At 68.0% G+C, this 115,343-nt stretch carries 96 protein-coding genes and 1 pseudogene (2 of these 97 only partly in view); 53 read left to right on the top strand and 44 right to left on the bottom strand.

The genetic code is table 11. The annotated features are described in order from the left end of the window. Positions 1 to 542, top strand: partial view of a maleylacetoacetate isomerase gene (gene maiA / locus H0E82_RS05595; protein WP_180544464.1) — the 3' portion only. The gene continues 115 nt to the left of window position 1, outside the view; 542 of the gene's 657 nt are visible here — the last part of the coding sequence; its start codon lies beyond the left edge, outside the window; the stop codon is at positions 540 to 542. A 13-nt stretch (positions 543 to 555) separates the two neighbouring features. Here maiA and H0E82_RS05600 read toward each other — a convergent pair whose 3' ends face one another. Further along, a complete protein-coding gene (locus H0E82_RS05600) occupies positions 556 to 1,674 on the bottom strand; it encodes a PilT/PilU family type 4a pilus ATPase (RefSeq protein ID WP_180544465.1) in 1,119 nt (372 codons plus the stop codon). Positions 1,675 to 1,767: 93 nt separating this feature from the next. Between H0E82_RS05600 and H0E82_RS05605 the strand changes: the two genes are divergently transcribed. The 5 genes from H0E82_RS05605 to H0E82_RS05625 all read left to right on the top strand — a co-directional run bounded on the left by H0E82_RS05605 (position 1,768) and on the right by H0E82_RS05625 (position 6,102). Beyond that, entirely contained in the window at positions 1,768 to 2,148 is a 381-nt protein-coding gene (locus tag H0E82_RS05605) for a DUF4398 domain-containing protein (RefSeq protein WP_235974191.1), read from the top strand. Positions 2,149 to 2,151: 3 nt separating this feature from the next. Beyond that, positions 2,152 to 2,730 carry a hypothetical protein gene (locus H0E82_RS05610; RefSeq protein WP_180544466.1) on the top strand — a complete coding sequence of 193 codons (579 nt, stop codon included), beginning with the start codon at positions 2,152 to 2,154 and terminating at the stop codon, positions 2,728 to 2,730. A gap of 391 nt (positions 2,731 to 3,121) precedes the next feature. Further along, a complete protein-coding gene (locus H0E82_RS05615; protein WP_180544793.1) occupies positions 3,122 to 3,340 on the top strand; it encodes an HP1242/YdcH family protein in 219 nt (72 codons plus the stop codon). Between the two features lie 133 nt (positions 3,341 to 3,473). Continuing rightward, a complete protein-coding gene (locus tag H0E82_RS05620) occupies positions 3,474 to 4,850 on the top strand; it encodes a pyridoxal-phosphate dependent enzyme (RefSeq protein ID WP_180544467.1) in 1,377 nt (458 codons plus the stop codon). A gap of 79 nt (positions 4,851 to 4,929) precedes the next feature. After that, entirely contained in the window at positions 4,930 to 6,102 is a 1,173-nt protein-coding gene (locus tag H0E82_RS05625; RefSeq protein ID WP_180544468.1) for a cystathionine gamma-synthase, read from the top strand. A 363-nt stretch (positions 6,103 to 6,465) separates the two neighbouring features. On the opposite strand, the gene H0E82_RS05630 is transcribed toward H0E82_RS05625, so the two are convergent. The 10 genes from H0E82_RS05630 to gspG are packed head-to-tail and all read right to left on the bottom strand — an operon-like array spanning position 6,466 to position 14,274. After that, the gene (locus tag H0E82_RS05630; protein WP_180544469.1) at positions 6,466 to 7,014 is read right to left on the bottom strand and encodes a hypothetical protein; all 549 of its coding nucleotides are present in this window, start codon (positions 7,012 to 7,014) and stop codon (positions 6,466 to 6,468) included. Positions 7,015 to 7,016: 2 nt separating this feature from the next. Then, positions 7,017 to 9,227 (bottom strand): secretin N-terminal domain-containing protein, encoded by a 2,211-nt coding sequence (locus H0E82_RS05635; RefSeq protein WP_180544470.1) that lies wholly within the window; start codon positions 9,225 to 9,227, stop codon positions 7,017 to 7,019. Between the two features lie 3 nt (positions 9,228 to 9,230). Then, positions 9,231 to 9,704, bottom strand: coding sequence for a hypothetical protein (locus tag H0E82_RS05640; protein ID WP_180544471.1), 474 nt, complete (start codon positions 9,702 to 9,704; stop codon positions 9,231 to 9,233). After that, positions 9,701 to 10,303 carry a hypothetical protein gene (locus H0E82_RS05645; protein ID WP_180544472.1) on the bottom strand — a complete coding sequence of 201 codons (603 nt, stop codon included), beginning with the start codon at positions 10,301 to 10,303 and terminating at the stop codon, positions 9,701 to 9,703. The genes H0E82_RS05640 and H0E82_RS05645 overlap by 4 nt, the downstream gene beginning before the upstream one ends. After that, positions 10,304 to 11,269: a hypothetical protein gene (locus H0E82_RS05650; protein WP_180544473.1), complete on the bottom strand. Its 966-nt coding sequence runs from the start codon at positions 11,267 to 11,269 to the stop codon at positions 10,304 to 10,306. It lies immediately after the preceding gene. Positions 11,270 to 11,312: 43 nt separating this feature from the next. Next, positions 11,313 to 12,365 (bottom strand): type II secretion system protein GspK, encoded by a 1,053-nt coding sequence (locus tag H0E82_RS05655; RefSeq protein WP_180544474.1) that lies wholly within the window; start codon positions 12,363 to 12,365, stop codon positions 11,313 to 11,315. A 34-nt stretch (positions 12,366 to 12,399) separates the two neighbouring features. After that, positions 12,400 to 12,978: a type II secretion system protein gene (locus H0E82_RS05660; RefSeq protein WP_180544475.1), complete on the bottom strand. Its 579-nt coding sequence runs from the start codon at positions 12,976 to 12,978 to the stop codon at positions 12,400 to 12,402. Further along, complete coding sequence (locus H0E82_RS05665; RefSeq protein ID WP_180544476.1) at positions 12,975 to 13,415, bottom strand: PulJ/GspJ family protein; 441 nt, start codon at positions 13,413 to 13,415, stop codon at positions 12,975 to 12,977. Before H0E82_RS05665 ends, H0E82_RS05660 begins: the two co-directional genes overlap by 4 nt. A gap of 3 nt (positions 13,416 to 13,418) precedes the next feature. Next, complete coding sequence (locus tag H0E82_RS05670; protein WP_180544477.1) at positions 13,419 to 13,847, bottom strand: prepilin-type N-terminal cleavage/methylation domain-containing protein; 429 nt, start codon at positions 13,845 to 13,847, stop codon at positions 13,419 to 13,421. Further along, complete coding sequence (gspG, locus tag H0E82_RS05675) at positions 13,816 to 14,274, bottom strand: type II secretion system major pseudopilin GspG (protein WP_180544478.1); 459 nt, start codon at positions 14,272 to 14,274, stop codon at positions 13,816 to 13,818. Before gspG ends, H0E82_RS05670 begins: the two co-directional genes overlap by 32 nt. 141 nt (positions 14,275 to 14,415) lie before the next feature. On the opposite strand from gspG, the gene H0E82_RS05680 reads away from it, so the two are divergent. From H0E82_RS05680 to H0E82_RS05690, 3 genes are all read left to right on the top strand, one after another. Next, entirely contained in the window at positions 14,416 to 16,122 is a 1,707-nt protein-coding gene (locus H0E82_RS05680; RefSeq protein ID WP_180544479.1) for a GspE/PulE family protein, read from the top strand. Continuing rightward, the gene (locus H0E82_RS05685; RefSeq protein ID WP_180544480.1) at positions 16,122 to 17,333 is read left to right on the top strand and encodes a type II secretion system F family protein; all 1,212 of its coding nucleotides are present in this window, start codon (positions 16,122 to 16,124) and stop codon (positions 17,331 to 17,333) included. Before H0E82_RS05680 ends, H0E82_RS05685 begins: the two co-directional genes overlap by 1 nt. A gap of 404 nt (positions 17,334 to 17,737) precedes the next feature. Next, positions 17,738 to 19,327, top strand: a complete 1,590-nt coding sequence (locus tag H0E82_RS05690; RefSeq protein ID WP_180544481.1) for a hypothetical protein — start codon at positions 17,738 to 17,740, stop codon at positions 19,325 to 19,327. Positions 19,328 to 19,770: 443 nt separating this feature from the next. Here the strand turns inward: H0E82_RS05690 and H0E82_RS05695 are convergent, their stop codons facing one another. The 5 genes from H0E82_RS05695 to H0E82_RS05715 all read right to left on the bottom strand — a co-directional run bounded on the left by H0E82_RS05695 (position 19,771) and on the right by H0E82_RS05715 (position 24,035). Further along, positions 19,771 to 20,508: a hypothetical protein gene (locus tag H0E82_RS05695; RefSeq protein ID WP_180544482.1), complete on the bottom strand. Its 738-nt coding sequence runs from the start codon at positions 20,506 to 20,508 to the stop codon at positions 19,771 to 19,773. A gap of 142 nt (positions 20,509 to 20,650) precedes the next feature. After that, positions 20,651 to 21,400, bottom strand: coding sequence for a sulfotransferase family protein (locus H0E82_RS05700; RefSeq protein WP_180544483.1), 750 nt, complete (start codon positions 21,398 to 21,400; stop codon positions 20,651 to 20,653). Positions 21,401 to 21,429: 29 nt separating this feature from the next. Next, positions 21,430 to 22,290 (bottom strand): hypothetical protein, encoded by an 861-nt coding sequence (locus H0E82_RS05705; RefSeq protein WP_180544484.1) that lies wholly within the window; start codon positions 22,288 to 22,290, stop codon positions 21,430 to 21,432. Beyond that, positions 22,287 to 23,048: a glycosyltransferase gene (locus H0E82_RS05710; RefSeq protein ID WP_219338427.1), complete on the bottom strand. Its 762-nt coding sequence runs from the start codon at positions 23,046 to 23,048 to the stop codon at positions 22,287 to 22,289. The genes H0E82_RS05705 and H0E82_RS05710 overlap by 4 nt, the downstream gene beginning before the upstream one ends. Positions 23,049 to 23,240: 192 nt before the next feature. Further along, positions 23,241 to 24,035 (bottom strand): ABC transporter permease, encoded by a 795-nt coding sequence (locus H0E82_RS05715; RefSeq protein ID WP_180544486.1) that lies wholly within the window; start codon positions 24,033 to 24,035, stop codon positions 23,241 to 23,243. A 124-nt stretch (positions 24,036 to 24,159) separates the two neighbouring features. Between H0E82_RS05715 and H0E82_RS05720 the strand changes: the two genes are divergently transcribed. The 4 genes from H0E82_RS05720 to H0E82_RS05735 all read left to right on the top strand — a co-directional run bounded on the left by H0E82_RS05720 (position 24,160) and on the right by H0E82_RS05735 (position 30,400). Further along, entirely contained in the window at positions 24,160 to 25,512 is a 1,353-nt protein-coding gene (locus H0E82_RS05720; RefSeq protein ID WP_219338428.1) for an ABC transporter ATP-binding protein, read from the top strand. 13 nt (positions 25,513 to 25,525) lie between these two features. Then, positions 25,526 to 27,319 carry a hypothetical protein gene (locus H0E82_RS05725; RefSeq protein ID WP_180544487.1) on the top strand — a complete coding sequence of 598 codons (1,794 nt, stop codon included), beginning with the start codon at positions 25,526 to 25,528 and terminating at the stop codon, positions 27,317 to 27,319. A 111-nt stretch (positions 27,320 to 27,430) separates the two neighbouring features. Continuing rightward, the gene (locus tag H0E82_RS05730; protein WP_180544488.1) at positions 27,431 to 27,955 is read left to right on the top strand and encodes a hypothetical protein; all 525 of its coding nucleotides are present in this window, start codon (positions 27,431 to 27,433) and stop codon (positions 27,953 to 27,955) included. Positions 27,956 to 28,138: 183 nt separating this feature from the next. Then, the gene (locus H0E82_RS05735) at positions 28,139 to 30,400 is read left to right on the top strand and encodes a glycosyltransferase family 2 protein (RefSeq protein ID WP_180544489.1); all 2,262 of its coding nucleotides are present in this window, start codon (positions 28,139 to 28,141) and stop codon (positions 30,398 to 30,400) included. Positions 30,401 to 30,523: 123 nt separating this feature from the next. On the opposite strand, the gene H0E82_RS05740 is transcribed toward H0E82_RS05735, so the two are convergent. Further along, positions 30,524 to 31,543, bottom strand: coding sequence for a glycosyltransferase family 2 protein (locus H0E82_RS05740; RefSeq protein ID WP_180544490.1), 1,020 nt, complete (start codon positions 31,541 to 31,543; stop codon positions 30,524 to 30,526). A 1-nt stretch (position 31,544) separates the two neighbouring features. Beyond that, positions 31,545 to 33,782 (bottom strand): DUF7657 domain-containing protein, encoded by a 2,238-nt coding sequence (locus H0E82_RS05745; RefSeq protein ID WP_180544491.1) that lies wholly within the window; start codon positions 33,780 to 33,782, stop codon positions 31,545 to 31,547. A gap of 122 nt (positions 33,783 to 33,904) precedes the next feature. Between H0E82_RS05745 and H0E82_RS05750 the strand changes: the two genes are divergently transcribed. Continuing rightward, positions 33,905 to 34,249 (top strand): EamA family transporter, encoded by a 345-nt coding sequence (locus H0E82_RS05750; RefSeq protein ID WP_180544492.1) that lies wholly within the window; start codon positions 33,905 to 33,907, stop codon positions 34,247 to 34,249. Between the two features lie 97 nt (positions 34,250 to 34,346). Here H0E82_RS05750 and H0E82_RS05755 read toward each other — a convergent pair whose 3' ends face one another. Both H0E82_RS05755 and H0E82_RS05760 read right to left on the bottom strand, forming a co-directional pair. Beyond that, entirely contained in the window at positions 34,347 to 35,291 is a 945-nt protein-coding gene (locus H0E82_RS05755) for an electron transfer flavoprotein subunit alpha/FixB family protein (protein ID WP_180544493.1), read from the bottom strand. A gap of 100 nt (positions 35,292 to 35,391) precedes the next feature. Beyond that, the gene (locus tag H0E82_RS05760) at positions 35,392 to 36,138 is read right to left on the bottom strand and encodes an electron transfer flavoprotein subunit beta/FixA family protein (RefSeq protein WP_180544494.1); all 747 of its coding nucleotides are present in this window, start codon (positions 36,136 to 36,138) and stop codon (positions 35,392 to 35,394) included. A gap of 205 nt (positions 36,139 to 36,343) precedes the next feature. On the opposite strand from H0E82_RS05760, the gene H0E82_RS05765 reads away from it, so the two are divergent. The 6 genes from H0E82_RS05765 to galE all read left to right on the top strand — a co-directional run bounded on the left by H0E82_RS05765 (position 36,344) and on the right by galE (position 41,795). Further along, positions 36,344 to 37,216 carry a class I SAM-dependent methyltransferase gene (locus tag H0E82_RS05765; RefSeq protein WP_180544495.1) on the top strand — a complete coding sequence of 291 codons (873 nt, stop codon included), beginning with the start codon at positions 36,344 to 36,346 and terminating at the stop codon, positions 37,214 to 37,216. 137 nt (positions 37,217 to 37,353) lie between these two features. Beyond that, positions 37,354 to 38,409 carry a dTDP-glucose 4,6-dehydratase gene (gene rfbB, locus H0E82_RS05770; RefSeq protein ID WP_180544496.1) on the top strand — a complete coding sequence of 352 codons (1,056 nt, stop codon included), beginning with the start codon at positions 37,354 to 37,356 and terminating at the stop codon, positions 38,407 to 38,409. Between the two features lie 54 nt (positions 38,410 to 38,463). Further along, on the top strand, positions 38,464 to 39,351 hold the full coding sequence (gene rfbA, locus H0E82_RS05775; protein WP_180544497.1) for a glucose-1-phosphate thymidylyltransferase RfbA: 888 nt from the start codon (positions 38,464 to 38,466) through the stop codon (positions 39,349 to 39,351). Beyond that, positions 39,348 to 39,905, top strand: a complete 558-nt coding sequence (rfbC, locus tag H0E82_RS05780) for a dTDP-4-dehydrorhamnose 3,5-epimerase (RefSeq protein ID WP_180544498.1) — start codon at positions 39,348 to 39,350, stop codon at positions 39,903 to 39,905. The genes rfbA and rfbC overlap by 4 nt, the downstream gene beginning before the upstream one ends. Next, positions 39,902 to 40,807, top strand: a complete 906-nt coding sequence (gene rfbD, locus H0E82_RS05785) for a dTDP-4-dehydrorhamnose reductase (protein ID WP_180544499.1) — start codon at positions 39,902 to 39,904, stop codon at positions 40,805 to 40,807. The genes rfbC and rfbD overlap by 4 nt, the downstream gene beginning before the upstream one ends. A 13-nt stretch (positions 40,808 to 40,820) precedes the next feature. Beyond that, a complete protein-coding gene (galE, locus tag H0E82_RS05790; RefSeq protein WP_180544500.1) occupies positions 40,821 to 41,795 on the top strand; it encodes a UDP-glucose 4-epimerase GalE in 975 nt (324 codons plus the stop codon). Positions 41,796 to 41,868: 73 nt separating this feature from the next. On the opposite strand, the gene H0E82_RS05795 is transcribed toward galE, so the two are convergent. Both H0E82_RS05795 and H0E82_RS05800 read right to left on the bottom strand, forming a co-directional pair. Next, a complete protein-coding gene (locus H0E82_RS05795) occupies positions 41,869 to 43,281 on the bottom strand; it encodes a mannose-1-phosphate guanylyltransferase/mannose-6-phosphate isomerase (protein ID WP_180544501.1) in 1,413 nt (470 codons plus the stop codon). A 7-nt stretch (positions 43,282 to 43,288) separates the two neighbouring features. Next, entirely contained in the window at positions 43,289 to 44,644 is a 1,356-nt protein-coding gene (locus tag H0E82_RS05800) for a phosphohexomutase domain-containing protein (protein WP_180544502.1), read from the bottom strand. Between the two features lie 140 nt (positions 44,645 to 44,784). On the opposite strand from H0E82_RS05800, the gene H0E82_RS05805 reads away from it, so the two are divergent. Both H0E82_RS05805 and H0E82_RS05810 read left to right on the top strand, forming a co-directional pair. Then, a complete protein-coding gene (locus tag H0E82_RS05805; RefSeq protein ID WP_180544503.1) occupies positions 44,785 to 45,522 on the top strand; it encodes a CoA transferase subunit A in 738 nt (245 codons plus the stop codon). Continuing rightward, a complete protein-coding gene (locus tag H0E82_RS05810) occupies positions 45,522 to 46,157 on the top strand; it encodes a CoA transferase subunit B (protein ID WP_180544504.1) in 636 nt (211 codons plus the stop codon). Before H0E82_RS05805 ends, H0E82_RS05810 begins: the two co-directional genes overlap by 1 nt. A gap of 5 nt (positions 46,158 to 46,162) precedes the next feature. Here the strand turns inward: H0E82_RS05810 and H0E82_RS05815 are convergent, their stop codons facing one another. Next, entirely contained in the window at positions 46,163 to 49,234 is a 3,072-nt protein-coding gene (locus H0E82_RS05815; protein WP_328796976.1) for a rhamnan synthesis F family protein, read from the bottom strand. Between H0E82_RS05815 and H0E82_RS05820 the strand changes: the two genes are divergently transcribed. Beyond that, on the top strand, positions 49,186 to 49,761 hold the full coding sequence (locus H0E82_RS05820; protein WP_235974215.1) for an alpha-ketoglutarate-dependent dioxygenase AlkB family protein: 576 nt from the start codon (positions 49,186 to 49,188) through the stop codon (positions 49,759 to 49,761). The two genes, H0E82_RS05815 and H0E82_RS05820, sit on opposite strands and share 49 nt — an antisense overlap. A 68-nt stretch (positions 49,762 to 49,829) precedes the next feature. Here H0E82_RS05820 and H0E82_RS05825 read toward each other — a convergent pair whose 3' ends face one another. From H0E82_RS05825 to H0E82_RS05840, 4 genes are read right to left on the bottom strand one after another with little or no spacing between them, the layout of a single operon-like run. Next, on the bottom strand, positions 49,830 to 50,489 hold the full coding sequence (locus H0E82_RS05825; RefSeq protein WP_425600324.1) for an ABC-type transport auxiliary lipoprotein family protein: 660 nt from the start codon (positions 50,487 to 50,489) through the stop codon (positions 49,830 to 49,832). Between the two features lie 14 nt (positions 50,490 to 50,503). Then, positions 50,504 to 51,430: an MlaD family protein gene (locus H0E82_RS05830; protein WP_180544508.1), complete on the bottom strand. Its 927-nt coding sequence runs from the start codon at positions 51,428 to 51,430 to the stop codon at positions 50,504 to 50,506. 3 nt (positions 51,431 to 51,433) lie between these two features. After that, positions 51,434 to 52,294: an ABC transporter ATP-binding protein gene (locus H0E82_RS05835; protein WP_425600320.1), complete on the bottom strand. Its 861-nt coding sequence runs from the start codon at positions 52,292 to 52,294 to the stop codon at positions 51,434 to 51,436. A 2-nt stretch (positions 52,295 to 52,296) separates the two neighbouring features. Next, entirely contained in the window at positions 52,297 to 53,406 is a 1,110-nt protein-coding gene (locus tag H0E82_RS05840; protein WP_235974192.1) for an ABC transporter permease, read from the bottom strand. Between the two features lie 119 nt (positions 53,407 to 53,525). On the opposite strand from H0E82_RS05840, the gene H0E82_RS05845 reads away from it, so the two are divergent. Further along, the gene (locus H0E82_RS05845; protein ID WP_180544511.1) at positions 53,526 to 54,779 is read left to right on the top strand and encodes a threonine/serine exporter family protein; all 1,254 of its coding nucleotides are present in this window, start codon (positions 53,526 to 53,528) and stop codon (positions 54,777 to 54,779) included. Positions 54,780 to 54,862: 83 nt separating this feature from the next. Here the strand turns inward: H0E82_RS05845 and H0E82_RS05850 are convergent, their stop codons facing one another. The 3 genes from H0E82_RS05850 to H0E82_RS05860 form a co-directional block, all read right to left on the bottom strand. Continuing rightward, the gene (locus tag H0E82_RS05850) at positions 54,863 to 55,237 is read right to left on the bottom strand and encodes an H-NS histone family protein (RefSeq protein WP_180544512.1); all 375 of its coding nucleotides are present in this window, start codon (positions 55,235 to 55,237) and stop codon (positions 54,863 to 54,865) included. 170 nt (positions 55,238 to 55,407) lie between these two features. Then, positions 55,408 to 57,102: a proline--tRNA ligase gene (locus tag H0E82_RS05855; RefSeq protein WP_180544513.1), complete on the bottom strand. Its 1,695-nt coding sequence runs from the start codon at positions 57,100 to 57,102 to the stop codon at positions 55,408 to 55,410. A gap of 470 nt (positions 57,103 to 57,572) precedes the next feature. After that, a complete protein-coding gene (locus H0E82_RS05860; protein ID WP_180544514.1) occupies positions 57,573 to 57,977 on the bottom strand; it encodes a DUF4124 domain-containing protein in 405 nt (134 codons plus the stop codon). A gap of 103 nt (positions 57,978 to 58,080) precedes the next feature. Here H0E82_RS05860 and pssA point away from each other — a divergent pair, with 103 nt between their 5' ends. The 4 genes from pssA to H0E82_RS05880 all read left to right on the top strand — a co-directional run bounded on the left by pssA (position 58,081) and on the right by H0E82_RS05880 (position 60,429). Further along, positions 58,081 to 58,854: a CDP-diacylglycerol--serine O-phosphatidyltransferase gene (gene pssA / locus H0E82_RS05865; protein WP_180544515.1), complete on the top strand. Its 774-nt coding sequence runs from the start codon at positions 58,081 to 58,083 to the stop codon at positions 58,852 to 58,854. Continuing rightward, positions 58,851 to 59,099: a hypothetical protein gene (locus tag H0E82_RS05870; RefSeq protein WP_180544516.1), complete on the top strand. Its 249-nt coding sequence runs from the start codon at positions 58,851 to 58,853 to the stop codon at positions 59,097 to 59,099. The genes pssA and H0E82_RS05870 overlap by 4 nt, the downstream gene beginning before the upstream one ends. 2 nt (positions 59,100 to 59,101) lie before the next feature. Continuing rightward, positions 59,102 to 59,590 carry a ribosomal protein S18-alanine N-acetyltransferase gene (rimI, locus tag H0E82_RS05875; RefSeq protein ID WP_180544517.1) on the top strand — a complete coding sequence of 163 codons (489 nt, stop codon included), beginning with the start codon at positions 59,102 to 59,104 and terminating at the stop codon, positions 59,588 to 59,590. Between the two features lie 62 nt (positions 59,591 to 59,652). After that, a complete protein-coding gene (locus H0E82_RS05880; protein WP_180544518.1) occupies positions 59,653 to 60,429 on the top strand; it encodes an NYN domain-containing protein in 777 nt (258 codons plus the stop codon). Between the two features lie 133 nt (positions 60,430 to 60,562). Here H0E82_RS05880 and H0E82_RS05885 read toward each other — a convergent pair whose 3' ends face one another. After that, complete coding sequence (locus tag H0E82_RS05885; protein ID WP_180544795.1) at positions 60,563 to 62,788, bottom strand: primosomal protein N'; 2,226 nt, start codon at positions 62,786 to 62,788, stop codon at positions 60,563 to 60,565. A 447-nt stretch (positions 62,789 to 63,235) separates the two neighbouring features. Between H0E82_RS05885 and H0E82_RS05890 the strand changes: the two genes are divergently transcribed. After that, positions 63,236 to 64,228 carry a hypothetical protein gene (locus tag H0E82_RS05890; protein ID WP_180544519.1) on the top strand — a complete coding sequence of 331 codons (993 nt, stop codon included), beginning with the start codon at positions 63,236 to 63,238 and terminating at the stop codon, positions 64,226 to 64,228. Further along, positions 64,215 to 64,844: a DUF3106 domain-containing protein gene (locus tag H0E82_RS05895; protein WP_180544520.1), complete on the top strand. Its 630-nt coding sequence runs from the start codon at positions 64,215 to 64,217 to the stop codon at positions 64,842 to 64,844. The genes H0E82_RS05890 and H0E82_RS05895 overlap by 14 nt, the downstream gene beginning before the upstream one ends. 39 nt (positions 64,845 to 64,883) lie before the next feature. Here H0E82_RS05895 and H0E82_RS05900 read toward each other — a convergent pair whose 3' ends face one another. After that, entirely contained in the window at positions 64,884 to 66,041 is a 1,158-nt protein-coding gene (locus H0E82_RS05900; RefSeq protein ID WP_180544521.1) for a DUF3667 domain-containing protein, read from the bottom strand. Between the two features lie 141 nt (positions 66,042 to 66,182). On the opposite strand from H0E82_RS05900, the gene H0E82_RS05905 reads away from it, so the two are divergent. Together H0E82_RS05905 and sppA are read left to right on the top strand one after the other, a co-directional pair. Next, the gene (locus tag H0E82_RS05905) at positions 66,183 to 67,583 is read left to right on the top strand and encodes an MATE family efflux transporter (protein ID WP_180544522.1); all 1,401 of its coding nucleotides are present in this window, start codon (positions 66,183 to 66,185) and stop codon (positions 67,581 to 67,583) included. Positions 67,584 to 67,726: 143 nt separating this feature from the next. Continuing rightward, positions 67,727 to 69,622 (top strand): signal peptide peptidase SppA, encoded by a 1,896-nt coding sequence (sppA, locus tag H0E82_RS05910; RefSeq protein ID WP_180544523.1) that lies wholly within the window; start codon positions 67,727 to 67,729, stop codon positions 69,620 to 69,622. A 95-nt stretch (positions 69,623 to 69,717) separates the two neighbouring features. On the opposite strand, the gene H0E82_RS05915 is transcribed toward sppA, so the two are convergent. Further along, the gene (locus tag H0E82_RS05915) at positions 69,718 to 70,749 is read right to left on the bottom strand and encodes a sugar kinase (RefSeq protein WP_180544524.1); all 1,032 of its coding nucleotides are present in this window, start codon (positions 70,747 to 70,749) and stop codon (positions 69,718 to 69,720) included. A 197-nt stretch (positions 70,750 to 70,946) separates the two neighbouring features. Here H0E82_RS05915 and H0E82_RS05920 point away from each other — a divergent pair, with 197 nt between their 5' ends. From H0E82_RS05920 to H0E82_RS05940, 5 genes are all read left to right on the top strand, one after another. Next, positions 70,947 to 73,739: a TonB-dependent receptor gene (locus H0E82_RS05920; RefSeq protein WP_180544525.1), complete on the top strand. Its 2,793-nt coding sequence runs from the start codon at positions 70,947 to 70,949 to the stop codon at positions 73,737 to 73,739. A 251-nt stretch (positions 73,740 to 73,990) separates the two neighbouring features. After that, complete coding sequence (locus tag H0E82_RS05925; RefSeq protein ID WP_180544526.1) at positions 73,991 to 77,149, top strand: TonB-dependent receptor; 3,159 nt, start codon at positions 73,991 to 73,993, stop codon at positions 77,147 to 77,149. Between the two features lie 106 nt (positions 77,150 to 77,255). Continuing rightward, the gene (locus H0E82_RS05930) at positions 77,256 to 78,125 is read left to right on the top strand and encodes a pectinesterase family protein (protein WP_180544527.1); all 870 of its coding nucleotides are present in this window, start codon (positions 77,256 to 77,258) and stop codon (positions 78,123 to 78,125) included. Then, on the top strand, positions 78,122 to 79,219 hold the full coding sequence (pelA, locus tag H0E82_RS05935) for a pectate lyase (RefSeq protein ID WP_235974194.1): 1,098 nt from the start codon (positions 78,122 to 78,124) through the stop codon (positions 79,217 to 79,219). The genes H0E82_RS05930 and pelA overlap by 4 nt, the downstream gene beginning before the upstream one ends. Positions 79,220 to 79,272: 53 nt before the next feature. After that, positions 79,273 to 83,091: a LamG-like jellyroll fold domain-containing protein gene (locus tag H0E82_RS05940; protein WP_180544797.1), complete on the top strand. Its 3,819-nt coding sequence runs from the start codon at positions 79,273 to 79,275 to the stop codon at positions 83,089 to 83,091. Between the two features lie 716 nt (positions 83,092 to 83,807). Here H0E82_RS05940 and H0E82_RS05945 read toward each other — a convergent pair. From H0E82_RS05945 to H0E82_RS05960, 4 genes are read right to left on the bottom strand one after another with little or no spacing between them, the layout of a single operon-like run. Continuing rightward, the gene (locus H0E82_RS05945) at positions 83,808 to 84,689 is read right to left on the bottom strand and encodes a rhamnogalacturonan acetylesterase (protein WP_180544528.1); all 882 of its coding nucleotides are present in this window, start codon (positions 84,687 to 84,689) and stop codon (positions 83,808 to 83,810) included. 40 nt (positions 84,690 to 84,729) lie between these two features. Beyond that, positions 84,730 to 85,803: a glycoside hydrolase family 43 protein gene (locus H0E82_RS05950; protein WP_180544529.1), complete on the bottom strand. Its 1,074-nt coding sequence runs from the start codon at positions 85,801 to 85,803 to the stop codon at positions 84,730 to 84,732. Beyond that, positions 85,800 to 87,404, bottom strand: a complete 1,605-nt coding sequence (locus tag H0E82_RS05955; protein WP_180544530.1) for a carboxylesterase/lipase family protein — start codon at positions 87,402 to 87,404, stop codon at positions 85,800 to 85,802. Before H0E82_RS05955 ends, H0E82_RS05950 begins: the two co-directional genes overlap by 4 nt. Then, the gene (locus H0E82_RS05960; RefSeq protein ID WP_180544531.1) at positions 87,401 to 88,351 is read right to left on the bottom strand and encodes an alpha/beta hydrolase; all 951 of its coding nucleotides are present in this window, start codon (positions 88,349 to 88,351) and stop codon (positions 87,401 to 87,403) included. The genes H0E82_RS05955 and H0E82_RS05960 overlap by 4 nt, the downstream gene beginning before the upstream one ends. 139 nt (positions 88,352 to 88,490) lie before the next feature. Here H0E82_RS05960 and H0E82_RS05965 point away from each other — a divergent pair, with 139 nt between their 5' ends. The 5 genes from H0E82_RS05965 (at position 88,491) to H0E82_RS05985 (ending at position 93,098) form a co-directional block, all read left to right on the top strand. Then, a complete protein-coding gene (locus tag H0E82_RS05965) occupies positions 88,491 to 89,342 on the top strand; it encodes a 2-keto-4-pentenoate hydratase (RefSeq protein ID WP_235974196.1) in 852 nt (283 codons plus the stop codon). Further along, on the top strand, positions 89,339 to 90,331 hold the full coding sequence (locus H0E82_RS05970) for a TRAP transporter substrate-binding protein (protein ID WP_180544532.1): 993 nt from the start codon (positions 89,339 to 89,341) through the stop codon (positions 90,329 to 90,331). Before H0E82_RS05965 ends, H0E82_RS05970 begins: the two co-directional genes overlap by 4 nt. Positions 90,332 to 90,360: 29 nt before the next feature. Then, complete coding sequence (locus tag H0E82_RS05975) at positions 90,361 to 90,879, top strand: TRAP transporter small permease (protein ID WP_180544533.1); 519 nt, start codon at positions 90,361 to 90,363, stop codon at positions 90,877 to 90,879. 1 nt (position 90,880) lies between these two features. Next, complete coding sequence (locus H0E82_RS05980; RefSeq protein ID WP_180544534.1) at positions 90,881 to 92,164, top strand: TRAP transporter large permease; 1,284 nt, start codon at positions 90,881 to 90,883, stop codon at positions 92,162 to 92,164. A gap of 751 nt (positions 92,165 to 92,915) precedes the next feature. Then, positions 92,916 to 93,098: a hypothetical protein gene (locus H0E82_RS05985; RefSeq protein ID WP_180544535.1), complete on the top strand. Its 183-nt coding sequence runs from the start codon at positions 92,916 to 92,918 to the stop codon at positions 93,096 to 93,098. A 413-nt stretch (positions 93,099 to 93,511) separates the two neighbouring features. Here the strand turns inward: H0E82_RS05985 and H0E82_RS05990 are convergent, their stop codons facing one another. Together H0E82_RS05990 and H0E82_RS05995 are read right to left on the bottom strand one after the other, a co-directional pair. Further along, positions 93,512 to 94,384: a methylglyoxal synthase gene (locus tag H0E82_RS05990; RefSeq protein ID WP_180544536.1), complete on the bottom strand. Its 873-nt coding sequence runs from the start codon at positions 94,382 to 94,384 to the stop codon at positions 93,512 to 93,514. After that, positions 94,384 to 95,817, bottom strand: coding sequence for a sugar porter family MFS transporter (locus H0E82_RS05995; protein ID WP_180544537.1), 1,434 nt, complete (start codon positions 95,815 to 95,817; stop codon positions 94,384 to 94,386). The genes H0E82_RS05990 and H0E82_RS05995 overlap by 1 nt, the downstream gene beginning before the upstream one ends. Positions 95,818 to 96,188: 371 nt before the next feature. Here H0E82_RS05995 and H0E82_RS06000 point away from each other — a divergent pair, with 371 nt between their 5' ends. From H0E82_RS06000 to H0E82_RS06030, 7 genes are all read left to right on the top strand, one after another. Next, positions 96,189 to 97,796 carry a family 43 glycosylhydrolase gene (locus H0E82_RS06000; protein WP_180544538.1) on the top strand — a complete coding sequence of 536 codons (1,608 nt, stop codon included), beginning with the start codon at positions 96,189 to 96,191 and terminating at the stop codon, positions 97,794 to 97,796. A gap of 80 nt (positions 97,797 to 97,876) precedes the next feature. After that, positions 97,877 to 98,920 (top strand): LacI family DNA-binding transcriptional regulator, encoded by a 1,044-nt coding sequence (locus tag H0E82_RS06005; RefSeq protein WP_180544539.1) that lies wholly within the window; start codon positions 97,877 to 97,879, stop codon positions 98,918 to 98,920. Between the two features lie 424 nt (positions 98,921 to 99,344). Next, a complete protein-coding gene (gene kduI, locus H0E82_RS06010) occupies positions 99,345 to 100,193 on the top strand; it encodes a 5-dehydro-4-deoxy-D-glucuronate isomerase (protein WP_180544540.1) in 849 nt (282 codons plus the stop codon). Between the two features lie 48 nt (positions 100,194 to 100,241). Further along, on the top strand, positions 100,242 to 100,997 hold the full coding sequence (kduD, locus tag H0E82_RS06015; protein ID WP_180544541.1) for a 2-dehydro-3-deoxy-D-gluconate 5-dehydrogenase KduD: 756 nt from the start codon (positions 100,242 to 100,244) through the stop codon (positions 100,995 to 100,997). An 82-nt stretch (positions 100,998 to 101,079) separates the two neighbouring features. After that, positions 101,080 to 101,718, top strand: coding sequence for an RpiB/LacA/LacB family sugar-phosphate isomerase (locus H0E82_RS06020; protein WP_180544542.1), 639 nt, complete (start codon positions 101,080 to 101,082; stop codon positions 101,716 to 101,718). 120 nt (positions 101,719 to 101,838) lie between these two features. Then, a complete protein-coding gene (locus tag H0E82_RS06025) occupies positions 101,839 to 102,963 on the top strand; it encodes a GDSL-type esterase/lipase family protein (RefSeq protein ID WP_425600325.1) in 1,125 nt (374 codons plus the stop codon). Between the two features lie 765 nt (positions 102,964 to 103,728). Further along, complete coding sequence (locus tag H0E82_RS06030; RefSeq protein ID WP_180544544.1) at positions 103,729 to 105,300, top strand: SDR family NAD(P)-dependent oxidoreductase; 1,572 nt, start codon at positions 103,729 to 103,731, stop codon at positions 105,298 to 105,300. A gap of 22 nt (positions 105,301 to 105,322) precedes the next feature. Here H0E82_RS06030 and H0E82_RS06035 read toward each other — a convergent pair whose 3' ends face one another. Beyond that, complete coding sequence (locus H0E82_RS06035; RefSeq protein ID WP_180544545.1) at positions 105,323 to 105,565, bottom strand: hypothetical protein; 243 nt, start codon at positions 105,563 to 105,565, stop codon at positions 105,323 to 105,325. A gap of 61 nt (positions 105,566 to 105,626) precedes the next feature. Between H0E82_RS06035 and H0E82_RS06040 the strand changes: the two genes are divergently transcribed. Both H0E82_RS06040 and H0E82_RS06045 read left to right on the top strand, forming a co-directional pair. Further along, entirely contained in the window at positions 105,627 to 106,403 is a 777-nt protein-coding gene (locus tag H0E82_RS06040; RefSeq protein ID WP_180544546.1) for an SDR family oxidoreductase, read from the top strand. Continuing rightward, positions 106,393 to 106,887, top strand: coding sequence for a methyltransferase family protein (locus tag H0E82_RS06045; RefSeq protein ID WP_180544547.1), 495 nt, complete (start codon positions 106,393 to 106,395; stop codon positions 106,885 to 106,887). Before H0E82_RS06040 ends, H0E82_RS06045 begins: the two co-directional genes overlap by 11 nt. 9 nt (positions 106,888 to 106,896) lie before the next feature. Here H0E82_RS06045 and H0E82_RS06050 read toward each other — a convergent pair whose 3' ends face one another. The 4 genes from H0E82_RS06050 to gltB form a co-directional block, all read right to left on the bottom strand. Continuing rightward, complete coding sequence (locus tag H0E82_RS06050) at positions 106,897 to 107,544, bottom strand: hypothetical protein (protein WP_180544548.1); 648 nt, start codon at positions 107,542 to 107,544, stop codon at positions 106,897 to 106,899. Continuing rightward, positions 107,541 to 108,212: a hypothetical protein gene (locus H0E82_RS06055; protein WP_180544549.1), complete on the bottom strand. Its 672-nt coding sequence runs from the start codon at positions 108,210 to 108,212 to the stop codon at positions 107,541 to 107,543. Before H0E82_RS06055 ends, H0E82_RS06050 begins: the two co-directional genes overlap by 4 nt. Before the next feature lie 76 nt (positions 108,213 to 108,288). Beyond that, the gene (locus tag H0E82_RS06060) at positions 108,289 to 109,773 is read right to left on the bottom strand and encodes an FAD-dependent oxidoreductase (protein ID WP_180544550.1); all 1,485 of its coding nucleotides are present in this window, start codon (positions 109,771 to 109,773) and stop codon (positions 108,289 to 108,291) included. A 183-nt stretch (positions 109,774 to 109,956) separates the two neighbouring features. Continuing rightward, positions 109,957 to 114,414 carry a glutamate synthase large subunit gene (gene gltB / locus H0E82_RS06065; RefSeq protein WP_180544799.1) on the bottom strand — a complete coding sequence of 1,486 codons (4,458 nt, stop codon included), beginning with the start codon at positions 114,412 to 114,414 and terminating at the stop codon, positions 109,957 to 109,959. A 329-nt stretch (positions 114,415 to 114,743) separates the two neighbouring features. On the opposite strand from gltB, the pseudogene H0E82_RS17050 reads away from it, so the two are divergent. Next, positions 114,744 to 114,923: pseudogene (locus H0E82_RS17050) on the top strand (NAD(P)-binding protein); the annotation flags it as partial. Continuing rightward, positions 114,913 to 115,343, top strand: the 5' portion of a protein-coding gene (locus H0E82_RS06070; protein WP_268889906.1) for an NAD(P)/FAD-dependent oxidoreductase. 358 nt of this gene lie beyond the right edge of the window; the window shows 431 of its 789 coding nt (coding positions 1–431); it begins with the start codon at positions 114,913 to 114,915; its stop codon lies off the right edge, out of view. The pseudogene H0E82_RS17050 and the gene H0E82_RS06070, both read left to right, overlap by 11 nt.

A 115,343-nucleotide genomic window follows, 5' to 3' on the forward strand; every position in this document is an offset into this window, starting at 1 on the left:
AGGACGGGGGCCAGCAACGGAGCCCGACGTTCGCCGCACGCAACCCGCAACGGCTCGTGCCCACCCTGCAGCACGGCGACGTGGTCCTCTCGCAGTCACTGTCGATCATCGAGTACCTCGACGAGACCTGGCCCGCGCACCCATTGCTGCCGCGCGACCCGCTCGGCCGGCAGCGGGTCCGGGCGCTCGCCCAGCTGATCGCCTGCGACGTCCATCCGCTGGGGAACCTGCGCGTGCTGCAGTTCCTCGAGCGCGACTGGACGATCGCGCAGCCGGAACGCGAACGCTGGGTCGCACATTGGATCGACGAGGGACTCGCCGCATTCGAGGCGCTGCTCGGCGGTCACGCGCATGTCGGACCGTACTGCATCGGCGATGCGCCCACGCTGGCCGACTGCGCACTGGTACCGCAGCTCTACAACGCCCGTCGCTTCGGTGTGGACCTGACACCGTATCCGGCGCTGCGGGCCGTCGAGGCGGCCTGCCTGGCGTTGCCGGCGTTCGAAGCGGCGCGGCCCGAGACCCAGCCGGACGCGCCCTGAGCGCACGGGGCGCTCAGCTGTGCTGGGCGCCCGCTGCGAATACGTCCGCGTACGGGTCGTGCGCACCCATGCCGCCTTCGGACAGGCGGAACTTGAGATCCAGGCCGTCGCGGGAATCGGCCGCGCGCAGCGCGGTCTCGCGCTCGATGCGGCCTTCCTTGTACAGCCGGAACAGGCACTGGTCGAAGCTCTCCATGCCTTCTTCCAGCGATTCCTCCATCGCCTGCTTGATCTCGTGCACCTGGCCGCGCCGCAGCAGGTCACGGATCATCGGCGTATTGAGCAGAACCTCGGTCGCCGGCAGACGGCGGCCGTCGATTCCCTGGACCAGGCGCTGCGACACCACCGCGCGCAGATTGAGCGCCAGGTTCATCAGCACGTTCTTGTGCGCGGCCTCGGGGAAGAAGTTGAGGATGCGCTCGATCGTCTGGTCGGCGTTATTGGAATGCAGGGTGGCCAGGCAGATGTGGCCGGTCTCGGCGAAGGAGATGGCCGCCTCCATCGTCGTGGCGTCAAGGATTTCGCCGATCAGGATCACGTCCGGCGCCTCGCGCATCGCGTTCTTCAGCGCGTTGTGGAAGGTCTGGGTGTCCAGGCCGACCTCGCGCTGGTTGACCAGCGAACGCTTGTGCCGGTGCAGGTACTCGATCGGGTCCTCGATCGTGAGGATGTGCCCGGACGTGCTGGAGTTGCGGTGATCGATCATCGAGGCCAGCGTGGTCGACTTGCCCGAGCCGGTCGAGCCGACGATCAGCACCAGGCCACGCGGCGCCATGATGATGTCCTTGAGCACGTCGGGGAGCTGCAGCTCCGCGATGCTCGGGATGTTGCTGCGGATCGCGCGCACCACCATGCCGACCTCGCCGCGCTGCTTGAAGACGTTGACGCGGAAGCGTCCGGCGTCCTGCAGCGAGTAGGCCATGTTCATTTCCATGTCGCGCTCGAACTGCTGGATCTGGCTTTCGTCCATCAGCGAGTAGGCGATCTTCTTGACCATCCCCGTCGGAAGACCGGTGCTGCCCAGTGGATACAGGCGCCCCTCGACCTTGATGTAGACCGGCGCGCCCGTGCTCAGGAACATGTCCGACGCGTTCTTTTCCGTCATCAGCTTCAGGAAATAGCCGATATCCATGTACGAATCCCCAATATCGCCCGGGCCACATTGCGTATCCCGGTGCTGCTGACGACAATGCCTCCGGTTGACACACCCCGTCCCGGTGGCTCGATGAACACAAGCTTCGCATACATCCGGCTGCTGCTGCAGGCCGCTTCGTTGGCACTCGTGATGGCCCTCACAGGCTGCGCGAGCACGCCGCCACCGACCGAGGAACTCGCCGCGGCGCGGCTGTCGGTCGCGCGTGCCGGCGACGCCGATGCGGACCAGTACGCCCCCGCCGACATCGGGCAGGCACGCCGGGCGCTCGAGCAGGCGCAGGCCGCGATGGGCAGCCAGCGCGAAAGCGAGGCACGCACGCTCGCGCTGTCGGCGAGCGCCCTGGCCGATCTCGCCCATGCACGCTCCTTGCAGGCCGCGACGGATGCCGAGCTCGCGTCACGCCGGGCCGAAATCACCACCCTGCGTCAGCGTCTGCAGACCGAGGATTGACCGATGCGCCTGTCGACGAGCCTGTTGCTCCTGATGTTCCTCGCTACGCCTGCGGTCCATGCGCAGGCCGATCCCGCCGGCGAGGTCGCGCTTCTCCAGCAGCGGCTGCAGGCCATCGACGCCGATCCGGAAACGGCCGGTGCCGCCGCCTACGAGCGTCTGCAGGCCCGGCAGGCCCTCACGGCTCTGGCCGGTGCCCGCAGCAGCCAGCGCGCGTCGGCGCTGCAGATCGCCCAGTGGCGCGTGGAGACGGCCGAACTCGCGGCGCGCACCGAGCGCGGCCGGCGGGAGCTGGTCGAACTCGAGCGCCAGCGCAGCCAGCTGCTGGTGGAAGCCAGCCGCCAGGACGCGGTGCGCGCACGCCGGGAGGCCGAGCGCCTGCGCATCCAGGCCCAGATCCAGGCCGAAGAGGCTGCGCGTCTGCGTCTCGCGGCGGAAGAGGCGGGCGCTGCCCGCGAGCAGGCCGAGACGGTGCTGCAGGGGGTGGCGAGTGGGGAAGCGGCCAAGCTCCGGGCTGCCCGGCAGCGTGAGGCCGAACTCAAGCGTCGTGAAGCGGAACTGCTGCGCAGCCTTGAACCCTGATCGACCGGCGCATCGGCCTCACCTGCCTGAATCCATTTGCAATCAGGCACTTGTGCGCGCGCGGTCATCGGTTCCGCGTCGCGATGGGCTTGCATGCTGTCCGGATCGGCGCCTTGGAGGGCCAGACGGCCTGACCCGGAGCCTTACATTCCTGAAGAGGCTTGCCGGTCCCGGGGCCTGGGAGTAGGGTCGGGTCTCCGGGTGGCGACTCCCTCTGCCCCCGGCCAAGGAGCCAGGCCCGATGCCCGAAACGTTTCGCCGCCAGTGTGCCGATGTCCGCGTCTCGCGCGGCAGTGGCGGGTGCGGAATGTTCGTGCTGCCCTGGAGGCGTGACCCCATGCGCCCCTGCCGTCGCCGGCTGGGGCGTTCGCATTCCTGTCAGGAGGATTTCATGTTCGAAGCGCAGTCGCAGACAGAACTCGAAGAGCTCATGAAGGACAACGTCGAGTTCCGGCAGCTGTACTACCGGCACAAGGAGCTTGATCGCAAAGTGCTGAACGCCGAACTCGGCGTCCTGCCGGTCGACGAGACCACGCTGTCGCAGATGAAGCGCGAAAAGCTCCACGCGAAGGACCGCCTGACCTCGATGTACGACGCTTTGCAGCACTAGTTCCCACAGTCGCGGGCGGTGGCGGTCATCCTCGTCGACCGCCATCGCCCGCGGGTGTTCTGGCTCCGCCTGCTGGCCGAGCTGCGTCGGTGCGATAATCCCGCCCTGTTTTTGTCGCAGGACCCGGACCGCCATGCCGATCGCCTCTTCCGTACTCGACCTGATCGCCGACACCCCGATCGTGAAGGCGCGCAGCCTCGACGCGGGTGTGTGCGAGCTGTACTTCAAGCTCGAGAGCCAGAACCCCGGCGGTTCGATCAAGGACCGGATCGGTCTGAGCATGATCGAGGCCGCGGAAGCGCGTGGCGACCTCGCGCCGGGTGCGACCCTGGTCGAAGGCACTGCCGGCAACACCGGCATCGGCCTGGCCCTGGTCGCCCAGCAGAAGGGCTACAAGCTGATCCTCGTGGTGCCCGACAAGATGAGCCGCGAGAAGATCTTCAATCTCAAGGCGATGGGGGCCGAGGTGGTGCTGACCCGCTCGGACGTCGCCAAGGGCCATCCGGAGTATTACCAGGATCTCGCCGAGCGCATCGCCCGTGAGACCCCCGGCGCCTACTTCATCAACCAGTTCGGCAATCCCGACAACCCGGCCGCGCACGAGCATGGCACCGGTCCCGAGATCCTGCGCCAGATGAGCGAGGTGGGCGGACTGGACGCGATCGTGTTCGGCTGCGGCAGTTCCGGCACCATGACCGGCCTGTCGCGCTGCTTCGCCGCGCACGCGCCGGATGTCGAGATGGTGCTGGCCGACCCGGTGGGCTCGATCCTCGCCGAGTACATCAACGACGGTGTGCTCAACGACAAGTCGGGCAGCTGGATGGTCGAGGGCATCGGCGAGGATTTCCTGCCGGGCATCTCCGACTTCTCGCGGGTGAAAAAGGCCTACGCGATCACCGACAAGGAGAGCTTTCTCGCCGCGCGCCAGCTGCTGCAGACCGAGGGCATTCTCGGCGGCTCGTCGAGCGGCACGTTGCTGGCCGCCGCGCTCAAGTATTGCCGCGAACAGACCACGCCGAAGAAGGTGCTGGTGTTCGTCTGCGACACCGGCAACAAGTACCTCAGCAAGCTCTACAACGACTACTGGATGCTCGACAACGGCTTCCTGGAGCGCGAACAGTACGGCGATCTGCGCGACCTGATCCTGCGCCCGTACTCGCGTCGCGACACCGTGGTGCTGCAGCCGACCGATCTGCTGGTCACGGCCTACCAGCGGATGAAGCTCTACGAGATCTCGCAGTTGCCGGTGATGGACGGCGACCGCATCGTCGGCATCCTCGACGAGAGCGACGTGCTGCTGCACGTCTACGGCGACGAGGCCCGGTTCCGCGAGCCGGTGTCGTCGGCCATGGTGAGCAAGCTCGATTTCCTCGACGTCAAATCGCCGGTCGAGGCTCTGCTGCCGGTGTTCGACCGTGGCCAGGTCGCGATCGTCACCGAGGGCGAGACGTTCCTCGGCCTGATCACCCGGATCGATCTGCTGAACTACCTGCGCCGGCGCGTGCAGTGAGTCTCCGGGCCATTTTTCAGGCCTGAACCTGGCGTTCAGTCCAGGCGACTAGAATCCCCCGTCTTTCCAGGAAGCGTCCATGTCCGAGTCCAATTCCGAGTGCCGCGACTACGCGCTCGCCACGCTGGCGATCCACGCCGGGCAATCGCCCGATCCGTCGACCGGCGCGGTGATGCCGCCGATCTATGCGACGTCCACGTATGCGCAGTCCAGCCCGGGCGAGCACCAGGGCTTCGAGTACTCGCGCACCCACAACCCGACGCGCTTCGCCTACGAGCGTTGCGTCGCGGGCCTGGAAGGTGGCACCCGCGGCTTCGCGTTCGCATCCGGCATGGCGGCCACGGCGACCCTGCTCGAGCTGCTCGGCAGCGGCGACCACGTCATCGCAATGGACGATCTCTACGGCGGCAGCTACCGCCTGTTCGAGCGCGTGCGCACGCGCAGCGCCGGTCTGTCCTTCAGCTACGTCGACATGACCGATCCGGCCGCCTTCGAGGCCGCGATCACCGAGAAGACGAAGCTGGTCTGGATCGAGACCCCGACCAATCCGATGCTGAAGATCGTCGACATCCGCGCGATTGCCGACATCGCCCACAAGCGCGGCCTGATCGTCGTCGTCGACAACACCTTCGCCTCGCCGATCCTGCAGCGTCCGATCGAACACGGCGCCGACATCGTCATGCACTCCGCCACCAAATATCTCAACGGCCACTCCGACATGGTCGGCGGCATGCTGGTGGTCGGCGACAATGCCGAACTCGCCGAGCAGCTCGCGTTCCTGCAGAACTCCGCCGGCGCAGTGCAGGGGCCGTTCGACAGTTTCCTCGCGCTGCGCGGCCTCAAGACGCTTCACCTGCGCATGAAGGCCCACTGCGAGAACGCGCAGGCGCTGGCCGAGTTCCTGCAGGGACATGCCGCGGTCGAGCAGGTCATCTATCCAGGCCTACCTTCGCATCCCCAGCACGCGCTGGCCAAGCGCCAGATGGACGGCTTCGGCGGCATCATCTCGGTCCGCATCAAGGGCGGTTTCGAGGCCGCGAAGCGCTTCTGCGAGCGCACCGAACTGTTCACACTCGCCGAGTCGCTCGGCGGCGTGGAAAGCCTGGTCAACCATCCTGCAGTCATGACGCACGCGTCGGTGCCGGTAGAAAACCGTACGAAGCTCGGGATCGGGGACGACCTGGTGCGGTTGAGCGTAGGGGTGGAAGGCACGCAAGACCTGATGCGAGACCTCTCCAAGGCCCTGCGCTAAGGCGCCCGACCGGTCTCGTCGTACGGACCAGGGGCGACAGAACGCGTTGCGTGGGGGCGGATTCAGAAGGGCCTCCGCGCGTAGATGCGACGCCAGCCTCAGTCGGCAGTGGCTTGATCCTGCTCGGGACGCCGCACTTTCGTGATGCGGGGCCCTCGGCTGACAAGCCGGATTCGTCAAGCGTCGCGTCGCGCGCTCCGAGCTTCCCTGTCTCTGCCGTTCTCATGCTGCCCGGGAATCCCGTCGAAACTGAAGTTCGTCACCCGCGTCCGGGACCAGCGCATCGGTATCCTGCGGTCACGCCGTGCTCAAGCTCCGCTGGGCACGGCGTGATGTGCGTAGGCATGCAGTCGCTTCGCAGGCTCAGGATTCTTCGCTGAGAGTGCAGGGAATCTGCACACCACTCTTGCCCGCGGCGCTCAGAGTGTCCCAATAGAACGCGCAGGCCAGCAGGTTCTGCGGCGTCGTCTTCTTCCCCGAGATGACGTTGATCATGAGCTGCGGCTGCCCGACGATCTGATCGAGCCTGCTCGTATCGATGTCGTCCTCGGAAAACTGCAGCGTGCCGGATCCGTCGAGTTCGTGGACGGTCCTGCTCAGTTCGACGAGCCCCATCTCATTGGGTTCGATCGTCGCGTCCGGAGCAGCGTCTCCGCCATAGATCACTTCGACCCGGACATTCTCGCCAAGCGATCGCAGCTTCGCTTCGGCCTGTGGCGACAACTGGACGTCGACCTTGACTGCGGCGAGCTCCGGCGGCGGGGGTGCCGCCTGCGGTGCGGACGTCGGTTCCGCAGCAGACGTTGCGGCGCTGCCGGCATCGGTCTCGGCGTCGGCCTCTCGCCGCGCGCAGCTGCCAAGAGCAAGCGCGATCAGCAGGGCGGTCGGTGCAAGCGGGAGTTTGCGTTTCATTCTCAGTTTCCTGCAGGAAGTGGGGTGCGAATGGCAGGCGGTGCTTCCGGAACCCGGAGGGGAGACGGCGACGGGTAGGAGGGCTGCAAGGGCACGCGCGCCTCCGGTTCCAGCGGTCCGAGTGCCTGGTCGAGATCCAGCAGGTCGAACCGCTGGAGTACGGCCTGACTCAGCTCGGTTGCCTGCTCCTGGGATTCAACGATATAGGGGACGATCAGGAGAACGAGTTCCGTACGGTTCTTAAGAACGTTTCGACTCTTGAAAAGATTTCCGAGCAGAGGAACATCCTTGATGAATGGAATTCCCGAATCGACATCGCTCGCATTCGACCGGATCAGGCCCGCCATGACGACCGAGCCTCCATCGCGCAGGCTCAGCGATGTGTTGAGACTGCGATTGAAGATGGTAGGGGAGTTCGCAGTGGCATTGGCTTCCAATGGCCGCGCCTCACTCACCTCCTGACTGATGTCGAGGTCGATGCGATCTTCGGAGTAGATTGTCGGCTTGATGCTGAGGATGACGCCGGTCTTGCGGTACTGGATCGACTGCAGCAGATTGGTGTTGCCGTCGGTCTGCTGGTTGGAGGTGGTGGTCATCGTGACAATCGGCACTTCTTCGCCCACGTCGATGTTCGCTTCGCTTCCGCTTTTGACCAGCAGTCTCGGCGTGGACAGAATGCTTACGCGCCTGTCCTGGGCAAATGCATTCAACGCCAGCCGGTTCTGGCCCGCCACGTCGACGAGATAGGATAGTCCGCTTCCAGACGGGCCTCGCGTACCGCCTGAACCGGCGCCGCCGTAGATTCGGCCATCGAAACGCCCCCAACCGTTCTTGGCGAACCAGCTGAGTCCGTAGTTCAGATCGTCGTCAAGGAGCACTTCCGCAAGGGTCACCTCGATCATGACCTGTCGGGGCGCGCGATCCATCTGCTGGATCAGCTTCAGCATCCGCTCCCACTGGGCAGGGTCGCCCTGATAGATCAGGGCGTTGCGCGGCTCGTCCACCATGATGGATGCGCCGGCAGCGCCCCGCACGGAAACGGGTGCGGGTGATGGCGCACCGCCAGCGCCCGGAGCCGGCGAGGGCGTGCTCGCCGCCGCTGCGTTCTGCGTCTGTTGCATGCTCGAAGTCAGCACCGTGGCAAGGTCGGTGGCCTTCGTATTCTTCACCTGGTAATAGAACATCGACTCGGAGCCGGCGTGCTGGGCAGGCCGGTCCAGCTCACGTGCCCACGAGACCGCATATTCCAGCGTTTCCCGTCCGGTGGCGAAGATAATCACCGAGTTGGCCGCGGCGATCGGCAGTACGATGATGCTTGCCGGCGAGCCCGCGCTGCGATTGGCGCTGTAGCCCTGGAGGTTCAAGACCTCGGTCAGGCGATTCGACAGTTCGTCCGCACTTAGAAACGCGGGTTCAAGCCGGGTGCTGACCCGTCCGCGCATCAGCGGGCGATCGAACACCCGGAGGGCCTCCATTGCCTGGCGCACCTGGCTCGGCCGCCCGTTGATCAGGATGGCGTTGCGGGCCGTTTCCTCGGTCACCTTCAATTCCGTTCCGAACAAGGTGGTCAGCCAACGTACCGCATCGCCGCTCCGCACCACTTCCAGCTCGACGAGCTGGAAGATCGGGCGATGACTCACCGGCACGTTCGGAAGCGCCCGCCCGCTCACGATCAGGGGCGGAATAGCCGAACTGCCCTGCGGCGCGAGGCGCAGCTGGACCAGTCCGCCTTCGAATTCCACGGCTACGCCGTACTCCGCAAGTACCTGCCGCGTGAGACGAAACAGCTCGATCGGCCGCAGGTTCTCCTGGGTGTTGAGCGTGACCAGGTCCTCGAGCGCGGCAACCTGCGGATCGATATTGAGGTTCAGGCCCAGAATGCTGTTGAACACCTCGTTCGCAAGGACGGTGAGGGGCAGGTCCTGCACATTGATGCGGACCGGCATCTCGGGAAGCGACGGGAGCTGCTCGCCCGCGCCCAGATTCACGCTGGCCGAGCCCGGCATGTCGAGCCGCGGGGTCGGCATCTGCCGAAGTGATGTGGGCTGGGGTTCGCTCCCGACGATCGGCGCGGAGGACACGATGTTGTCTTTCGGCGGAATTCCGAGCGGTGCCGGAATCTCGGTCTGCCTGAAGGGGGTAGTGCAGCCGGCAAGACACGTCAGGGCGGCGACGAGATAGAACGTGGGGCGGGGCAACATGGCGAATTTCATCCTCTACTCCGAGTCCGGAGCGCCGGTATTGCAGGCGCCACTGGTTCGGATGGGTTGGTCACGGTGAACTTGGTAGACGGTCTGGCAGCCATTGCGCTCGATGGTCACCATGTCGCGTTCGATGGCCACCACACGGCCGCCGTCAGGAAGCGTTGCGCCAGGTGCAAGACGCTGCGCAAGTCGCGGGCTCGCGGGTGTGATGACGAGCGCATGGAGATCTGGCGTTCGCACAACGCCCGCCAGGCGCCATTTCGCGTCCGTCTGGACGTCCGAAGCGGCACTCCCGTCACCCAGCCAGGCAAGTCGCCCTGCCTGCTCGAACGCATCGGGATTGGACCGGGCAATCTGGGTCGCGGACGGCAGGCGCCAGGCATTGTCGGCGATGCGGGCCGGCGGAATCGGAGGCGGGGGCCACGCTGCGCCGACCAGAAGTCCGCCCAGGCAGCTCGCCGCGAGCACAAGAAGCCTGCGCTTCATGGCAGTGGCTCCGTCCGCGGGCCTTCCGGGGTGCGGTAATAGGCATTGAGTCCGATCGCGACCACCCGATTGGCGTCACTGCGCAGATCGAGACTGTCGATGACGACCAGGCTGGGCGCACTTTCAATCTGACGGATGATGTTGATCGCCTCGCGGGCGCTCATGCCAGCGCGCAACGTCGCGCGAACCCGCAAGACTCCGGGAATCTCCTCGAGCGCCGCGGCATTGTCCACGGAAATCCGGACGCTTTCGCTGTCAGCGATCGCGTTGCCGAGACCGCCCAGCCAGCTCTGGAGTGCGGCCTGGGCGGCGCCCGGCGTAGCGGCGACCGGAATCTGCGCCTGCATGGCATCGAGCAGCTCCTGCGATTCCTGGGCTCGCGCGAGCCACACGTCCTGTCCCTGGAGCGCCCTGACCTGCCGCAGTTTCGCCTCCTGTTCGATCGATTCGTGCTGGGCTTTCGTTCTGGCTTCTTCGAGCGCCTGCAGAAGAAAGAACGACGCAAGGGCGGCAATGACCAGCAGAGCCCAACGCAGCCAGGGAGCCGAATCAAGCTGTGCGCGCAAGGTGGCGAGTGCGGATGTCAAGCTGGACTGCATCTACTCACCCGACTCTACATCTGCGGCAATCCGGGCGCGCACGATGATCTCGCCGCTCCGTCCCACGACATCCGTCGTGACATTGTCGAACACCGTCGAGGCTTCCCAGGTCTCGACAATCTGTTGCGGATCCGCGTCGGCCGCGGACAACGTGAGTTCGAGCTGGTCGGGTGTCGGCTGGTTCCAGTGACGCAGCTGGATGTCGCGTCTAGGGAGAAGCCGTCCGACCTCCGCCATGACCGTGAGAACCGAGGGGCCCTGGCGCAGATCGAGCAGACGTTCCAGCTCAGCGACGTTCCGGTCCGCGGTTTCGCGCGCATTGAGAATGCGCTTCAAGGGTTCGTCGAGGTCCTCTGCGGCTCTGGCCGATTGCCAGGCTTCGACGTGGCTGCGGACGATGCTCCCGGTCTGGAACGATGCGACGAGGAGAATCACAGCTGCCAGTCCCAGCGCCGCCGCCGGCCGATAGGCGTCGACCGTCGACAGGCGGACACCGCGTTCCATACGGCCTGGCCGTCCGCCCCAGGGACGGCGCGGGAGAATGTCCACGGTAGGCGTGGCAGCCGGCGGATCGTTCGCAGACAGCCCGTGGCTGCGGAGGAAGGTATGCCAGTCCTTCGGGGCGGGCTCGGCCGGCCACCATCGGCTGCCGACCACCGCGCCATTGCGCCAGACGCGCCCCTCCACGCCTTCATGCATCGTCAGCAGTTCGGTGCCGTCGCTGCGCGGTTCGCCTGCATAGAGGGCCTCGGGCGCAAACTGGATGCGCGGCGCCGAGATCCTGCGCTCCGCCAACAGGTCCGCGATCCGGCTTCGCGACCAGTACCAAGCGCTCGCACGGCCGTCGGCCTGCCATGCGACTCCAAAATCGGCATCGGAAAAGGGCGCTGCACGTCGTACCGCGAGTGAGACCAAGGCATCCCTGTGCTTCTCGGGGGCGTTGCTGCCGTCTACCGTGATGAACAAGCACAGGGGACGCCCCACTAGGCAGATCAGTGTGGCGCTGCCTTCACTCTCGAGAACCTGGTTCGAGTCCTTCCCCAGGAGCATCCGTCTCGGCGAAAAGCGGCGTCGCAATCGCTTTAGCCACGGGTTCATCCATTGAGTTGTCACGGGGCAAGATGACCTCGTAGTCGATTTGCCAGGGTGGACCCCCGACAGCGTACGGCGTCTGGCTCCAGTGGATCAGCGTTTTCACGCCAGAATGACGATCCCACAGAATAAGGTTTCCGGTTCTGCTTGGGAAGAGCGTCAGATTCTCTTCCATGAAGGGCGCGATCGGAAACGACTCGCGTACCTGCCATACACTCACGATCGGCGTGTGGGTCCGGTACGCGGCGAGTCGCCGCCCCTGTTCGAGGTCCATGCCCGGAATCAGGGCAAGGACTTCCGCAGGCGCCGTGTTGAGATTGAGCGTGCCACCGCGATGTGCGGACAGCATGTTCAACAGTTGCGAGTCGTCCAGCGACGCGAGCATATCGTCCCATTGCAGAATCCGCCTGAACTCCAGCGGCGTGGTGATGGCGCGATTGGGCGGAGGCGGTCTGCCGGCTGCGGCGTAGTGCTCGGCTTCCGCTCCGCCCAAGCGATGCAGAGAGTCCGCATCCTGGTAGTCGAGTCGCTTGGCGTCCAATGCCGCGCGGTCCTGTGCAGGAACGTCCAGCGCGGCGTAAAACGCGTCCAGAAGCGTGGGCGACACCCAGTTCGGGCTCAGTAGCCCACCGTCGTCCTGCAGGGCGAAGCGCGTCCGGCCAACCCCGCGGTACGCCGTGCCGTCAAGGCGGATGTCATTTCCGGACGGCAGTGCGCTGACACCGTCGGTATCGTCCTCGAGCATCGCGAACGTCGCAGGGGGCGCAGGGACGACGGCGAGGCCGGCGATGTTCCGGTGCTGGGTGGCGAGCATGAAAAGGACGGTCTCGCGGGTCGACGCCATATCGAGTTCGCTTTCGAACTGGTCGATATCGGCCTGGGCTTCGGCGACGGCGCGGCTTCCCGATGCCGCAGCGGTCGCGGCGAGCAAGGTCAGCACGACCAGCAGGGCGAGGACGATGACGAGCACGAACCCCGGCGCGCCTTTCCGGCCGGGGGCGCGCCTAGTCCGTTTCAGATTCATAGAGCACCGGAACCGGATCGCGGATGCCGGCCACGCCTTCGCTCCAGATGCGGAGCCCGCCCGGTGTCTCGAGGCGAAGCAGGACGGCGGATGGCAGATGTGAGTGTTGCCCAAGCGCGGGGGGCCAGCGCGGATGCGCGCGGCCGGTGGCGTCGAGGTACTCGAACGATCCGGACGTGCCGGGAAGCACGAAGACATGGTCGGTCCCCGCTTCCAGGGTGGCCAGCTGCAGGCGTCCGTTCTGCATGCGGACCTCCCAACGGGTCTCGGTCGCGCCGCCCTGGGAAAGAAATACCGGTTGCAGGGTTACTCCCTCCCATCCGTCGCTGTCGCCTTCGAAGGGGTGCTCCGCCACCGGGTGCAGCGCGCGGATCGCGCTCTGCAGCCAGCTGCGGACGAGCATGGTCTGTCGGTTCTCAGCCGTCAGATTCGAGATCGCCGCGTCAGCGCGCCGCCACTGGCCCAGCGACTGGAAGCCCAGTGCAAGCGCCATTGCGGCGATGATTAGGACAACGAGCATCTCGATCAGCGTGAGGCCCGTAGACGAGCGGCGTCTCATTCCTCGTCCATATTGATCGGTCGGGCGATTTCCCACCCCGCTTTTCGAAATGAGAATTCCCGCACGGTCCTGTCGTCGCGGCGAACCTCGACCTGCATCTCGTAGAGCACGAAGTCAAACTGGGTGGGAAAGCCGACAGAACTCAGGCCCGGTCGGCGTTCGGTGAGCGCCTCGGCCTGCCAGCGAACCGACAGGGGCGCGGCATCGCGAGTCCCGCGCGGGGTGGCCATGGGGTTCACATCCTCCAGCAGCGCGCGTGCGCTGCGCGCATCCTCGAGCGAGCGGCTTTGTGCCTGGGCACGATTCAATGCCAGTGTCGATGTCGACAGCCAGCTGTACAGCGCGAGGAGCGATGTGGCCATGACCACCATCGCCACGATCGCTTCCAGCAAGGTGAAGCCCCGCTCGCGCCTGACCCGGCCCAGTACCCGGTGCATCGGTCAGGACTCGTCCGCGGCAAGACGTCGCACGCGGCAGAAGGGCGCTTCCACCCGGAATCCGAGCATCTGGTGTTCGGTGAACAAGGTGCCCGCAGCCTCCGAGCAGGCCCCGTTCGCACGGACCAGAAGCGGCGTCGACATCTCGATGCGCCATCCCTCGGGCAGTTCGAACGGAGGCCGCTGCACGGGGTCGCGGGGATCGGGGATCTGAAGGTCCCGACCGAGGTCGCGCGCACGCAGGGGAAGTGCGGACATCGCCTGCATCACCTGGTCGACGCGAGTGGATTCCCGCCAGCTCTGCGTCATCCGGTAACCCGCTGGCGCCACTAGCGAGGTGGCCAGTGCGAGCACCGCGACTACGACGAGCATCTCGAGCAGCGTGTAGCCGCGCACCGGCTTACGAGTCCGGAAGCTGGCCGATGTCGGCATCGTTGCCTTCGCCGCCGGCGCGCCCGTCCGCGCCAAACGAGTACAGAGTGAAGCTGTGATGGCCCGACGGGCGCGGCGAATACTGGTACGGATTCCCCCACGGGTCCTGGGGAACACCGTCTTCGAGGTAGGGTCCCTGCCAGCGCTTGCCCAGCGCGGGGTCCGCGGGCGGATCAACGAGCAATTGGAGTCCCTCGGCCTGGGTGGGAACGCGGCCGATATCAAGGCGCATCGTCTCGAGCGCTCCGCGCAACATCCGCACCTGGGTCTCGGCCGTCTGGGTTTTGGCCCGGTCCGCTTGGCTGAAGAGGCGAGGTCCCACCAGGCCCATGATCAGGCCGATGATGACGAGAACCACGATCATCTCGAGCAGCGTGAAGCCCGCGGAGGCGCGCCGGCGTGGCAGGGTGGGGAGGCGCTTGCGCATGGAAGGTCTCGGTGCGGATGGCGCCGCGATTCTATCGCCAACCCCGGGGCTCGCGTCCGCCTCCGGGCCGATGGGTCAGGGACCATTGTCCATGGTGCCCCGAAGTAGGGACAATGCGGGGCTCCCGCCTGCGAGTCGCCCATGAGCGCCGAACCTGCTTCCTTTCCGGTGCCCGAGTTGCTGGGGGAGCTTCTGATCGCCCGCGGCGCCATCCGGCCGTCGGATCTCGAGCGTGCGCTCGACCTGCAGTCGACCGTCGACGCGCGGCTTGGAAGCCTGCTCGTGCGTATCGGCGCGCTGTCGGAAGACCAGCTGGTCGATGCGCTGTCCGTCCAGCTCGACCTGCCCGTAGCGGGTCGTGAGCTGGCGTTGCCGACCGGTCCGGGAGAATGGGTCCTGCCTGCAGGTACCGACCTCACGGTGGACTGGATGCAGGACCGGGATGTTCTGATCTGGGAAGACCCGGATGGCCAGGCCTGGTGCGCGAGCCGGGATCCCCTGGACGCGTCGTTGCAGGAGGCCCTCGCCTACCTCTATCCGCAGCGCAGTGTGCGCCCGGCCCTGGCGCTGGGGCAGGTGGTGGAGCGGACACTCGATACGCTCGCCCAGGCCAGCGCCGGGCAGCAGGCCGATGGCGACGACGTCCGGCACCTGCGGGAACTGGCGGAGGAAGCTCCGGTCGTGGAACTCGTCAACAGCCTCATGGCCCAGGCGGTGGAGCAGCGGGCCTCGGACATCCACCTTGAGCCGGAGGAGAGCCAGTTTGCGGTCCGCTTCCGGATCGACGGCGTGCTGTATGCGCGCCTGCGTCTTCCCCGCGAGCGCTTCAATGCCGTGGCCTCACGGCTCAAACTGATTTCCGGTATGGACATCGCCGAGCGCCGCCTGCCCCAGGACGGGCGGCTCAGCGTCCGTGCAAGCGGCCAGTTGATGGATATCCGCGCGTCCGCGCTGCCCGGCGTGCATGGCGAATCGATCGTCCTGCGCCTGCTGCCCAAGGAACGCAAGGACCTGCGGCTGGAGCGGCTGGGGATGGAACCCGACCACCTCGAGATGCTCCAGGGGTGGAGCCGGGAGGCGCACGGCATTGTCCTGGTGACCGGCCCGACCGGTTCCGGCAAATCCACCACGCTCTACGCCACGCTGGCAGCCAGCAACGACGGCCTGAAAAAGATCATCACGGTCGAGGACCCGGTGGAGTTCCAGCTGCCCGGCATCACCCAGATCCAGACCCATGCGGACATCGGACTGACGTTCGCCGGCGTCCTGCGCTCGATTCTGCGCCAGGATCCGGACGTGATCATGGTGGGCGAAATCCGCGACCGTGAGACGGCGGAGATCGCCATCCAGTCGGCATTGACCGGACATCTCGTCCTTTCGACAGTTCACACCAACGATGCGCTCGGTGCCTTCACCCGGTTGATCGACATGGGCGTCGAACCCTTCCTGGTCGCCACGCCCCTCAAGGGCGTGCAGGCGCAGCGGCTCGTGCGCCGGCTGTGCGCGCATTGCGCCAGGCCGGGGGCGCATGTGTTGCCTGCGATCGAGGCGGAAGCCGCGCACTGGGCGGCGCGCGTGTTCGGAGACGGTCATTCGCCAGCGGCGTGGATGGAGGCGGTGGGCTGCCCGCAGTGCCAGGGCACCGGCTACCGCGGGCGCGTCGGCATCTATGAACTCGTGCCGGTCGACGAGACCATGCAACAGGCCGTGGTCGCGGGGGCCACGCATCAGCAGCTGCGTGCGATGGCACGCGAGCGAGGCCATCGCTTCCTGCGCGAGGACGGACTCCTTAAAGCCTGGCAGGGTCTGACGACGGTCGACGAGGTGCTCCGGGTGACGGCGGTCTGATGGCGCGCTTCCGGTTCAAGGCCGTCAGCGGCGATGGAAACGTGCTCGACGGCGACATCGTGGCGGCGGGCGAGCGCGAAGCGGCCCGCCTGCTGGAGCGCCGCGGACTCTCGGTTCTGTCCCTGCAGACGGCGGTCGCTGGTGGCCCCGTGCGACTGTCGGGGCGCCTTCGCGAACGCCGGCTGCGCGAACGCGACGTCATCCTCGCGCTGCATGAGCTGTCGACGCTGCTCGGCTCGGGTGTGGCGCTTGCGGAGGCGGTATCGGCCCAGGCAAAGTCCGCGCATCATCCCCGCCTGCTCACCGCCTTCGAGTCGATCGCCGGTGCGCTGCGGCGTGGGCAGGCGTTCTCGCAAGCGCTGGCGGATGCCGACCTGCGCCTGCCGCCGTACGTGGACACTCTGGTGCGCAGTGGCGAAAAGTCGGGCCAGATGGGCCGGGCGCTGCAGGACGCGGTCGCACAGATGGAATACGACCAGCAGGTTCGCGCCGAGATCCGCCAGGCGCTGACCTATCCAGCCGTCCTGGTGTCGGCGGGATTTGCGGCGGTGGTCCTGATGTTCACCTTCGTGGTGCCCAAGTTCGCAGCCTTACTGAACCGGGCCGAGGAACTGCCGTGGCTGGGCTGGGCGGTCCTGAGCACCGGCATGTTCGCCCGCGAGTACTGGTGGCTGGTGCTCCTGGCAGTGGCCGTGGCCGGCGGCCTGCTGTGGCGGCTGCTGCGGGATCCCGCAGCGCGCGCACGCGGCTACGAGCGCCTCGAGCGGCTCCCTGTCATCGGCCCCTGGCGAGTGGAATCCGAGACGGCCGCCTGGGCCCGGATTCTGTCCACGCTGCTCGGCAACCGCGTGCCCCTGCTGGAGGCCCTGGGCCTCGCCCAGGCCGGCGTGCGCGCGCCTGGGCGGCGCGCGCGGCTGGAGGACGTCGCGCGCAACGTGCGTGCCGGCGCCACATTGGCCGACTCGCTGGAGGAGCAGGACACGCTGACCGCCACCGGCTACAACCTGATCCGCGTGGGCGAGCGCTCGGGCGAGCTCCCGGCCATGCTGCGCTCGCTTGCCAAGCTCTGTGAAGACACCGGCCGGGCGCGGATGAAGCAGTTCCTCGCCCTGCTCGAACCGGTCGCCATCCTGCTCATCGGGTCGGTGATCGGCGTGATCATGATCGGCATCATCCTCGCCATCACCAGTGCCAATGACATCGCCATTTGAGACAGAGGGTTCCCCTTGATGCAAATTGGGCGATGGAGATTTCCTGCCCGACTATGCACCAGAAACCGCTTGACAATTTTCGTCCAAGCTTGTCCTCGGGTGACGTGAATGTGACGGAATTCTGGCAGGCCACCGAATTTGTGACACTGGTAGTATTCATCCAACTGTGCTATCTGCTGAACGCTGTCGCGCGCTTGACGCTTCGCTAATGCTTGGTTAACGTGCCCGCCGTAGCTTGCGGTCGCGGGATCTGGGGAGATGGGGAACATCGTCGAGACAGTTCACGGATGCAGCGCCGGATTTGCCAGAGGGCTCGCCCGACGGTACCGGGGAGAGCGGGTAACCGGCGAAAGCTACAGTTGTAACTAAATTTAGTTGCTCAAACCTCAATGGAGTTGATTCAGATGACGAAGTTCAACAAGACCCTGCTTGCAGCCGCTGTTGCTGCTGCGGTCGCACTGCCGGGCATCGCCTCGGCCGCCTCGCTTGGTTACGAGTCGGGCAAGCAGATCACGTTCGCCAAGGACCTGATCGTTAATGACGGCACCACCATCAATACCCCGAGCGAGCTGACGCTGCGCGCTACCAGCGACGACGCGACCCGTATCGCGACCGTTGCTGGCGACGCTGTCACCGTCAAGGTCACGCTGACCAATGGTGCGCGCTTCGATTCGACCGCTGACGCCAGCAGCTTCGTGTCGAACTTCGCTGTCGGCGCCCAGCTGGGCGGTGCTCCGGGCGCCACGCTCGCCGGCCGCCTGGTTGGTACGCCGTACTACTCCGCGAATGGTCAGGAATTGAACTTCACGTTCACCGCGCCGGGCAATGGCACCGTGGGTACGGCTCCCGATTTCGCGCTGCGTCTGAACAGCATGCAGGTGACCAGCCTGGTCCAGGGTCTGTTCACCGGCAACTTCATCGGCGCTGAAATCACCGCCCAGAACGCTGCGGGCCAGCAGATCCTGGCGGCCGGCACGACCATCGCGCGTTCGGTGTGGGGTCTGAACATCACCTCCGAGGAAAGCACCAACCTGGCCTCGCGCATCGACGTCGCGGGCGGCAGCAATTACGGCCGCAAGACCCGTTTCTCGCCGACCGGTACGGTGGGCGGCGCTGAAGGCGTGGCGAACACCCTGTGGTCGCCGGGTTCGATCATCATCGACGTCACCGAGACGCAGACGACCGGCAACGCTGGTCTTGCGTATGTCAACAACTTCAGCGCCGTTGCCGCCCAGCCGGAATACAACGTCGTCGCGACGGCGGTGATGTCGATCACCGTCAACGGCTCGAATCTGAACGCGTTCCGCAACAACAACGCGTTCCTCAATTCGGCTTCGACGTGTGATGCGGCGGGCAGCCTGAATGGCACCGTCAATGCTGCAGGTGACACCATCGCGTTTACGGCTCCGGCCAGCAACGCGCTGTTCTCCAGCGTCACCAACGCACCTCCGGGCCCGAGCACCGTGTATGTGTGTCTGCGTGCCAACGGTGCCAACGAGATGATGGCGCAGGCGCTGACCGCCACCGTGAACGTGGACTACCAGCTGTCGACCCAGCGTCGCAACCCGCCGGCCACCACGGTCAACCTGTCGCCGCTGGAGATCAACGGCAACACGCTGGTGTTCCAGAACGTCAACCCGGGCGCCAACAGCCGCGCGCAGTCGTTCCTCCGCATCACCAACAACACCGCGGACGTCTGCCCGATCACCATCGATGCCAAGGACGACGCTGGCCGCCTGAGCGGCGAGGTCACCTTCAACCTGCCGGCGCATGCCTCGCAGCACTTCAACTCGGACGAGCTGGAGAATGGTTCGCCGAAGGGCACCGGTTCCTTCGGTGACGGCACCGGCCGCTGGTATGTCCGCGTGACCGCCGAGTGCAACGCCATCAAGGCGTCGGCACTGAACCGCAACACCGACACCGGTGTGGTCACCAACCTGACCCCGGAAAAGGGTCTGGGCACCGAGTGGCTGACCCCGAGCACCCGTCTGTAATAGCGGGCGTTTACCGGTCGTCTTCTGACAACCGGCGCAACAAATGAAAGCGGGGGGCGCAAGCCCCCCGCTTTTTTTGTGCGTGTGCGGATGCGATCCGCGCGCCGTATCGACAGGCTGGCGCCATCGTCGATCTGCCGGCATCAGGCGCATGCTGTCGCAGCCGGGTCACTGCCAGAATGGAATCCCGCCAATGCCGCGCAAGTCTTGTCACGCGTCGACCGCTGGACGATGTCCCTACGCAGCGCGCAACGCGATCGCTCGACGGGGCAAGCCGGGGTATCGCGCGGGTATCCCGACCCGAGGGTGTCGGGCCGCGCGACAATCCGGTCACAACGCCATCGGACAGCAGGTTGCGATGCTCTGAAATGCATCGGGCGCCCGAGGGCGCCCGATGCATACTCCGCGCGGCCCGTGCCGCGTGGTGTGGGCGACTGGAGCCGTCAGTCGTCCGCCGGTGGCATGCCGACCTTGTCGTCCACCGTGCCCAGGACGGCGGCGTAGGCTTCGGCCTGCTCCAGCCAGCGGTCCGCGTAGGTCGAGAACGCCTGGTCGTTCGGCAGGGCCGGACAGGCATCCGCCTGCGCCCGAAGCTTGCAGCGCGCGGCCAACATCCGCTGGGCCTCCTGCTCGATGCCAGGGCGGGCCTGCTGGATCGACGCCCCATAGCGCGCGTCCAGGCCATCGGACGCCTCCTGCAGCGCATCGCGCTGGGTGCCCACCGTGCTCAGTCCGCTCAACCAGGCAGGCCGGTCAGTGCCGTCCAGCATCGCATGCGCACGCAGGGTCCAGGTCACACGCATCTGCCATGCGCCGTACTGCAGACCGGTCCGCAACTGCGCGTTGTCACACGCCGGTTCGCCTGCCTGCACCGCAGCCGGCTCGCCACCCTGCCATACGAGCCAGGCGCGTCGCTCGGCGGCCGTCGCCGTCAGCGCGGCGCGGGCGGCGGGATCGAGCCAGCCGCAGCGGGTGTCCAGGGCGAGCATGCGATCCAGCTCCTCGACCTGGCGTCCGCCGAGCATGCGCTGTTCCTCGGTCGCGGGTGCAGGAAGATCGAATGCCGGCAACGTCTGGACAGGTGGAGCGGGGCCATCGGCAGGGGGCGCAGCGGGTGCGCAGGCCGTCACGCCGAGCGTGAGTGCGATGGCGGAAGCGAGATGATTGACGTGTCGAAACATGGGGTCGGCATCCGGAAAATAGACGTCCAGCCGGGCGCGCCAACTGAAGCGGCCACACGGCTGACAGGATCTCAAGCCGGAAGTATCGCAGCCTGCACCCGCCCCGCAAAGGCCGCGGCAGGGCGCCCACCGGCGACAGGACTCACACGTCCGAGAAAGAAATTCCGTAGCGCGTGCGCAGCGCGACCCTCTCACCGCGATACAGGCGGACGATCCAGGGGCGCAGGAGGCGCGGGAGCCACCGGCCGTGCCAGTCACCCGCGAATACGGGCGCGAACGCCCGGCCATGATCGAAGGGGGGCAGTCCCAGAAAGCACAGGACCCGGTCGAGCGTGCGCCCGGGCTCCGCACGCAGGTCTTCGCTGCGCAGCACGAGCACCTGCTCGCGGGGGAACGCGGCGACCAGCGTGTCGAGCTGGCGCACGTATCGCCCTCTGGCCAGGTAGCTGTGATGACGCAACGGAGACCCGGCGGAAAAGTCGTTCTCGTGTCCGCGCAGCCGCCGGCCTTCGGTCAGCAACGCCAAGGGCAGGCACCGATGCTCGTCGCCACGACCGCGCTCCATGTAGTACTGCGAGATCGCCCGATCGGCAGGCTCGCGCAGCAGCACGATCCAGCGCATCGCCGGGTTGTAGCGCGCAATGCGCTCAATGAACCGGTTGTGGAAGATCGAGATGGGGGTGGCATCGCCATACAGGACATCGCCGTCGGCGAAACCGCCAGGGAACATCGGCGCGAAGCGGGCGTCCACTTCCCCCGCGGTCGCGGCCTCGTCGAAATCGGCCGCGTCGAACACATGCGCTTCCTTGCGCGCCGGCAGGCGCACGCCGGGATGTGCGGACAGGTAGTGCGCCAGCGCGGTGGTGCCGCCCTTCTGGACGCCACCGATCATGAAACGGATCCGGGGAGCGGAGTGCGAGCTCATCGGAGGCGCGCGGTTGCGAGATCGCGTGCCGAGCGAGCGATCTCCTCCGCGCCGTACCAGTGGCTCCAGGCGGCCCGGCCGATGTCTGCAGCGCCGTGGAGGGCATGTTCCAGTGCCGCGATATCGACGCCGGCATACAGGGGGCTGGCATTGCGGGCCTGGAGGTCCATCCGATCGTCCCCCTCGCAGCCTGCGGCAAGACGCAGAACGCGCCCACGGCTGGCGACGATGTCTTCGTAGCGCATGACGGCGCCGGCGGGGAGGTGCTGCACGAAGCGGTCGAAGAACCAGTGCAGCACCCTGCACTGCCGGGTCAGCCGGTCCGGGGTGGCGGCGAGAGATCCGGCCAGCGCAGGGTCGAGGCGCTCACCCGCGGGCAGGCGGCCGTCGGCTACCGGAAGGTCCACGGTGTTCCAGGACGCGAGTACTGCGAGCGGATTGCGCACGACCGCCAGCGTCATGAAACGGGTGGCGAGCTCCGGCAGCAGGGCGGCGAAGGCCGCGTTGTGCTTGATCACCAGGGTGAAGTGCTCGGCCGGGCGGCCCAGCGCGACCTCGCCATGCTCCACCTGGAGACTGCGTCGACCGTCAGCTCCTCGCGTCGCATCGAACGGGTTGTCGGTCATGGCGCCGCCTCTGTGCTTGCTGAGCGCAGTGCCTCGGGTCATCAACTGCTCACGGCTCGTCTGGAAGAACGCTTCGATCTGATCGAGCGCGGCCTTGCGTGCGACCGGCAGGGTCGAGACATTCATCGGCTCGAACAGTGCCACGGTGTCGCGGCATTCGCCAAGGAGCCGGCACGCGAGCGTCGTGCCCCCGCGCGGCACGCCGGTCAGGGCAATGGCCCGCCCGGTCATGCATGTCCCCAGATGGTGTCGAGCGAATCGAGCAACGCATGAAACGCAGTCCGTTCTGCGGCCAGCCCGAAGCCGCTCGCGGTGCACCCGCCGGCATCTGCGATCCGTGCACGGAGCCCGGGCTCTTCGACAAGGCGACGCACCGCGGCAACAATGGCATCCGGCGCAAGCGCCGGAGCGAGCGCGTTGAGCCCGGGAACCAGATACGCCCGGTTTCCGATGCAGTCCGGTACAACCACCGCGCAGCCTGACGCCATCGCCTCGAGTGCAGGCAGATAGAAGCCTTCGGTGGCATGCGGAAGAAGAATCGCGATCTCGGCCCGCGCCAATGCACGCGCGTAATCGATACGGGGCAGGCGCGTGTCCGAAAGCGTGACGTCGCCAAGCCCGGCCAATCCCAGTGCAATGTGCCGGCCGAGCTCGGGCTGCTTGATCGCGTCGATGAAAATCCCGCAGCGGGTCACGCTCTCCGGAATCGAAGGCAGGTTCAGTGCAGCGTTGATCACCCGGACTGGTCCGTTCACCCGGCCGGTGGCCAGGATTGCGTCCGCCACGGGCTGGCTGACGCAGATGCGGATCGCGCGCCGCTGGAGAAAATCCGAGAGGGGATGCGCCGGATCGCCGTGTCGCACGTGCTGGACGAGGTTGATAACGGGACGCCCCGCATCCTGCGGATAAGCGAGCCAGTCCATGCCGCCGAGAAAAAGCGCGTCCGCGTGCTGCGGCGCGAACGCGGCGCTGAAGGCCTGCGGGCCCACGTCATGCCAGGGGTTGTCGCCCCAGGTGCTGGACGGGTCCATGTAGACCGTCGGATGCCAGGCGGGGTGGGCCGCCGCGTGCCGGAAATAGTCATACACCTTCCCATGCCCCCCGGTGTAGCCCCCGAAGTCACGACGGAAGAGCAGGCGCCGGAGCGTATGCGGGATGGCGTCATTCATCGGTTGGCGGCGTCACAGGACGTCCGCAAACCCCCGGCGCAGGCGACTGAAGCACGACCAGCCCAATGCGAGGACGCCTAGCGAGACGAGCCAGTACGCCGCGAAGCCACGTGTCAACGCAGGCCATTCGCCCAGCAGCAATGCATCGCGCAGCGTCTGCACGGGCCAGCTGATGGGGTTGAAATCGACGATTCCGACCAGAGCCGGCGGCACCATGTCACGGGGGAAAAAGACCGTCGAAGTGAACAATGCAACAGTCACGAGTGCGCCCGTGATCTGCACGAGGTCCCGGATGTAGACGCCCAGCGAGGCGAACAGCAGGCACAGTCCATAGAGCATGACCAGATAGGGAACCAGTACAAGCGGGATAGCGACCACGCTCGCATGCAGACCACTTCCCCAGATCGCATTGACGCCAACGAGGATGCCAAGACCGATCGCGCCGTGAAAAGCGGCGCTTCCAAGCGGCACGGCGACCAGTACCGGGAGAGGAAACACGACCTTGCGCACGAAATTGCTCTGCCTGACCAGCAGCCCTGGCGCCTGGCCGACGGACTCCGCGAGCATCGCGTGCACCAGGAGCCCGGCAAACAGATTCAGTGTGAAGCCAAGATGGTCGCCTTCAGCCAATCCCGGCCAGCGGGCACGAAAGACGATCCCGAATACGAATGCGTAGATCGACAGCATCAGCAGTGGCAACAGGACTGGCCAGCCGCGCCCCAGCAGCGATCCTCGATACCGTGTTGCCAGATCCTGACGCACGAGCGTGCGCCACAGGTGGAAAGAAGATCTGAAGGAAGCGCCCATGCTGCTCGCTGCGGATGAGACGGGCGCGCGCGACCCGGCGGTAGAGGGAGGGTCTGCGGCACGCGTGCTATGCAATCGCGTAGGATAAGCGCCTTTCGTCAGTGCAGCAAACGGAAGGATGGGCATGGGCAGCCCCGCGCGATCCCCGCGAGACCACACCGATTCGGAGAGCGCGGAAGCCGCGCTGGCAGTACGCGGGGTCAGCAAGACCTATCATCTGTGGAGCACGCCGGGCAGCAGATTGTGGGTGCCGATGCTCGTTCGCGCAGCCAATCTCGCGCCGGGGCGCCGGCTCTCGGGCTGGTTGCGTCGGCAGGCGGATGTCCGGCTGCACCGGCACGAAGCACTTCATTCGGTCACGTTCACGCTGCGCCGGGGTGAAGCGCTGGGCATCATCGGCCACAACGGAAGTGGCAAGAGCACCTTGTTGCAGATCGTCGCTGGCGTTCTCCAGCCCACGGCTGGGACCGTCCGCGCCGGAGGGCGGATCGCTGCATTGCTCGAGCTGGGCTCCGGCTTCAACCCCGAGCTCACCGGACGCGAGAACGTACGGGTCAACGCTGCCATTCTGGGTCTGGACCCGGCCCAGATCCGCGATCGCATGGAGGCCATCTTGGCGTTTGCCGACATTGGCGATTTCGTCGATGAGCCGGTCAAGACATACAGCTCCGGTATGGCGCTGCGGCTGGCCTTCGCGGTCCAGGTGCATACCGATCCCGACATCCTGATCGTGGACGAAGCGCTCGCGGTCGGGGATGCCGCATTCCAGGCCAAGGCGATGGCGCGCATCGACGAGATTCTCGCGCGGGGAACGACGCTTCTCTTCGTCGGCCACGACCTGAGCGCGGTGAAGGCCTTCTGCCACCGTGCGATGTTGCTGGAGCGCGGCCGCATCGTGATGGAGGGGCTGCCGGAAGAGGTGGTGACCGAGTACCTGCACCGGACGCATGTCCAGGTGCTCGCAAAGCAGCAGGACGACCGTGCGGGTAAGGTGCGTCTCGTGGAAGGCGGCTATGGACTGGAAACCGCCTGTGTGGTCGAAGCGTCGCTCAACGAGGGCGTGCAACACGTTGCAATGCAGTACGGCGGTGTCCTGACGGTCAGGCTGAAGCTCCGACTGGGAGCGGAGGTGGGCCACCCTGGCGTCATCCTGGATGTGATGGACAATCGGGGGCTCCAACTCACCGGCAAACGCATCCGGCTTGCACCCGCGGATGGATTCGTCCAGGTCGATGTCCAGTTCAAGGCGATTTTCCAGTACGGGGTCTACCGCATCCGCACTCGAGTGATCGATGCGCCGAGCATCGAACGCACCACGGTACTCTCGAGGCAGGAGGGGCGGCTGTCTTTCGAGATCGTCGACGACAGTCGCGAGCGCTTCACCGGCGTATTTCCTGTCGAGATGGAGGTCGCCGTGACCCCGCTTCCCCGGGAGGGAGCCGAGGGCGGGGCTATACTGTCGTCCCCGCAGGTCTGATCATATTTTCAACTTGAGCGAGCCATCTCCCCTTGCCGCCGGCGGCCGCTCAGGCCTGCCGACATCTGCAGCCGATCGCAAGCTCCTGCTGGTACTCGGTATGCATCGCAGCGGCACGTCCGCGCTGACCGGCCTGCTGCAGAAGCTGGGTGCCGAGCTGGGGGAAGAACTCCTTCCGGCGACCCGCGACAATCCCAAGGGTTACTTCGAGAATGCCGAGGTTGTCCTCGCGCACGAGGCGGTGCTGACTGCACTCGGGCGCAGTTGGCAGGACCCGCGGGCGCTGCCCGAAGCCTGGCGGGACACCGCTGCAGCCGATGACGCACATGCAGCGCTAACGCGGCTTCTGGACACCATGGTGGTGTCCGCGGGCCTGGTCGCAGTGAAGGACCCGCGCGCAAGCCGCCTGGTGCTGCTGTGGAGTGACGTCAGCCGGGCTGCGCGCGTCGACCTCGGAGCCGCGCTGATGGTGCGGCATCCCGATGAGGTGGCCGGTTCCCTGCGTACACGAGATGGCCTTTCGCGCGCGCGGGCGCATCTTCTGTGGATGGTTTACCTCCTCGAAGCAGAACGGGGGACACGGGAAGTAGCGCGCGCGTTCGTGTCTTACGAATCGCTGCTGGCTGACTGGCGCGGCACGCTGGATCGGATGCGAGACGCGGGGCTGGCGGACATCGTGCCGGAGCCGACGCCCGAGGCGGCCAGCGAGATCGACGTGTTCCTCGACGCATCTCTGCGCCGTCACAAGGCGTCCGAGGAGCCGTGCGGATCATCCCCTTTCGAATCACTGGCTCTGGAGCTCTACGGAGTCGCGCTGCGTGCATCGGCAGACGCGAGTGGCGTCGAGCAGCAGTTCGACGACGTGGCGCGTCGTCTTTTACCGCTGGCCGCGCGTTACCTAGAAGCGCCTTTACAGCTGGAGCAGGAGCTCGATCGGCAACGGCTCGAGCAGGCCCAGGCTAGCGCCACCTTGAAGCTCGCCGCCCTGCGCGAGCTATGGCGCCCGCCGTTTCTCGGCCCGTCCCCGGGCCCGGCGCGGCTCTACTATCGTGGCGAGAACGTCGGTTTCACCGAGATGCACGCAGTTTCGGGGCAGCCTCAGGTCTCGGGGCTGCGAAGTGCCGTAACGTTCGAGATCCCGGCAGACGAGAGGATTGACGCATTCCGATTCGATCCAGACAGCGCCCCAGGCGTGTATGCGATCGAATCCGTCGCCATCAGTGGGGAGCGGGTGCAGTCGCTGGTCGACCGTATCCAAGGGGTCAATGAGCACCGGGTGCCCAATACCCGTGAGAGCGACGTCGTGCGGTTTGCGGCGCTTGGTGAAGACCCGCATTTCGTATTCGACGCCCGCGGCCTGGCAGCTGTCGAAGCTGGTGGAGTACTGCGCGTCGAGGTGCTCTTCCGCTGTGAGACCGTGATGTCCGAGGTGGGTGGCTACCTCGAGGAGTACCGGACGTCGCTGACGGCACATGGTCGGGATCTCGAAACTTGGCAGGCCGAGATCGGTGATGGTGTCCGCGCATTGCGTGAGCAGCGGATGCGGATCGACAGTGTGGCCGATGCCGTGCCAGGGCTGGCTGATCGGCAACTGCAGCTCGGCGCGACCCTGGAGGCCCTTGCAGGAACTGTAGCGAGCGTGGGCACGTCGCACGGGGGCGAGCTGGAGGCCGCACGCGCGCAATTGAGCGGCATTGCCTCTGAACTGGTCGAGATTCGCGGGCAGCAGGCATTGATAATGGAGTGGATGCGGCGTCGTTCGCCGCGCTATTGGTGGACCCGGCTGAAAGCGGCTCTGCTGCGATAGGCGGCGAGATGTCGACCGCCTTTTTTGGTTCGCGCCCGTCTTGCTGAGAGTTTGATCAGCGGAGCCCCGTGTGCATTGTTGGGTCCCAGTTCGGGGCCGAAGGAGCAGAGAATGGCTGCATTGTTGAAGACACGTACTGCAACGGTCGCGACACTCGTCGTGTTGGTCATCGGTTGTGGGCAGAAGGACGTTGACGGGCAGCACGCAGCGGAGTCCCCGGAGTCCCTGCCCAGAGTGACGCTCGAGCGGGTGGGGGAAGCGTCGGCTCCGGTGGCCGAGGGTGGCGACTGCAGTCTGGATACGATCAATGGCCAGCCTGTAGCGGCGGTCACGTTGGGCGCTGGCGACGAAGCGCTGTTCGTCGGCTGGGTCGGTGACCCGCAGGGGCAGGTGCCCTCGGACGCCCGGTTGATTCTGACCGGAGACGGTGGAATGTATGCAGCGCCGGTCCGGACCGGGCGGGATCGACCCGACGTGGTCGATGCGTTGAACAAGCCGGGACTCGCGCAATCCGGTTTCGGTGTAGCCACGACGCTGGCTGTCGAGCCCGGTACCTACCGTGTCGCGATCGCGATGGACAGCTCCGATGCAGTGCAGTGTCAGTTCGACGTGAGTCTGACGCTGGCGGCGCAATGAGGCTCGGGCTAAGGGGTCCGCAGCCCGCTGCCAAGACCCTTCCTCACGGCTTGATCTCTGACCAGGTGTGACCGCGACAACCGTCCACCGTTCCACCGTGTGCCCACCCGCAACACCTGGGGCCGAGTTGATCCAGATGCACTACACCGCCGCTTTGCACGCCCGAACAGGCCTCGATTTCCGATGAACAACCGACTGATTCCCCTTCACCAGCTTGCGAAACTCGACCTTGAGGACGGGACGTCGTGCTGGCGCGCGATCGGCAGCGATCCCTACTTCGAAGTGGAGCTTCCCACGGGGGTGCTGCAAGGGGGCTGGTACGTTGTCGACGTCGAGTTCGAGGTGCTCCGCGGGCGCATACACGCGCCTGTGCTGTATCCGGACTACGGCAGAGGGACCGTCGTCGAAAGCGACAGCGTGGCGATCCCGCTTCACAATGCGAGAGGCGGACGCCACCGCATACAGCGGCTGGTTCGATTCATTGCCGATGTCACCGCCCTGCGATTCGACCCCACACTCCTTCCTGCAGAGTTCCGGGTGCTCAGCTTCTCCCTCGTTCGCGCTGGGAAAGCCCAGGCGGCGTGGTTGATGCTCGATACGCTGTGGCAGACCGGCACGCCCGCCGAGCGCTTTCGCCTTCTCGGAACCACAGCTCGGGATCTGCTCGGCGGTCCTAGGCAGATGGCCGAGCGTCTGTACACCGCTTACGCGGCAGATGCCACGACGCATGACCTGTCCGATTACGACGTCTGGCTGGATTTCTACGACGACTGTTCGTCCGAAGGCATCGCGCTCGCGCTCGCGTCTATGCCGCCGCTTTCGAGTTCACCCCGGTTCTCGATTCTGCTTCCGGCCTACAACACCGACCCGCGCTGGCTGCAAGCCTGTGTAGAGAGCGTGCTAGCGCAGACCTATCAGAACTGGGAGCTGTGCATCGCCGATGATGCTTCCCCTTCGCCGGCCGTCTGGGAGCTCATCCAATCGCTCGTCGCACGGGATTCCCGCATCAAGGCGATCCGGCGTGATCAGAACGGTCACATTGCGGCAGCATCGAACAGCGCGCTTGGCCTCGCGACCGGCGACTATGTCGCCTTGCTCGACCATGATGATGCGCTGCATCCGCTGGCTCTCCAATGGTGCGCGGTGGAGCTGGAGCGTCACCCTCGCTGGCGCATGCTGTTCACCGATGAGGACAAGATCGACGAGAGCGGACGGCGAAGCGACCCGTATTTCAAGTCGGACTGGAATCCGGATCTGTTCCTTTCACAGAACTGCGTCTGTCATCTCGGCGTGTACGAGCATGCGTTGATCAGGGAGATCGGCGGTTTCCGCACTGGATTCGATGGCGCCCAGGACTGGGATCTCGCTCTGCGCGCAACGGAGCTGCTCGAGGCCGATCAGGTCGGACACATTCCCAAAGTCCTGTATCACTGGCGGATGATCCAGGGATCGACTGCGCTCGCGCCGGGTGAGAAGAGCTACGCGCACCTTGCTGCCATGCGGGCGATCCAGGACCACTTCGATCGCACCGCAACACCCGCACGTGTAGTCGAGATGTCAGGCTACAGCGGTTACTACCGCATCGCCCACGCCATCCCGGTCCCCGAACCGCACGTGAGCCTGCTCATTCCAACCCGCGATCGTGTCGACCTTCTGAGCCAGTGTGTCGACTCGATTCTTGAGCGCACGTCGTACGGCAATTACGAGGTTGTCATTCTGGACAACGGCTCGGTCGAAGAGGCTACCCTGCGTTACTTCGAATCTGTCAGCAGGCTGCCCAATGTGCGCGTGCTCGCGTTCGATGCGCCCTTCAATTATTCGAAGATCAATAACTTCGGGGCAGCCAACACCCGAGGTGAGATCATCGGGCTCCTGAACAATGACATCGAAGTGATCAGCAGCGACTGGCTCACGGAGATGGTCGGACATGCGGGCCGACCCGAGATCGGTGTGGTCGGTGCGATGCTTTATTACCCCCACGACACGATCCAGCACGCTGGGGTCATTCTCGGGATCGGCGGGGTGGCCGGACACTGCTATGTCGGGATGCCGCGTGGATATCCGGGCGACAAGCATCGGGCGGGGCTTGCCCAGAACCTGAGTGCGGTCACCGCGGCATGCGCCCTGGTGCGGCGCGACGTGTTCGAGCAGGTCGGCGGACTGGACGAGTCGCTTGTGGTCGCCTTCAACGATGTGGATTTCTGCATCCGTGTTCGGGAAGCCGGCTATCGCAACCTGTGGACGCCGTTTGCCGAGATGTATCACCACGAGTCGGCGTCCCGCGGTTACGAGAATACTCCCGAGAAAATCGCGCGCTTCAAACGCGAAGAAAGCTTCATGAAAAACCGCTGGGGAGCACTCCTGGAACAGGATCCCTACTACAACATCAATTTCAGCCTGGTAGACGCCCCGTTCACTCTGGCCTATCCGCCGCGCTCGCTGTGATGATCACAGGTGGCGAGCCGGCAGTGGCTCGCTGCGATCCCGCCTGAGTAGTGCCTCGTCGCGCGTAGGCAGGCCGGGGTGAGTGCACCCCCTCGGGAGCCTCCCCCGCTGGGTGTTCCGATGTCAGCGGCGCAGTGGGCTCGGCGCGGTCACCGCGCGTCTCCTCACGACCCGGTTCAGCGTTGCCCGGGGCGTATTGGCGATGTCGTAGCTGACGAATGCCAGCAGGAACTGGATCCCGGTGATCAGTGCGACGATCGAGAGCATGATTGTGCCGACCGGTGTGGCGCTCCCGGCCAGACTCGATTGGTACCAGTGGTAGCCCCCGAACAGCGCGCCGAATGTCAGCAGCCCGAGGCCTCCGACAAGTTCGATCGATGCGATCGACATGTCGCGCAAAAAATAGCTGTACACGATGCGCTTCGTGCCGTTCCGGAAATGCTTGAGCGCGAACTCGCCAATGACCTTGGAGACTTTGAGGTGGCTCGTTTCATCCCCGTAGTGGGCGTTCATCGGGATGTCTTTGACAGTCGCCCGCAGGGTGTTGAGACGGAACAGCACATCCGTTTCGAAGAAGTAGCGTTTGCTGATCGAATCGAACGGCAAGTAGCTGGCAATACTGGCATGGATCGCCGTGTATCCGTTGGTCGGGTCGAAAACGTCCCAATAGCCCGAGGATGCTTTCGCCATGAACGAAAGTCCGAGATTCCCGATCCTCCGGATCAGCGGCATCTGCCGGATCTGGCCAAGCTCCCAGAACCGGTTGCCTTTCGTGTAGTCGGCCTGGCCGCTCAGGATCGGGGCGACGAAGTGTGGCAGCAGCTCCGGGTCCATCTGGCCGTCGCCATCGATCTTCACCAGGATGTCGTAACCCGCAGCGATCGCGGCTGCATAGCCGGTCATCACGGCCCCGCCAACACCCTGGTTCTGCGCATGACGCAGAATCGTCACCCTCGGATCGCGGCATTGAGCGGCAATGAAATCGCCGCTGTTGTCAGGACAGGCATCATCCACGCAGAAGACGGCCGACACCTCGACGCCCACCCGGGCGATCACGTGCAGGATGTGTTGCGTGACCCGGTAACAGGGTATGACCACTGCAATCCGCTGGCCTACCGCGTCGTCTTGGGATGAAGGGTTCATGTCAGTTGGCCAGGGCAAAAAGGGAGACGCAGTCGCGTCGGCCGTCGGGAAACACCAGCGCGGTATCGACCGTCTGGCCCTGGAGCACGACGAGGCACAGCATGGGGTTCTCGTCGGGGCCGATGGTCACTTCGGCTTCGATCACGAAGCCGGATTGCGCGAGATCCTGGGAGACGCTGGCGGCCACGTCGGCCCGAGGCTGTCCTCGGATCACGAGATTCTCGATGCGGGCATTCGACCAGAGTCCAACGGCGGTACCTGACTCGAGCGGAGTGCGCGACCAGCCGACGATCTCGAGGTGGGTGCCGTCGGAGATGGTGGCCGAGTCGATATGTCCGAACGCGGCGTCTGCGGCGGCTTCCGGACGTTCCGCAAGCTGTTCGATCCGCACCGCGTTCGGCCGGACCGATGCCTCACCGTCAACCATCACATGCCAGGGAACGCTCAGCGAATCGGGCGACAACAGGGAGGGCTCAGGCGCCTCATTGACGATGACGTGCGCGTAGCGGTTGAAGACCTCGTTGAAGCGCGCCTCCTCCATACCGGGGAAGTGCCGGCGAAAGAACTCGAGCTGAGGGGTATACAACACATGGTTGATGCTGGGCACGCCGGCGCCCGGGATCAGGGCGCCGTAATGCCCCAGCGCCACGATTGCCCCGTTTCTGTCGGTGCGCGCCCCTTCCGTTTCGAGTGTGGCGCGTACGGCGTCACGATCGACCTCGAAAATCGCATGCGCACGCTGCACTGGGTTGAACGCGCCAAACATCGCGACGTTCGCCGCGGCCGCAACCCAGATCGTGAGTACCGTTCGCGCAGGAGCGGTTCGGAGCAGCGCCAGGCCCACGAGCAGGGCTATGGTCGCGAGAGGAAATACCGCGTCGAGATAGCTGAAGGTGCCCGCGAAGTCCGTCCCGCTCCAGGACGTCTTGACCCAGAGCGCGGTCCCGACCAGCGCCATGGTGGCGAACGCGCGAGAAACTGATACACGGATGCCCGCGATCGCGATGTAGGCGGCCGCAAGGATATTGAGCACGAGCCCGAACCCCACCAAGGCACGCGCAGGCGGCACCAGATAAAGACCGGAGATGCGAGCCAGGATCGGATGCACCGAAAGGAACATCCACGCCATGAACAGCGCAAGGATGGCGCAGAGAAAGATCAGCGTAGGCCGGTTGCGCGCGAGCCACGCGGTGAACGTCCGGTGATCGGCGAGTGCGGCGGCATAGACGGGCAGCAAAGTCGAAAGGACGGCGATCTCGCACGCATTTGTTCCCTTGATGCGCGCAAGCGGCTCGAAACCATGGATCAGTGCAGTGGGGCTGAGCTGCGCAAGCAGGCGCTCCAGACCGACACTGCCGCTGACCGCGACCCGGCGTCCGGGATAGACGGTCTGCTGCAAGATGTCGATGAGTTCATGGAAATAGCCGATGAACAATGCAATCGCGATACTGCCGGCAATGGTGGCGTCGTAGAGGCTCCGCAGGCTGATGACCTCGCGTCGGAACGCGATGATCAACGCGCCGATTGCAAGAGCGATGGAGTAGAGAAACGGTGGGTACGCACAGGCGAGCATCCATGCCGTGATCGCATAGGCGGTGAGTGCGATACGGAGCAGGCGGTGCCCTGTATACATCCATGCAAGCGCCACCCATGGCGCCAGCGAGAACGCCCCGGCGTTGGTCGTCCACCAGACCTGGACATATTGGGAGAAGTAGAGCGATACGGCCACCGGCACCGCGATCCAGACCGACAGGCCGAGCTTGCGTACGAACAGCGCCCAACCTGCCAGGAACGCAGTGGACATGAAGAAAAAATAGAAGGAATACCCGTAGGCGGGAGGAGCGACAAAGAAACCCCAGTGGTACGGCTTGAACAGCAAGGCCCAATCCAGCAACGGTAGCGCCTGGAAGGTCCGGAGATCTTCCTGGTAGGGCGACAGGGCGTTGATGCGTTGGAAGCCGTTCTCCACAGCAATCTGCATATACGGTGTGTAGACCATCCATTCGTCGGACCGGATGCCGCGGGGCGACCCCAGCCAGGTTCCCGTTACAGGCTGGCCCAACCTTTCCAGGCCCAACGCATACGACGACGGCGACAGTGCGAGTCCGACATAGACAGCGCAGGCCAGCAACAGCAGGACGATCCAGCTCCAATCCCATTGCAGCCCGGGCCTGAGCCCGTACATGGGATCCGAGGGAGAGCGGAGCCATGAGGGCGTGCGCTGGATTTCGGTCTTCACGAATGAACCTTTAGGAGCTTTGCTCGGAACGTGTTGGCGGGGGACAATCGACACCCCGCCAAGCGCCCCGCTGGCGCAGACTTGACGGCATGCGGAGCGCCATGTCACGAACTGGAACGGTAATGACCCCTGCGACGATCGCAATGATTCTGGTGACCCTCACCATGCTCGCGTGTGGGCAGGTGCTCTTCAAACTCGCGTCGGCGACGATCGCATTCTCGCGTCCCGAAACCTTCCTGTCATGGACCTTGTTCTTGGCACTGGCCATTTACGGGCTCGCCACTGTGCTCTGGCTCGCGGTGCTTGCGAGGGTGCCGCTGTCGCAGGCGTTTCCCTTCTACGGCCTGTCGTTTCTTCTGGTGCCGATTTTCGCGTGGATCTTTCTCGGCGAATCGATTCCACTCCGGGTGTGGGTGGGGGGGGGCGTCATCGCGGTCGGCATCGTGATCGCCTCCTGGGAGCGCTAAACCGCGTCGTTCAGCCGCACAGGCCGAAGAAGCGGTGCTCGCGGGGTCCTCTGCTCCGCCGCACGCCGCACCTGTCGGCTCATTGGTGGACGCCAGGTCATCCGAGGCTGGCCTCCAACTCTGGCAGGATCTTGAACAGGTCACCGACCAGGCCGATGTCCGCAATCTCGAAAATCGCCGAGTCGGGATCCTTGTTGATCGCGACGATCGTGCCAGCATCCTTGATGCCGGTCAGGTGCTGGATCGCGCCCGAGATGCCGATGGCGATGTAAAGCTCGGGCGCGATGATCTTGCCGGTCTGGCCAACCTGCATTTCGTTCGGCACGTAACCTGCGTCGACGGCGGCGCGGGAGGCACCGACTGCTGCACCAAGCTTGTCGGCGAAGTCGAAGATGATCTTGAAGTTCTCTTCCGAGCCGACGCCACGGCCGCCGGACACCACGCGCCTCGCGCTCTGCAGGTCGGGTCGGTCCGTGCTGCCGGCGGCCAGACCGATGAAGCGGGTATGGGTCGGCAGGTCCGCATCGATGCTGGTCGCTTCGACGGCAGCGTCGCCACCGCGCGGGGCTTCCTGCCATGAGGCCGTGCGTATCGTCGCAACGACCGGCTGATCGGCCGGCGCCTCGACGGTCACGATCGCGTTGCCGGCATAGATCGGCCGCTTGAACACGTGCGCGCTCTCGACCGTCATCAGGTCGGAGATCTGGTTCACGCCCAGCAGCGCGGCGACCACCGGCATGAGGTCCTTGCCGAAGGTCGTCGATGGCGCGAACACATGGGTATAACCGGCTGCGAGCTTCGCAACCTGCGGGCCCAGCACCTGGGCGAGCGCCTGCGCATTGACGGAGTTGGCAACGGCCAGCACTTTCGCCACACCGGCGATGCTGGCGGCCTCGGCAGCTGCGGCGGCCGGATCGGCCGCAAACACCGCGACATCGATCGTCTCCGGCGACAGCGCCTGCGCCGCGGCTACCGTCTTCGCGGTCGCGCTGGCATTCAGGCTGCCGTCACGGTGTTCGGCAATGACGAGGACGTTGGACATGAAGGGTTTCCTTGTATGGTCGTTCCCGCAACAAGCGGGCGACCGGGTGTCTTGAGTGACGCAGCGAGCGTGCTCGTTCTCTGTTGCCAAGGGCACAGCGTCAGAGCAAGCCCTTCGCCTTCAGTGCGGCGACGAGTTCGGCGGCATCCTTCACCATGACGCCCTTGGTACGCCCGGCGGGCGCTTCGAAGTGCGCGGTCCTGAGCGTATCCGCCGATTCGACGCCGAGATCCGCGAACGGGATCGACTCCATGGGCTTGGATTTCGCCTTCATGATGTCCGGCAGTTTGATAAAACGTGGCTCGTTGAGGCGCAAGTCGGTCGTGATCACCGCTGGCAGATCGACCTCGAGAGTCTCCAGGCCGGCGTCCACCTCTCGCGTCACCGTCGCCTTTCCGTCTGCGACCTCGACCTTCGAGGCGAACGTGGCTTGCGGGCGGGCCCACAGGGTGGCCAGCATCTGACCGGTCTGATTGGCATCATCGTCGATCGCTTGTTTTCCGAGGATCACGATGTCCGGCTGCTCCTTCTCGACGAGCTTGAGCAAAGTACGCGCCGCCGTCAGCGGCTGGATTGCCTGGTCGCAAACCACGTGGATCGCCCGGTTGGCGCCCATTGCGAGGCCGTTGCGCAGGTGGGCCTGGGCATCGGCGGGCGCGATCGTAGCCACGACAACTTCGGTGACGACACCCTTGTCGCGCAGGCGCAGCGCTTCCTCCAGGGCGATCTCATCAAACGGGTTTGCGGACAGCTTGACGCCATCTGTGACCACGCCGGAGCCGTCGGGTTTGACCTGGATGCGGACGTTGTAGTCCACCACGCGCTTGTAGGCGACGAGTACTTTCATTCGCTATCGGTTCCCTTGGCGAACTCGGCGTGGACTGCAAGCCGGTTCTTCTGTTGGAGCCTCGATTCTAGCGGCAGCCGGCCGTCCGCGCGACTTCGCGAGGACGGGCGACCGGTAATCGAGCGGGCCGGCCGCCTGCGAGCCGGTACACTCAGCTTCTGTTCATGACTCAATCACATGCGGACCCGAATTCCGGAGCAGCTTTATGAACGATCATGACGTGTGCCCCGCCTGTCTCAATCCGCTCGTCGCCGGATTGCGCGATTGGCATCTCCAGTGCACGAATTGCACCTACGAAGGGAGCTCGCTTCGGGTGGAGATCGATGTGGCCGGTAGCGTGGAGATTCTGGATGAGCAGCTCCGTGAAGAAGGATTGAGCCATCTGAGACGGAGCAATTTCCAGATGTTGATCGCACGTCTTCCAATCGATGATCGTGCGGGTCGGTCCCGGCCGAGGAAACTGCTGGACGTCGGATGTGCACATGGCTGGTTCCTGCAGCTGGCGGGATCGGAGTACGAGGTGCTCGGAATAGAGCCGGACAGTCGAAGCGCGGCTTTGGCCGCGTCTCACGGTCTTCCCGTACGCCAGGGTTTCTTTCCGCACGCGCTGGAATCCGCGGAAAGTTTCGATGTGATCGTGTTCAACGATGTGATCGAGCACATACCTGACATAGGCTCAGCATTGACTGCCTGCATCCGCCACCTTGCGCCAGGCGGGAGGGTTATCCTCAATGCGCCGGCCCGGACCGGGATCCTCTACCGAGTATCACGATTCCTGGCTCGCAGCGGATTTCCTGCCAGCTTCGAACGGATGTGGCAGAAAGGATTTCCGTCCCCGCATGTCCATTATCTCGACGAGGCCAGTGTCCGGACAATCGCCGCTCGCTCCGGTCTTCGCCTAGTGGATAGCTATACGCTTCCAACATTGAGCACTCATGGGCTCTACGCGCGGATTCGCTACGACCGGAGTGTGTCCAGGCTGAAGGCTGCAACGATCACGGGCGCGATGGTGATACTGGCCCCCTTCTTGAGGTTCCTGCCGGCCGACATAAAAGTATGGACCTTGAAAGCGTCGTGATTCGGCGGACTGGTTTCGCGGCCCGAGTCTGACCACGTTCATCTGGATGCAGCGAAGTACGCGCCGACATTGTAATCTTCCCGGCCTTGCGCCGAGCCGATCTCCGTGGATCTGCGGCGCTCCTGAGGAGAGAAGCTGTGCCCACATGGCTCGTGACCGGCGGTGCCGGTTTCATCGGCGGTAATTTCGTGCTCGAGGCCGTGCGCCAGGGCGTGCGCATCGTCAATCTCGACGCGCTGACCTATGCGGGCAATCTGCAGACGCTGGCATCGGTCGAAGATTCGCCGAATCACACCTTCGTGCACGGCGACATCGGCGACCGTGCGCTCGTGACTCGGCTGCTGGCCGAGCACCAGCCCGACGCGGTGCTGAACTTCGCCGCGGAGAGCCACGTGGATCGCTCGATCGACGGCCCGGGGGCTTTCATCCAGACCAATGTCGTCGGCACCCTGGCCCTGCTCGAGGCGGTGCGGGACTTCTGGAAGGCGCTGCCTGACGATCGTCGCGAGGCCTTCCGCTTCCTGCACGTGTCGACCGATGAGGTCTACGGAACACTTGGCGAAACCGGCAAGTTCTCGGAAACGACGCCTTATGCGCCGAACTCCCCGTACTCGGCGTCGAAGGCCGCATCCGACCATCTGGTACGCGCGTTCCATCACACCTACGGGCTCCCGGTGCTGACCACCAACTGCTCGAACAACTACGGTCCTTATCACTTCCCCGAGAAGCTCATTCCGCTGGTGATCGCCAAGGCGCTGGCGGGCGAGCCGCTGCCGGTGTACGGCGACGGCAAGCAGGTCCGGGACTGGCTGTTCGTCACCGACCACTGCGCCGCGATCCGCACGGTGCTCGAAAAGGGCCGTGTCGGGGAGACGTACAACGTGGGTGGCGACTCCGAACGCCAGAACATCGAGGTGGTGGAGACGATCTGTCGTCTTCTCGACGCGCGTCGTCCGCGCGAGGACGGCCAGCCGCGTGCCAGCCAGATCACGTACGTCACCGATCGTCCCGGTCACGACCGCCGTTACGCGATCGACGCCTCCAAGCTGCAGAATGAACTCGGCTGGAGGCCGGAGCACACGTTCGAGACCGGTATGGAAGTGACCGTGGACTGGTATCTCGATAACCAGGACTGGGTCCACCGCATCCTCGACGGCAGCTACCGGCTCGAACGTATCGGCACCGTCGCCTGACTCCCACCCAGCGGGCCGCGCGACGAGTCGCAGGCCGGCACAGGACACCAGCTCATGACCCAACGCAAGGGCATCATTCTCGCCGGCGGTTCCGGCACGCGGTTGTATCCGATCACCAAAGGCGTCAGCAAACAGCTGTTGCCGGTGTACGACAAGCCGATGATCTACTACCCGCTCAGCGTGCTGATGCTGGCCGGGATCCGCGAGGTGCTGATCATCAACACCCCGCACGAACAGGTGCTGTTCCAGACCCTGCTCGGCGACGGCTCGCAGTGGGGCATGGACATCCAGTACGCCGTGCAGCCGAGTCCGGATGGCCTGGCCCAGGCCTATCTGATCGGTCGTGACTTCGTTGGCGGCAAGCCGAGCTGCCTGGTGCTGGGCGACAACATCTTCCACGGGCACGGATTGACGGACACGCTGCAGCGCGCTGATGCCCGCAGCGACGGCGCCACCGTCTTCGGCTACTGGGTCCACGATCCGGAGCGCTATGGCGTGGCCGAGTTCGATGCGGCCGGCCGGGTGGTGGACATCGCCGAGAAGCCCGAACAGCCGCGTTCGCACTATGCGGTCACCGGTCTGTATTTCTACGATGGCCGCGCCAGCGATTACGCCGCCGAGCTCGCGCCCTCGCCGCGGGGGGAGCTCGAGATCACCGATCTCAACCGCCGCTATCTCGATGAGGGCGCGCTGTACCTCGAGCAGCTCGGCCGCGGCTATGCGTGGCTTGACACCGGGACGCACCAGTCCTTGCACGAGGCGTCGAATTTCATCCAGACCATCCAGGACCGGCAGGGCCTTCAGGTCTGCTGCCCGGAGGAGATTGCATTCGGCAACGGCTGGGTCGATGCCGAGCAGCTGTCTGCGCTCGCCCGGCCGCTGTCCAAGAACGGATACGGGAAGTACCTGATGTCGCTCGTCGAGCGGGGGGTCGTTCGTTGAAGGTCATCGAAACCGGGTTGCCAGGCTGCGTCATCATTGATCCCGCCGTCTTCGGCGATGCGCGCGGGTTCTTCTTCGAAACCTGGAATGCCGAACGCTTCGGCCAGCACGGCCTGCCGACGAATTTCGTGCAGAGCAACGTGTCGTCGTCATCCAGGGGCGTCCTGCGCGGCCTGCATTACCAGTGGCCGCGGCCGCAGGGCAAGCTGGTCAGCGTGCTGCGCGGCGAGGTCTTCGATGTCGCGGTCGACATCCGCCGGGGCTCGCCGACGTTCGGCCAATGGGAAGGCGTGGTGTTGAGCGGGGAGAACAAGCGTCAGTTCTGGATTCCGGAGGGCTTCGCACACGGATTCGCAGTGCTGTCCGACAACGCGGTCTTCAGTTATCTCTGTACGGATGTGTACGTGAAGGAGCACGACGCCGGCGTGCGGTGGAACGATCCCGCCATCGGTGTCGACTGGCAGGTCGACGCGCCGCTGCTCTCCGACAAGGACGCTCACGCCCCGCTGTTGGCCGACATTGCCGAGGATCGGCTGCCGGTATTCGCCGCATGACCTCGCTGGTCTTCGGCGCGAACGGGCAGGTGGGGCAGGAGCTGCTTCGCGCACTTGCGCCTCTGGGTGGTGTGGTCGGTACGACGCGGAGCGGCCTGTTGGCTGACGGCCGTGCGTGCCTGGCCGCCGACTTCTCGGACCCGGACTCGGTCGTCGCGCTGCTCGATGCGACACGACCGAAACGTGTGATCAACGCCGCCGCGTACACCGCGGTCGACAAGGCCGAGCGCGATTCCGTAGCCGCGCAAGCCGCGAACGCCGCGGCCCCCGGCGCGATCGCGCGCTGGTGCGCCGCGCACGACGTGCCGCTGGTGCACTACTCCACCGATTACGTGTTCGACGGCAGCGGCACGCGTCCCTATCGACCCGACGACGCCACGGCGCCACTCGGTATCTACGGCGCCACCAAGCGCGCGGGCGAGGCGTCGATCCGCGCCGCAGGCGGGCGCCATCTGGTGTTCCGCACGGCCTGGGTATACGCCGCCCACGGCCAGAATTTTCTGCGCACGATGCTGCGCGTCGGCGCCGAGCGCGACGTCCTGCGCGTGGTCGCCGACCAGGTCGGAACGCCGACGCCGGCGGCTCTGATCGCCGACGTGACCGCGCAGATCCTGCAGCAGGGCGCAGATCGGTCCGGCATCTGGCATCTCACGCCTGCCGGTCAGACCAGCTGGCACGGGTTCGCTGAAGCGATCTTCGCAGGCGCAGTCGAGCGGGGGCTGCTTGCCCGCGCACCGGCCGTCGAGGCGATCACGACGGCCGACTATCCGACACCTGCGCAGCGTCCTGCCTACTCGGTGCTCGACACCTTGACGCTGCAGCGCGACTTCGGCGTGCATCTTCCTTCGTGGACGGACGCGTTGTCCGGGGTCCTGGATCAGATGGCGGCCGACTCCGCCTGAGCGCGGAGATGGTATGAAGATTCTCGTCTGCGGCGGCGCCGGCTACATCGGCAGCCACATGGTGAAGTGGTTGAATGCGCGCGGCGTCGATGTCTGCGTGCTCGACAACCTGTCGACCGGGCATGCGGCCGCAGTGGGCGCCCGGCAGCTGGTCGTGGCGGATCTGCTCGATCCCGGCTCGCTCGAGGCGGCGTTCGCCCGCGGCCCCTTCGACGCCGTGATGCATTTCTGCGCGCGGTCGCTGGTCGGTGAATCGATCCGCGAGCCGCTGGGCTATTACGAAAACAATGTCGTCGGCACGCTCAACCTGCTGCAGGCGATGCAGCGCCACGGTGTGGGGCGGATCGTGTTCTCGTCCACGGCGGCGATCTTCGGCGAGCCGATCGCCGCGCGGATCGACGAATCACACCCCAAAGCCCCGATCAATCCCTACGGAGCCTCGAAGCTGATGGTCGAGCGCATGCTGGCCGATGCCGCCGGCGCGTATGGACTGCGCTCGGTGTCCCTGCGTTACTTCAACGCCGCCGGGGCCAGTCCGGAGGGTGACATCGGGGAAGCGCATGCCTGCGAGACCCACCTGATCCCAAACGTGCTGCGCGCGGCACTCGGGGTCGGCGATGCGTTGTCGGTCTTCGGTGACGACTGGGACACCGAGGACGGCACCTGCGTGCGCGACTACATCCATGTCGACGATCTGGCCCAGGCCCATTGGCGGGCCCTGGCCCATATGGATGCCCAGCCGGGTGCCCATGTCTTCAACCTCGGCAACGGGCAGGGGTTCTCGGTCAGGCAGGTAATCGAAGCGGCGGAACGGATCGCCGGGCGCACGGTCCCGCATTCGATCGCGCCGCGTCGCGCGGGCGACCCGGCGACGCTGGTGGCGTCGAGCGCACGGGCGCGCGACGTCCTCGGGTGGTCACCGGTCTACACCTCGCTCGAGTCGATCATCGAAACCGCCTGGCGCTGGCACCGCGCCCCGAGGTTCTGAGGCGCGGTCCACCAACGGACCAGGCCATCCGATCCAATCCTGGATCCTGTTGCGCCATGGGGCGGGCCCGGGATCACACGCGGCCGTAGGTGTCCTCGAAGCGCACGATGTCGTCCTCGCCGAGATAGCTCCCCGACTGCACCTCGATCAGTTCCAGCGGCACCTTGCCGGGGTTGCGCAGCCGGTGGGTCACGCCGAGCGGAATGTAGGTGCTCTGGTTCTCGGCGAGCAGGAGCACGTCCTCGCCGCGTGTGACCTCGGCCGTGCCACTGACGACGATCCAGTGCTCGGCCCGGTGGTGGTGCATCTGCAGGCTCAGCGTCGCGCCCGGCTTGACGGTGATCCGTTTGACCTGGAACCGCGGGCCCTGGTCGATGGAATCGTAGGCGCCCCAGGGCCGATACACCTTGCGATGCCAGGCAGCCTGCGGCAGATCCCGTGCCTTGAGTGCAGCCACGACGTCCTTGACCTGCTGGATACGGTCGCTGCGGCCAACGAGAATCGCATCGGGCGTTTCCACGACGATCGTGTCTTCCATGCCGATCATCGCGATCAGGCGCTCGCCGTAGGCGTAGGTGGCGCGGCAGTCGATCGCTACGACCTCGCCATGGTGCGCATTGCCGGCAGCATCCTGCGGCGAGACTTCGCGCAAGCTGGCCCACGAACCGACATCGCTCCAGCCCGCGTCGAGCGGCATCACCACTGCGGCGTCGGTTTTCTCCATCACCGCATAGTCGATCGAATCCGACGGACTCGCAGCGAAGGCATCGGCGTCGAGACGGGTGAAGTCCACGTCCTTGCGCGCGGTCGACCAGGATGCGCGGACCGCCGCCAGGATGGCCGGTGCGTGACGCTCGAGTTCGGCGAGATAGACATCGGCCCGGAACAGGAACATGCCGCTGTTCCAGAAATGATCGCCGGATGCGACGTACGCCTGGGCGCGTAGAAGATCCGGCTTCTCGACGAAGGCGTCGACCGGCGCTGGACCCTCGTCATCGCCCATCGTCGCCTTGATGTAGCCGTAGCCGGTTTCCGGCCCTCGCGGCACCACACCGAAGGTCACCAGCTTTCCGGCCTCGGCCGCAGGCAGTGCGGCCCGCACCGCGGCGTGGAACGCCTCGGGCGTCTGCACCACGTGGTCGGACGGCAGCACCAGCAGCACCGCGTGGGGCGTGTCGCGCAGCGCTTCGAGCGCGGCGGCGGCGATCGCCGGCGCGGTGTTGCGGCCGACTGGTTCGAGCACGATCGCCGCCGGCGTCGCACCGACCTGCTGCAGCTGCTCGGCAACGACGAAGCGGTGGGCCTCGTTGGCGACCACGATCGGCCCGGCATGTCCGGCCAGCGGCGCTGCACGCAACCAGGTCGCCTGCAGCATGGTGTCCGTACCGACCAGCGGCAGGAACTGCTTGGGATGCATCTCGCGTGAGAGTGGCCACAAGCGCGTACCGGAACCCCCCGACAGCAGAACGGGAACGATGGTGGACATGGCGGCCTCAGGCCCCGCCGGACAACAGGTCGGACAGTTCACGGGTCCGCCTTTCGAGCAGCGCCAGGTCCGCGCGGGTTTCGATGTTCAGCCGAAGCAGGGGTTCGGTGTTGGAGCTGCGCAGATTGAAGCGCCAGTCGCCAAAGTCGGCGCTGATTCCGTCGGTTCGATCGATGGCCGGCGAATGCGACGCGTAGTGCGCCATGACGCGATCGACCGCGGCTGCCGCATCGGCCACCCGGAAATTGATCTCGCCGCTGCAGGGAAATTTCGCGACCCGTTCGGCCACCAGATCGCCGAGCGAACGGCCGCTGGTCGAAACGAGTTCGGCGATCAGCAGCCACGGGATCATGCCCGAGTCGGCGTAGGCGAACTCGCGGAAATAATGATGCGCACTCATTTCGCCGCCGTAGACCGCATCCTCTGCGCGCATCTTTTCCTTGATGAACGCGTGGCCGCTCTTGCACAGCACCGGCACGCCACCGGCGGCCTCGACCTGCTCCACCGTGTTCCAGACGAGGCGGGGGTCGTGCACGACCTTGCCCCCCGGCTGCTTGGCGAGAATTGCCTCGGCCAGCAGGCCGACGAGGTAATAGCCTTCGATGAAGGCCCCCGTTTCGTCGAAGAAAAAGCAGCGGTCGAAGTCCCCGTCCCAGGCGATGCCGAAATCCGCCCCGTGCGCGCGAACCGCATCGGCGGTGGCCTGCCGGTTCTCGGGCAGCAGCGGATTGGGAATGCCGTTCGGAAAGCTGCCGTCGGCTTCATGGAACACGCGGACGAACTCGAACGGCAGGTGGGCGGCCAGCAGATCGACGATCGTGCCGGCGCCGCCGTTCCCGGCATTCACCACGAGTTTGAGCGGACGCAGCGCGCTGCGGTCGATGTAGCCGAGCAGGTGCTCGATGTACGCGCTCTTGTCCGTGGCCGGAGTCTCGCGCCCGGGCCGGGCGGCAGGTGCCGGCAGATCGCCGGCCTCCACCGCGTCGGAGATCGCGAACAGGCCGGTGTCGGAACTGATCGGCCGGGCCTGCTCGCGCACCAGCTTCATCCCGTTGTAGTCCATCGGGTTGTGGCTCGCGGTCACCATGACGCCGCCCGCCGCGCCGAGATGGTCCACCTGGAAATAGACTTCCTCGGTACCGCCGACGCCGATGTCGATGACGTCGCGTCCTTGGCTGCGCAGGCCGTCGGCCAATGCGGCCTGCAGCTCCGGGCTGCTCAGGCGTACGTCACGGCCCAGGACGATCGCGCCCTCGGGCAGCTGCGCCGACAGCGCGATCCCGATGTCGCGGGCGAGCGCGGGATTGAGTTCGTCGGGCACGCGGCCGCGCAGGTCGTAGGCCTTGAAGGCAGGCAGGGGCATCGGAGCGTCCATGGCGGGGGGAATGGGCCGATTCTAGCGTCTCGCGTGTGCGGCCCCGTCGTTACCCACTGCACCAAGGTCCAAGGCCGGAACCTCCGGCAGCAGATAGAATGGACGCCCGTTGCGCCATGAGGATCGAGATGAGCGAGCAGAGTTCCGCCGCGGGTCGACGCGGCAAGCACTATCCCGACGCGGCGTCCGCGCTCGCCGACATCGTGGCCGACGGCCAGACGCTGGCGGTCGGTGGCTTCGGCCTGTGCGGCATTCCCGAGGCCCTGATCGCCGCCCTGCGCGATTCCGGCGTCAAGGGGCTGACCGCGATTTCCAATAATGCGGGTGTCGACGGCTTCGGGCTCGGGCAGCTGCTGGAAACCCGGCAGATCCGCAGGATGATTTCCTCCTACGTGGGCGAGAACAAGGAATTCGAACGCCAGTATCTCGGCGGCGAACTGGAGCTCGAATTCAATCCGCAAGGTACGCTGGCCGAGCGCCTGCGCGCCGGTGGCGCGGGAATTCCGGCGTTTTTTACCGCGACCGGCTACGGCACGGTGGTCGCCGAGGGCAAGGAGACACGCGAGTTCGACGGCAAGCATTACGTGCTCGAGACCGCGCTCACTGCCGACGTCGCACTGGTCAAGGCGTGGAAGGCCGACACGGCTGGCAACCTCGTGTTCCGGAAGACCGCGCGCAACTTCAACCCTGCCTGCGCGATGGCCGGCAAGGTCTGCGTGGCCGAGGTCGAGGAGCTGGTGGCCGTCGGCGAAATCGACCCCGACCAGGTGCATCTGCCCGGGATCTACGTCGACCGCATCGTCGTCAACGCGACACCCGAGAAGCGCATCGAGCAGCGCACCGTGAGCACCGGAGGAGCGAACTGATGGCCTGGACCCGCGATGACATGGCCGCGCGCGCGGCGCGCGAGCTGACTGACGGCGCCTACGTGAACCTCGGCATCGGCCTGCCGACGCTCGTGGCCAATCACATTCCCGACGGCATGGACGTCTGGCTGCAGAGCGAGAACGGCCTGCTCGGGATCGGCCCGTTTCCGGTGGATGCCGAGGTCGACGCCGACCTGATCAATGCCGGCAAGCAGACCGTCACCGCGCGCAAGGGCGCGAGCTACTTCGGCAGCCACGATTCGTTCGCGATGATCCGCGGCGGGCACATCGACCTGGCGATCCTGGGCGCGATGCAGGTGACCGGCCGCGGCGACCTCGCCAACTGGATGGTGCCCGGCAAGATGGTCAAGGGCATGGGCGGCGCGATGGACCTGGTGGCCGGCGTCAAGCGCGTGGTCGTGCTGATGGAGCATGTGGCGAAGGACGGCAGCCACAAGATCCTGCCTGAATGCACGCTGCCGCTGACCGGCGTGGGCGTGGTCGACCGGATCATCACAGACCTCGCAGTGTTCGATGTCACGGCCGAGGGGCTGGTCCTGGTGGAGACCGCGGACGGGGTGGACCCCGAAGACCTCAGGAGCAAGACCGGCGTGGACTTCGCACCCGCGCGCTGAAGGCGTCAGACCGGGCGGGCCGGTCCGGCGGCTGCGGGGACCCGGCCGCGGCCACTGAAGGCGTCGTCCACGCCGATGCCGGCCAGCCACGGTGCGCTCCAGCGTCCCCGGCCCACGCATTCCAGCGGGATCTGCGCGGCCCGCGCATCGAAGGCCAGTTCGGCGGCCAGCGGGCCGGCCGCGCTCAGCGCGTCATCGATGAACGCCAGCGCCGCGGTGTGCACCGTCTCGATGACGCTCCACTGCGCCGCATCGGGACCCTGGGCGGCGTAGACCGGACGGTGCATGCCGCCCTGTGTATCGAAACCGGCGAACTGTGCATGCGGCGCGGTCAGGACCGATTCGAGCAGAAGATCGTGCGCAAGGATGGCGGATGGCCCGGTATCGGTCCGCGCGTCGTGATAACGCGCCTGGGCCCGGCCTGTGCCCGACAGCCGCTCCTGCGCGCGGTGATCCAGGGCGAAATAGGCGCCGTCCACCGAGCGGTCCAGGAGCCGCGACAGGTTCCGCTGGATCGTGCCGGCGTAACCTAGGTCCACCACCAGAGCGCGGTGCTCGCCCACCGTGTCGTTCCAGTATGCCTGGTAGGCATCGCGTGCAGACCGCGCCAGCGCGAGCAGGGCGTCGGTGGCAGGTGCCAGGCGTGCAGCCACCGTGTCCCGCATTTCGGGCAGGAAGATCGCCTGATCCATGCCCTCGGATCCGATGATCGCCGCGACTGCCGATGCAGCGGCAGCGCCCAGCCTCGCTGAGACCAGCTCGGCCAGCGAGCCGTTGAAGCTGCCATCCAGCGCGGTCCGCATGTCCTCGGCATTCCGCAGCGCGGCGAGACCGGTCGCCTGTCGTGAGGCCAGCAGGTAGTGCCCGAGCACGTCGGACCAAGCAGGGTGGGCTGCGCGCAGGCGCTCGAACGCCTGCGCCAGCAGATAGCCTTCCCGGCTCAGGAAGAGCAGCCGGTCGACCCCCTGCTCCCGCGCCTCGCGCGCGAGCCAGGTCAGAAAATCCAGAACAAGCGGGCCGAGAACCACATAGCCAAAGGTCTTGGGCGTGATCTGCAGTGGTCCGAGGAATACGTCGGGAGTGGCGTCCGCGAGCGCACTGAAATGGTTGGCGACCAGGCCCAGCGCCAGTTGATCGGGCCATGCCGCACCGATTCCGGCGCGCAACGGCCGCAAGGCCGGCACGACATCGAGCAATGCAGCGGCGCGCAGGACGTGCACAGGGGTGATCATCCCCTGCCAGTGCGGTTGCTGCACATCCGCATGCTCGTTGTCGCCAATGTGCAGGCACGCTGACAATGGAACGTGCTCATTTTCTGCGAGCACGGGCCACGCATCGCCTGCATCCTTGCGCGCGCCGGTCTCGCAGGACACGTACCAGTCCGACATGTGTTCGACAACGAGCCCCGGGAGCACGTTGCGCAAGGTATCTGCGGGCAGATACATGTCTGAGAGTGCCACCATGCGCCTGCCCCGCCGCGGGATGGCTGCGAGTGCCTCCAGCAGGCCATGCCTCGGCCGGAGGAGCCGACGTTCCGTCTCGATTTCGATTTCACGCAGTCTGTCAGGCTGGATGTCAGGAACCAGCTGCGCCATCTCGGCGTATATCTCATCGAGCTTCGGATCGCGTTGCAGATGCACGCGTGCTCGCGACTCGGCTCTGGCACGCAGGTCGACAAAGTCCGCGAGTCCCAGCGACAGCTCGACAACACGCGCCAGATAGCGGCGCGCGCCTTCGGGTGTGAGAAACGGCCGCTGGACCAGGGTGTCGAACACATCGACCGAGATCAGTCGCGCGTCGACGGCCGTCGCGGCGATGCGCTCGATCAGCGGTTCGAGAAAATACGTCTGCCAGTTGCGCTCGCCCTCGAGCGACAGTGCCGGCGTGTGGTCCCGAGGCAGAACCGCCGACAGGTAGCCTGCGGCGCGGACAACCCCGACGAACAGGCGTTCGATCGCGTGCTGCAACGTACCGTCGAGCTGCCCCGACTCCTCGGGAAATGCCTCGAGCGGAAGGCGCAATGCGAACAACGGCTGGAGTGCGGCGCTGCGTGCCCAGAACATCGACCCTGCCGGCATGTCGATGTAACCATGCGGGTCGATCGCGACACCAAGCTGCTGCGAGATCGTCGCTGCCGCAGTGACATTGCTCAACCAGGTATGTCCCCAGAGCGGGATGCTTTCGTGGCTCTCGGGATAGACAAGACCAAGCTTGGGTTCCGCCGCGAACATACCGAGATGCCAGGCGATGCGCTCGCGGCTTCCGAGTAGCGCATCGAGCAGGTAGGTCCTCCACTGATCCTGTGTCCGCCCGGTATACAGCGACTTCTTGCTGTGCAGATGGCCGATGATATCCAGCCCCAGAATCTGCTCGCGGAAGGTCACGAGCAGCGGCGCGATGTCGCGTCCGCGATTGGGCACCTGCACGATTTCGAGCCGGGTGACGCCGTCGATCTGCGCGAATGCCGCATGCACTGCCTGTTCGGCATCGGCGTCCGTCACGGACACCAGCAAAACGAACGGCACAGGCATGCGCGACAGAGCCGCCGCGAACTCGTCGGCCAGGTCGGGGTAGAACATATGCACCATGATCCCGACGCGGAAGGTGTCCGCAGCGACAGGCAACGGAGCCGGAAACACGTGATCCGTTTCAGGCCGCACGGGCGGGGGAGGCACCCGTCCTGCGGCGTGGATGCGGGCGATCACCCCGCGCGGGCCGAGTGCCCTCAACATCCGCCATGCCCGTGTGGCGACAGCCGCAAAGCCGCGCACACCTCCGCCCCGCACCTCGATGCTGCGGCGTACCGCACGCAGCAGGCCATGGACGCGGGTGCTCATGGCGACGATGTCAGGGTGGTGCGTTGCGCACGGGCAGCAGAAAGGCGATCGATCATCCCGGCGATTGTCGCGGGTCGGGCCCGGACGTCGCAAACACCCGGTCGCTGCGACACTCTTGGGCGATGCGAACCCGTCATGCCCGCGACGACGAGCCACCGGACAGTGTGGAACATCACCGCGGCTGGTTGCCCATGGATGAGGCGAACCGGCTGTACGCGGTGCTGGAGCAGACCCTGCCATGGACCCGCCACCGCCTGCGCATCTTCGGGCGTGAGATCGAAGCGCCGCGTCTGAGCTGCTGGATCGGTGATCCGGGCGCGAGTTACGGGTATTCGGGCGCACGGTTCGAGCCGGTGCCATGGCCGGCGATCCTGGGACCGGTGCGGGATGCGGTCGTTGCGAGCACGGGCGCGCATTTCAACAGCGTGCTCGCGAATCTCTACCGCGACGGGGACGACGCGATGGGCTGGCACAGCGACGACGAGCCCGAGCTGGGGCCGCGCCCGGTCATCGCATCGCTCAGCCTGGGGGCCACGCGGCGCTTCGTGATGAAGACGCGCCAGCCCGGGCCGGATGCGCGATGCCACGCGTTCACGCTCGACCATGGGAGCCTGCTGGTGATGCGCGGCGACACCCAGGCCCGCTACCGGCACGCGCTGCCGCGCACCGCCCGCGCAGTGGGACCGCGGATCAATCTGACGTTCCGTCTGGTGGGTGTTTCCGCATGCGTCGAACCGGCGGAGCGAAGGCGCGGACCGCGCGCCTGAGGCCTCGCGCGACGCCCGGGTCGGACCCCGTATCGGCCGAGCCGGACGATACCCGGCAGCAGCCGGGTTCAGCGCGTCGCGGCGGGGCGGCGCTGGTGCGTCGCCTCGTGCCGGTTGCCGACCTCGAGAATCCAGCCGGTCATCTCGCCGCCCACGGACTGCAACGCCGCGCCGAACGCCTCGACGACCTGTGCGACCTCGGTGCTGGACGCGGGCTGCGCGACGAGGAAGGTCCGCGACTCCACGACCGTCTGGTCGATGTTGTGGATCAGCTTGGCGTTGACCTCGATCGTCGCTGCCGGCAGGGCATTGCCCGCGTAGTCGGCCTCGAACCGGCGCAGGTCCAGCACGAGCTTGTAATCGGCGGTGATCCCGGCGCCCTGGCGTGCGACGGCGTTCATCCTTCCGGAATCCTCGAGCGTGCGCAGCACGGCGTCCTGCAGCATGTCGGTGGGGGTCTTGGCCCAGCTGGCGCCGCGGTAGACCTGGAGCTCGCTGGGCGTCGGGCGGACCGCGATGCGGAAGCTGTCGATCATGCGCGCGGCGGTCGGTGGACTCAGCGAGAGCTGCCACTCCGCGCGCGGCCAGGCCGGATCGGGCTGCACGCGCGGGTCGGGCGCATAGATGGTGGCGCGCTCGCGGTCGCCGCCGCCGCCGAGCAGCGACGAACAGCCACCGGCGATCACGATCAGCAGCGCGGCGCCGGCCAGGGACAGCGTGCGCAGCATCGCGGGAGAGGTGCTCATTCGGGTTCGAATTCCTTCGGCGCATCGCGACCGAGCAGATAGCGGGCGGGGTTGGCATCGAGACGGTCGCTGATGCGGCGCAGATCGCGGACCAGCGAACGCAGCTCACCGAGAGTCGGACCCAGTTGCGACAGGCCATCGTTGGCGAAGCTGCTGATCGCCGCACGGTTCTCGTTGAGGATGGTGTCGGCCCCGCCGGCGGCCGAGTCCATCCGGGCGAGCGTGCTTTCCAGCTGCGCCACCAGGCCCGGGAGCTTCTGCACCAGCTCGCGATCGAAGCTGGTCATCGCCCGGTTGGTCGTGGTCAGGGTCTGCTCGAGCTGTTCGCTGGAACGGCGGACATTGACGATGATCGCTGCGAGATCCTCGCGCTGGCCGGCGACCGAACCGGTCATGCCCTCGATGTTCTCGAGCGTATTGGCGATGCGTGCCACGTTCTCCTCGCTGAGCACCTTGTCCAGGCGTTCGACGAGGCGGTTCGCGGTGTCGGAGATGTTCTGCAGCGCCGAGGCCTCGGTCTGGATGACCGGCACCTCGTCGCGTTCGCCGGGCAGCAGCGGCTGCGCCTCGGGCGACCCACCGGTGAGCTGGATGATCGGCGAACCGGTCAGGCTGGTCATCGACATGCGCGCACGGGTGTCGGTCTTGACCGGGGCGTTGGCCTGCAGGCGCAGACGGGCGATCACCTGGCGCGGGTCCTCGGGCGCGAGCTGCAGGCTGTCGACCGTGCCCACGGCGATGCCGTTGTACTGGACGCTGCTGCCCTCGCTGAGCCCGGTCACCGGCTCGCGGAAGATCACGTCGTACTCGTTCCAGCTGCGGTCGGAGGAATACTTCGCCGCCCACAGTGCGAAACCCAGCAATGCGAGCGAGGCGACCAGCGTGAACGCGCCAATCAGGATGTAGTTGGCTTTGGTTTCCATGACTCAGTCGGCTCCGGGGGCGTCGGCCTTGGCATCGCGCGCGGCACGACCCCGCGGGCCGTGGAAATAGTCCTGGATCCAGGGATGGTCGATCCGTTCGATCTCGGCCACCGGCGCCACCGCGACCAGCTTCTTGTCGGCGAGCACCGCGATGCGGTCACAGATAGCGTACAGGGTGTCGAGATCGTGTGTGATCAGGAACACGGTCAGGCCGAGCGCTTCCTGCAGCGTGCGGATGAGCCGGTCGAACGCCGCCGCGCCGATCGGATCCAGGCCGGCGGTGGGTTCGTCCAGGAACAGCAGCGGCGGATCCAGCGCGAGCGCGCGCGCGAGTCCCGCGCGCTTGCGCATGCCGCCGGACAGCTGCGACGGCAACTTGTCGAGTGCGTCGGCCGGCAGGCCCGCCAGTTTCACCTTGAGCAGCGCGAGTTCGTAGCGCAACGAATCGCGCAGCCCGGGATGATGCTCCTTGAGCGGCACCTCGACGTTCTCGCCCACGGTCAGCGACGAGAACAGGGCGCCGTCCTGGAACAGGACACCGGTGTTGCGCTCGATGTGCCGGCGGTCCTCGGGGTCGCCGGACAGCGCGTCCACGCCGAGCACGTCGATGCTGCCGCCCTGCGGCGCGCGCAGGCCGAGGATGGCCCGCATCAGCACCGACTTGCCGGAACCCGAGCCGCCGACGACGCCGATGATCTCGCCGCGCCGCACGTCGAGGTCCACCCCGTCGTGGACGGTCTGCTCGCCGAAGCGCGTGACCAGGCCGCGCACGCGGATCGCGACGTCGTCATGCGTCGCGTCGGGGCCGGGCGCCGTCGGGTCGACGGCCCGGTCTTCGGGATGCGGTGTCGCGTCTCGGGCCACCGTCACCATCCCATGTGCATGAACCAGATCGCGGCGAACGCGTCCACCACGATCACCAGCGAGATCGACTGCACTACGCTCGAGGTGGTGCGCTCGCCCAGCGACTGGGCGGTGCCCTTGACCTGAAGTCCTTCGAGACAGCCGATCAGCGCGATGATCATCGCGAACAACGGCGCCTTCGACATGCCCACCAGAAAGTGGCGCAGTTCCATCTGCTCGTGCATGCGCGACATGTAGGCCTGCGGCGGGATGTCGAGACTGAAGGCGCCGACCGTCAGTCCGCCGACCAGGCCCGACACCATCGCGATGAAGGTGAGCAAGGGCAGCATCACCATGAGCGCGAGCACCCGCGGGATCACCAGCAGATCCACCGGGTCGAGGCCGAGCGTGCGGATGGCGTCCACCTCCTCGCGGCCCACCATCGCGCCGATCTGCGCGGTGAACGCGCTCGCCGTGCGTCCGGCGAGCAGGATCGCGGTGAGCAGCACGCCGAACTCGCGCAGGAACGCGATCGACACCAGTTCGACGACGAAGATCGTCGCTCCGAAATCGGCGAGCACGCTGGCGCCGAGAAACGCGATCACCGCGCCCACCATGAACGACAGCAGGGCCACGAGAGGTACGGCGTCCAGGCCGACCTGCTCCATGTGGTGCACGGTCGAGACCACACGCAGCCGTCGCGGTGCCAGCGCCAGGCGCGCCAGCTTGGTCAGCGTCTCGCCCATGAAGCTCACCAGCGCGACGATTTCGCGACCGTTGTCGTGCATCGTGTAGCCGAGCCGGGCGAGCGCGGCGGCCACGCCGAAATCACGCTTGGGCCTGGGCCGGTCGTCGTTGACGTCGTCGATCGCCTCGACCAGCGCATGGTGGTCGCGCCGGAACTCGAAGCCGCCGAAATCCAGACCCTGCTTGTCGGCATACCGCACGAGCTGCAGCACGCCCAGCGAATCCAGCCGGTCCACGCCGCTGGCATCGACCTCGCGCACGGCCCCGTCGATGCCGCGCAGCACGGCGTCGATGTCGCTCGCGTGTTCCAGCGTCCAGTGACCGTGCAGCCGCAGCACGCCGTCTTCGGCGTCGGCGCTGGGCTGTGCATGGGCAGGGACGGTCATGCGGTGACGGGTCCGGTGAGTGCGGTGAACCGGGCGAGGATACCGAAATCCCGCGTGAGTCCATGCATCACGCCGGTCGCGGCTACCGGGCGGACCGGGTGGCATGCGATCCTGTCGCGATGACGCGTCCCACGTCCTTCTCGTCCACCAATTACGCCGTGCGCATCGCCTTCGTGGTCGAGCTGGCCGAGCATCTGCACGCCTACGGCACCACCGCGCAGCGTCTCGAGGGCGCCGTGGTCGCGGTGACCCAGCGCCTCGGACTGGATTGCGAACCCTGGGTCAACCCCACCGGCATGATCCTCGCCTTCAGCGACCCGCTGCGGCCGCCGGGCGACAGCGACACGACACGCGTGATCCGGATGCCGCCCGGCGATGTCGACCTCTACAAACTCTGCGAGACCGACCGCATCGCCGAGCAGGTGATGTCCGGCGACATGGACATCGCCGAGGGCCACGCGGCACTGCGCGCGCTCGACGCTCGCCAGCCGGGCGCGGTGGGCAAGGTGCTGCAGGTCCTCGGCTTCGCACTCGTGGCCGTGGCGGTCGCGGGCCTGTGGCGGCTGCCCTGGGCGGATATCGCGACGGCGGGCACCATCGGCCTTCTGATCGGCCTGCTCGACCTGGTCACCCGGGACGGAAGCCGTCTCAAGGAGGCCGGCGAAGCCGTGGCCGGCATGCTGGCGGGCTCCGTGGCGATTCTGGTCTCGGCCTTCGTCGTGCCCCTGAACCTCAATACGGTGATCATCGCCTCGCTGATCGTGATGCTGCCGGGTATGGCGCTGACGAATGCGATGAACGAGCTGACCAGCCAGCACCTGATGTCGGGTACCGCACGTTTCGCCGGTGCGGTCACCACCGTGCTGAAACTCACGATCGGCACGATCATCGCGCTCGCGCTGGCGAACATCTTCGGCATCTCGCCCAACGTGCGCGCACTGCGGCCGCAGCCCGAATGGGTGGAGTGGGGCGCACTCGTGGTGGGCTCGGCGGCGTTCGCGATCCTGTTCCGGGCCGCGCGGCGCGACGTGGTGCTGGTGATGGCGGCCGCCGCCTCGGGCTATCTGATTTCGCGCTGGGTGGGCGCGGCACTCGGCGCGAACGTCGGCCTGTTCGCGGCCGCCCTGATCGTCACCGCGGCCGGCAACGGCTACGCGCGCTGGGCCAATCGTCCCGGTGCCCTGGTGCGCGTGCCGGGCATCATCATGCTGGTCCCGGGCAGCAACAGCCTGCGCGGGCTGATGACCCTGGTCCAGCAGCAGAACGTGGCCGCCGGACAGGAGGCCGCCCTGCTGGTGATGAACATCGTGCTGGCGCTCATCGCGGGCTTGCTGTTCGGCAACCTGTTGTTGCCCACACGCAAGAATCTCTGACGGCACGGGCGCCGTCGCGCGCTCGGAGGACAAACGAAAAAGGCGCCGCTCGGGCGCCTTTTTCAGCAAGCGGGGGCGCCCGATCACTTGATCAGGAATTCCTCGATCTTCTTGCCCTTCTTGATCTGCGCGGCCAGCCACAGCGGCTGCTTGCCGCGGCCGGTCCAGGTTTCGGCCTTGTTGGCCGGGTTGCGGTACTTGGGCGGCACCTTGCCCAGCTTGCGCCCCTTGGTCGAGCTCGTCCGCCCCGCGCTCTTGGCGGCACGCGGCGCGGCGTTCGCGCCTGCGGCGCCGAACAGTTCGGCAACGCTGTAGCCCTCGGCAGCGGCCAGCTCGGTGAGCTTCTTGCGCACCGATGTGATCGGCTTGCGCTTCTTGAGCGTGGTCTTGCGCTCCTTGGCCTGGGCAATCAGCGCATCGAGCTGTTGCGGGGAAAACGCATTGAGATCAAACGCCATTCTGTCGACTCCGGAAGGTTAATCGGGGAAATACCGGTCCATGGCATTGCCGGCATCATAATCGCGAAAATCCCGTTCCACAAATCGGCAGTATTTCTCGCCGCCGGCGATCCGGCGGCGAGGCGAGAGTTTTCATGCCGGGCCCCGCCGCGCGCGTCGCGCGCGGCGGGTCAGGGTGCGAGACGCTGGAACAGCGTTTCCCGGTCGAGATTTTCCGACTCTCCCGCACGCCGCGCACGGTATTCGTAGGTGCCGGCGGCCAGGCCGCGGGCCGAAACCACCACGCGATGGGGAATCCCGATCAGTTCGATGTCCGCGAACATCGACCCGGGGCGCAGGCCGCGATCGTCGAGCACGCTCTCGATGCCGGCGCTCTGCAGTGCGCGATAGAGCGTTTCGGCCGCCTCGACGACATGGGTCTCGTTCTTCGGATTGATCACGCAGACCGCGACCTGCCAGGGGGCCATCGCCGCAGGCCAGACGATGCCGGCCTCGTCGTGGTTCTGCTCGATGGCCGCCGCCACGATGCGCGACACGCCCACGCCGTAACAGCCCATGAAGGGCACCGTGGCGGTGCCGCTGGCGTCGAGCACGCGAAACCCCATCGCTTCGGCGTATTTGCGGCCGAGCTGGAAAATGTGTCCGACCTCGATTCCGCGCACGAGCTTCAGTTCGCCCCCGTCTTCGGCGCGGTCCCCCGCCACCACGTCGCGGATGTCGGCCACCACGTCCGGTTCCGGCAGGTCGCGGCCCCAGTTGACTCCGGCCAGATGCGCGCCCACGGCGTTGGCACCGAAGACGATGTCGGCCATCGCGGCGACCTCGCGATCGGCGACCACGCGGAGCGCACGTCGTGGCGCCACCGGGCCGAGAAACCCGGGCTCGCTGCCCAGATAATCGGCGATCTCGGCTTCGGTCGCGAGACGGTAGTCCGCAAGCCCGTCGACCTTGGCGAGCTTGATCGGGTTGATCGCGTGGTCGCCGCGCACCAGCGCGAGGACGAAGACGTCGCCCGCCATCAGCGCGACCGACTTCGCCGTGCGTGCGAGCGGAATGTCGAGCAATGCCGCGACCGCCTCGCAGGTTTTCTGCGTCGGCGTGTCCACGCGGCGCATCGGCTCGCTGGCCGCCGGGCGCGGGGCGGGCGCGGCCGCGCGCGCGGTTTCCACGTTCGCCGCATAGTCCGATGCGGTGGAGAACGCGATCGCGTCTTCGCCCGACTCGGCCAATACGTGGAACTCCTGCGACGCGTCGCCGCCGATCGCGCCCGAATCCGCCTGCACCGCGCGGAAATCCAGGCCGAGGCGGCTGAAGATGCGCGTGTACGCCGCATGCATCGCCTGGTACGAGGCCGCCATTCCCGCTTCGTCGATGTCGAAGGAGTACGCATCCTTCATCAGAAACTCGCGCGAGCGCATCACGCCGAAGCGTGGGCGGATCTCGTCGCGGAACTTGGTCTGGATCTGGTAGAAATTCACCGGCAGCTGCTTGTAGCTCGCGAGTTCGGCGCGCGCGAAGTCGGTGATCACCTCCTCGTGCGTCGGGCCGTAGCAATACCAGGCGTCCTTGCGGTCCTTGATCTTCAAGAGCTGGCCGCCGAACTTTTCCCAGCGCCCGGTTTCCTCCCACAACTCGCGCGGCTGCACCGAGGGCATCGACAGTTCACAGGCGCCGGCGGCGTCCATCTCCTCGCGGACCACGTGCTCGACCTTGCGCAGCACCCGCAGGCCCAGGGGCGACCACGTGTAGATGCCGGCGGCGAGCTTGCGCAGCATGCCGGCCTTGAGCATCAGCTTGTGGCTGACGACTTCGGCATCGGCGGGCGTTTCCTTTTCGGTGCGGAGATGAAACTGCGACAGGCGCATCGGCGGAGTCTGGCTCGGAGTGGGCCGGGCATTGTGCCACGCGGTCCGCCGGGCCCTGGCGGTCGATCCGGGCGCTCGCGTCGGTCGCGGTGCGCACGCCGAGACCTGCAATGGCCGGACGCGATACGAGGCGAACGCGGGACAGGACACACACGCATGCGCGGCGCGCGGACACTCCGCCCGGGAACGGGCCACGCTATCCGGGGCGGACCGATCGTGTTGCGTCACGACGCGATCCGCGGACGGCGTCGGCACCCTTTCAGCGTCGGCGAGTCGCGGCGGTCTCCCATCGGCCCGGCCCGGGCACCACGACGTCGACGGCCTCCCGTCCGCATCGACCGGATCGCCATCGCGCGTCGCTGACAGGCGCGCCCTGACCGGTCGATCGAATCGGGAGCCGGTCGCATGCCGCAGCGAGCCGCATGGCGGCATGGCGGACAGGGGCGGCAGCGCGCCCCCCCCCCTTGGATTCAGCGGCAGTAGGCGCGGGCGGCTGCGCGGGCGAGTTCGAGCTGGGACGTCCGCGCTGCCGCGTCGAGCTCACGCGCCGTGCCGTCCGCGCCCACCTGCTGCACGGGTCCCTGGCCTTCCAGCGCGGCGATGTTCGCGCGCGCCAGTTCGCAGTGGTTCGGCTCCTGGGCACCCGTCGCCGGCGCCGCGGTCGTCGCGGCGGGCGTGGCCGCGGCGGCGGTGGGGGTCGGCACCGCGGTGCGCCCCGTCAGGTCGCGGACCTCGAAACGCGTCCCGCTCGGAGGTGGGGTCTGCGAATAGTGGGTCACGCCGTTGGCGTCCCGCCAGCTGTAGACCTCGCCGGCGACGAGGGGGGCGGACGCGACCGCCAGCAACGCGAGGAGGGCGACTTCGATGCGGCGCATGGCAGGTCCGGACGGGGTGGGGGATGGCGCGGATTGCAGCACTCCGGCGGCAAGCGCGCAACTGCGCTGCCCCGCCCCGGTCCGCGGCGCTACACTCGTGACCATGAGCGAACCCGATTCCCTGCCGCGCCGTGGGCGCGGCATCTACCTGTTGCCCAACCTGTTCACGACCGCAGGCCTGTTCGCGGGGTTCTTCGCGATCATCGCCGCCTCGCAGGGCCGTTTCGCCGCGGCCTGCATCGCGATCTTCGTGGCCGGCATTCTCGACGGCATCGATGGTCGGGTGGCACGCCTGACCAATACCCAGAGCGAGTTCGGCGTGCAGTACGACTCGCTCGCCGACCTGGTGAGCTTCGGCATGGCCCCGGCGCTGGTGATGTACCACTGGTCGCTGCTGGCGATGCGGCTCGACGGTCCCACGCTCGGCAAGATCGGCTGGCTCGGTGCGTTCCTGTACGCGGCCTGCGCCGCGCTGCGCCTGGCACGGTTCAACAGTCAGGTGGCCACGGTGGACAAGCGGTACTTCGTCGGCCTGGCCAGTCCCGCGGCCGCCGGCGTCATGGCCAGTTTCGTGTGGACCTGCCACGAGCTGCGCCTGGTGGGCGAGGACCTGCGCTATGCCGCGCTCGCGGTGACGATCGTCTGCGGCCTGCTGATGGTCAGTCGCGTCCGCTACACGAGCTTCAAGGGCAGCGGCAGCGGGCCCAAGGCGGATCGCGTGCCGTTCGTCACCCTGGTGATCGCGGTCGGCGTGCTGATCGCGCTGTGGATCGATCCGCCCAAGACGCTGCTGGCCGCGTCGGTGGCCTACGCATTGTCCGGACCCGTGCTGTGGCTGATGCGCCGCCGCGGGGGCGTCGGCGAGGCCGCGCCGTGAGCTGGGATCCCGTACAGATCGCCGCGCTCGATGCGCTCGGGCACGTGCGCTACCGCGTGCACATGCCGGGGCAGACCCTGCCCGAGGATGCGCTGCTCGACGCGCTGTTGCGGGCCTCCGGTCGGGGACGCGACGACGCCGATGCGTTCGCGCTCTATCGCAGCTTCGGCGCGCTGGATGCCCTGCGCCGTGCGGATGCCAAGCGCGCACTGTGGCCGCGCCTGCGCGGGCTGCGCCCGCGGTGAGCATGGCCACGCGCGCCTACCGGTCCGGCATGGAAACGGCCGCGGTCGCGTTGCGACCGATGCGCACCCAGGACCTCGACGCGGTGATGGCGATCGAGCGGCGGGCCTATCCGTTTCCGTGGACGCGCGGCATCTTCGACGACTGCCTGCGCGCGGGCTATCCGGCGTGGGTCCTGCTGGGCGGTGATGGGCTCGTCGGCTACGGCGTGCTGAGCATCGCCGCGGGCGAGGCCCACGTGCTCAATGTCTGCGTGGATCCCGGCATGCAGAGCCGTGGCCTCGGACGGAAGCTGTTCCGTGCCCTGATCGACGATGCCACGCGGCTCGGCGCGGCGCGCGTGTTCCTCGAGGTCCGGCCGTCGAATCCGGCCGCGATCGCGCTGTACCACGACGAAGGCTTCAACGAGATCGGCCGGCGTCCGCGCTACTACCCGGCCCATGACGGGCGCGAGGACGCGATCGTCATGGCCCGCGAACTGGCGTTCGGCTGAGCGGGGACCGCGCCGGCCCTGCGCGCGACACCGCCCGCACCCCCCCATCGACGGACGACCGGATGAGCGACTCCCGCAGTGACACCGACAAGCGCATCGCGTTGCTGATCGACGCCGACAACGCGCCGGCGGCCAAGATCGACGTGATCCTGGCCGAGATCGCGCGCCACGGCGTGGCCAACGTGCGCCGGGCCTACGGCAACTGGAAGAGCCAGCACCTCTCGGGCTGGGAGAAGGTGCTGCACGAGTACGCGATCCGCCCGATCCAGCAGTTCGCCTACAGCACCGGCAAGAACGCGTCCGACATGGCGATGGTCATCGACGCGATGGACCTGATGTACGCACGCAACCTCGACGGGTTCGCGATCGTGTCCAGCGATGCCGATTTCACTCCGCTGGTGATGCGCTTGCGCAACGACGGCTACGGGGTCTACGGCTTCGGCCAGGAGAAGACGCCGGCGCCGTTCGTCAAGGCGTGCTCGACGTTCCTGTACCTCGAGAAGCTGCGCGCGCTCGGCGAGAGCGACTCCGGTGGCGCGGTGAAGCCCAGGACCACCGGCGAGCTCCAGGGCGACCGTGAGCTGTCGCAGCTGCTGCGCAACGCGGTGGCCGCGGAGGCCGACGACGACGGCTGGACCCATCTGGGCTCGGTCGGCACGCACGTGCGCAACCAGGGGTCGTTCGACGCCCGCAACTACGGCTATCGCAACCTCAGTGCGTTGATCGAGGCGACGGGTTTGTTCGAGGTGCGACGCGAGGGCCAGGCGGTCGAGATCCGCGAGGCGCCGGTGCCGGGGCCGACGCGGACGCGTGGACGCCGGAGTCGCCCGGGCAGCTGAGCGCCGGCCGCGGCGCGGGGCGTCTGCGCAGCATGCGTCCGGTGCGCAAGCCGGGCGCCGGCGCCGACGCGCCGTGCACGGCTGCCTTTCCAGGCCGTGCGTTCGTCACAGGCCCGCAGCGCGTTCGAGGGCCTCAATACAGATCGAGCGGATCGACGTCGAGCGACCAGCGCGCTCGGCGCGCTTCGGGCAGGGTGTGGATCGCGGCGAGAGCGGCGTCGAGCGCGGCGTGCAGGCGGCCGCGGTGGTCGGCCGAAAGCAGCAGCTGTGCGCGATAGACGCCGGCGCGACGCGGCATCGGTGCGGCCACCGGGCCGTCGATGGTCAGTGTCGGCGCGCCTTCGGCGGTGCGTCCAGACAGCGGCTGCAACACGCGGCGCGCGGCGCGCAGGAAGGCCATCGGCGGCTCGGCGTGCGGTGACTCGGCGCGCAGCAGGGCCATCGGCGCGAACGGCGGAAAGCCGGCGGCCTGGCGCTGTTCGAGCTCGCCGGCGGCGAAGGCGTGGTAACCGCCCCGGACCAGGGTCAGCAGCAATGGATGCTCCGGATGGTGGGTCTGCAACAGCACCAGGCCCGGACGCTGCGCACGTCCGGCGCGCCCGGCGACCTGGATCAGCAACTGGGCGAGCTTTTCGCCCGCGCGGAAGTCCGCCGAGAACAGGCCCTCGTCGACACCGACCACGCAGACCAGGGTCAGGTTCGACAGGTCGTGCCCCTTGGCCAGCATCTGGGTGCCGACCAGGATCCCGGGCCGGCTGCCGAGCTCGGCGAACAGGTCTTCCAGCGCGTCGCGGCGGCGGGTGCTGCCCTTGTCGATCCGCAACACCGGCACGTCGCCGAACCGCTCGGCCAGGAGGGCCTCGATGCGCTCGGTGCCCACGCCCTGCGGCTGCAGGCCGAGACTCGCGCAGTCGGGGCAGGCAGGCGGCGCGGGCGCGCGGTGGCCGCAATGGTGGCACTGCAGGCGACGGCCCACGGCATGCGCGGTCATGGGGTGCCCACGTTCGGGCGTGCTGCAGCGCGGGCAATGCGCGCTCCAGCCGCAGTCGTGGCACAGCAGTACCGGCGCGTAGCCGCGACGGTTGCGGAACACCAGGACCTGGCCGCCATCGCGCAGGGCCTGGTCGATCGCGGCCAGCAGCTCGGGCGACAGGCCCGCCTCGAGCGGACGCTTGCGCACGTCCAGCACGCGCACCGCCGGAGGTCGGGCGTCGCCGGCGCGTCGCGACAGACGCAAATGCAGATGGCGCCCGCTGATCGCGTTCTGCAGCGATTCCAGCGACGGCGTCGCGCTGCCCAGCACGACGGGCACATCCAGGGCCTTGCCGCGCACGAGGGCGAAGTCGCGTGCGTGGTAGCGGATGCCGTCCTGCTGCTTGTAACTGCCGTCGTGTTCCTCGTCGACGACGATCAGCCCGGCCTGCGGCAACGGCAGGAACACCGCCGAGCGCGTGCCGACCACCACCCGGGCCTCGCCGCGCAGGGCCGCCGCCCAGACCCGTGCCCGCTCGGCATCGGACAATCCCGAATGCAGGGCGTGCACCGGCACGCCGAGGCGGGCGCGGAAGCGCGCGAGCGTCTGCGGGGTCAGTCCGATTTCCGGCACCAGTACGAGGGCTTGGCGCCCCTGGGCCAGACAGCGCGCGATCGCCTGCAGATAGACCTCGGTCTTGCCGCTCCCGGTGACCCCGTCGAGCAGCAGTGACGCGAAGCCGTTGCAGGCCGCCACGGCGTCGATCGCGATCTGCTGCTCGTCGTTGGGTATGGGACCGGGATGCGGCTGCGGCGCGAGCTGCGAGGCCGCAACCGCGATCCGCTCGACCAGGCCCCGCCCGGCCAAGGTGCGCGCCGCCGGGCGCCACCGCTCGAGCAGCAGATCGAGGGCATCCTCGTCGCGCGGCCCGGCCTCGAGCAGGGCGGCGAAGCGGCGCGGTCGCGCATCGGGCTTCAGGTCCGCGAGCCCGGCCGCCCCGGCCCCGGTGAGGCGCCAGGCCCAGGCATGCGTCGCCGGCAGCGGCTCGCCCCGGCGCAGGGCCGCCGGGAGCGCGGTGGCCAGGACCTCACCCAAGGGCGCATGGGTGTAGCGCGCCAGCCAGCGCAGGGAGGCGTCGAGTTCGCCGAAAAGGACGGGTGCGGCGTCGAGCCACCCGGTGGCCTCGCGCAGCGCCGCGGGCGCGTTCGTCGAGGGGCCTACCCCGGCCACGACGCCGACCAGCATGCGTGGGCCGAACGGCACCTGCACGCGACGGCCCACATCGGACGGCATGGCGCTTCCTGATCCGGGCGGGGGGCGGTAGTCGAACAACTGCGGCAAAGGCACCGGCAGGGCGACCTGGAGGACGTGGACGGGGTCGTTCAGTGCGGACACGCGTGCAGTCTAGCGGTCCTCACGACGATGCCCGCCCCAAGACGTGGCGCTTGCGTGTCGAAGTTGCCTCGGCCTGCACATAGTGCGCGCAAGTGACCGGAATCTAAGGGATTCGACTTTATCCACACGTCCTGTGGATAAGCCTGTGCATGACGCCCGGAATTCAACGCCGGACACGGTATTCAGGGCCTGTTTCCCTCGAATGGACAAAAAAGTGCCATCGGGTGAATTCTTTTTATTTTCAACAGCTTGCCCGTGAAACATTGCTGTCACGCAACATGCGGCTCGCAAGTTCTTCAGCGAAATGACAGCAACGTGATCCCTGTGGAGAACCTCCCGACCGCGTGTCGTCGGTGGAACCGCTGCAGCCTCCGTTGTCAAGCGGTGAGCAGCAGGCGGGCGCCGCTATGATTGTTCCCGCTTCCGTTGCAGATCCCGATGTCCACCTCCCCCCATCCCCCGCCCACCGGTGCCGCATCCGCCGCGGCTGCGTTTCTCCGCGGCATCGAGCGTCGCGCCGCGGTCTTCGCGCAGTGGCAGTGCGGGGACATCGATCTTGGCGACGCTGCGCTGGCCCGCGCGATGGCCGCGTTCGTGGCGATCGCTCCGACGACGGCCTTCGCCGAGTGGCCGCGCCGGTTCTGGTCCCAGCTGCTGGCGGCGCCCGGTCTGCGCTCGCCGGAACCGCTCGGCCCGGGTAGCGACGGTCTGCCCGCACTCCAGGCCCTGGCGGGGGGGCCACGGGTCACCGTGCTGTTGCGTCTGGTCGCGGGGCTGACCGAACACGAGGCGGCCACGGTGCTGGGTGTCTCCCGCGCGACCTACCGCCTCGGGTTGCAGCGTGCGCTGCCCCATCTGGCCGACGGCACCCCCGATGCGGAGGCCTGGCGGGCGCTCGCGTCCTCGGTCCAGGCCGAGGTGCGTGCGCTGCCACCGGATCGCCTTGCGCGCCTCGCGGGGCTGCGCGAGGCCGCGTTGCGCGGCGATGTCCTGCCGCCCCGGCGGTTTCCGCTCGCGGCGGCTGCGACCCTGGCAGCGGAACCCGTGGCCGACCACGTCGCACGCCGGCCGCGCTGGCTGTGGCCGGCGCTGGCCGCGGTGCTCGTGGCGATGCTGGCGGGGTTGGCCTGGACCTGGCGCGACGCCGTGCTCGCCGGTGCCGACGGCGACACCCCGATCCGGATCGAACCCCTTGCCGAACGCGGCCCGCCGCCGGGGCGGTACGACCCCGATACCGGGCTGCTCACCGAGCCCGACCTCGAACTGCTGATGGCCCCGGACGACGGCGCGGCCTGGCGCATGGACCCCGCCTTCTTCGCCTGGTTCGCCGCCCAGGACGGCCTGGGCGCACCCGACGAAGCCGCCGGCAGCGATGCGGATGCGGTCGAACCGAATGACGGCGCACCGGAGACCAGCGATGCGGAATTCTGAGCGCCGGCGTCGCGCAGTGGCGGTGGCTGCGCTGTTGGCGGCAGGCGTGGCATCGGCCATGCCGGCGGGCCTGCCCTGGACCACGCTGCCGACCGCGGATCGCGAGCGTCTGACCGCGCGCGCGTCCAGGCTTGCGACGCTGGCACCCGACGAACGCGCGGCCCTGGCCGCCCGCGCAGCGCAGTGGCATGCCTTGCCCGCCGAGGTCCGCGCCCGGCGTCGCGCGGCCTTCGACGCGGTCGAGGCCATGCCACACGCCGAACGCGCGCGCCTGCAGGAGGCCGCGGTGCGATTTGCGGCCTTGCCGCCCGAGACCCGCAAGGTGCTCCGGGACCGTTTCGACAGCCTCGACAGCGCCGTGCAGCGCGGCTGGCTGCTCGGCCCGACGCTGGGCGCGGACTGGCCGGGGCTGCACCCCCTGTTCGCAGCGATGCCCGAGGCCCAGCACGCGCCCGCGATGCTCGCGCTGCGTGCGGCCTCGCCGCAGGCGCGCGCCGACCTGGCCGTCCTGGCCCAGCGTACGCCGCCGCAGGACCGCGACGCGCTGCGCACGGCCTGGCTGGAGGCGCCGGCCGCCACCCGCGATGCCTGGCTCCGTGCCCGGGTCGACCCCTGACGTCCCGATCCCCGGGGCTCGGGTTCCGGGTGCGCCCGTCTACAGCGTGTAGAGCGCGTACCCCGCCATCGGCATCGCGACGCTGAGAAACAGTGCGAAGTAGAGCTGGCTGATCACCGCGAACTTGAACAGCGTCCAGCCCCAGCCCTGGCCATAGACCCGCTTCTGCATCAGCAGCAGATAGACGGGCAGGGCCCACAACAGCAGGGCGCGCAGCCACTCCAGCCCGTCCGCCGCCCACGGCGCACGCGCGACCAGGGCGTGTGCGCCGAGGGTGCAGGCGAACACGAGCAGCAGTCCGAGCATCAACGCGGCGTGGCTGTACAGCCCGACGACGACGTGTTCGAGGTACAGCCGGCCCTGGAACAGATACAGCAGCTTGAGCAGCACCGCGAACAGCGGCACCAGGATGAACAGTGCCGTGGGTGCCACGCCGAGCAGGGCCCGGACATAGGCGCCGGGATCGTCGCGCAGGCGCAGGAAATTGCGGTCGATCCGCTCGCTGACGGCGCTTCCGAAGGTCTCCGGGGCGCGGGCGCGGTCGGCCGCTTCGGCGTCGCTCGAGGACGCGACCGTCGAGGCCGCCGCCGAGGCCGCGGCCGCGTCGGGGTCGAGTGCCTCGATGCGTCGCCGGACCTGGTCGCGGATCTGCGCCTCTGCCTCGGCGAGCTGCGGCGCCACGCCGGGAATCGCGCCGGTGACCCGGCGCGCCTCGTCCAGATCGGCGAGGGCCGCCTCACCGATGGCCTCGACTTCGGTCACGCTCTCCGCGGCGGCCAAATCGGCGCGCATGTCCGAGGCCTGCACCATCGCGCGGGGGTCGAGGCCGGTCAGCGCATCCTGCACCACGAACTTGGCCACGAAGAATGTCAGCAGGGTGAGGATCACGAACAGGCGCATCGGTGCGACGTAGCGCACGCGGTGTCCGGCCAGATACCGGACGGCGATCAGGCCGGGCACGAACAGGTCGCGCAGCGTGCGGAAGATCCGTCCGTCGAGATGCCAGAACGATTCGAACACCTCCTCCACCGCATGGCCGACGTGGCGGACGGGGCTGTGGGTGGATTGCCCGCAGGCATGGCAGAAGTCGCCCCGCAGCGGCGTGGCGCAGTTGTCGCAGGCGGTGGGCACGGCCTGGGCCGCACTCCCGGCCACGGCCGGAGGCGACGCATCGCCCGGTGCAAGGGATTCGGACATGGACGGCTCGAGTGATGGACGCGGGGCGATGCGCGCCGCTCCCCGACGCGCATCCTGGTCGCGGGCTACCATACCGGCCCTTCGCGCCCCGGCGCCAGCGCACGCATCGGGTCGCGCGCGGCCGCGGACGCCGTGAGCCCCATGCCCGTCACCGCCGCCGATCCGCGCTTCCGGCATGAAGTGCGCCGCACCGCCGTCCTGTCCGCGCCCCTGGTGGCCGGGCATCTGGCGACGGGACTGATCGGTTTCGTCGACAGCGTGATCGCCGGGCGCCACGGCACGACCACGCTGGCCGCGGTGGCCGTGGGTACCGCGCTGTTCTGGCTGCCACTGATGGTGCCCATGGGCACCCTGATGGCCGTCCCGCCGTCGGTGTCGCAGCTCGACGGCGCGGGGCGCCGGGCCGAGGTCGGGCCGCTGTTCCGCCAGGCGCTGTGGCTCGCGGCTGCGCTCGGCATCGGTCTGTTCGGACTCCTCACTCTGCTGACCGCGGCGCTCGGGCCCTTCGGCATCGCGCCGGAGATCGTGCCCGGGGCGACGGCCTTCCTGCACGGCATCCGCTGGGGCGTCCCCGCGCTGACGCTGTATTTCTGCATGCGCTACCTCAGCGACGGCCTGCACTGGACCTTGCCGACCATGGTGTTCGGCTTCGGTGGCCTGGTGGTGCTCGCGCCGATGGGCTATGCCCTGGCCTTCGGCTGGGGCCCACTGCCCGAGCGCGGGGCGGGTGGGCTGGGGCTGGCCTCGGCGTTGATGATGTGGATGCAGGCGCTGGCGTTCGCGGTCTATCTGGCGCGCGCGAGGCGGTTCGCGCCGTACGCGCTGTTCACGCGTTTCGATATGCCGCACTGGCCGACGATCGGCTCCTTGTTGCGCACCGGCCTGCCGATCGGGGTGACGGTGACGATGGAAGGCAGTCTGTTCGTGGTGACGGCGTTGCTGATCGGGCGCCTGGGCGAGGTGCAGGCCGCCGCCCATCAGATCGCGATCAACGTCGCGGCGCTCTGCTTCATGATCCCGTTCGGCCTGGCCGAGGCCACCACGGTCCGCGTCGGCCATGCGCTGGGACGCGGGCTGGGCAGCGCGGGCGTGCGCCGCGCGGGCTTCGCAGGGCTGGCGCTCGTGCTGGGCACGCAGACGGTGTCGGGGGCATTGCTGCTGCTGGGTCACGACCACGTGGTGCGCATCTACACCCAGGACGCCGCCGTCGCCACGCTGGCGGGCACATTGCTGCTGTATGCCGCGGCCTTCCAGTTTCCAGACGGCATCCAGGCGTTGTCGGCCGGGGCGCTGCGCGGCCTGAAGGACACCCGCGTGCCGATGCTGCTGGCTGCCGCGGCCTACTGGGGTGTGGGCATGAGCCTCGGTGCCGGCCTCGGGCTCGGCCTGGGCTACGGGCCGCAGGGCATGTGGCTGGGCCTGATCGCCGGGCTCACGGTGGCCGCGGTGCTGCTGGGCCTGCGCTTCCTGCGCAGCAGCGCCCGGATCGGGTCGGTGCGCGCCGCGCCGGCGGATCGCTCCGACGCGCATCGCCAGCCCTGAACCGCGCCCGCGCGGCACAGTGACCTCCGGCGGATGCACGGGGCCGACACCGCGGGTTAGGCTGCGCGGCGTACGCGCATCGGTCCAGCCGTTCCGGCCCACGTCAGCGCGTGCTTCCCCCGCTTGTTGGAGTTGCATCGAGCATGAGTACTGTGCAGCCACGCGCGCCGTTGACGCGCGTCTTCGTCGGCCTCTGGGACGGGATGAACTTCATCCGCCGGCTGGTCCTGAACCTGCTGTTCTTCGGTCTGCTGCTGCTGGTCGCGCTGCTGGTGCTGCTGGCCGTCGCCGGCGCCGGCTCGCGTCCGGCGCCCCTGCTGGAGCGGACCACCCTGGTGCTCGCGCCCGAAGGTGCGCTGGTGGAGCAGTACCGCACCGACCCGTTCATGCGCGCGCTCGCCGAGAGCGGCGGTGGCGGGGTGGGGGAAGTCCAGTTGCGCGACGTGCTGCGCGCGCTGGAGGCCGCGAGGACCGATGACCGTATCGAACGCGTCCTGCTGCGCACCGACCGCCTGAGCTTCTCGGGGTATGCCTCCATGCGCGAGGTCGCGGACGCGATCGCCGAAGTGCGCGCGGCCGGCAAGCAGGTGGTGGCCTTCGGCGAGTACTTCGGCCAGCAGCAGTACCTGCTCGCCGCGCAGGCCGACGAGGTCTATCTCGACCCCGAGGGCGGCATGCTGCTCGAAGGGCTCAGCGGGTACCGCCAGTACTACCGCGAGGCGCTGGCGGACAAGCTCGAGGTCGACATGCACCTGTTCAAGGTGGGCGAGTACAAGTCCGCCGCGGAGCCCTACATCCTCGACGGCGCCTCGCCCGAGTCCAAGGCCGCCGACCTGTTCTGGATGGGCGACATCTGGCAGCGCCACGTGGCCGACATCGCCCGGGCCCGCGGCCTGACCCCCGAGGCGATCAATGCCGGCATCGCCACGCTTCCGGCCGGCATCGAGGCCGCCCAGGGTGATCTGGCGCAGTACGCGCTGGCCCAGGGCTTCGTCGACGGGCTGAAGACGCGCGAGGAACTGGAGCAGCTCCTGGTCGAGCGCGGCGTGGCCGACGACGATGCCGAGGGCGGCTTCCGCCAGGTGTCGATGCGCGGCTTCCTCGCCCACGTCGAACCGCGCGCGGGTGCCGCCGATCGCCGCAGCCAGGTGGCCGTTGTGGTCGCCGAGGGCGGCATCACCGGAGGCGAGCAGCCCCCGGGTACGATCGGCGGCGAATCGACTTCGGCGCTGCTGCGCGAAGCGCGTGACGACGATCGGGTGAAGTCGGTGGTGCTCCGCGTCGACTCCGGCGGCGGCGAAGTCTTCGCGTCCGAGCAGATCCGCCGCGAGGTGGACGCGCTCAAGGCCGCCGGCAAGCCGGTCGTGGTCTCGATGGGCGACGTCGCGGCGTCGGGCGGCTACTGGATCTCGATGAACGCCGACCGCATCTACGCCGATGCCTCGACCATCACCGGTTCGATCGGCATCTTCGCGCTGGTGCCCACGTTCCCGCGCACCCTGGAGAAGATCGGCGTGCGCACCGACGGTGTCGCCACCACGCCGTTTGCCGGGGCCTTCGATCTCACCCGCGAGCTGCAGCCCGAGGCCGGGCAGGCGATCCAGGCGATCATCGACCGCGGCTACCGCAACTTCATCGGCAAGGTCGGCGATGCCCGGGGCCGCAGCGCGGAGGAGATCGACACCGTCGCACGCGGACGCGTGTGGAGCGGCACCCAGGCCCTGGAGCGCGGCCTGGTGGACGAGCTGGGCGGCCTGCGCGCGGCTGTGGCGAAGGCGGCCGAGCTCGGCGGTATCGAGAGCGACCGGGTGCGCGTGCGCTACATCGAAAAGGCGGCGACGCCGTTCGGGCGCTTCATCGGCAATTTCGTCACCAGCCGCGCCGGTCATCTGCTGGTCGGCAACAGCGAGTTCGCGCGTGGACTGCTGGCACGCGCGATGCCGCGGGCGGAGCAGGACCTCCGACTGCTCGAGAGCGTGATGACGCCGGCGCCGGGTCGTCCGGTCAAGGCGATCGCCTACTGCTTCTGCGAATTCTGAGTGCCCGCCCGCCGCGCGATGCGGCGGGCCGCGCCGGCCGACGGCCCGCCTCGATGGCGGGCTGTCGCGTTTCGGGGGCGGGTGGCCCGGCCGGATCAGCGCCTTACGTCGAGCCGGCCGCTGTCGACCAGGGCCGACACGTCTGAGGCGCCCACCAGATTGAAGTCGCCCGGCACGCTGTGCTTGAGCCGCGCGGCCGCGAGCCCGAACGCGAGCGCCCGCCCATCGTCCATGCCGGACAGCACGCCATGCAGCACGCCGGCCGCAAAGGCGTCGCCTGCGCCGATCCTGTCGACGATGCCATCCACCGGCTGCGCATCGATCCGATGCACGGCGCCCGCGCGGTGCACCAGCAGCGCCCCGAGCCCGTGTGCGTCCACGCTGCGCACGTCGCGCTGGGTGCAGACGATGCGCTGCAGGTGCGGAAAGGCCGCGAACGCGCGCGCCGATGCAGCGCGGGTGCGTTCGGCCGAGACGGCGGGGAGGTCGGCCTCGCCCGCATCAACGCCGAGCACAAGATCGATGTCGCGGTGATCGATGAACGCGATGTCCGCTTCCGCCAGCAGCGCGTGCAGCAGCGGCGCCGGCCGGTCGTTCCAGCCGGCCCAGAGCTTCGGCCGGAAGTTGCCGTCGAAGGACACGAGCCCGCCCTGGCCGCGCGCCGCGCGGACCGCGGCGGTCGCCGCTTCGGCGCTGTGCGGCCCGACTGCCGGGGTGACCCCGGAGACGTGCAGGCAGTCGACACCGTCGAGCAGGGCAGGCCAGTCGTAGGCCGAGGGTGGCGCCAGGGCGAAGGCCGAATCCGCCCGGTCGTAGACCACGTCACTCGGCCGCACGCCGGCGCCCGTGGCCAGAAAATACAGGCCCATGCGCCCGGGGGCGCTGCGGACCCGTGTCACGTCCACCCCGTGCCGACGCAGCTCGCCAAGTGCCGCCTCGCCCAGCGCGTTGGCGGCGACCGTGCCCGCCATCGAGGCGTCGTGGCCGAAGCGGGCCAGCGACACCGCCACGTTGGCCTCGGCGCCGCCGACGTGCACCTGCAGCTGCCGGGACTGCAGCAGCAGCTCGCGGCCGGGTGCGCCGAGGCGCAGCAGAAGTTCGCCGAAACACAGAATGCGCTTGCCCATCGACCCGTCGTCCTCGCCCCATGCCCCGGATGCCCGCGGCGTTAAAAATCTGTCGCGTCGCAGCATGCTTCCACGAAAGCGTTCTGATAGCGTTTGGCCCGCGGTGTCATTCCGGACACCGACGGCCACCTTAGCAAGCGCGCCCTCGCAGTCAAGACGCGCCAAACAACATGCTTCGCACCCTGGGAGGGGACGAGATGACGCAGTTGCTCCGTAGCAAAAAGACACCGGTTACCGTACTCGCCGCGAGTATCGCCGTGGCCCTGCAGATCGCGGCCGTGCCGGCGCTGGCGCAGGACGCAGCAACCGGACCGGCCTCCCAGACCGGACAGGCCGCCGAACTCGACACCGTGCGCGTGGTGGGCTATCGCGCCAGCGTCGAGCGCGCGCTCGACATCAAGCGCGGCGAGGCGGGTGTCGTCGATGCGATCGTCGCCGAGGACATCGGCAAGTTTCCCGATCTCAACCTCGCCGAATCGCTGCAGCGCATTCCGGGCGTGGTCATCGCGCGCGACGCGGGTGAAGGCCGTCAGATCTCGGTGCGCGGCCTCGGCCCGGACTTCACCCGTGTGCGCATCAACGGCATGGAAGCGTTGACCACGGTCGGTGCGAGCGATCAGAGCGGCGGTTCGAACCGCGGCCGCGGCTTCGACTTCAACGTCTTCGCGTCCGACCTGTTCTCCCAGCTGATCGTGCGCAAGACGGCGTCGGCCGATGTCGAGGAAGGCTCGCTCGGCGCCACGGTGGACCTGCGCACCGCGCGTCCTTTCGACTACGACGGTCTGACGATCGTCGGCAGCGGCCAGGCCAGTTACAGCGAGATGGCCGAGAAGGCCGACCCACGCGTGGCAGGGCTGATCTCCAACACCTGGGCCGATGGTCGTTTCGGTGCCCTGGTGTCGGTGGCCTATACCGAGCGCCAGGCACTGGAGGAAGGCAGCGGCACCGGACGCTGGGCCAACGGGCCGAGCAATGGCGGGTTCAACGCCGCCTCGCCGTTCGCGGCTGCGCGCGGCGCCAACGTCTTCCATCCGCGGTTTCCGCGCTACACGCTGATGGAACACGACCAGAAGCGTACGGGTGTCACGGCTGCGCTGCAGTTCAAGCCCAACGACCGCACCGAGCTCGCACTCGATGCGCTGTACTCGAAGATCGACGCGGTACGCGACGAGAAGTACATCGAGGCGATCTCCTTCAGCCGCGGCAACGCCAATCCGAACCCGGCCACGAACCCGCTGACCGGCAAGCCGCAGACCATCGTCCGGGACGGCGTGATCGACGGCAACGGGGCCCTGGTGTACGGCCTCTTCGACGATGTCGACATCCGCGCGGAGAGCCGTCACGACGAGTGGAACACCGTATTCAAACAGCTCACGCTCGAAGGCAAGTTCGACGTGACCGACGATCTGACCCTGTCCGGAAAGGTCGGCACCTCGAGCTCGCAGCACGAGAACCCGATCCAGACCACGATCATCATGGACAAGTACAACGTCGACAATTACAGCTACGACTACCGCGGCGACCGTTACAAGCCCGTGCTCAACTACGGAATCGACCCGCTCGATCCCAATGGCTGGACCCTGGCCGAGATCCGGATCCGCCCGCAGTACGTCGAAAACGAGTTCGATAACGCGCAGGTCGATTTCAACTGGAACATCAGCCCGGGCTTCCGTCTGAAGGGCGGCCTGCAGGCCAAGGATTACACCTTCTCCACGCGCGAACTTCGCCGTGCTTCGGAGCTGGCGGTTCCGAACTTCGCGGGAGGTACGCGCATCGTGCCCGCCGACCTGACCAGCCAGGCGGCGTTGAGCGGCATCGACGGTTCGCCGGGACGGTGGGTGATTCCGAGCTACGACCGCATCGCCGATCTCTTCGACATCTACAGCGGCACCGGCGCCTTTGCTCTGGCGGAGCGGGCGGTCAATACCCGGAGCGTCGAAGAGCAGGATCGCGGCGCGTACCTGCAGGGCGAGTTCTCGACCGATCTTGGATCGATTCCGTTCTCGGGCAATTTCGGCGTGCGCTATGTGGAGACCAAGCAGTCCTCGACCGGTACCGCGACGGCGAGCGGCACGCCGATCGTCTCCACGGTGACACGCGAGTACACCGATACATTGCCGTCGATGAATCTCGTGGCCGAGGTCGCCCCGGACTTTCTCATCCGCTTCGGCGCCGCGAAGGTCATGTCGCGCCCGGGCCTGGGCTCGCTCACTCCCGGTGTGACCGTCAACGTCAGCGGCGGTGCGCGTACGGTCAGCGGCGGAAACCCGAACCTCGATCCGATCCGGGCCAAGACCGCGGACCTGGGCTTCGAGTGGTACTTCGACGAGGGCTCGATGCTGGGCCTGGGCCTGTTCTACAAGGACATCGATACCTTCGTGCAGACCACCCGCGAAGTCCGCTCCTACGCATCGAGCGGGCTGCCGGCCAGCCTGCTCGACGGCACAGGCGCCAACGTCAACGACGATTTCGTGTTCACCGTGCCGGTCAATACGCCCGGTGGCCCGCTCAAGGGCTTCGAGGCCAACTACGTGCAGCCCTTCACCTTCCTGTCGGGGGTGTGGAGCAACTTCGGCGTACAGCTCAACTACACCTACGTCGATTCGCAGATCCAGTACCTGACCTCGAGCGGGGCCAATTCTCTGCGCACCGATCTGCTCGGGCTGTCCAAACGCGCCTGGAACGCGACGGTGTTCTACGAGGGCCAGCGTTTCTCCGGCCGCGTGTCGGCCACCAACCGCGACGATTACCTGATCCAGGTGCCGGGCACCGAGCAAGGCTTTACCGAGGACGTACATGGCCAGAACGGCACGACCGTGCTCGACGCGTCTCTGCGTTACAAGATGAGCGAGCAGATCGAGATCAGCCTGGAAGGCATCAATTTGACCAACCAGCCTTCGGAATCGTGGGTCGGTGCCGGCTCGAAGCTGCCGCTCGACTACAGCGAGACCGGCCGCCAGTATCTGCTGGGCCTGCGTTACAAGTTCTGATCCTGTCTCTCCCGGGATCACGCGAACGCCGGGGCGGGCAACCGCTCCGGCGTTTCGCATTGTGGGAAGGGCCGGAAGGTCAAGCGAAACACCTTGTTTTCGCCCGTTTCTGCTGCGCTGCAAGATGCCTGACGCCGACATGACTGTTAGGTTACGCGCCAGTTGACCATCGGTGTCATCCGATGCTGCCGCGCCGAACGCCTTCCGGCCTGCGCAATCCGCTCCTGATCCGACCCGGAGAACAAACGTCCATGGATCGCTCCCTGTCCCGCAAAAAGACACCGGTTACCTTGCTCGCCTTCGGCATCTCGCTCGCGCTCAGCCAGGGCGCCCTCGCGCAGCAGGCCACGGGCGAGGATGGCCGTGTCTCCGACATGGCGGCCGTGACCGTCACCGGCTATCGCGAGAGCCTGCAGAAGTCGCTCGACGAGAAGCGCTACAGCGTCGAGCAGGTGGACGCGATCTTCGCCGAGGACATCGGCAAGTTCCCGGACCAGAACCTGGCCGAATCGATGCAGCGGATCGCCGGCATTTCGATCGATCGCGAAGGCGGCGAGGGGCAGCGCATTTCGGTGCGTGGCCTCGGCTCGGACTTCACGCGCGTGCGTCTCAACGGACTCGAAGCGCTTGCCACCGCCGGCAGCGGCAGCGCGGGCGTGAACCGCTCGCGCGGTTTCGACTTCAACACCTTCGCGTCCGAGCTCTTCAGTCAGGTCAAGGTCAACAAGACCCAGTCGGCGCAGATGGACGAAGGCTCGCTCGGCTCGACGGTCGACCTGCGCGGCTCGCGCCCGTTCGACTTCGACGGCTTCCGCGCATCCGCCAGCGGCCAGCTCGGCTACAACGAGCTCTCGCGCGAGAACGATCCGCGCGTCTCCGGCTTGGTCAGCAACACATGGGCCGATGGTCGGGTCGGTGCGCTGCTGTCGGCGTCCTACAGCCAGCGCACGATCTTCGAGGAAGGCTACAACCCGGTGCGCTGGGAGCACGGCAACCATCGCAATTCCAACCAGTCCAACGCGGCCAACAACGGCACCTACGGCTTCTGTTCGCCGGCGGGCTACAACCCGCAGACGCCGCGCAATCCGCTGGCCAACGAGACCCCGGCCGGCGTCGGCAGCCAGGCCAACCAGGACCGGAACAACGGCTGGGGCAGCTACGGCATCAACGCCGCCAATTGCGGCACCGGCCTGCCGCGGCCCGCGGCGACACCCGAGAACATCGCCGCCTACGAGACCGCGACCAACGCCTGGATTCCGCGCTATCCGCGCTACATCCGCACCAAACACGATATCGAGCGTCTCGGCGTGACCGGAGCGCTGCAGTTCCGCATCAGCGACGACACCCTGCTGAGTTTCGACGGCATGTACTCGAAGCTGGACAAGGATCAGCGCGAGGATTCGCTCGGCGCCAACTTGCATCGCACCGCCAACCTGGGGGGCAAGACCCAGATCGTCGTGCGTGAAGCCCAGGTCGACGACCGCAACCGCCTCCAGTACGGCGTGTTCGACAACGTCGACTTCCGCACCGAGTCCAGCCAGATCGAGGAATCGACCGAGTTCAAGCAGTTCAGCCTGCAGCTCGAACACAAGTTCAGTGATGCGGTCCGCCTCGACGCGACGATCGGTCATTCGACGTCGGACTACGCGCGCCCGGTGTTCTCGCTGGTCAGCTTCGACAATTCGAATCTCGACGGTTTCGTTCTGGACCTGCGCAGCAACCCGCAGATGCCGAGCATGACCTTTCCGTTCGACACCAGCAGCGCGGACGCCTGGTCCTGGCTCGGGTACGGCGCGGTGCCCGTGAACAGCAACGGCACGGCGCGCGGCTCGAACATCAGCGAGGTCCGCCTGAATCCGAGCTACGTCAGCAATGCGTTCGACACCGCGAAGGTCGACCTGGCCTTTGATCTCAATCCCAGCCTGACCTTCCGCACCGGCCTCGCGTGGAAGGACTACGACATGAGCACCGAGGAATACCGCCACATCAGCTACGGTCGCCTGGCCCAGGCGCTGCCGGCCGGCGTGAGTCCCGCCGGTCTCAGCACCACGCTCGACGGCTTCGGCCGCAACCTGTCGGGCAGCATGCCGGCTTCGTGGCTGATTCCGGATTTCGACCGCATCGCCGAAGCGTTGAACATCTACAGCAACGCCGACAACGGCGTGCCGGGCGGGGACTACCGTCTGGCGGGCATCGGCCATTTCGGCGCTTCGAACAATAATTTCGAAGTCAACGAGCGCAGCATGGCGACCTACGCGCAGTTCGACTTCAACACCGACCTGTTCAACCGCGCGCTGCGAGGCAACGTGGGCGCGCGCCTGGTCAAGACCCAGATCTCGGCCTCGGGCTGGGCGCCGTGTCCCACCGGCGGCGAGGCGAACTGCACCAGCGTCTTCGGCGTCGCCAACGCGACCTCGGCCGCCGGCGAGCGCTTCGTGGTGGGGACCACCGTCGACCACAGCTACACCGATGTCCTGCCGTCGCTCAACCTGTCCTGGGACATCGCCGACAGCGTGGTCCTGCGCTTCGGCGCGGCCAAGACCATGGCCCGGCCCACCCTGGCCTACATGTCGCCGAGCGTCAGCGGTGGCCCGACGAACTTCTTCGACGACGGCCGCTTCTATTCGATCAACCTCGGCAATCCCAAGCTCGACCCGTTCCGCTCGACCAATTACGACCTCAGTGCCGAGTGGTACTTCGCCGATGGCGGGCTGCTGTCCGCGGCGCTGTTCTACAAGGACATCGAGAGCTACGTCCAGCGCACGCGCCTGCTGACCACGTGGTCGGATCTCGGCTACTCGCTCGCCCTGCTGCCGCCGGGCTTCACCGCCGAGACCGTGTTCAATGTGCAGAGCTACTACAACACCCCGGGTGGCCCGCTGAAGGGCTGGGAGCTCACCTACCAGCAGCCGTTTACATTTCTGCCGGGGTTCTGGCGCAATTTCGGCGTGCAGATGAACTACACCCACGTCGATTCCGACATCGACTATCTCTTCAGCACGGCGGCCAGCAACAACACCGCGATCGTCACCCAGGTGACCGGAAACCAGCTGGTCAACCTGTCGCCGAACTCGTACAACGCCACGCTGTACTACGACGACGGCACGTTCAGCGCCCGGGTCTCCACGAGCTACCGCGACGGCTTCATCGGTGAGGTCCTGAGCCGCGAGAACGTGTTCGATCTCGACGGCAACCAGTTCGCCACTGCCGACGTCACCGGCAAGCACAGCGTGCGCAACGTCGACTTCAACATGTCCTACAAGCTCAGCAGCAAGCTCAGCCTGACCCTCGAGGCGATCAACCTGCTCGACACGCCCGACCGCCGCTACGTCGACTCGGACCTGATGCTGCCCGACCGCTACACCGTGACCGGCCGCCAGTACTACCTCGGTGCGCGGTACCGGTTCTGACGCCTCCCCACGTCGCCCGCTCCCGTCGCTCCGGCGGCGGGGGTGGGGGCGTGTCTCGTGCGCGCTGTCGCTGCTGGCGCTGATGCCGGCGGCGATGGCCGGGCGCGTGTTCACTGTCGCGCACGAGGACGACGCGTTCCCGAGCGTCCAGGCGGCGGTCGACGTGGCGGTTGCAGGCGGTGAAGCCGCGACGATCCGGGTCCGGGCCGGCACATGGCGGGGCGTCGTCGACGTGCCGCCCGGCGCTCCCGCACTGCGCTTCATCGGCGAGGGCGCGGCGCGCACCCGCATCGTCAACGACCACCATGCCGGCCGGATCGATCCGCGCACCGGCGAGCCGTTCGGCACGTACGGCTCGGCGACGATGTTCGTACGTGCCGAAGATTTCCACGCTGAAGCATTGACCATCGCCAACGATGCCGGATCGGTCGGCCAGGCGGTCGCGCTGGTCGTCGACAGCACCCGTGCGTCGTTCCGCGACGTGCATCTGCTCGGTCACCAGGACACCTTGTACCTGCGCAAGGCCGGCACGCGGGCCTGGTTCCGCGATTGCCGCATCGAGGGCACGGTGGATTACATCTTCGGCGCCGCCACCGCGCTGTTCGAAGGCTGCGCTCTGCATTCGGTCGGCGACGGCTACATCACCGCGCCGTCCACACCTGCCGACCAGGCCCATGGGTTCGTGTTCCGGGGCTGCACGCTCACCGCCGCGCCCGGCGTGGCCCGGGTGTATCTCGGACGCCCGTGGCGCCCGCACGGCGCCAGTCATTTCGCGGACTGCCGCTTCGATGCGCCGGTGCCGGCCGCCGGCTGGCACGACTGGGGCAAGCCCGATAACCAGATGACCGCGCGCTTCTCGGAAACCGGCAACAGCGGACCGGGCAGCGCGCTGGACGGGCGCGTGTCGTGGCGCTTGGATGGCGGCGCGCCGCCCGATCCCCTCACACTGATGCAGGGCTGGAGACCGTTCGAATGAGAATGCCGATGCGCGTGCTGTCGATGCAACGAGTGCGGATGTGCGTCCTGCAGATCTGTGTGCTGCTCACCGCAATGCTCGCGGCGTCCGCGGGTGTCGTCGCAGCGGAAGGTGACCCGGTGGCCGAGCGCATGCTGCAGGCACAGACCGCGTCCGGCGGTTGGCCCAAGCACCTTGCGGGCGAGGCCATCGATTACACGCGGCCGTTCAACGCGGTCGAACACACCGTACTCGCGCAGGTCGATCGGCCCGACGATGCCACGATCGACAACAACGCCACCACGCGCGAGATCCTCCATCTCGCCAGGGCCTGGCGGGACAGCGGGGAGCAGCGCTATCGCGATAGCGCGCTGCGCGGCGTCGACTATCTGCTCGGCGCGCAGTATCCCAACGGCGGCTGGCCGCAGTTCTACCCGGACCGCTCCGGCTATCGCAGCCAGGTGACCTTCAACGACGACGCGATGACCCGGGTCGTCGGCCTGCTCCAGGACATCGCCGAAGGCAAGGGCGATGTCGCCGCGCTCGCGCCGTTGCGCGGTGAAGCGGCCCGCGCGGCGGTGGACCGGGCGATCGCATTGATCCTCGATCTGCAGGTCCGCATCGACGGCGTGCCGACCGTCTGGGCCGCGCAGTACGACGAGACCACGCTGGCGCCTGCCACCGCGCGCAGTTACGAGCTGCCGTCGCTGTCCAGCGCGGAGTCGGTGGACATCGTCCGCCTGCTGATGCGCCAGCCCGACCCGTCGCCGGCGATCGTCGATGCGGTCGAGCGTGCCTGCGACTGGTTCGCCGCGCACGCGCTGAGGAATGCGGCGATCGAACGTATTGGCGCGTCGGGCGGCCGGCCGCGCGATGTGCGTCTGGTCGAACGCGCGGGGGCCACGCTGTGGGCGCGCTTCTACGATCTGGAGCGGCAGGCGCCGCTGCTGGTGGACCGCGGCGGCGAAGTCGTCGGTGCGCTGCCGGAGATGTCGCGCGAGCGTCGGACCGGCTACGCCTGGTACGGCACCTGGCCCGAACGGCTGCTGGAAAAGGAATTGCCCGCCTGGCGACGAGGCCTGGCCACGTCCCGCGCTTCTTCGGGACACCGTTAACCAAGCGCCGGCGCCTGCGCCGGTGCGCTGTAGAGGAGAACACGTTGAACCAGATGTCGAAGCGGGTCCTGGCCGTCGCCTGTGCCCTGGGGCTGTCCGCCTCCCTCCACGCCCAGGAGGCACCGCGCCTGCTGTTCCATGTCTCCGCCGATGCGGACTTCGTCGCCAACACCGCGGCCGGCGATCCGGTGCCGAACTTCAAGGACAAGGTGCGCCTGGTCGATGGCGGCGCGCGTGGCCGCGCGATCGAATGGGACGACGACGGCGTGCTGTCGTGGAACGCGCCCGGCAACATCGACGCCGCGCGCGGCACGCTGAGCTTCTTCTGGCGCTCGCGCGATCCGGTCGGCGAGGCGCCGTTCGTGATCTTCCGCGTCGGCTATGCCGACCATTCCAGCTGGGACATGGCCTGGCTGCGCATCGACTGGAACGGTGAGGGCTTCGATGCCTTCGTCACCGATGCCAACCTCGCGCGCTCGCGGGTGTCGTTCAAGATGGACACGCCGCCGGCCGCCGACGCCTGGACCCACATCGCCTTCGCCTGGGACGAAACCGTCGGCGTGCGCCTGTACGTCGACGGCCGCGAAGTCGCCCGCGAGGACCGCCCGGCCAACGCCCAGGCGTCGTTCGATTACGACGCCGGGCTAGACCAGTTCGGCCTCGCCGCGCGCATCCTGGCGCCGCACCAGGTGCAGAGCCGCTACAACTTCCTGCGCGGCAGCGATTTCGACGACATCCGCGTGCACGACCGCATGCTCGATGCCGCCGGCGTGCAGGCCGTGCGCGGCTTCCGCGCGCCGACGAGCGCGGTGGCGCCCGACGACCGTCACGCGGCCTGGCTGTTCCGCCACGGCTGGCAGGACGGCGCGGCGCCGCCGCTGCTGGGCGCCGCGACGACCACGATCCGCAAGGTCGAGTTCGCGGATGCGAAAGACCTCAAGCAGTGGATGTGGAAGGGCACCGACGGCATCGCCGAAACCACCTGGCCGGGTGTCTACAACCGCTCGCGGTTGCGCGGGCGCGACGACTACTTCCAGCTGCCCGACTGGGACACCTACGTCGACGGCGGCAAGGCGCTGGACCTGACCCTGCCCGACGAGCCGTGGAACCGCATCGAGCTGCGCGGCGCCGCCTACGGCCAGGCGCGGGCGGGCGAGGGGCCCGAGGCGCTGGCCCCGCTGTTCACGCGGCCGCAGGGCGTGGTGCGCACCGTCGACACGTTCGACGAGCGCCGCGGCGGCCACCTGCGCTTCGAGAACGCCGCGCAGGAAACGCCGATCCAGCAGATCTGGGCCTACCACGTCAGCGATGCGGCCGAGCCGGAAGGGTCGGTCAAGCAGGCCTACACGATCCGCGGCAATGCCGAGATCGACTACACCAACCTCGCCGATCTGCGCGCCTACATCGAGGGCCGCTTCGCGCCCGGCGAACGCAGCATGGCGCTGGCCCTGCCGGGCCGCGCCGCGTTCCGCACGCGTGCGGCGACCCAGGCACAGGCTGCCGACGCCCAGCCGATCGTGCACGTGCTGATCCCCTCGGGCATCAGTGACGCGCCGGCGGCGCAGCCACTGATCCGCAGTTGGGCGCACAGCTGGGAGAACATGCACGACGGGCTCGACGGCATCGCCATCGACATCCCCGCGCTCGACCTGCCGGCGACGCACACGGTCGACGGCGCGCCGGCGATTCCGCTCAACATCCGCATCAAGGATCCGGTCTGGCCGGCGCGCGACATGATCGACGTGTCGGTCTCGGTGACCCCGGGTCAGAAGCGCACGCTGTGGCTGGACATGCGCGACCGCATCCTCACCAAGGACAGTCTGTGGATCAGCATCGCCTCGGCCGCACCCGGCTTCGAAGCGATGTCGCTCGACGGCGCCGAGGTGCGCATGGTCTACAAGCCGCGCGAGCAGGCGATCGCCGAGCACGTCGCCGATCGCTTCAACCAGGTGCGCGACAACTGGGGCTTCCTGGTCGAGGAGCACACCACGTCCAAGCGCCAACGGCTCTACCAGCGCGTGTTCGCCGACATCAGCGATCTGCTGCGCGTCGATCCCGATCACGAGCTCGGCCGGCGCTACTGGAACTACATGAGCTACAACAGCCAGGGGCTGCCGCCGTTCGAACAGCCGCAGGCGCCGGCCGGGGTGCCGCTGTGGGCGTTCCGCCAGCTCGAGGACCTCAAGGCCGTGCGCCGGTTCATCGAATGGTGGATCGACGAGCGCCAGGTCGAGTTCGGCGATTTCGGCGGCGGCATCTCCGACGACAGCGATCTGTCCCAGCAGTGGCCGGGCCTGGCGCTGATGGGGGTGATGCCGGACAAGATCAACGCCTCGATCACCGCACTGGCCGATGCGGCCTACGCCAACGACATGTTCGCCGGCGGTCTGTCGATGATCGAGACCGACGAGTTGCACGCCTACGAGGAAGGCATCAACACCAACAGTGCGATGAGCCTGCTCAACTGGGGTGACCCGCTGACGATGACGCGGCTGATGGAGACCGTGCGCGATCTCGACGAGAAGATCGTGCTGCGCAATCCGCAGGGCCATCTGCTGTTCTCGAGCAACTGGTTCGGTGGCAACAAGGTCTACCGCGAGCCGCGCTGGCAGTGGCAGAAGCCGTATTCGTTCCCGGTGCTGCATCCGGCGTTCGTGCTCGGCGTGTTCAATGCCGACCCGACCAGCCGCGGCATGATCACCGGCCTGGCCGACGGGTATCTCGCCCACGCCTACACCGATGAGGCCGGCGCCTGGCAACTGCCCAACGAGATCAACTGGGCCACTGGCGAGCGTCGCGGCGGCAACCTGTTCGAGGGCTCCGGCGGCGCCGACACCATGCATCTGTACTGGGCGGCCTGGCGCTGGACGGGCGACGCGAAGTACCTGCGCCCGATCGAGTACCGCGTCGAGCGGGCCGGCCCCGCGGGCCTGTCGAACCTGTCGGAGAACTACGTCGACGCACTCGGCCGCCGCGAGGATTGGGGCCAGCGCCTGCAGCAGTCGGCCGACAAGGGCGAGACCGGCGTGCAGAGCGTGTTCGCCTGGCAGCAGACCGGCGACAAGGCCTATCTCGAAGCCCTGCATGCCGACGGCATCCAGGCCAAGGCGATGCGCGAGTACATGAACACCGAAGGCCACTGGTGGTCGGACCGCGTCGAGGCGCACAGCGAGTTCCTGCAGCGCGTGCGCCTCGGTGGGCTCGGTCTGAAGCGCAATTCGACCTATCCCGGTCACACGGTGAGCTGGCGCTTCGCCGACGATGCGCAGGCGGAAACCGTCGCGCTGCTGGTGTCGGCGCCCTCGCGCGAGCGCTTCAAGGTGATCGCGCACAACACCGGCGCGCGCAGCGCCAGCGCGGCGATGACCGGCTGGAATGTCGCGGCCGGGCGCTGGCGCATCACCAGCGGCGTCGACCGCAATGGCGACGAGGCGATCGACGGCCGCGCGCAGACGCGCGAGGTGACGCTCGAGACCAGCACGTCGGTGGAGCTGGCGTTCGCGCCCGGCCGCACCGAGGTGTTCGAGTTCGAGCTGATCGAGGCCGGCACGCCGGTGGAGACCCGCGCCGACATCGGCATCGGCCGCGGTGACGTGCGCGTGGTCGACGGCGCGATCGAGGTGACCGTGCACGGCCTGGGCCATGTCGATTCGCCGGCCGGCATCGCGGTGCTGGAAGATGCGCGTGGCCGAGAGCTCGCGCGCGCGGAAATTCCCGCCCTCGAGGCGCCGCGCGACCTGCGGCCCAGAACCGCGACGCTTCGGCTCGAACACGCTCCAGGCGTCGATCCGCGCGGCGGACGCGTGCGTATCGCGCTGGCGGATGACGGCGAGGAAGTGACCCGGCTCAACAACGTCGCCGAGGTGCGCTGACGCGGGCGAGGCCTGCGGTCTTCGGGCCGCAGGGCCTGTCGCAGGCAGACCGCGTATCGCGGCTCCCGAAGCACCTTCGCGTCATTGCGGCTCCGCACAGGCGTCGTCGCCGGGCCCGGCGGAGGCGCGAGCTCGCGCGCAACGGCGCGTCTCCCGGACGCATCGTGTGCGTGCCATCGACGTGGCAGAGGCCCGGGGTCCGAAGCGTCTGCCACGGCGTCGTCCCGTGGCCGGCACCCAGCAGTCTCGCTTCGTCACCAACGCCTTCAGACGCCGCGCACGCGCGACCAAGGCCGGTGTGTACGGCCACCTTCGGCGCGAGCGCGCGCCCATGAAGGCCACCGCCGGGCCGCGGCCGCACGCATCGAGGCCGTCCGCCGCCGCCGCTGCGCGCAACGGCAGCGGAATCGGATGAACGTGCAGCACAAGAGAATCAAGCGGAGCGACGATCGCCCTGCACAGCTCGGCGCCCTCAGGCCCAGGTGCGCGTGCCCACGGGAGCGGAATGGGTGTGACGGGGCCAGGCGGCGCCCGCGTTCGCATGTCTGCACGGAAGCGTCCGTCGGTTCCGGCGGCGCAGATGGGGAGTCGATGTCGTGGCGGGTCCTGTGCGGCACCCTGACCGTCGTAGGAGCGCGTCCCTACGGCACGGCAATCCGACCGGCCGTGGCCGCGCCGCGCTCATACCGGCGAGCGGCACGCACGACGCAGCGCCGTCACGGAATCAGATTGCGTCGCAGCGCCGGCACCTGCTGCGCGAGTTCATCGGCGACGATCGCCGCGAACAGCGCGGCGCCCTCAGGCCCGAGATGGGTGTAGTCGAAGGCGAGCTTGGCCTGGCCCATCGGCTCGGCTGCGGCGTTGTCCTGCGCGGTGGCCGGGACTGGCGGACCAGTGGTCGCCGCCGGTGCGGTCGAGGGCGGCGTGCCGATCGTCGTGCCCGCCTGCGCGGCAGCGACCTGCTCGGGCGACGCCGGTCGCTGCGCGGCGCGCATCGCCAGCACCGGCCCCATACCCTGCACGAGGGCGCGGCTGCGCGCATGCAGATCGACCAGCGGCACGCCGAGTTCACGCGCGACCAGGCGCGTGGCCTCGGCCCACGGCGCGAGATCGTCGAGCAGCCGGCCACCCTCGAACTGGCGCCGGGTCAACGGCGTCACCAGCACCGGGTGCGCGCCGGCGGCGCGGATCTCGGCGACGTAGCGGCGCAGGTTGTCGGGGTACTCGGTGGCCAGATCGGTCGAACGCCCGGGCTTGCCCGGCTGGTCATTGTGGCCGAACTGCACCAGCACGTAGACCGCGTCGAAGGGGCCCGCGCGCATCTCGTGCAGCGCGATGGCCCACGAGCCCTCGGCGCGGTAGTTGTAGGTGCTGCGGCCGCCGCGGGCGAGGTTGGTGCAAGCCAGGAACGAGGCCACATGGCGATCGCAGAACGCCCCGCCCCAGCCGCCCTGCACGGCAGTGGTGGAATCACCGACGAGCACGATCTTGCTGGCGCTGATCGGCGTGACCGGTGGACGCATCGGATCGTCCGCCGCAAAGGCGGTGAGCGGAAGCGCGCAGCACAGCACGAGTGGAAGCAGGCGGGGATGGCGCATCGAAACGGCTCCGGATGAAAGCAGGCGCATGCGCGCGGGATCAGCGCACGAAGGGATCGATGGTGCGGATGCGGCCGTCGGCCTCGTGCACCAGTTCGGCGACCTTCGCGCTGCGCAGATGGGTGCGATCCGTCAGTTCGGTGTCGTGATAGAACAGCCACCAGCGGCCGTCGACCTCGACGATCGAGTGGTGCGTGGTCCAGCCCTGTACCGGGGTGAGCACGACGCCACGATAGGTGAACGGGCCGTACGGGGAGTCGCCGGTCGCATAGGCGATGGTGTGGGTGTCGCCGGTCGAATAGCTGAAGTAGTAGCGCCCGTCGTGTCTGTGCACCCAGGCCGCCTCGAAGAATCGCCGGTCGAGATCGCCGCCGAGCAGCGGGGCGCCGGTGTCGTCGAGCAGCATCACTTCACGGGGCGTCTCGGCGAAGGTCAGCAGGTCTGCGGACAGCCGCGCGACCCGCGGCATCAGTGCGGGCGCATCGGGTTGCTGCAGATCGGTCTCACCCATCGCCGGGTCGTAGCGGCCCGAGACCCAGCGCTGCAGCTGGCCGCCGTGGATGCCGCCGAAATACATGTAGCGCGCGCCGTCGTCGTCCACGAACACGGCCGGATCGATGCTGTAGCTGCCCGGGATCGGCTCGGGCTGCGCGGTGAACGGGCCTTCCGGCCGGTCGCCGGTGGCCACGCCGATACGGAAGATGCCGTCGTGGTCCTTCGCCGGGAAGTACAGGTAATACCGGCCGTCGCGGTGCGTCGCGTCGGGTGCCCAGAGTTGCCGGTCGGCCCAAGGCACATCTTCCAGCCGCAGCCCCGGCGGGTGCACCATCACCGGCCCGCCGATGCGGTCCATCGACAGCACGCGGTAATCGCGCATCACGAAGGCGCTGCCCGGTTCGTCGTCGCGCGGCGGCTCGTCGACGTCGTGCGAGCCGTAGACGTAGATCCGGCCATCGAAGACGTGCGCGGACGGATCGGCAATGAAGGCCTCGCGCACCAGCGGCGCGTGGCGGAACGTGGACGCGCCGTCGCTTGGAGACTCGAGCGATGTCGACGCGCAGCCGGCGAGCAGCACGGCGGAGGCGAGGGCCAGGATGGTGGGGCGGGTGCTCATTGCGTGCCTCGCTGGAGGAAGGGCGCCTGCCGGTAGAGCATACGTTCCCCGCCGCGCGGATCGTGCTCGAGCCGTGCGGTGGCGTCGAACACCATCGTCTCGCGCGCCGTCATCGAGTACGGCGTCCAGGTCGGCATGCCGGCGTGGTTGGGGTCGCCGTTGCGTGCGAATGCCAGCAAGGCGTCGCGCATCGTGGCCGCGACCGCGCGTGCGTCCTCGCCGTCGCCGGTCTTTGCGCCGCTCACGCCGGTATTGCCGAACACCAGCGGAATGTCGAGCGTGTGGAACGCGCGCAGGCGCGCGCCCTCGTCGGTGCGCGGGTACCAGTCCAGCTGGTAGGCCCAGGTGTTGGTCCCCTGCGCGGCGCGCACTTCGAGTTCTTCGACCGCACCGCGCCACGAGCGACCGGCGGTGGTCGCGGCGAAGAACACCTCGGACGGCGTGTAATCCGGATACAGGCGCCGGTACTCGGCGACGACGACCACGGGGTCGAGATCCACGAAATGCTGAGTGCGCAGCCTGGCGGGCAGGGTGTCCCAGGTCAGCGCGAAGTTGTCGGGATCGTTGCCGAGGAAGGCGCGCGTTTCGTCGCGCGTGTTGCCGATCACCATCGGGATGTGCGCCGACTGCGGCGGTGCATCGGGCCAGAACGGGTGCCGCGGCAGGTTTACCGTGTCGACGACCGGTCCGAAGTACAGCGCGCTGCTTTCCACGCGCGAGGGGTCGCGCACGCTCTGCGCATCGAGCAAGGCCTGCATCGGCAGGCTGCGCAGCCGCGCGAGCTCGCTCGGCGCGACGTTCAGTGCACCGAGAAACAGTTCCGCGCGCTGGGTGGCCGCGCGCGGGCCCGCGGCCGTGACCTGCTGCCCGCTCATCGTCCACGCGCGGTGGAACAGGCCGCGCGCGGCCGGCATGGCCATCAGCGTAGCGATCTTGGCGCCGCCGCCGGACTGGCCGAACACGGTGACGTTGCCGGCGTCGCCGCCGAACTCGTCCGCGTGCTGTTGCACCCACTCCAGGGCCTGGATCAGATCCAGCTGCCCGACATTGCCGGCGTGCGCGAACGACGCGTCGCCGAGATCGCGCAGGTGCAGATACCCGAAGGCGTTGAGCCGATGGTTGAGGGTGATCACCACCACATCCCCACTGCGGCACAGCGCGCCGCCGTCGTAGAGCGGATCGCTGCCCGAGCCGGTGGTGAAGCCTCCGCCGTGGATGTAGACCAGGATCGGGCGACGCGCGCCGTCGCGCAGCGCCGGGGTCCAGACATTGACGCGCAGACAGTCTTCGCTCCCCGGGCCTTCGCCGCCGCGTTGCGGCGCGGACGGTCCGTAGTCGAGCGCATCGCGCACGCCGCGCCATGCGGGTTCGCGCGTCGCGGCCTGCCAGCGGCGCGCCGCGGTATCGGCGCCGTAGGGAATGCCGCGGAAGACATGGATGCCATCCTCGACAGTGCCGGCGATGCGGCCACTGCGCACACGCGCCAGGGTGGTCTGCGGCGAGGCCAAGGACATGGCCGAGACCGGGAGGGCGAGGCATGCAGCGGTGCCCGCGCCGGCGAGCAGCCAGCGGCGACGCTGTGGGTCGGACGGGTCGGTCATGGCGTGGTCGTGCGTTCCTGGATCCAGTCGAGAGCGAGCTGTGGCCAACGCGCGAGTGCGCCGTTGACGTCGCGTGTGCCGAAGCCGTGGCCGCCGGCGGGAAACACGTGCAGGGATGCGGGAATGCCGGCGCGAAGCGCGGCGGCGTGCATCAGGAGCGTGTTGCCCACCGGCACCACGTCGTCGTCCTGCGCATGCAGCAGAAAGAGCGGGGGCGTACGTGCATCGACGTGCAGGTGAGGCGCGTAGCGGTCGAGATCGCCGTCGGCATGCGGCGCCGAGGCAATGACCCGCGCACGGGAGCCCGGATGGGCCAACGGCGCCTGCATCGCGATCACGGGGTAGACCAGCAGTGCGAAATCGGGGCGCGGGGACTCCGCATCGACGGCATCGACGTCCGCGTACGCGGTGTCGGATGTCGTTGCCAGGCGCGCGGCGACGTGGCCGCCGGCCGAGAACCCCAGCACGCCCACGCGGCCCGGATCGACGGAAAACTCGGCGGCGCGGGCGCGGATCAGACGCATCGCGCGTTGTGCGTCGGCGAGCGGAGCATCCGCGCCCTCGGCATGCACCGGATCGGGCAGGCGGTAACGGAGTACGAAGAGGGTGATGCCCGCAGCGTCGACGAACGCGGGCACGAGCGCCGTGCCTTCCTTGTCGAGCACGATGCGCGCATAGCCGCCACCCGGCGTGACCAGCAGCGCGGTGCCGTTGGGACGGGCGGGTGCGTACACCGCGAGGTAGGGCGCGCGTACGTCCTCGATGATGCGATCCGGTCGCGCGGCGTCCCTGCTCCGCTCGGTGATGCGCGCAGGATCATCGTGCCCCGCAGCAGGCCACAAGGCGATGATCGGAACGTCGTCGTCGCGCGAGGGCGTGGCCGCCACAGCGCCCATGCACGCGGTCAGGCACGCCCCGAACACTGCAACCACGACGCGTTTCCGCATTGTTTCCGCTCCTCGCGCAACAGCGGCGCGACACTTTTGCCGCACTGCACATTGAAGATGACACCGGTTTACCATACAAGACTCCCCCAGGCATCGCGATCTGCGGTGCAGCACACGGACCCAGGCAGGAGTACCGAGTTTGAACAATGCCTCCGCGCATCCGTCGTCGCACGCGGCGCCGACCGGCGACACCCGCGGCATCGTCGACGCCTTCCTCGCCGCCCGTCGCGCCGGGCGCTCGCTTCCGGAGTTTCCCGGTGAGATCCCGGTCGACCTCGAAGCCGCCTACGCGGTGCAGGACCAGGCCATCGCGCACTGGCCCGACGCCCTGGTCGGCTGGAAGGTCGGCTACATCGCGCCGGAGAAACGCGACGCATCGGGCGACGACCGCCTGCTGGGACCGGTGTTCCGCTCGCGTCTGCAACAGGCAGGCGAGGCCAGCGGCTTCGAGGTCTTTTCAGGTGGCTTCGGTGCCATCGAGGCCGAGTACGTGCTCCGACTCGACGCGGACGCGCCGGGCGACAAGACCGAGTGGACGCCGGACGAAGCCGCGGCGCTCGCATCCACGCTGTTCATCGGCCTGGAGGTGGCCAGCAGCCCGCTGGCGACGATCAACCAGCTCGGCCCCCGCGTGGTGGTGTCGGATTTCGGCAACAACAACGGCCTCGTGGTCGGCGCCGAGATTGCGGACTGGACCGCACGCGACGAGGCGTCGCTGACCGCGGCGAGCTGGATCGACGATGTCTGCGTGGGCACCGGTGGCGCGACCACTCTGCCCGGAGGCCTGCGCGCTGCATTCGCGTTCGCGCTCGCACGCTCGGCGCGACGTGGGCGTCCGCTCAAGGCGGGCGACCTGGTAGCGACCGGGAATGCCACCGGTATCCACGACATTCTGCCCGGCCAGCGCGCCCGCGTGGTGTTCGACGGCCATGGCGAGATCGTGCTCACCGCCCGCGCCGCCACGCCGGTCGCGGAGGAGCGTGTGGCATGAGCACGCGGCGGGCCTTCCTCGCCGGGCTCGGCGCGGCCTGCGCGGCGCCGCTGGTCCCCGGACTCCTGCGCGCGGACGATGCCGGCACGCTGCTGACCGCGACCGACGTCCACGTCGCCAACTACCCCACCGTCGAGGCGGTCAGGTGGATCGGCGAGACGCTGGCGCGCGAAACCGGTGGACGCGTGCGTCTGCGCCAGTATCACTCCGGCCAGCTCGGCCGCGAGTCCGAGGCCATCGACATGGCGCGTTTCGGCGCGATCGACATGACCCGGGTCTATGCCGGCGCGCTCAACAATGCGTTTCCGTTGACGACCGCGCTGTGCCTGCCTTATGCGTTCGACTCCGTGGCGCATATGCGCCATGCGCTGGATGCGGGCGTGGCCCGGTCGGTACTGGACGGCTTCGCCACACGTGATCTGGTGGGGCTCGCGGTCTACGACAGCGGCGCCCGCTGTTTCTACAACACGCGGCATCCGATCGTCTCGCCGAAGGACCTTCACGGTCTGAAGTTGCGGGTGGCCTCCTCCGACATGTTCATCGATCTGGTGCGATTGCTCGGTGCGAATCCCACGCCGATGTCGCTCGGCGACACGTTCTCGGGCATGGAGACCCGGATGATCGACGGCGCCGAGAACAACATGCGCAGCTTCCACTCCAGCCGGCACTTCGAGGCCGCGCGCTTCTGGTCGCAGAGCGAGCATTCGTACGCGCCGGACATCCTGCTGATCTCGCGGCGCTCCCTCGACGCGCTGCGTCCGGGCGACCGCGACCTGCTGATCGACACCGCGCGTGCATCGGTTGCGGTGATGCGCCGGGCCTGGGACGCATCCGAAGGCGCGGCCCGCCAAGCGGTGGCCGAACACGGCATCGCATTCAACGACGTCGACATGGACGCCTTCCGCGACGCCGCCCGCCCGCTGCGCGAGCGCTACCTGCGCCAGCCGGAGCTGCAGACCCTCTACCGTCGCATCCGCGACCTCGCCTGATCCGACAGGATCCGACCCGGGAATCCACGATGTCCGAAGACACGACGCCCGCGCCCGACAGCGCATCCAGGAGCGCCCTCGACCGGCTCGCCGACGGCGTCATCGCCATTGCCGCCACCGCGCTGGCCGGTCTGGTGATCGTCCAGGGCTGGCAGGTATTCGCCCGCTACGTGATCAACGATTCGCCCAGCTGGACCGAGCCGGTGACGCTGCTGCTGTTGAGCATCGCGATGAGTCTCGGTGCGGCCGCCGGCGTGCACACCAACCGCCATTTCGGCTTCTTCCTGCTGCAGGAGCACATGCGGCCGGCGCTCCGCCGTCTGGTCGAGCTGCTCGTGCCGCTGGTGATCATCGCGATCGGCGCGGTCATCGCCTGGTGGGGTGCCGTGCTGCTGCTGGACGGCCTGCACATCAAGGCCGCCGGCGCGCGGCTGCCGCAGAGCATCAATTACCTGCCCCTGTCGCTGGGCGGCGCGCTGATGGTCCTGTTCGCACTCAACCGTTTCGTGCGCGTGTTGCGCGCCGCGCCGGCCGGGGAGGGCCTCTGACATGGCGATCGCGATTCTCTTCATGGTGTTCGCCGGGTTGCTGCTGGTCGGCGTGCCGGTGGCCTTCGCGCTGGCCGCGGCGGCGCTGGCGACACTGCTCTATCTCGATCTGCCGACGGTGGTGCTCGTGCAGCAGATCTCGGCCGGCACCGGCTCGGCCTCGCTGATCGCGATTCCGCTCTTCATCTTCGCCGGCGAGATCATGATGCGCGGGGGCATCTCCGAACGCCTGATCGCGCTGGCCTCGTCATTGGTGGGGCGCATGCGCGGCGGCCTGGGGCAGGTGTCGATCCTGTCGTCGCTGTTCTTCGGCGGCGTCTCGGGCTCGGCGATCGCCGATGTCTCGGCGGTCGGCGGCACGATGATTCCGCAGATGGTCAAGCGCGGCTACGACCGTGATTTCGCCGTCAACGTCAGCATCACCGCGGCCCTGGTCGCGCTGCTGGTGCCGCCCTCGCACAACCTGATCCTGTTCACCGCGGCGGCAGGCGGTGGCCTGTCGATCGCCGACCTGTTCGCGGCCGGCATCATGCCCGCGCTGCTGATGACCGCGGCGCTGATGCTCACCGGCTACCTGGTCGCGCGCCAGCGCGGCTACGGCGTGGAAATCTTCCCGGGCTGGCGTGCAGTGCTGCTGCGTCTGGTGTCGGCATTGCCGGGCCTGGGCCTGGTCGCGCTGATCTTCGTCGGCATCCGCATGGGCATCTTCACCGCGGTCGAGAGCGCCGCCATCGCGGTGGTCTACGCGCTGCTGGTGACGATCGTGCTGTATCGCCAGCTGCGCGTGCGCGAGTTCATGGAGACGATCGTGCATGCCGCGCGCAGCACCGGCGTGATCCTGTTCGTGATCGCCACCGCATCGGTGTTCGGCTGGCTGCTGGCCTATCTGCAGGTGCCGTCGGCTGCGGTCGAGTTCCTGCAGTCGTTCGCGCACAGCAAGCTCGCCGTGCTGCTGATGATCATCCTGGTGCTGTTGCTGCTCGGCACCTTCATGGATCTGGCACCGCTGATCCTGATCTGCACGCCGATCTTCCTGCCCGTCGCGCGGGCCTATGGGATCGATCCAATCCACTTCGGCCTGGTGTTGGTGCTCGCGGGCGGTCTAGGTCTGGTGACCCCGCCGGTGGGCTCGGTGCTGTTCATCGGTACGGCAATCGGCAAGATCACTGTTGTCGAGAGCATGCGTACGATCTGGCCGTTCTGGATCGCGGGCTTCATCGTGCTGTTGATCGTGGCGTTGTTCCCGGGGCTGTCGCTGTGGTTGCCGGGGGTGTTGCGCGCCTGATCGGCGATGGGTGATCGAGCACGAGACGGCCCCGTTTGCGGGGCCGTTTCTTTTCCAGCGGTTGCTCGCTTCTGGTCCACTGGCGCTATTTCCGTGCAGGCGGTGATTCCATCTGGTGCAGCGTTGCGCCTGCGCCTGCGCCTGCGCCTGCGCCTGCTTGGGCTTGGTTTGGCTTTTGCGTTGGCTTTGGCTTTGGCTCGGCTTCGGCCTTTGATTTTTCGAGCCGTAAAGCGAGCCGAGCATCGCAGGGCGGCGGGGCCGAAGAGCAACCCATGTCTGAGCGCAGCGAGTTTGGGCCGCGTCACCGTGAAGGTGACAATGTGCCCCGCCGCCCGAGAAGCGCAGGGGCCCGCCGCGGCTTCATGCGGCGGATCGCGTCCGGCGAAGGGACTTTTTGGTTCCTTTTTGGTCCTTCAAAAAGGAACCCGCACGCGCAGCGCGCGAAAGCCGTGCACTTGCCCTGTTTGTTTTTCCTTAGGGAGCACGCTGGGCGCGAAGAACAGAGCTTCCGCGCTGTTCGCGCGGCTTACTTTTGTCTTGTCAAAAGTAAGCACGACAGCGCGAAGGCGCTGGCGAACGGCGAAGCCGGCCCGAAGGGCGAGTGCCGAAGGCGCGAGTCAAACCGCCATCGCCGGGCGCGAGCCGACGCGGCTGCGCCGCGCCGGTCCCCTCCGCTCCTCGCCTGACGCGGCACGCAGCCCAAACTCGCTTCGCTCAGACATGGGCTGCTCTTCGGCCGCGTCAGACTCCGGTGCTCGGCTCGCTAAACGGCTCGACACATCAAACGCTGAAAGCCAAAGCCAAAGCCAAAGCCAAAGCCAAAGCCAAGGCCAAGGCCAAGGCCAAGGCCAAGGCCAAGGCCGAAGCCACAGCCACAGCCGAAGCAGACGCAAAAGCCCACGCCCACGCCCACGCCCAAGCGAAAGCGCAGTAGAAGCGGTGCCAAGGAGGAAGTGACAGCCGCCAGTAGAGCCGGAGCCGGGGCGGATACAGTAGACGCTGCTGAAACGAACAGGGCAGCGGGTTCGCGTCCGGCCGCGTGCGGTCAGCTTACGCTGCGACGCCGGCGACCTGCGTATACGCGCGAAGCGTCATCCTGGCCAACGCTATTCGCGCGCGAGCGGGCTGCTGGAACGGTTCTAGGGCGAGTGGATGTGCAGCAGCGCGCTTGCGCGTGGGGGCCTTCCAGCCTGCGCCCACACGCGCGGAACGATCTCGGCAGAGGCTCTTCGCACGCGAGCGGGCGCCTGCAAGATGCATCGGGATGATCGGATGCGAAAGCGGCCTGTGAGCAAAAACCGGCCGAACGCGGCACCAGTGAAACGAGGTCTCAGCGCACGCGCCGGTTCACACCATCGCCGCGCGGCGCGCGGCCGCCTGCGCCCATCGATCCGCGACTGCAGGTGAGGTCAGACAGGCCACCGTGTCGGTCACCGTGGTGACCGCGCGCTCGAGCAGCTGGATGTCGGCCTCGTGCTGCCGCGCGACGTGCGGATCTTCGAAGAACACCGCGCGCTGGCAGCGGCCGTCGAGCACCCGGTCGGCGATCTGGGCGTCGCCGCCGAGCGGGCCACTCTGGAAGCGTTGCGCCCAGTCCTGGCCCTGCGGCCAGCCGCGGCGCCAGGCGAGTTCGTTGAGGCGCTGGCCGGTGGTGCCGGTGGCGATGCGCGTCTGGAAACGTGACAGCAGCTCGAAGTGCCGGTCGGCGAATTCGAGCATCTGCGGCTTCATCGCGTCGTGCGCGATCAACGCGAGGGTCTGGCCGTCGAACGCGTGCAGCGCGTCGGCGCCGGCGTCCGGGGCGCGTCCGGCGTGCAGGCGCTCGCTTTCCACCCAGTCGCGCGCCGAGGCCACGGTCGACAGGAACGGCTTGCCCTGGATCACGCACTGGCGCTTCAGCGCCACCGCCTCGGGGAAAATCGACGACGGATCGACCGGATCGATCAGATAGACCGCGCCGTCGAGCGTGCGGCCCTCGCCGAGACCGACGACCTCGGCGACGAGCTTCATCAGGCCGCCCTCGCGGCCGTAGGGATACCGGACCAGGCCGGCATACCCGTCGAGCGCGCGATGGCGGATCACGGCGTCGTACGTGCGCCCCACCGCATGCAGGCCGACGCCGAGCTCGCGCAGCCCCGCGCCGCTGGCGCGCAGCCAGCGGAACAGGGCGGCGTCGGCGCTCGCATGATGGCGCCGATTGGCGGCCAGCCCGAGCCGCATCAGCCTTCCATCTGCTCGAGTTCGCGCCCGCGGGTCTCGTTGACGTAGCGCAGCACGAACACCACCGACAGCGCCGCGGCGATCGCGTACAGGCCGTAGGCGCCGGCGAGGCCGATACCGGCCAGCAGCATCGGGAAGGTCCAGGTGATCAGGAAGTTCGCGCCCCACTGGAACAGGCCGGCGACCGCCAGGCCCGAACCGCGGATCTGGTTGGGGAACATCTCGCCGAGCATCACCCACATCACCGGGCCCCAGGAGGCGTTGAAGAAGATCACGTAGAGGTTCGCCGCGACCAGTGCGAGCACGCCCATCGAATCCGACAGCAGCAGACGGCCGTCGTCGCCCAGGGTGCCGGTCCAGAACGCGGCGGTGACGGCCGCCAGCGTCACCGCCATGCCGGCCGAGCCGATCCACAGCAGCGGCTTGCGGCCGATGCGGTCGACCAGCAGCAGCGAGACGATGCAGGCGCCGATGCTCAGCGCACCCGACAGCACGTTGATCAGCAGCGCGTCGTTCTCTGAAAAGCCGACCGCCTGCCACAGCACCGCGCCGTAATAGAACACCACGTTGATGCCGACCAGCTGCTGGAACACCGCCAGGCCGATGCCGACCCAGACGATCGGGCGCACGCGCCCCGTCACCTTGGACACGAGATCCGAGAACTTCGGACGATGCAGGTCGGACGCCAGCGAATCGCGGATCTCGCCGAGCTTGCGACGGCCGTCGACATCGCCGTACAGGCGCACCAGCACGCGCTCGGCCTGGGCCAGCCGGCCCCGCGCGACCAGGAAACGCGGGCTCTCCGGAATCGCGAACAGCGCGACGAGGAACAGCGCCGCCGGCGCCATCTCGATCCAGAACATCCAGCGCCAGGCCTGGTAGCCGCCCCAGAATTCCGCGGTCGAGCCGCCGGCCACGCGAGCGAGCAGGTAATTGCTGAGGAACGCGGCGAACAGCCCGCCGATGATCGCGATCTGCTGCACCGTCGCCAGCCGGCCGCGGTAGCGCGCCGAGGAGACCTCGCTGATGTAGGCCGGCGACATCACGCTGGCCGCGCCGACGGCGAGACCGCCGATCACGCGATAGAGGACGAACTCCAGCGAGCCGGTCGCGATGCCCGAGCCCCAGGCCGAGACCAGGAACAGCACCGCCGCGACGATCAACAGCGAACGCCGGCCGAACACGTCGGCCAGCCGGCCGGCGAAGAACGCGCCGACCGCGCAGCCCAGCAGCATCGAGGCGACGTTGAAGCCGGTGCCCACGGAGTCGGAATTGAACGCCCGTTGCAGGCCGTCGACGGTGCCGTTGATGACGCCGCTGTCGAAGCCGAACAGGAAGCCGCCGATCGTCGCGACGCAACTGATGAGGATGATCAAGCGGGTGTTTTCGCCGCGCGGCGTGCCCGACACGCCTTCGCTGGTGCTGATGCCCATGTGCAGTGGTTTCCGATGCATTCGCGGCGGCAGGCCGCCTTCCCATGCCGGCCCGCGGCTGCGGAACGGCCCCATCCCCGGGCGCTGTACACCGGTGGACGAACGCTGGTGCGTCGCGTCGCCGGTGCTGCGTGCGGGAGTCCGGAGCGTAGCGCAGCGTCGCGCCGCGTGCTTGCTGCACCTGCGACGCGGGGACGCATTCCGACGGCATGACTGCAGTCGCGATTCCTGCAGCGCCGTGGTTCCGGACCGAAGCCTGCTGCAATGCAGAATGCCCGCACAGCTTCACTTTGCTACGGTCGTTGACCAGCGGTGTCATCGGCGTTCGGCCGGGCATCCGCGGCCCCGTTCCGAATTTTCTGGAGATCTGCATGTCGTTTGCCCGCCCGCTGCTCGCGGCCACCCTCTGCACGGCCGTCCTGGCGGCGACCGCGTTCGGCGCGGCGGCGCAGACACCGAGCGCGGCCGCCGACGTCTGGGCCCGTGGCATCGAGCATCAACGCAAGGCCGATCTCGGCGACGGCACGTTCCTCAATCCGGTGTTCGCCGGCGACCGTCCCGATCCGTCGGTCCTCAAGGACGGCGAGGACTACTACCTCACGCAGTCCTCGTTCGATGCCTATCCCGGCCTGCCGGTCTGGCACTCGCGCGATCTGGTGAACTGGCGGCCCCTGGGCCATGCGATCACGAAGAACGTGGGGTCGATCTGGGCGCCGGACATCGTCAGGCACGAAGGACGCTATTTCATCTATTTTCCTGCACGGACCGGCGGCACCGAGGGCAACGAGCGCAGCAACTACGTGGTGTGGGCGGACGACATCCGTGGCCCGTGGAGCGAACCCGTCAACATCGGGCTCGGCCGTTACATCGACCCCGGGCATGCAGTCGGCGAGGACGGCAAGCGGTATCTGTTCCTGTCCGGCGGCGCCTACGTGCAGCTGTCGGACGATGGACTCTCGGTAGTGGGCGAGCCCAAGCACGTGTACGACGGCTGGCAATACCCGGAAGACTGGGACGTCGAGGCCTATGCGCAGGAGGGCCCGAAGATCAACTTCCGCGACGGCTGGTATTACATGACCACCGCCGTCGGTGGCACCGCCGGTCCACCGACCGGGCACATGGTGATCACCGCGCGCTCGCGCTCGATCCACGGACCATGGGAGAACGCGCCGCACAACCCCATCGTCCGCACCGTGGACCGCAGCGAGCCGTGGTGGTCACGCGGTCACGCGACGATCGTCGAAGGCACCGACGACCGCTGGTGGATGATCTATCACGGCTACGAGAACGGTTACTGGACGCTGGGCCGGCAGGCGCTGCTCGAGCCGATCGAGTGGACCGACGACGGCTGGTACATCGCCAAGGGCGGCGATCTCGGCCAGCCGCTGGCGATGCCGGCGGGCGAATCGGTGGGCGAACACGGCATGGCACTGTCGGACGCGTTCGACGGCGAGACGCTCGGTCACCAGTGGTCGTTCTTCAATCCTGCGCAGGACGAGTACGCCCGGCTCGCGTTCGGTGATGGCGCGATGACCGTGCGCGGCAAGGGCACTTCGCCGCGTGACAGTTCGCCGTTGACCGTGATCGCCGGCGACAAGGCCTACCAGTTCGAGGTGGAGATGGAGATCGCGCCGGGCGCGCAGGGCGGGGCACTGCTGTTCTACAGCGACCGCCTGTATGCCGGCGTCGGCAGCAACGGCGACCGCTTCGTCATGCACCGCTACGGCCTGGAGCGCCCGACCACGCTGCCGCCGGGGCCGGGCGGTCGCCTGTGGCTGCGGGTCACCAACAATCGGCACATCGTCACCATCCACACGAGCCGCGATGGTCGCACCTGGGAAAAATACCCGGTGCAGATGGAGGTCTCGGGTTACCACCACAATGTGGCCGGCGGCTTCCTGGCGCTGAAGCCCGCGATCTACGCCGCGGGCGAGGGCGACGTGCGCTTCCACAATTTCCGCTATCGCGCCCTGGATTGAGCTTCTGCGAGGCGGAACCGGCAGCCTGTCGGTTCTCGCCTAGAATGGACACCGCACGACAACCGGTCCGGGGACCACGGATGCCCGCAAAGAGCAAGATTCCCAAGGCGGGCGAACCCGCACGCGCGGCGACGATCAACGACATCGCGCGGCTCGCGGGCGTGTCGAAGAAGACCGTCTCCCGGATCATCAACAATTCGCCTCTCGTGCGGCAGGACACGCGCGAGAAGGTGGAAACCCTGATGCGCGAGGTCGGCTACGTGCCCGACCCGCTGGCCCGTGGCCTCGCGTTCCGGCGCTCGTTCCTCATCGGCATGGTCTACGACAACCCGACCGCGCAGTTCATCGTCAACATGCAGTACGGCGCGCTGGACACGCTGCGCGGCTCGGGCTTCGAGCTGGTGGTGCATCCCTGCGACAGCCGCAGCCCGAACTACATCGACAGCGTGCGGCGCTTCGTGCAGCAGCAGAAGCTGCATGGCGTGATGCTGGTGCCGCGCGTGTCCGAGGACCAGGCGCTCGCCGACATGCTGGCCGAGATCGGCGTGCGCTACGTGCGCATCGCCGCGGTCTCGCTGGATGCGCCCGAGCGCATGGTGGTCACCCACGACCGCGACGGCGCCGCCGAAGTGGCCGACTATCTGCAGTCGCTCGGCCACACCGACATCGCGATGATCACCGGTCCGCGGGACTACCGCTCCTCGATCGAGCGCTCGGAAGGCTTCGTCGCCGCGCTCGAGGCGCGTGGCATCACGCTGCCGCCGGGGCGCGTGGTCGAGGCGGGCTATACCTTCGAATCGGGGGTCGCGGCCGCGGAAACGCTGCTCGGCGGCAAGAAGCGGCCGACCGCCATCTTCTGCGGCAACGACGAGATGGCGGCCGGCGTGTATCGCGTCGCGATGCGCGCGGGGATCAGTATCCCGCGTCAGCTCTCCGTCGTGGGCTACGACGACAGCCCGCTGGCCTCACGGCTGTGGCCGCCATTGACCTCGGTGCGCCGGGATACACGTGACACCGGACGCATCTCGGCGGCCATGCTGCTGCTGGCCGAGGGCGCACCGCGCCAGATGGCGAGCGTGCGGCCGCACCTGATCGTGCGCGATTCCTGCCAGCCGCCGGGGTAGGGCATCTCGGCGCGACGAGCGGTGCGGCACGCCGTTCCCGGCTCGACCCGTATCGCCTGGACGAGCCGGATCTGCATGACGGGCGCCGCGTGGACCAGGGGCGCGTCGGGGTGCCATGCCCCGCCTGTGCCGGTACGCCGCGGTGTCCAGGGGCACGCTGCCCATGGGCGCGCCCAGGACGGGGGGCGCGTCGGGACCGGCTGGAGAGCGCTCGCCCCTGACGGTCGCCGCAGATTGCGGTCGATGCGTCCGGAGGTTCTGCGGCTGCTCCACTCTGGTCCCGACGCGCGACATCCCGGTGTTCCGGACCCCCGGCCCGCCGGTCGGCCTGTGGCTCCCGGCGATTGCCGCGGCGCGGTATGACACCGGTTACCGGAGCGCCTACAATCGTCGCACTGCAGCTTCAGTCCATCCGGAGTCCGCCATGTACGAGAAGACCTACTACGCGACCCATCCCGGGGTCATGCAGGGCGTCGACACCGACACGTTGCGCGACCTGTTCCTGCTCGATGGCCTGTTTGCCGACGATGCGATCCGCTTGCATTACACGCATTACGAGCGCTTCGTGATCGGCGGAGCGGCGCCGGTCTCCGCGGCGGTCGCATTGCCGGTCCAGACCGAACCGGCGTCGGCGGCCGGGCATCCGTTCCTCGAACGGCGCGAGCTCGGCGTGGTCAATGTCGGCGGTGGCCCGGGCACCGTCACGGTCGACGGGGTCGTCCATGCACTCGCGCCCCGGGACGGTCTCTACGTCCCCATGGGCAGCGCCGAGGTCGCCTTCGCGTCCGACGATGCCGGGGCGCCGGCCAGGTTCTACCTCGCCTCGACGCCGGCACACGCGCGCTTCGAGACGAAGAAGATTTCCGCCGCCGATGCCGTGCCGCTGGAGCGCGGGTCGCTCGAGACCAGTAACGAACGCACGATCTACCAGTACATCGTGCCGGCCACGTGCCCGTCCTCGCAGCTGCTGCTGGGCCTGACGATCCTCAAGCCGGGCAGCGTGTGGAACACGATGCCGCCGCATCTGCACGACCGCCGCAGCGAGGTCTACTTCTACTTCGATCTCGCCGAGAACGATCGTGTCTACCACTTCATGGGCGAGCCCGACGCGCAGCGCCACATCGTGGTCCGGAACGAAGAGGCCGTCGTCTCGCCGCCGTGGTCGATCCACATGGGCGCCGGCACGTCGAACTACTGCTTCATCTGGGCGATGGGCGGCGAGAACCTCGATTACACCGACATGCACGTGCTGGACATCTGCCAGCTCAAGTGACGCGACGCCGCAGACGCGGCACCCACGCAATCGCAACAGGAGAATGCAATGACGAATCCGTTCAGCCTCGAAGGCAAGGTCGCGCTGGTCACCGGCGCCAATACCGGCCTGGGGCAGGGCATCGCCGTGGCGCTGGCCGAGGCCGGCGCCGACATCGCTGCCGCCGGCATCCAGGCGCCGACCGAGACCGAGGCCAAGGTCAAGGCGCTGGGCCGCCGCTTCGTCGCGATCGAGGCGAACCTGATCAGCGTCGAGCCGATCGACCGTGTGGTGAAGGAAACGCTCGACGGGCTCGGTGGATTCGACATCCTGGTCAACAACGCCGGCCTGATCCGCCGCGCGGACGCCGTGGATTTCAGCGAGAAGGACTGGGACGACGTGATGAACGTCAACATCAAGTCCGCGTTCTTCATGTCGCAGGCGGCCGGTCGGCACTTCATCGCCCAGGGCAGCGGCAAGATCATCAACATCGCCTCGATGCTGTCGTTCCAGGGCGGCATCCGCGTGCCCTCGTACACCGCCAGCAAGTCGGGCATCGCCGGCATCACCCGCCTGCTCGCCAACGAATGGGCCGGCAAGGGCGTCAACATCAACGCCATCGCGCCGGGCTACATGGCCACCGACAACACCGCGCAGCTGCGCGCCGACGAGGCCCGCAACAAATCGATCCTCGACCGCATCCCGGCCGCGCGCTGGGGCGAGCCGTCGGATCTCGGCGGCACGGCGGTGTTCCTCGCCAGCCGCGCGTCGGATTACGTCAACGGCGCGGTGATCCCGGTCGACGGCGGCTGGCTCGCGCGCTGATCCCGTCCGGTAACCACGGGAACCGCCGGGCCGGCGGACTCCGCAGTTCCACCTCCCCTCGAAACCCGCAAAGAGAGTGTTCATGAAAATCGCACTGATGCAGGAATTCAGCCAGGCCGCCAAGAACCCGGTCGTGCTGGAACAGCTCAATACCGTGGCCACCGAGCGCGGCCACACGGTCTTCAACGTCGGCATGGACGGCGACAACGACCACCGCCTGACCTACATCCACCTCGGCATCATCGGCAGCCTGCTGCTGAACTCGAAGGCGGTCGATTTCGTCGTCGCCGGTTGCGGCACGGGGCAGGGCGCGCTGATGTCGCTCAATGCATGGCCGGGCGTGTACTGCGGCTACTGCATCGAGCCGACCGACGCCTTCCTGTTCGCCCAGGTCAACAACGGCAACGCGCTGGCCATTCCGTTCGCCAAGGGCTACGGCTGGGGCGCGGAAATCAACATCCGCTACATCTTCGAAAAGGCGTTCGACGGCGAGCGCGGCCAGGGCTACCCGGCCGAGCGCAAGGAATCGCAGATGACCAACGCCGGCATCCTGGCCGACGTCAAGAAGGGCGCGTCGAAGGACTTCGTCGAAGGCCTGAAGGCGATCGACCAGGAGCTGGTGAAGCAGGCCGTCGGCGGCGAGCGCTTCCAGAAGGCGTTCTTCGACAACGCACAGGACGAGGCCATCGTCGCCTACGTCAAGGGCGTGCTGGGCAAGTAAGCCCCGCCATGCCGGGTCGTCGTCGCGCGACGGCCCGGTGCTTCACCGCGATACCGGCACATCGCGCACGCCGCCATCGATCGTGCCACCCCGTGTCGTCATCCGAGCTTGCGGAGCGCCATCACGATGCAACGTCCGTTGTCGCTGTTCCTGGTGCTGTCGGGTGTCCTGGGCACGGCGTCCGCCGCACCGCCCGCACCGCATCGCGTCTTCATCGCCGGTGATTCCACCGCGGCGACCTACGGCGCCGAGCGCGCACCACAGGCGGGCTGGGGCCAGAAGCTGACGCACTGGATCGCAGAGGGCTGGGACGTCCACAACCACGCGGTCGGCGGGCGCAGCACGCGGAGCTTCATCGACGAAGGCCGGCTGGACGCCATCGCCGCCGAGCTTCGCGCTGGCGATGTCCTGTTGATCCAGTTCGGCCACAACGACGCCAAGCGCGAGGACGCCACGCGCTACACCGATCCGGCAACCGAGTACCCGCAGCGGCTGCAGCGCTTCGTGGAGGTCGCTCGCGCGAACGGCGCGACGCCGATCCTGATCACTCCGGTTGCGCGGCTGCTCTACGACTTCCGCTCGCTGGTCGATACACATGGCCGCTACACGCTGTCGATGCAGGATCTCGCGAAGCGCGAGAACGTCGCGTTGATCGACCTCAACGCCGCGTCCAGCGACTGGATCCGCGCGCATGGCGAGGAAGGCGCCAAGCCCTACTTCATGCACGTGCCGGCGCAGGGCAAGACCGACGGGACCCATTTCAGCGAGGCCGGCGCCGATGCCGTGGCCTGCCTCGTGGCCGCCGGCTGGCGCGGCATCGATGCCGATGCGCCCGTCAAGGCCGTGACCGCCAACGAGTGCAATGCCCTGCCGGCACCGCCTGCAGCACCGGTATCGCCATCGGTCGTCGTCAACGAGCGCGATATCGCGATCGAGCAACCCGGCCCGCACGAAGGCCTGGGTACGACGACCGCATATCCGTTCTTCTCGGACGCCACCGGCTTCGACCTGGTCTTCCGCAAGCGCGCCTTCCACCGGGGCGCGACCATCGGCGACCACGTCAACGACAAGGACGAGATCTATTACGTGCTGTCGGGCCGTGGCCGTCTGACCTTGAACGACACCGTGCGCGAGGTGGGGCCCGGCGACGCGATCCTGACCCGCAACGGCGACCGGCATGCCCTGGAACAGTTCGGCGACGAGGAGCTGGTGATCTTCATCGTGTATCGGCCGGTCGCCCGCTAGGCGGTGCTCCGGCGCTTCTTCCGCGTGACTCCGCGATCGCAGATGCAGCATCCGGGAGCCGGACGGCGCGACCCACGCGCTGCGCCTTCGGCGTGAGGGAACGGCGTTCGTGGTCGCCACGACGTCGCCGCCGGGCCCGCGCGGCCATTACCGCGTCGTTCCGCGCTCGTGCAAGCACGCCCGCACGTCGGGGACGGAGGACGGGGAGGGCCAGCCCGGCGTGCGCCGGGATGACGGTGCGTGCGGAGGCGAGCCCTGCGGCTCTTCGATGGCCCTTGCGCATCGCGCTTCCGCGGTGGGGCATGGCCCCTGCGTTTTCGCGCGGGTGATCACCCGGTGCCCCGCGGGAGCAGCTCAACTTAACCCGGCGCACCGCACCCCCCACGAACCGGTCTCCAGCAGACCGCTCTCCTCGCGGATCGTCGGTCCGCGGACGATTCTCCCGGGCGCTTCTGCGGCGGTGTGTCACCCCAGCGGTCTGCCGCCCCAGCGGACGCGGGGGCGCATCGGACGTTCCAGGCACGCTCGAGCCGCAGGCGCCGGCATCGCCTGGTTCCCCTTCAATGGCACAGCCCCCGCCGATCGGCGAAAATGCCCCGTCGCTGATCGAACACGATCCGCGGCACGGTCTCGAACCAGGCCCCCTGCGCCGCCCTCGCGACCGTTCCCCCCCCGCGACGGCCGCCCGGCCGATCGCCATGCACGCTTTCCCGCTCGACACCGGCGTCCCGCGCCGCCTGCGTCGCGCGTCCCACGGACACGCCCTTGAATTCGACCTCCGCACCGCCCCCGGCCTCCGACGCCGACGATTCACTGCCGCAGCGTGCACGCATCGCACTCGAACTGCTCGAGGCGATCCGTGACGACCGCAGCGTGCTCGACGGCCTGCCCGAACAGGACCGCATTCGCCTCCTGCAGGCGGTCGCCGTCGTGCATCACCCCGAGCCCCGCGCGCGTCGCAAGCAGGCCAAGGAGGCGCTGCGCGAAGCCAATCGCGAGAAGGCGCGCCGGACCGAGGCGCTGCTGGACCAGACCGGCATCCGCGTGTTGCGCAGCAAACCGGTCTTCACCACACCGAACTACTTCCCGCCGCAGCCGCCCGGCCAGCACGATCCGCGCAATGCCGCACCGGAGGAGCCGCGCTACGCCGAGTCGCCGGAACTGCTGCACTGCTACGTCTGCAAGCAGAAGTACACGCAGATCCATCACTTCTACGATCAGCTGTGCCCGGACTGCGCGGATTTCAATTTCCTCAAGCGCACCGAGACCGCCGACCTCACCGGCCGCGTCGCGCTGCTGACCGGCGGCCGGGTCAAGATCGGCTACCAGGCCGGCCTCAAGCTGTTGCGCGCGGGCTGCTCGCTGATCGTCACCACGCGCTTTCCGCGCGACTCCGCGCAGCGCTACGCGCAGGAGCCGGACTTCGCCGAGTGGGGCGACCGGCTGGAAGTCTTCGGCCTCGATCTGCGCCACACGCCGAGCGTCGAGGCGTTCTGCGCCGAACTCGTCGCCACGCGCGACCGGCTGGACTTCATCGTCAACAACGCCTGCCAGACCGTGCGTCGCCCGCCGGCGTTCTATGCGCACATGATGGCTGGCGAAACCGCCGCGCTGCACACCTTGCCCGAACACGTCCGCAAGCTGGTCGGCGGTTACGAAGGCCTGCGCGCGGCCGATCTGCTGCCGGGCGGCAGCCAGTCGCTGGTCGAAAGCAGCGCAGGGCGCGCCGGTCTGGCGCGCGCCGCGGAACTGTCGCAGGTGCCGTTGCTCGCCGATGAACTCGTCGGCCAGGCGCATCTGTTTCCCGAAGGCCGGGTCGACAAGGACCTGCAGCAGGTCGATCTGCGCGGCCGCAATTCGTGGCGCCTGCAGATGGACGAGGTGCCGGCGGTCGAACTGCTGGAGACGCAGCTGGTCAACGCGGTCGCGCCCTTCATCCTCAACGCGCGTCTGAAGACGCTGATGGTGCGCACGCCCGAGCGCGACAAGCACATCGTCAACGTGTCCGCGGTCGAGGGGCAGTTCTACCGCAACTTCAAGACCACCAAGCACCCGCACACCAACATGGCCAAGGCCGCGCTCAACATGATGACGCGCACCTCGGCCGCGGATTACCACGGCGACGGCATCCACATGAACGCCGTCGACACCGGCTGGGTGACCGACGAGGATCCGGTGGAGATCGCCGAGCGCAAGATCGTCGAGGAGCGCTTCCATCCGCCGCTCGACATCGTCGACGGCGCGGCGCGCATCGTCGATCCGATCATCGACGGCATCAACACCGGCACCCACGTCTGGGGCCAGTTCCTCAAGGACTACAGGCCGACGGACTGGTGAGCCGCGCCGATGCCGGTGGCGATCAGCCGCCGGCGTCCTCGATCGCCTGGCGCTGACGCGCGGCGTTGTCGTCCAGGGTCTGCTGGGTATCGCGTGCGGTGTCCAGCGGTTCGCGGATCGCATCGCGCAGTTGCGTCGATTGCGGCTCGACCGGTTTTTCGGTCGGTGCGTCCGGCGGCGGCGTGCACGCAGTGCAGGCGATCAGCACGAAGACGGCGGCCACAGACGCGCGGTGGGAACGCGACAACAAGGATGGCGTGGGCATGGGGCACTCCGGCAGGCGGGCTCGGCGCTATCCTAACGCCGACGCAAACCGGGGAAATTCGATGGATCCGAACCGCTGGCGCCTGGATGGGCAACTGGCACTGGTGACCGGCGGCAGTGCCGGTATCGGCCGCGCGATCGCGCGCGAGCTGCTGGGCTTCGGTGCCACCGTGCTGATCGTCGGCCGCAACGGCGATGCGCTGGAGGCGACCCGCGACGATCTGCTCGACGAGCTGCCCGGCGGCGACGTGCGCGCCCTGATCGCCGACGTCGTCGACGAGGACCAGCGCCGGGAGATCCTCGACTGGGTCGAGGACCAGGGCGACGGCCTCGACATCCTGGTCAACAACGCCGGCGGCAACGTCCAGCGCGCAGCGGTGGGCTATCACGAGGACGAGTGGCGCGAGATTTTCGAGGTCAACGTGTTCAGCGCGTTCGAGCTCACCCGCTACGCGCATCCACTGCTGGCCCGGCATGCGACCTCGAGCGTGGTCAACGTCGGCAGTGTCTCGGGCACGACCCATGTGCGCACCGGCGCCGCCTACGGCATGAGCAAGGCGGCGCTGCAGCAGATGACCCGCAACCTGGCTGTCGAATGGGCCGAGGACGGCGTGCGCGTGAACGCGGTCGCGCCCTGGTACATCCGTACCCGCCGCACCTCCGAGCCGCTGGCCGATCCCGACTATCTCGACGAGGTGCTGCTGCGCACACCGATGGGCCGGATCGGTGAACCGGACGAGGTCGCGGCCGCCGTCGCGTTCCTGTGCCTGCCGGCGGCGAGCTACATCACTGGCGAATGCATCGCAGTCGACGGCGGATTCCTGCGCAATGGTTTCTGAGTCGGCGTCCGTCGCGCCGCGTGCGCCCTGGCTCGTGCGCAGCACCTCGCCCGTGCACTTCGTGACCGCCTTCGCCGCCGGCGCGCTGATGCAGCACCTGCTCGGCCTGCCGCTGGCGCCGGAGGCGGCGCGCCAGGCGCTGTATGTGATCGGCACTGTGCTCGCGGATGCCGGCCTCGTCCTGGCGGTGTGGTCGTTCGCGCTGTTCGCACGGCAGCGGACCACGATCATTCCCGCGCACACGCCGGCACAGCTGATCCAGCGTGGTCCGTTCCGGTTCACCCGCAACCCGATCTACGTCGCCCAGGTGCTCGCCTACGTGGGTCTCGCCCTGATGCTCGACCTGCCTTGGACGCTGGCCCTGCTGGCGGCCCCGGTCCTTGCGCTGCAGCGCGCGATCATCCCGTTCGAGGAGGCGCGTCTGCGCGCGCGTTTCGGGGCCGATTACGAGCGCTATCGCGCCACGGTGCCGCGCTGGCTGTAACGTCTTGCGTCACTCGGCAGGATGGGCGCAGGTGCTCGCCTGCAGGGCGGTGAACAGGCGTTCGTATTCGATCCGTGCGGCATCGCGTGCGCCGCTCTCGCCGAAGCGCCAGCGGAACTCGGCCTCGCGGACCCGGTTTTCCCAGGCGCCGCACAGGCCTGCCTCGGGCACGGCTTCGCACACGTCCTCGTGCATCTCGCAGGCCTGGCCGGCGCCCATCCCCGGCAGGCCGCCGATGCCGACCGTCGCCAAGGGCCGGCAGCGCGGGGGGGCGGCGGCATCCTCGCGCCAGTAGGTGCTGCCGTCGAAGACCCGGCAGGCGAACAGCGCCGGTGGCGCGGCACGCTGCGCATCGGGCCCGGTGCGCAGCCCCGGCGCGGCAGCGGGCAGGGTCGAGATCATCGGCACTGCGGGCGGTCGCTCGACCGGCGGTGCGGGAGCGACGAAGGCCGGCAGGGGTGCGGCGATGTCGATCACGCGGCGCTGCTGCTGGAGCCCGGCAGCACACGGCGTGTCGTTCTGGAAGGTGACCGCGCCGTCGGGCGCCGTGCAGCGGTAGATGACCGTCGGTGTCGCGGCGACCTGGAACGGGGTCGCGGCGCCCAGGGCGAGCAGCGCCAGCGCGAGGGCGCCGGCGCGAAGCGGCCTCGATCTCATCGGCTGCAATCCCGGCGGAGACGTGCGGTGATCACGGTTTCCTCGCCGCGCAGCTCGGCGCGTTCGGTGGGCTGCGCGTTGAAGAACCGGCGCCGGATGGTCTCGCGTCGTTCCGTCAGCACGCCGCAGACCTGGGCCTGCGGCATCGGCCGGCACTCGTCGCGGACCCACGTGCCCGCCGGGCCGTACCACCCGCCATGTGGACGCACGATCGGGCGGCCCTGGATCCCCGGATCCCGGCCCGCGCCGACAGGCCGGTCGGCGTAGCCAGCGCGACCGCGCGGCGGACCGTAGCCGAGCGTCCACAGCGGCACCCAGCGCGGATTGCCTTCGGAGGAATCGCTGGTGTAGTCGCTGCCGTCCGGCCGGACGCAGCGATACATCGGTTGGGGCGCGTTGAGCACCACCACCTGGGGGGCGGGGGCAGCCGGCGCGCTCGGCGGAGGAGCGGGGCGGGCCATCGGCACGCCGTCCACCGGCCGCAACATCGTGCGCACCTCCTGCTGCTGGCCGTCGCCACAGGGCGAATCGCGCAGCGCGACGCGGCCGCGCTCGTCTGTGCAGCGGTAGACCCGCACATCGTCCCGGGCCGCGGATGCGGTGCACGGTGCCGCAGCCGCAAGGGCGACGGCGAGCGACAGGAGGACCGCGGGCGGACGGGCAGGCATGGCGCCATGATGCGACGACGCGGGCGCCGGGGGAAATCGGGTGCGCCGCCCGATGCGGTTGCGTTCAGCGCCGCCCTCAGGCCGCGTCGAGCGCCGATCGGGCGCGCTGCGCTCCGCGGCGCAGCATGCGCGCGATGCTCGCGGCGGCGTCGCGGCCTTCCTGCACGGCCGTGACCACGAGGTCGGCCCCCCGCACCGCGTCGCCACCGGCGAAGATGTTCGGGTGTGCGGTCTGGTACGGCAGTCGTCGCTCCCCGCCGACTTCGATGCGGCCGTTGCCCTGCGTTGCGACTCCTGCGGCCCCGAGCCAGTCGGGCACTGCCGGGGAGAAGCCGAAGGCGATGATCACCACGTCGGCCGCCAGCCGGGATTCGGTGCCGTCCACCGGCACCGCGGCGCGGCGCCCGTTGGCATCGGGCGCGCCGAGCCGGGTTTCGACCACGCGCACGCCGGCGACCGCGCCGCCGGCCCCTGCCTCGATGGCCAGCGGCTGGCGGTTGAACAGGAAGCGCACGCCCTCCTCGCGCGCATTCGCCACCTCGCGGGCGGAGCCGGGCATGTTGGCCTCGTCGCGGCGATAGGCGCAGGTGACGCTGGCCGCGCCGAGGCGCACGGCCGAGCGCACGCAATCCATGCCGGTGTCGCCGCCCCCGAGCACGACCACGCGCCGGCCGGCCAGCGCGGGCACGGCCAGCGTGGTCTCCCAGCCCGCGATCGGCCGGCCCCAGGTGTCGCCGCCGGTGACGATGCGACCGTTGTGCACCAGGAACGGCAGCGCCGGCAGCACGCCGGGCAGGTCCTGCCCGGGCAGGCCGCCGTCGGTGTAGCGGTACGCGCCCGTCCCGGCGAAGACGGCGTCGAACTCGGCCAGCAGCGCATCGGCCGCGACGTCGCGGCCGATCTCGACACCCAGGCGGAACTCCACGCCCATGCCTTCGAGCACCGCGCGACGGGTCGCGATCACCGACTTGTCGAGCTTGAAACTCGGAATGCCGAACTGCAGCAGGCCACCGATCTGCTCGTAACGGTCGAACACGACGGCCGCGATGCCGGCGCGTACCAGCCGGTCCGCGCAGGCCAGGCCCGCCGGGCCCGCGCCGACCACCGCGACGCGGTGGCCGGTCGGCACGACCTTGGACAGGTCGGGGCGCCAGCCCCGGGCGAACGCGGTGTCGACGATGTACTTCTCGACCGCACCGATGGTCACCGCGCCGAAGCCGTCGTCGAGCGTGCACGCGCCTTCGCACAGCCGGTCCTGCGGACAGACGCGTCCGCACATCTCGGGCAGCGGGTTGGTTTCGTGGACCAGTGCCGCGGCTTCGAGCACGCGGCCTTCCTGCACCAGCTTGAGCCAGTTCGGAATGTAGTTGTGCACCGGGCACTTCGCTTCGCAATACGGAATGCCGCAGTCCAGGCACCGGTCTGCCTGGCGTGATGCCTCGCGGTCCTCGAAGCGCCCGTACAGCTCGTTCCAGTCGCCCCCGGTGCGCAGCGGCAACGGCACCTTGTCCGGCATTTCGCGGGGTTCGTTGAGGAAGCGGAAGACGTCGCGCTTGGTCATGGGCCGTGGCTCGTGATTGGGACGAGGCGATTCGCGATGGGCGATTCGTGTAGCGGGACTGCAGGTGTTCGGCGGCTGACCGCTCGCCGCAAGCCACCGGACAGCGCGGACGCGGGGATCGGGTCGGTCGCGATGAGCCGAGGCTCCGGCTCGCCGGTCACGTCCCGTGCTCCCGGCGCTTCATCACGCGGCCCGTCGCAGGTCTTCGGCCAGCGCGTCCAGGCTCGCGGCCTTGGGCTTCACCAGCCAGAACTTGCCGACGAAATCACGGAAATCCTCGAGGATCCGCGTGCTCCATCCGCTCCCGGTGAGTCGGGCGTGCGTCTCGATCAGATCGCGCAGGTGCGAGCGGTAGTTGTCGAAGGCTTCGGGCGTGACGCGCAGGATGTCGATCAGTTCGTGGTTGTAGCGGTCGACGAAATCGCGATCGAGATCGAGCACGTAGGCGATGCCGCCGGTGAAGCCGGCACCGAAGTTCAGGCCGATGCGGCCGAGCACGGCGACCGCGCCGCCGGTCATGTACTCGCAGCAGTGATCGCCGGCGCCTTCGATGACCGCGACCGCGCCCGAGTTGCGCACGCCGAAGCGTTCGCCCGCGCGGCCTGCGGCATACAGTTCGCCGCCCGTCGCGCCGTACAGACAGGTGTTGCCGAGGATCGGCGTGTCGCGCGATTCGAACGCGCTGCCCGCCGGCGGCCTCAGCACGATGCGGCCGCCGGCCATGCCCTTGCCGACGTAGTCGTTGGCGTCGCCCTCGAGATCGATGTGCAGGCCACCGGCGTTGAACGCGCCGAGGCTCTGGCCGGCGGTGCCGCGCAGGTTCAGCGTGACCGGGCGATGGCCCATCGCGGTATTGCCGTGATGGCGCGCGATCAGGCCCGACAGGCGCGTGCCGATGCTGCGGTCGGTGTTGCGGATGTCGAAGTCGAACGTGCCGCCGTCGCCGCGCTCGATCGCCTTCGACACGCGCGCCTCCAGTGCCGCGGCCAGGCCATCGGGCGGCGCCTGCAGCGCCGGCGTGCCGCAGTACGACAGCGGCTTGTCCGGATCGCGACGCAGCAGCATCGACAGGTCGATGTCGACCGCGTCGCGGGTGTGGCGCAGGTGCTGCTCGAGCAGGTCGGTGCGGCCGGTGATCTCGCCCAGCGAACGGACACCGAGTGCGGCCAGGTGTTCGCGCACGTCCTCGGCGACATTGCGGAAGAACGTCTCCACGCGCTCGGGCAGACCCTTGTAGTGGTTCGCGCGCAGGCGCTCGTCCTGGGTGGCCACGCCGGTCGCGCAGTTGTTGAGATGGCAGATGCGCAGGTACTTGCAGCCCAGCGCGATCATCGGCGCGGTGCCGAAGCCGAAGGTATCGGCGCCGAGCATCGCGGCCTTGATGACGTCGAGTCCGGTCTTCAGGCCGCCGTCGGTCTGCAGCAGCACCTGGCCGCGCATGTCGTTGTACTGCAGCGCCTGCCGCGCTTCCGACAGGCCGAGTTCCCACGGCGCGCCGGCGTAGCGGATCGAGCCCAGCGGACTCGCACCGGTGCCGCCGTCGTGGCCGGAGATCGTGATCAGATCCGCGCCGGCCTTGACCACGCCGGCGGCGATCGTGCCGACGCCGGCATGGCTGACCAGCTTCACCGAGATCAGCGCGTCGGGATTGACCTGGCGCAGGTCGAAGATCAGCTGCGCCAGATCCTCGATCGAATAGATGTCGTGATGCGGTGGCGGCGAGATCAGGCCGATGCCGGGCTTGGCGTAGCGCAGGCGCGCGATCAGCGGATTGACCTTGCTGCCGGGCAACTGGCCGCCTTCGCCGGGCTTGGCGCCCTGGGCGATCTTGATCTGCAGCACCTCGGCATTGATCAGGTACTCCGGCGTCACGCCGAAGCGACCCGACGCGATCTGCTTGATCTTGCTGCGCCGATCAGACCCGTAGCGTTCGGGATCCTCGCCGCCTTCTCCGGAATTGCTGCGGCCGCCCAGACGGTTCATCGCGATCGCCAGCGCCTCGTGCGCTTCGGGCGACAGCGCGCCGAGACTCATCGCCGCCGAGTCGAAGCGGCGCACGATCGAGGCCACCGGTTCGACCTCGTCGAGCGGGATCGGCGTCGCGGCCCTGGGGCGCAACAGATCACGCAGCGCGGCAGGCGGGCGCGTGTCGACGAAATCCGAGTACTGCTTCCAGTCCTCACGCGTGCCGCTGACCACCGCGCGCTGCAGCGAGGTCACCACGTCCGGATTGAACTGGTGGTACTCGCCGCCGTGCACGTAGTGCAGCAGGCCGCCGGGTTCGGGCAGGGCGGTGTCGTCCCAGCCCTGTTCGCCGAGATGGCGCGCATCGGCCTCGAGCCGCGCGAAGCCGGCACCGCCGATGCGCGACGGCGTCGCTTCGAAACACAGGTCGACGACTTCCGGCGCGAGACCCACGATCTCGAACAGCTGCGCGCCGCGATAGCTGGCGATGCTGCCGATGCCCATCTTGGACATGATCTTCAGCAGGCCCTTGCGGATGCCGCGGCGGTAGCTGCGGCCGAGCTGCAGATGCTCGTTGCCGACCTTGGTCGCCAGCACGCCGCGGCGGCCGAGCGCATGCAGGGTCTGGAACGCGAGATAGGGGTAAACGGCCGTCGCGCCGAACCCGATCAGGCACGCGAAGTGGTGCGGATCGCGCGCGGTGCCGGTTTCGATCAGCAGGTTCACGTCGCAGCGCAGGCCGGTGCGCACCAGATGCAGATGGATCGCACCGGTCGCCAGCAGCGCGTGCACGGGCACGGTGCCGCGCCTGGGATAGCGGTCGCTGAGCAGCAGGATCTCGACGCCCGCGCGCGTCGCGGCTTCGGCCTCGGCGCACAGGCGGTGCAGCGCGCCTTCGAGGGTTTCGGTCTCGGCATCGAAATAGAGGTGCAGCAGCCGGTTGGCGTCGGCGAAGCGTGGCAGTGCCAGCAGCTGACGCAGCTTGCGCTGCGACAGCACCGGCGAGTTCAACAGGATGTGGTGCACGTTCTCGGCATGGTCGAGAAAGATGTTGCCCTCGCGTCCGATCTGCGTGGCGAGGGTCATGACCGCGCCCTCGCGCAGCGGATCGATCGGCGGATTGGTGACCTGGGCGAAGGCCTGGCGGAAGCAGTCGTACAGCGGGCGCACGCGTTGGCTGATCGCCGCCATCGGCACGTCGTCGCCCATCGAGCCGATGCCTTCCTGCTCGGTCTCGGCCAGCGGCCGCAGCACCGATTCCTGTTCCTCGCGGGTGAGCTGGAACAGCTTCTGGAACGCGAGCAGGGTGTCGGGCGCGAACGGTTCGGCGGCGAGCGCGGGATCGATCAGCTCGGTGTGCAGGTAGCTCATTCCGCGCTTGAGCCATTGCTTGTACGGCGCGCGCGCGCGGTTGACGGCGTCGATCGCGTTGTTGTCGAGCAGGGTGCCGGTGGTCAGATCGATCGCGATCATCTCGCCCGGGCCCAGCTTGCCCTTGGCCTGGACGCGCTCGGGCGCGACGTCCCAGATGCCGGCCTCGGACGCGATGACGAACACGCCGTCACGCGACAGCGTCCAGCGCGCCGGGCGCAGGCCGTTGCGGTCGAGCGTGCACGCGGCATGGCGGCCGTCGCACATCACCACGCCGGCCGGGCCGTCCCAGGGCTCGGAGTTGATCGCGTAGTACTCGTAGAACGCCGCGAGATCGGCATCCTTGTATTCCAGCGATTGCGTGGCGGGCGGCATCAGGATGCGCATCGCCTGCAGCAGGTCCATGCCGCCGAGCAGCAGCCACTCGAGCATGTTGTCGAGGGTCTGCGAATCGGAACCGTGCATGGTCACGGTCTCGTCGAACTCGGCGATATCCAGGATCGGGGAGGCCCACACCCGGCGTCGGGCCTGCGCCCACCGCCGGTTGCCTTCGATGCTGTTGATCTCGCCGTTGTGGGCCAGGCGCCGGAACGGATGCGCCAGTTTCCAGCGCGGCAGCGTGTTGGTCGAGAACCGCTGGTGGAATACGACGGTCCTGGCCGCGAGATCGTCGCGGGCGAGGTCCGGAAACAGCTGGGTCAGGTGACTTGGCAGCACCATACCCTTGTAGCCGAGCAGGCCGGGCGTCAGGCCGACGACGTAGAAGTTCTCGTGCGTGCGCAGTTCGACCTCGGCGCGGCGCCGCGCCAGATACAACGCGCGTTCGAACGCCGGGCCGTCGTCGCCGTCGGCGGTGACGAAGACCTGCTCGATGCACGGCATCGAGCCGCGCGCCAGCGCGCCCAGGGCCGCATCGTCGGTCGGCACGTCGCGCCAGCCGGCGACATGCACCCCGACATCGCGCAGCCGCGTCGCCAGGACCGCGCGGCACTGCGCCGCGGCTGCGGCGTCGTGGGGCAGGAACACCATGCCCGCCGCGCGCCGCGCGCTGCCGAACTCGAATCCGGCTTCGGCGGCCAGTGTGTCGATGAAGGTATCGGCCGCGTGCAGCAGCACACCGCAGCCGTCGCCCGAGAGGCCGTCGGCGGCAATCCCTCCCCGATGCGCCATGCGCGACAACGCCTGCAACGCGCCGTCGACGATCGTGCGCGAGGCTTCGCCACCGATCGTCGAGATCAGGCCGAAGCCGCAGGCATCTCGTTCCTGCCCGGGGTCGTAGAGCCCCGCTGCCGTACCACCGCGCATCGTCGTCATCGCTGTCCGTCGTCACTACAGGGCCGCGCGGATACGCGATGCGCAGGACCGAGTTTCGGCACCGCGTCCACGCCGGGCCATCGACTAGACCATAGATTGTGCAGTGCGACAACCGCACTCCGGCCCGCATTTCCGTTGCATCTGCAACCGGGTGCGCGCCTGGCTGCGGCCGCGTGCGGAGGCGCGTGTCGAAGGCACTGCGCGCGGCATCGCGGGGGCATGGTGCCGACCGCTTCGGGCTTGTGCCAGGCCGACGACGCCCGCGGGTCCGGCTATCCTGCAGCGCGGTGACGATGCCGCGCTGCACGTAGGCGACTGGCATGGGTGGACGGATCGCGATCATCGGTGCCGGCATGGCCGGCGCCCGGTGTGGCCTGCGACTCGGCGCGGCGGGGTTCGACGTCCGGCTGTTCGACAAGGCCCGCGGCCCGGGCGGTCGGATGTCCACGCGGCGCGTGGAGACGCCGCTCGGCATGGCCGCGTTCGATCATGGCGCGCAGTACTTCACAGCCCGGGCGCCGGGCTTCCTGCACGCGGTGCGCGCGTGGGAGGCCGAGGGGCGCGTCGCGCTGGCCGGCCGCGGGCGACGACGCGTGGGTCGGTGTGCCCGGAATGAACGCACCGGTCCAGGCGATGAGCGCCGCGCTGCCGGTGGCCTGGTCCACCCGGGTCGACGCGTTCGACCCGACGTCTTCGGGGTGGCGCCTGCGCGGTGAAGGCGTGGATGCATCGACGTTCGACGGGGTGGTGGTCGCCGTGCCGGCCGAACAGGCCGAGGCGTTGCTCGCCGTGCACGCGCGCGAGTTCGCCGGGCGGGCGGCGTCCGCGCCATCGCAACCGTGTTGGACGGCGCTGCTGGCCTTCCCGGCGCCCGCGGGAGCAGGCGTCGACGTGCTGCGGGATGCAGGCGCCATCGGCTG

The sequence above is a fragment of the Luteimonas deserti genome (genome assembly GCF_013425765.1).
Taxonomy (GTDB): domain Bacteria; phylum Pseudomonadota; class Gammaproteobacteria; order Xanthomonadales; family Xanthomonadaceae; genus Luteimonas; species Luteimonas deserti.

Bases quoted from the DNA above. Each gene is read 5' to 3' on its own strand.
- H0E82_RS05600 (WP_180544465.1), bottom strand. From the start codon at position 1,674: ATGGATATCGGCTATTTCCTGAAGCTGATGACGGAAAAGAACGCGTCG.
- H0E82_RS05605 (WP_235974191.1), top strand. From the start codon at position 1,768: ATGAACACAAGCTTCGCATACATCCGGCTGCTGCTGCAGGCCGCTTCG.
- H0E82_RS05610 (WP_180544466.1), top strand. From the start codon at position 2,152: ATGCGCCTGTCGACGAGCCTGTTGCTCCTGATGTTCCTCGCTACGCCT.
- H0E82_RS05615 (WP_180544793.1), top strand. From the start codon at position 3,122: ATGTTCGAAGCGCAGTCGCAGACAGAACTCGAAGAGCTCATGAAGGAC.
- H0E82_RS05620 (WP_180544467.1), top strand. From the start codon at position 3,474: ATGCCGATCGCCTCTTCCGTACTCGACCTGATCGCCGACACCCCGATC.
- H0E82_RS05625 (WP_180544468.1), top strand. From the start codon at position 4,930: ATGTCCGAGTCCAATTCCGAGTGCCGCGACTACGCGCTCGCCACGCTG.
- H0E82_RS05630 (WP_180544469.1), bottom strand. From the start codon at position 7,014: ATGAAACGCAAACTCCCGCTTGCACCGACCGCCCTGCTGATCGCGCTT.
- H0E82_RS05635 (WP_180544470.1), bottom strand. From the start codon at position 9,227: ATGAAATTCGCCATGTTGCCCCGCCCCACGTTCTATCTCGTCGCCGCC.
- H0E82_RS05640 (WP_180544471.1), bottom strand. From the start codon at position 9,704: ATGAAGCGCAGGCTTCTTGTGCTCGCGGCGAGCTGCCTGGGCGGACTT.
- H0E82_RS05645 (WP_180544472.1), bottom strand. From the start codon at position 10,303: ATGCAGTCCAGCTTGACATCCGCACTCGCCACCTTGCGCGCACAGCTT.
- H0E82_RS05660 (WP_180544475.1), bottom strand. From the start codon at position 12,978: ATGAGACGCCGCTCGTCTACGGGCCTCACGCTGATCGAGATGCTCGTT.
- H0E82_RS05665 (WP_180544476.1), bottom strand. From the start codon at position 13,415: ATGCACCGGGTACTGGGCCGGGTCAGGCGCGAGCGGGGCTTCACCTTG.
- H0E82_RS05670 (WP_180544477.1), bottom strand. From the start codon at position 13,847: ATGCCGACATCGGCCAGCTTCCGGACTCGTAAGCCGGTGCGCGGCTAC.
- gspG (WP_180544478.1), bottom strand. From the start codon at position 14,274: ATGCGCAAGCGCCTCCCCACCCTGCCACGCCGGCGCGCCTCCGCGGGC.
- H0E82_RS05680 (WP_180544479.1), top strand. From the start codon at position 14,416: ATGAGCGCCGAACCTGCTTCCTTTCCGGTGCCCGAGTTGCTGGGGGAG.
- H0E82_RS05685 (WP_180544480.1), top strand. From the start codon at position 16,122: ATGGCGCGCTTCCGGTTCAAGGCCGTCAGCGGCGATGGAAACGTGCTC.
- H0E82_RS05690 (WP_180544481.1), top strand. From the start codon at position 17,738: ATGACGAAGTTCAACAAGACCCTGCTTGCAGCCGCTGTTGCTGCTGCG.
- H0E82_RS05695 (WP_180544482.1), bottom strand. From the start codon at position 20,508: ATGTTTCGACACGTCAATCATCTCGCTTCCGCCATCGCACTCACGCTC.
- H0E82_RS05700 (WP_180544483.1), bottom strand. From the start codon at position 21,400: ATGATCGGTGGCGTCCAGAAGGGCGGCACCACCGCGCTGGCGCACTAC.
- H0E82_RS05705 (WP_180544484.1), bottom strand. From the start codon at position 22,290: ATGACCGGGCGGGCCATTGCCCTGACCGGCGTGCCGCGCGGGGGCACG.
- H0E82_RS05715 (WP_180544486.1), bottom strand. From the start codon at position 24,035: ATGGGCGCTTCCTTCAGATCTTCTTTCCACCTGTGGCGCACGCTCGTG.
- H0E82_RS05720 (WP_219338428.1), top strand. From the start codon at position 24,160: ATGGGCAGCCCCGCGCGATCCCCGCGAGACCACACCGATTCGGAGAGC.
- H0E82_RS05730 (WP_180544488.1), top strand. From the start codon at position 27,431: ATGGCTGCATTGTTGAAGACACGTACTGCAACGGTCGCGACACTCGTC.
- H0E82_RS05735 (WP_180544489.1), top strand. From the start codon at position 28,139: ATGAACAACCGACTGATTCCCCTTCACCAGCTTGCGAAACTCGACCTT.
- H0E82_RS05740 (WP_180544490.1), bottom strand. From the start codon at position 31,543: ATGAACCCTTCATCCCAAGACGACGCGGTAGGCCAGCGGATTGCAGTG.
- H0E82_RS05750 (WP_180544492.1), top strand. From the start codon at position 33,905: ATGACCCCTGCGACGATCGCAATGATTCTGGTGACCCTCACCATGCTC.
- H0E82_RS05755 (WP_180544493.1), bottom strand. From the start codon at position 35,291: ATGTCCAACGTCCTCGTCATTGCCGAACACCGTGACGGCAGCCTGAAT.
- H0E82_RS05760 (WP_180544494.1), bottom strand. From the start codon at position 36,138: ATGAAAGTACTCGTCGCCTACAAGCGCGTGGTGGACTACAACGTCCGC.
- H0E82_RS05765 (WP_180544495.1), top strand. From the start codon at position 36,344: ATGAACGATCATGACGTGTGCCCCGCCTGTCTCAATCCGCTCGTCGCC.
- rfbA (WP_180544497.1), top strand. From the start codon at position 38,464: ATGACCCAACGCAAGGGCATCATTCTCGCCGGCGGTTCCGGCACGCGG.
- rfbD (WP_180544499.1), top strand. From the start codon at position 39,902: ATGACCTCGCTGGTCTTCGGCGCGAACGGGCAGGTGGGGCAGGAGCTG.
- galE (WP_180544500.1), top strand. From the start codon at position 40,821: ATGAAGATTCTCGTCTGCGGCGGCGCCGGCTACATCGGCAGCCACATG.
- H0E82_RS05795 (WP_180544501.1), bottom strand. From the start codon at position 43,281: ATGTCCACCATCGTTCCCGTTCTGCTGTCGGGGGGTTCCGGTACGCGC.
- H0E82_RS05800 (WP_180544502.1), bottom strand. From the start codon at position 44,644: ATGCCCCTGCCTGCCTTCAAGGCCTACGACCTGCGCGGCCGCGTGCCC.
- H0E82_RS05805 (WP_180544503.1), top strand. From the start codon at position 44,785: ATGAGCGAGCAGAGTTCCGCCGCGGGTCGACGCGGCAAGCACTATCCC.
- H0E82_RS05810 (WP_180544504.1), top strand. From the start codon at position 45,522: ATGGCCTGGACCCGCGATGACATGGCCGCGCGCGCGGCGCGCGAGCTG.
- H0E82_RS05820 (WP_235974215.1), top strand. From the start codon at position 49,186: ATGGATGAGGCGAACCGGCTGTACGCGGTGCTGGAGCAGACCCTGCCA.
- H0E82_RS05815 (WP_328796976.1), bottom strand. From the start codon at position 49,234: ATGGCAGGGTCTGCTCCAGCACCGCGTACAGCCGGTTCGCCTCATCCA.
- H0E82_RS05825 (WP_425600324.1), bottom strand. From the start codon at position 50,489: ATGCTGCGCACGCTGTCCCTGGCCGGCGCCGCGCTGCTGATCGTGATC.
- H0E82_RS05830 (WP_180544508.1), bottom strand. From the start codon at position 51,430: ATGGAAACCAAAGCCAACTACATCCTGATTGGCGCGTTCACGCTGGTC.
- H0E82_RS05840 (WP_235974192.1), bottom strand. From the start codon at position 53,406: ATGACCGTCCCTGCCCATGCACAGCCCAGCGCCGACGCCGAAGACGGC.
- H0E82_RS05845 (WP_180544511.1), top strand. From the start codon at position 53,526: ATGACGCGTCCCACGTCCTTCTCGTCCACCAATTACGCCGTGCGCATC.
- H0E82_RS05850 (WP_180544512.1), bottom strand. From the start codon at position 55,237: ATGGCGTTTGATCTCAATGCGTTTTCCCCGCAACAGCTCGATGCGCTG.
- H0E82_RS05855 (WP_180544513.1), bottom strand. From the start codon at position 57,102: ATGCGCCTGTCGCAGTTTCATCTCCGCACCGAAAAGGAAACGCCCGCC.
- H0E82_RS05860 (WP_180544514.1), bottom strand. From the start codon at position 57,977: ATGCGCCGCATCGAAGTCGCCCTCCTCGCGTTGCTGGCGGTCGCGTCC.
- pssA (WP_180544515.1), top strand. From the start codon at position 58,081: ATGAGCGAACCCGATTCCCTGCCGCGCCGTGGGCGCGGCATCTACCTG.
- rimI (WP_180544517.1), top strand. From the start codon at position 59,102: ATGGCCACGCGCGCCTACCGGTCCGGCATGGAAACGGCCGCGGTCGCG.
- H0E82_RS05880 (WP_180544518.1), top strand. From the start codon at position 59,653: ATGAGCGACTCCCGCAGTGACACCGACAAGCGCATCGCGTTGCTGATC.
- H0E82_RS05890 (WP_180544519.1), top strand. From the start codon at position 63,236: ATGTCCACCTCCCCCCATCCCCCGCCCACCGGTGCCGCATCCGCCGCG.
- H0E82_RS05895 (WP_180544520.1), top strand. From the start codon at position 64,215: ATGCGGAATTCTGAGCGCCGGCGTCGCGCAGTGGCGGTGGCTGCGCTG.
- H0E82_RS05900 (WP_180544521.1), bottom strand. From the start codon at position 66,041: ATGTCCGAATCCCTTGCACCGGGCGATGCGTCGCCTCCGGCCGTGGCC.
- H0E82_RS05905 (WP_180544522.1), top strand. From the start codon at position 66,183: ATGCCCGTCACCGCCGCCGATCCGCGCTTCCGGCATGAAGTGCGCCGC.
- sppA (WP_180544523.1), top strand. From the start codon at position 67,727: ATGAGTACTGTGCAGCCACGCGCGCCGTTGACGCGCGTCTTCGTCGGC.
- H0E82_RS05915 (WP_180544524.1), bottom strand. From the start codon at position 70,749: ATGGGCAAGCGCATTCTGTGTTTCGGCGAACTTCTGCTGCGCCTCGGC.
- H0E82_RS05920 (WP_180544525.1), top strand. From the start codon at position 70,947: ATGACGCAGTTGCTCCGTAGCAAAAAGACACCGGTTACCGTACTCGCC.
- H0E82_RS05925 (WP_180544526.1), top strand. From the start codon at position 73,991: ATGGATCGCTCCCTGTCCCGCAAAAAGACACCGGTTACCTTGCTCGCC.
- pelA (WP_235974194.1), top strand. From the start codon at position 78,122: ATGAGAATGCCGATGCGCGTGCTGTCGATGCAACGAGTGCGGATGTGC.
- H0E82_RS05940 (WP_180544797.1), top strand. From the start codon at position 79,273: ATGTCGAAGCGGGTCCTGGCCGTCGCCTGTGCCCTGGGGCTGTCCGCC.
- H0E82_RS05945 (WP_180544528.1), bottom strand. From the start codon at position 84,689: ATGCGCCATCCCCGCCTGCTTCCACTCGTGCTGTGCTGCGCGCTTCCG.
- H0E82_RS05950 (WP_180544529.1), bottom strand. From the start codon at position 85,803: ATGAGCACCCGCCCCACCATCCTGGCCCTCGCCTCCGCCGTGCTGCTC.
- H0E82_RS05955 (WP_180544530.1), bottom strand. From the start codon at position 87,404: ATGACCGACCCGTCCGACCCACAGCGTCGCCGCTGGCTGCTCGCCGGC.
- H0E82_RS05960 (WP_180544531.1), bottom strand. From the start codon at position 88,351: ATGCGGAAACGCGTCGTGGTTGCAGTGTTCGGGGCGTGCCTGACCGCG.
- H0E82_RS05970 (WP_180544532.1), top strand. From the start codon at position 89,339: ATGAGCACGCGGCGGGCCTTCCTCGCCGGGCTCGGCGCGGCCTGCGCG.
- H0E82_RS05975 (WP_180544533.1), top strand. From the start codon at position 90,361: ATGTCCGAAGACACGACGCCCGCGCCCGACAGCGCATCCAGGAGCGCC.
- H0E82_RS05980 (WP_180544534.1), top strand. From the start codon at position 90,881: ATGGCGATCGCGATTCTCTTCATGGTGTTCGCCGGGTTGCTGCTGGTC.
- H0E82_RS05990 (WP_180544536.1), bottom strand. From the start codon at position 94,384: ATGCGGCTCGGGCTGGCCGCCAATCGGCGCCATCATGCGAGCGCCGAC.
- H0E82_RS05995 (WP_180544537.1), bottom strand. From the start codon at position 95,817: ATGGGCATCAGCACCAGCGAAGGCGTGTCGGGCACGCCGCGCGGCGAA.
- H0E82_RS06000 (WP_180544538.1), top strand. From the start codon at position 96,189: ATGTCGTTTGCCCGCCCGCTGCTCGCGGCCACCCTCTGCACGGCCGTC.
- H0E82_RS06005 (WP_180544539.1), top strand. From the start codon at position 97,877: ATGCCCGCAAAGAGCAAGATTCCCAAGGCGGGCGAACCCGCACGCGCG.
- kduI (WP_180544540.1), top strand. From the start codon at position 99,345: ATGTACGAGAAGACCTACTACGCGACCCATCCCGGGGTCATGCAGGGC.
- kduD (WP_180544541.1), top strand. From the start codon at position 100,242: ATGACGAATCCGTTCAGCCTCGAAGGCAAGGTCGCGCTGGTCACCGGC.
- H0E82_RS06020 (WP_180544542.1), top strand. From the start codon at position 101,080: ATGAAAATCGCACTGATGCAGGAATTCAGCCAGGCCGCCAAGAACCCG.
- H0E82_RS06035 (WP_180544545.1), bottom strand. From the start codon at position 105,565: ATGCCCACGCCATCCTTGTTGTCGCGTTCCCACCGCGCGTCTGTGGCC.
- H0E82_RS06040 (WP_180544546.1), top strand. From the start codon at position 105,627: ATGGATCCGAACCGCTGGCGCCTGGATGGGCAACTGGCACTGGTGACC.
- H0E82_RS06045 (WP_180544547.1), top strand. From the start codon at position 106,393: ATGGTTTCTGAGTCGGCGTCCGTCGCGCCGCGTGCGCCCTGGCTCGTG.
- H0E82_RS06050 (WP_180544548.1), bottom strand. From the start codon at position 107,544: ATGAGATCGAGGCCGCTTCGCGCCGGCGCCCTCGCGCTGGCGCTGCTC.
- H0E82_RS06055 (WP_180544549.1), bottom strand. From the start codon at position 108,212: ATGCCTGCCCGTCCGCCCGCGGTCCTCCTGTCGCTCGCCGTCGCCCTT.
- H0E82_RS06060 (WP_180544550.1), bottom strand. From the start codon at position 109,773: ATGACCAAGCGCGACGTCTTCCGCTTCCTCAACGAACCCCGCGAAATG.
- gltB (WP_180544799.1), bottom strand. From the start codon at position 114,414: ATGCGCGGTGGTACGGCAGCGGGGCTCTACGACCCCGGGCAGGAACGA.